This is a genomic window from Mesorhizobium sp. AA22, assembly GCF_001672375.2.
Classification (GTDB): Bacteria; Pseudomonadota; Alphaproteobacteria; order Rhizobiales; family Rhizobiaceae; genus Mesorhizobium; species Mesorhizobium wenxiniae.
The window spans coordinates 2,347,299-2,457,677 of sequence record NZ_CP048406.1; the positions used below are offsets into that span (position 1 = coordinate 2,347,299).

Here is a 110,379-nt window from a genome sequence, read left to right on the forward strand (position 1 = left end):
ACCGACGCGCTCGCTTTGCATGCGCTGCTGACCACCGTGTTCGACGATGGCGCCGACGGGCCGTTCGACGAATGGTGGCCGCGCATTTCAAGCGACGCGGAATTCGACCCTGCATTGTGTTTCCTGGTCATCGACAGCAAGGGTCGGCTGGCGGGCGCGGCGCTGTGCTGGACGAGGGCGTTCGTGAAGGACCTTGCCGTCCATCCCGAGGCGCGCGGCCGAGGCATCGCCGAAGCGCTGATGTGGCACGTCTTCGCCGCCTTTCGCGCACGGGAAGCTGCGCATGTCGATCTCAAAACCAACACGGTCGAAAATGCCGCCGCGGTCAGGCTCTATGAGCGACTGGGAATGTTCGAAGTCGACTGGGAAGGCTAGCCCGGTTCTGGTCGGTTCCGCCCTCACGCTGCGGAAAGTGTATTGTTGGGAAACTGCTTCACATAGGTCGCCATCCGCAAATGCTAACACCCTGCCACGCCGTTCGGTCGGGGTAACGACCGGAAGGTGTCGGAGGGGGCTGCACCGGCATGTGTCAGCCGCGTTCCACGGCCGGTCCCGAGGTGGGTTCGGGATCCGACTGCTCGTACGCTACCTGGCACCGCCCGCGCATCTTCCTGTTTCCAAGGCCAACTGCTTTGTTATCGCTCAGTCGGCGCGTTGCCGATCTTCTGCTTGAGCTCGAGCGCCCAGGAGCGGCCTTCGTCGCCGCCCCATAGAAGCCAGGCGATGTAACCGGCCGACGGGTTTTCTTCACTGCCGAAGTTACGGCCCTTCTTGTCGACCTCATGGCGGGCGAAATAGCTGACCATGCGCTGGATGGTGGAGGGCGAAAGTTTATCGCGGTTCTTGAGCTCGGTCGCCCGCGCAACCCCGACCTCGGTGCCGCCGCGACCAAATATGCCGCGCAGCCTGAGGCCCATGGCGGCATTATCGGCAACGATCTGCGGGCAGCGCAGGTCGATTTCGTCATTGTCGGCTTCGCGCATGGTTCTTCCCGATATGGACCTATGATCCTGAACGAAAAATGCGTGAGATGCATCCCGTTCCGCAACGCTATTGCTTCGCAGTCGTTGGGGCCGACCTGAAAGGAACTGTCCACCAAGGCGACGAGCTGCATCTTGCCTGTATTCGTCTCACGGTTAAGCTTTGTTACAGCGGGGGCCCTCGAAAATCGGAGAAACACGATGCGGCTTCCCAAAACCGGCCTCGCCACCTTTATCCTCGCCGTTCCGCTATTCGCCAACGAGGCGCGAGCGGCCGACGATTGCGCCAATGCGATGGATCAAACGACCATGAACGAATGCGCCGGCAAGTCGCTCGCGAAGGCCGACAAAAAGCTCAACGACGCCTACAAGCAGATCGAGGGTCGGCTGAAGGACAATGCGGCGTCAAAGAAGCTGCTGGTCGATGCGCAGCGCGCCTGGGTCGCTTTCCGCGATGCCGAGTGCAAATTTCAGGGCGGCCCGCCCGACATGGCCGGCAGCATGTATCCAATGGTCGTCGCCGGCTGCCAGGAGGCCGTCACCGACAACCGGCTGAGGGATTTCCAGGGCTACCTCAATTGCCAGGAAGGCGATGCCAATTGCCCGGTGACGGCGGCGCAGTAACTTCGTTTGTCCCGGTATCCCATGTGAGGTCCCCCTCATCCGACCGCGGAGCCTGTCCTCGGGCTTGCCGGAGGCAAGACCCGTGGGCGGCAACCTTCTCCCCGGCGGGGAGAAGAGGTTGGCACCGGCGTTGACAGTCTCCTCTCCCTTGGGGGAGGTCAGCAGCGAAGCGGAGGCTGGGTGAGGGGACTTCTGCCGCTTGCGTGTGCAAAAATGTCGGAACCGTCCTTCGCGATGCGTCCTTGAGAGGCAAGGCGCGTTGCCGCGAACAGGCAGGCGTCGTCAAACGCACGGCTGATGGAGATGACGATGATCACCTTTCCCAACGAATCCCAGGAATACCGCGCCGCCCGCGAAACCCTTTTGCAGAAGGAGATCGAGCTGCGCCGCGCAATGGAGGATGTAGCCGTCGCCCGCCGCGCACTGCCGCCGGGCGGGCTGGTGCCTGAGGACTATGTGTTCGACGGGCTTGGCCCCGACGGCAAGCCGGCTCGGATAAAACTGTCGGAGCTGTTTTCGCCTGGCAAGGACACACTGATCGTCTACTCGATGATGTTTCCGCGCCATCCGCAGGAGACGCGCGACGTGGCGACAAGCGGCGGCACGGCCAAGCTCGCGCGGGCCGACCAGCCATGCCCGTCCTGCACGGCGCTGCTCGATCAGTTCGACGGCGCCATCGACCATCTCGAGGCCGCCGGCTTCAACTTCGCCGTGGTGGGCAAGACCGCGCTCGAAAACCTGATCACACTTGGCCGCGACCGTGGCTGGACGAACATGCGGCTGCTCTCCTCGGCCGGCAACAGCTTCAAGCGCGACTACCACGCCGAGGCCGACGACGGTGCGCAGTTGCCGATGCTGTCGGTGTTCCATCGCGACGCCGACGGCATTCGCCATTTCTGGAGTTCGGAGCTTGGTTTCGCGCCCACCGAACCCGGCCAGGACCCGCGCGCCGTCGGCACCTGCGAGCCCTTGTGGAACCTGATGGATTTCACACCTGAAGGCCGACCGGACTGGGATGAGCAGCTGCAGTATGCCGGCGCGTGCTGCCACTGACCTTGGCAGCCAAGCACATTCCGGCGTATCGGCGCCGGGCTGTGTTGGCAGGATCGCCGAAACCTCATTCCTGTCCCGTCGCGCAACTTCGCCGCTTGTGTCGCGTTGGACTCTTCGAGGATCACAAACCCGGAGATTTCCTGTGAAACCGCATCTCACGCTTGCCATGGTCGCTTTGTTTGCCGGCACGCCGGCCTTCGCCCAATCCGCCACGCCGGCCGACATACCGGCTGTCGGCGAAACCAAGATCGAGACCGAAACCTTCACCAGAACTGTCCCCAGCGCCAACCGCTTCGAGATTGAAAGCAGCAAGCTGGCCGAACAAAAGAATGTCGCCGCCGATGTCAGGGAATTCGCCGCGATGATGGTCAGGGATCACACCAAGGCTGGCAAGGATTTCAAGGCAGCTCTGGAACAGAGCCAGACCACGGCCTCGGTTACGGCGAGCGGCCCCGCTTTGTTGCCGAGGGATCAGACGATGCTAGACCAGCTCAAGGGCTTGGATGGCGATGAATTCCAGGCGAAATACATCCTCCTGCAGACCGAGGCGCACAAGCAGGCGTTGGCGCTGTTTTCCACCTATGCGCAGTCGGGCGAAGACCCGGCGCTGAAGGAATTCGCCAAGAAGACGCTACCGACGCTGCGGATGCACGAAAAACACATAAAGGATCTGGTGGCCGCTCACAGCTAATGCATATCGCCCAAAAGCATGCCCTCGGCCTTGACCCGGGCCTTGACCCGAGGGTGCGCGGCAGTTTGGGGATAACGACACGCATAAAACAAGTGCCTAAAGCGCGTCGCGACGCGCTTTAGGCTGGCGCAGCTCTCAGGTGTTCTTGATCTGCTCGACCGCGGTCACCAGCAGTTCGTCCATGGCGCCGCGAATCTGAACATCCGACTGGGCGACGCCCGCCGCGTCGAAATCGGCGCGTATTTTGCGCAACACGTCGTCGTCCCCGGCCTCTTCGAAGTCAGCGCGCACCACCTCTTTCGCATAGGCGTCGGCGTCCTCACCGGTTTTGCCGAGCTTTTCGGCGGCCCATAGGCCGAGCAGCTTGTTACGGCGCGCCATGGCCCTGAATTTCGTGTCCTCGTCCATCGCAAACTTCTTTTCGAAGCCTTCCTGACGGTCTCTCATACTGCTCATGGTGTGCCTCGTTCAGATGTGAGTCTCCGACCTTCATTCGATGGAGAAGAAGAGCGGGCTAGGGGTCGAACATGGCGTGCATAGATGTCAGAAGCAAGACCGGACCGTTCCTGCCGAACGGCAATCGCTTCAGGTTGGCGCTGCCCATAATGCCCTGCCTTCCAACGTTGGTGGTTGGCGAAAGCCGACGCGGCATCCAATCTCCCCCCTTGCGGGGGAGATGTCCGGCAGGACAGAGGGGGTGGGAAGGATCGCCAACTTCTGACTTGAGCCATTCCCAACCTGGATTCAGCTTGAGTGCGCGTATTGGTTGACAGGTCGGAGGGACAGCACCCCCCTCTGCCCTGCCGGGCATCTCCCCCGCAAGGGGGGGAGAACGGCAGCTTCGCCGACTGCCCGTCGCACCGATGTGATTTGACGTTGCCGCGCCGTGACCTAGTCTCGAATGGCGGGACGAACCGAGGAGGCGAGCGATGCAGTCACCTTTCAACGGGATCAGAAGCGCCGCGCTGACAGCAGCGGTGATCCTTGCCGCCGCCGCTACAGCTTACGCCCATCATGGCTGGTCGTGGACGCAGGACGGGTTTTTCGAACTCAGGGGCAAGATCACGGCCATCTATATCGGCAATCCGCACGCCACGCTGGATGTCGACGTCGAGGGAGAGGCCTGGCGGGTGGAGATGGCGCCGCCGTCCCGCACCATCGCCGCCGGCTTCACGGAGGAGGTTGCCAAGGTTGGCGACGAGGTGACCGCGATCGGCCACCGCTCGCTCGACGAGACCGAAAAGCGTATGAAAGCGTCCCGCGTCATCCTCAACGGCAAGAATTATGATGTCTATCCCGACCGCGTGCCGCCGGCCTGAATGGACGAGTTCCTCGCCGGCATCGAGCAACTCGCCTTCGTGCGGGCACTGAAGGCATCCTTCGTCGCATACCCCATCGTCAATGCGCTGCACATCATGTCGATCGGCGCGCTGCTGACCAGCGTCTGGCTGATGGACCTCAGGGTCCTCGGCGCATTCCGCTCGCTGCCCTACGCGGCGTTCATCGCGGTGCTGCGCCGCACCGCATTGGCCACGTTCGCCGGCGCGCTTGCCACGGGGTCGCTGCTCTTTTCAGTCAGGGCGAGCGAGTATGCGGCGATGCCAATTTTTCTGGCCAAGATGACACTCATCCTTCTCGCCGGGGCCAACTTCCTCGTCTTCATGCGCCGCGCAAAAGGCGGCGACGAGCCGGCGGGTGGGACTGTGACCATCCTGGCTGTGCTCTCGCTTGTGCTGTGGACGTCGGTGCTGTTCGCGGGACGGTTTATCGGGTTTCTCAACTAGAGCGAGCGACGGCAAAGACAGCTGTTTTGCGGTCAAATCTCGGGCGGGTTGGGCCGCCCTCTTCACCCTATGGGGTAGGCGGATCGGCACGAAAGGATCAGGGTGCTGTAGGAATCGCAGCGTTGGCGGGACAGCGCCCCCCTCTGGCCTGCCGGCCATCTCCCCCACAAGGAGGGAGATTGGCTAATCACCTAAGCAAAATACTCCTGCAGCGGCTGCACTTCCAAACTCCCCGCCCTCAGCGCTGCAATCGCCTCCGCCACCGCAGCCGCACCCGACAGCGTCGTGTAATACGGCACTTTCTGCATCAGCGTCGCGCGGCGCAGCGATTTCGAGTCCGACACCGCCTTCTGGCCATCAGTCGTGTTGAAGACGATCTGCACCTGGCGATTGCGGATGGCGTCCTCGATGTGTGGCCGTCCTTCCAGCACCTTGTTGATCTTTTCCGCGACGACGCCGTTTTCGGCGAGGAAGCGGGCGGTGCCTGAGGTGGCCATAACCTTGAAGCCTTGGCCGGCCAGGCGCTTGACCGCCGGCAATATGCCCTTCTTGTCCTCGTCGCGCACCGAGACGAACAGCGTGCCCGCGCGGGGGAGATCGACGCCCGCCCCTAACTGGCTCTTGGCGAAGGCCAGCGCGAAGTCGCGGTCGAGACCCATGACTTCGCCGGTCGAGCGCATTTCCGGGCCGAGCAATATGTCGACGCCGGGGAAGCGGGCGAAGGGGAACACCGCTTCCTTGACCGCGATGTGGCCGGGGTTGCGGGGGTCGGGCATGGCGCCATAATGGGCGAAGGCGTCTTCAAGCTTTTCGCCGGCCATGATGCGGGCGGCGATTTTCGCTATGGGACGGCCGATGGTCTTGGCGACGAAGGGCACGGTGCGCGACGCGCGCGGATTGACCTCCAGCACATAGACTGTGCCGTCCTTGATCGCATATTGCACGTTCATCAGCCCGCCGACATTGAGCGCGCGGGCGAGCGCGGCCGTCTGGCGCTCCAGCTCGTCGACAAGCTCCGAGGGCAGCGAGTGCACCGGCAGCGAGCAGGCACTGTCGCCCGAATGGATACCGGCCTCCTCGATATGTTCCAGGATGCCGGAGACGAAGGTCGACGTGCCGTCGCATAGGCAATCGACATCGACCTCGATGGCGCCCGAGAGATAGGTGTCGAACAATAGCGGGTTCTTGCCCAATAGCGTGTTGATCTGGCCGGTCTTGTCGTTGGGGTATTTCTGCTTGATGTCCTCCGGCACCAGGCCGGGCACGGTGTCGAGCAGGTAGGTCTGCAGCATGCTCTCGTCGTGGATGATCTGCATGGCACGGCCGCCGAGCACATAGGACGGGCGCACCACCAGCGGGAAGCCGAGCTCGCCGGCGACGAGGCGGGCTTGCTCGACCGAATAGGCGATGCCGTTCTTTGGCTGGCTTTGGCCAAGCTTGTGCAGCAGCTTCTGGAAACGGTCGCGGTCTTCGGCCAAATCGATCATGTCGGGCGAGGTGCCGAGGATCGGGATGCCAGCCTTCTCCAGCGCGTCGGCGAGCTTCAGCGGCGTCTGGCCGCCGAACTGGACGATGACGCCGACCAACTCGCCCGACGCCTGTTCGGCGCGCACGATCTCCAGCACGTCCTCCGGCGTCAGCGGCTCGAAATAGAGCCGGTCCGAGGTGTCGTAGTCGGTCGAGACGGTCTCCGGATTGCAGTTGATCATGATCGCCTCGAAGCCGGCATCGCGCAGCGCGAAAGCCGCGTGGCAGCAGCAATAGTCGAACTCGATGCCCTGGCCGATGCGGTTCGGGCCGCCGCCGAGGATGACGACCTTCTTGCGCGACGACACCTGCGCCTCGTTGGCGAGCGCGCCGGCGAAGGGCGTCTCATAGGTGGAATACATGTAGGCGGTGGGCGAGGCGAACTCGGCGGCGCAGGTGTCGATGCGCTTGTAAACCGGATGAACGTCGAGCTTTTCGCGAATCTTCTGAATCTCTTCCACGTCTTTCCTGACCAGGGACGCGAGGCGGGCGTCGGAAAAACCCATCGCCTTCAGCATGCGCAGATTGGCGGCGTCCTGCGGGATGCCATGCTCGCGGATGCGATCTTCCATGGCCAAAATGCCGGCGATCTGCTCGAGGAACCAAGGATCGATCTTGCACATGGCGTGCACATCTTCGAGCGAGGTGCCCATGCGGATCGCCTGCGCCACCATGCGCAGCCGGTCGGGCGTCGGCGTGCCCAATGCGGCGCGGATGGCGTTGCGGTCGTCGGCGTGGTTGGCTGGCGTGCTCCCGTGGCCGATGCCGGGGATCTCGATCTCGTCCAGACCCGTCAGGCCGGTTTCCAGTCCACGCAGCGCCTTCTGCAGCGATTCCTGAAAAGTGCGGCCGATGGCCATGACCTCGCCGACCGACTTCATCGCCGTAGTCAGCACCGGCTCGGCGCCGGGGAATTTCTCGAAGGCGAAGCGCGGGATTTTGGTGACGACGTAATCGATCGACGGTTCGAACGAAGCCGGCGTGGCGCCACCGGTGATGTCGTTCTCCAACTCGTCCAGCGTGTAGCCGACGGCGAGTTTCGCGGCGATCTTGGCGATGGGAAAACCGGTCGCCTTGGAGGCCAAGGCAGAGCTGCGCGAGACGCGCGGGTTCATCTCGATCACCACAAGTCTTCCATCTGCAGGATTCACGGCGAACTGCACGTTGGAGCCGCCGGTCTCGACGCCGATCTCGCGCAGCACCGCGATCGAGGCATTGCGCATCATTTGATATTCTTTGTCGGTCAGCGTCAGCGCAGGGGCGACGGTGATCGAGTCGCCGGTGTGCACGCCCATCGGGTCGATGTTCTCGATCGAGCAGACGATGATGCAATTGTCGGCCTTATCGCGGACGACCTCCATCTCGTACTCCTTCCAGCCGAGCACGCTTTCCTCGATCAGCACTTCGGTGGTCGGCGAGGCGTCGAGGCCCGACTGGACGATCTCGTAGAATTCGGCGCGATTGTAGGCAATGCCGCCGCCGGTGCCGCCCATGGTGAAGGACGGGCGAATGATGGCCGGCAGGCCGACATGGTCGAGCGCCTGTGCGGCGATAGCCATGGCGTGGCTGATGTAGCGCTGCTTGCGGTCGCCCTCGCCGAGGTTCCAGCGGGTTTCCAGCGCGTCGAGCGCGGCGTCGAGGTTCTCGGGCTTCTCAGCCTTGAGCGCGGCACGCTCGGCCTCGTGCGTCTTGCGGTCGGCGTTCTTGACGTCGGTGGCGTTGGCCAGCATCGACTTCGGCGTCTCCAGGCCGATCTTGTTCATCGCCTCGCGAAACAGCGCCCGGTCCTCGGCCTTGTCGATGGCATGCGCATCGGCGCCGATCATCTCGACATTGTAGCGTTCGAGCACACCCATGCGGCGCAGCGACAGAGCGGTGTTGAGCGCGGTCTGGCCGCCCATGGTCGGCAGCAGTGCGTCGGGCCGCTCCTTGGCGATGATCTTGGCTACCACCTCCGGCGTGATCGGCTCGATGTAGGTGGCGTCGGCCAGCTCCGGGTCGGTCATGATGGTGGCCGGGTTGGAATTGACCAGGATGACGCGAAAACCCTCTTCCTTCAGCGCCTTGCAGGCCTGGGTGCCCGAATAGTCGAACTCACAGGCCTGACCGATGACGATGGGGCCGGCCCCGATGATCAGGATCGACTTGATGTCGGTGCGTCTTGGCATATCGAGGGTCCGTTCGGCAGGCGGCTTGCACGAAAAACCGGACGGGAAGACCCGGCCGGTTGTGCTCGCGATTCTGGTATCAGGCTAGGAGGGCCTTATAGGGAAGAGTTTTGCCTGATGTAACCCCCTAAAATGCGGGTTTGTGTGGGGTTTCAACAGCAGGGCAATCGCTTCCCGTTGAATTCGCACTTCGCCGGGCGGCGCTGATTTCGACAATTAGGACAGCCCACTCCCCCTAGCTTCCGGTCGCCAAAGCATCAGGAATCTCGAAGCGTTCGGAAACGCCGACACGGATCATGTTCAGGCTGCCCTCGCGCGTGAAGCGGAATTCAGCTGATGCATTCGAACCGGCGGGCCGACCGGCCTGGAAACTGATGATGCGGGTGCCGCCATCGGGCCAGGTCACGGTCACCTCGGCTTTGTCGCCCGTATGCACAACGCCCGCCTTGCAGCTGGTCATCGGCTGGCCGACATAGCGCGCGCAAGGAATCTCGTTGCGGGCACCCAGGGCCGGCGCGGGCCTCCCCGGCGGCTGCAGCCGCGCAACGGTCTGTGCGTTGGCCGGAGGCGCTGTATTGGCGGCGCGATGCCGGATGGGTTCCTCCGCTGCTGCGGGCGACTGCGTCTCGCCGGTCGAAGGATTTCCGCTGGCCGCGAGCGCCAGGCGGTAAGCGTCTTCGATGGCCGCCCTGCCGATTGCGTCGGCGGCTGTCATCGTGGTTTCTGGCGCGCCCAGGCGCGCTGTCAGGTCGGGAAGCGGCTGATCTGCGGATACCAGGTTCGAAACCTCGGGTGCAGGAGCCGTGCCTTCGCCGGTCGTTTCGGCATCCGCATCCGAAACGGCCGCCGGATTGTCGGGGTTCAGGTAGCGCGCGGGAGCCCATCCCGTCAGTTGCGGATTGTCAATTTCTGCGACCCTGCACCAGCGGTAGCCATTGACGTCGTTGCAGCCGAGATTGTTGACGCTCGTACCGTTAGGCAGCCGAGCCTTGATCTTGCCCATCGCCGATGCCGTGGCGCGGACGTTCAGGAGATCGCCTGGAGCGAGGTCGGTCACGATGGAAACGATCGGCGCCTCCTCGGCTTTGGCCGGCAGCAGCGCCGTCAGCAGGAGAAGGGCGGCAGTGAGCGCGTACAGCGTCGTTCGGAGCGTAACTGTGCGCCTCATCATTTTGGCCGTGGGCGATAGAAGCATTCCCGGAGGCGCGGCCTGGCACGGAAACGCCACCGCATTCCAGGTCGATTTTATAAACGACGACATGGCGCTATGTAAGTCCGAAAATGCGGCCCCGGCATGAACAAAGTTCAGGGTGCGGCATGAGCAAGCTCAGTCTGCGGCATGAGCAAGCTCAGCTTGGCGGCATGAGCTCGTACCTCGCTCAGCCTGAGGCATGAACGCGTTCCGCGTTCAGCCTGGGAACTCGTACCTCGTTCAACCCGACATAAACCCGGTTCGCAGCGCGTGGGCCCATTCCGGCCGTCCCGCCTGTTCGGCCTGCCGCGCTGCCGCCTCATGGTCATAGTCGACGGCGATGGCCGCAAAACGGTAGGGGCGGCCCGGCTCACCCAGTTCGACAATGCCGTAGCGTGCATGCGGAGAGCCTTGCTCCGAGACATGCGCCGGTGGCGTGTCGTCGCCATAAGCGGGGCAGCCGATGCTGCCCGGATTGAAGACGACAGGGCCGTCGGGGATACGGATCAGTTCGCTGCGGTGGCTATGGCCGCACAGCACGATGCGGCAAGCGGGATCGAGCGCGGCCAGCCGTCGCTTGATGGCGGCCAACGGTGCGCGCACCAGCCGGCCGCTGGCTATCGTATCGGTCAGATATTTTTCGTCGTGGTCGGGCCGAGCATGGAAGGCAACCACGCCCGGCGCGATCTCCAGCGTGAGGGGCAAGGCCAACAGCGCCTCGCGCTGCGCCGATGTCAGCCGTTCCTGCGCGTAGCGGTCGGACGGCCACATGGTTTCATCGGCGGAGTCGCGGGCGACGCGGCGATCGTGATTGCCGCGCACCGTCGGCAGGGCGAGCGCTTCAAGCCGCGCAAAAGTCTCGCGCGGCCAGAGCGGGCCGGAGACGCAATCGCCGAGATTGACGACGAGGTCGGCGCCGCCGCGCTGCCGCAGATCGTCGAGCACGGCGTCCAGGGCGAGGACGTTGCCGTGGATATCGGCGAGGACGGCAATGCGCATGGGAAGCTCCGTTGGTTGACGAGTTACTGGTCGGGAAGGGCGGACCTTGCAGGACTTTGGTTCCTCGCGGAAGTGAGGGAGAGGTGGCTCGGCGAAGCCGAGACGGAGAGGGGGACTGCCCGCCACCCTTGAGCCCTCAAAGCGATCGCTTGTTCGCTTCGGAGCCCCCTCTCCGGCCGCTTCGCGGCCACCTCTCCCCCCGTTGCACGGGGGCGAGGAACAGCCTCAGGCGCGGACTTCGATCTCGGACGCGCCTACCGCGGGCAGCGCCGTATCGTTGACGGCAGCGGCAATGACGCTGTCGAGCAGGCCCGGAAAGCGGGCATCGAGGTCGTCGCGGCGCAGCGTGATCAGCCGGCTGGTGCCGACCACCTCGGTGCGTGTGACGCCGGCCTCGCGTAATTTGGCAAGGTGATAACTGAGATTGGTTTTCGAGCAGAGGTCGAGGAACTGGCTGCAGTTCAGCGGCACGCCTTCCTTGCTGGCGAGATAGCGCACGATGGCCAGCCGGGTGGGGTCGCCGAGCACGGCAAGCACGTTTGACAGGCTGATCTGGTCGGCGGAGGGATGGGGCAGGGTCATGCCCAGGAACTAAGCGCAATCAGGGCCGATTTCAACGCATCTCCTCCTTGATGGATGCACGCAGTTTCCACCTCCCGCCACCTGGTCCTGACATAGAGCTGTCAGGAGGGTTCCGCTATTCTCAGGTGGCTTCATTGACACCATGCCCCATTATGTACAATTGTTCAATAACTTTTGAACTAAGGATCTGTTGCCATGGACAAGCGCCTCATCTGGCTTGCGCTCGGATCATTCACGATCGCGACCGAAGGCTTCGTCATTTCGAGCCTGTTGCCCGACATCGCAGCCGATGCCGCCATCTCGGTTCCACTCGCCGGGACGCTGATCACCGCCTTCGCGCTCGCCTATGCGCTCGGTACGCCGATCCTGGCGACGCTCACCGGCGAATGGGACCGTCGGCGCGTCATCTTGTGGACGCTGGTGTTTTTCGTGCTGGGCAATCTGGCGGCGGCGCTGAGTTCCTCGTTCGAATTGCTGCTGATAGCGCGCATCGTCATGGCGCTGTCGTCCGGCCTGTTCGCGGCGACGGCGCAGGGGACGGCCGTGGCGCTTGTCGATGATCATCACCGCGCCCGCGCCATTGCCGTCGTCGTCGGCGGCACCACGGTGGCGGTGGCGGTCGGCGCGCCGCTCGGCGCGCTTGTCGCGACCCTTGCCGGCTGGCGCGGCACATTCTTTGCCATCGCCGGGCTCGGCGCGCTGGCCGGCGCAATCCTGTGGTATCGGCTGCCGCGGGGCATCGTCGGCACCAAGCTGCCGCTCAGGCAGCGGCTGGCCGCAACGTTGCGCCCCGGCGTGCCATCGATCCTGCTGACCACGCTGCTGGCGCTCACCGGAGCCTTCACGGTCTTTGCCTTTGTCGCGCCGCTAGCCATCGAAGGCGGGGGTTTGAGTCCGATCGCGCTGCCCGGGATGCTGCTTGCCTTCGGCGTCGGCGCCGTCATCTGCAACATTGCCGGCGGGCAGGCCGCCGACCGCTTCGGCGCGACGCGCACCGTCAGCTGGTCGCTGGCGCTGAGTGCGGTCATGCTGGTCATGCTTTCGGTCATCCCGGCATTCCTGCCGCACAGCATCGCCGGGCCGGCGCTGATGGCCATGATGGTCCCGTGGGGTATCGTCGGCTGGGCCTTCCCGCCGGCGCAGGCAAGCCGCATCATCAGGCTGGCGCCCGACGCAGCGCCTATCGTGCTGTCACTCAACGGCTCGGCGCTCTATCTCGGCGTGGCGCTGGGCGCCGTCGTCGGCGGCACGGTGCTGCGCTATGGCGCGCCAGCCGATCTCGGCCTGGTCGCGGCAGTGTTCCCGATCCTGGGTCTTGGCGTCATGCTGGCCGGCCACCGGGCAGCACGGGCGATTGCCATGCCGGCCGAATAAAGTCTGGCTACCCGCTGGCCGAGACCTCAGGGCGCTGCCGGCGGTATACCAAAATCCAGCGCGGCGATGTCATCCAGCGCCGAGCGCAGCCTTGCCGCCTGCTCCTTGCCGACAATGTCCTCGAAACGCTGCTGGGCGACGCGCCACAGCTTCATGGCTTCATCGAGCTTGACCGAGCCCTGCGGCGTCAGCCGCACGCGCTTGATGCGGCGGTCGTCCGGATCAGTGAAGGTCTCGACGTAACCGTCGCGGATCAGCGGCTTCAGCGTATGGCCAAGTGCCGACAGGTCCATGACGAGGGCCGCGGCAATGGCGCCCATGGCCGGCTCGTCGCCGATATGGATCTGGTAGAGCAGACCTTGCTGGGTCGCCTTCAGGCCCGAGGGGGCCAGCACATCGTCATAGAACTGGCCGAGCTTGCGCGTCGCGCGGCGCAGCACGGCGTTGCTGCAAAGGCTCAGGCCGGGGAGGGTGGCTTTCGGCATCGTGTTTCCCTGGCGGGGCGAGATGACGTCCAGCCGCCTTGCGCACAAATAATCTTCGGTTCCATCATTGACAAGATAATGGCATATGCCTACTTCGCAAATGGTGGCATATGCCACTAAATGGGATCAGATGGCTAGCCGGCGACGCCAGTGGTGATTGCCCATGGCACCGACGCCCAGGTGAAGCGAAGCAAATCGGTCGAGAAGGAACAGGACAATGAGTGGACAAAGCAACAAAGGCACGGCGGTGGTCACCGGCGCTTCGTCGGGCATCGGCGCGGTCTATGCGGACCGGCTGGCCGGCCAAGGCTATGATCTGGTGCTGGTGGCGCGGCGCGCCGACCGGCTCGAGGAACTGGCGGAGAAGCTGCGCTATGCACATGGGCGCAAGGTCAGCGTGATCAGTGCCGACCTCGCCGACGACAACGATCTGCGCCGCATCGAGCAGGCGATATCAGTCGACGACAGCGTCACGCTGCTGGTCAACAATGCCGGCCTTGGCGGGGCGCAAGTGGTGGCGACAGCTGACGCTGACGTCGCCGAGCGCATGATCAAGGTCAATGTCGTGGCGCTGACACGCTTGACACGCGCCGTGCTGCCGGGCCTGATCGCGCGCAACCGCGGCGCCATCGTCAACATCGCCTCGGTGCTCGCCTTCGACACGTCGTTCGGCGGCATCTACAGCGGCACCAAGGCCTATGTCGTCAACTTCACCGAGGCCTTGCAGCGCGAAGTCGCCGGCACCGAAGTGAAGGCGCAGGTCGTGCTGCCGGGGGCTACCCGGACCGATTTCTGGGAGGTTGCCGGAAGCGATATCGATAGCCTTCCGAAGGAGATCATCATGACGGCCGACGATCTGGTCGACGCCGCACTTGTTGGCCTGGCCAGGGGCGAAGCCGTTACCGCGCCGGCGCTTGCCGATGCGGCCAAGCTCGACACTTTCCTTGGCGCCCGGCAAGCCTTCTACGGCAGCCTGCATGCTGACAAACCGGCTGCGCGCTACGCGGCTTGAACCAAGGCGTGGCGGTTGGCGTCTACGCCGACCGGCCACATCGGAATGATCGAGGCGGCCAATACGAGCCCAAGTACAATGTTGAGCGCGCGCCACTGCCGCTCGTTTCTCAGCAGCCTGGCGCGCAGCGTGCCGGCCACGCACCACGCCGACAGCGCCAGCGCGGCCGCCAGGCCGAAGACCGCGCCGAGCGATCAACCTGGCGAAGCATAGCGTCGGTCCCGCCGCGCGGGAGTTTGCGGTTCACATCCGGGAGGGCTGGCGCGGAGGCAACAGGCGGCATGAGGAACGTCTGATTGATTGCGGCTTAAGCTGCGCCTACCGGCAGAACCCAGGGCCTGCAACCCTTCCATTACGTCCAGTTCTTACGCCGTTCGAGCTCGGCTTCGGAAGGCTGTTCCGGCACGAAAGACCCGGTCTTGATCTCGCCGGCGCGCTCATAGGTCGCCATGATGACGCCGGTGCTCGACGTCTGCGAGCGGGTGAGCTTGAAGGCGGCGGGCATCGCGCCGTCACCGAACAGCCGCTTGCCCTTGCCCAGCACCAGCGGGAAGGTCAGCAGGCTGATCTCGTCGATCAGGTCGTTGGCGAGCAAGGTCTGGATGAGTTCGCTCGATCCCTGGATGAGCAGGTCCGGCCCGTCCTCCTGCTTGAGCTGGCGCAGTGTGGCCACGACGTCGTCGCCGAGGGACCGGCTGTTTTGCCAGGACAGCGTATCGGGCCGGTGCGTGGCCACATATTTGGTGGCGGCGTTGAAGCTGTCGCCGATCGGATCGTTCTTCTGATACGGCCAATGCGCGGCGAAGATGTCGTAGGTCTTGCGGCCGAGGAGAAGCGCGAATGGTTTTGCGAAAGTCTCACCAATAAAGGCGCCGCCGACGTCGTCCCAGTAATGGATCGTCCAGCCACCGAATTTGAAGCCGCCGACCGGGTCTTCTTCCGGCCCACCGGGCGCCTGCATAACGCCGTCGAGGCTGACGAATGTCGCAGTGATGATCTTCCTCATTGGATTCTCCCTTTCATTATCGGTGCCGTCGGGGCCGGATTTCGGCCAAAGGACGTGCGAGTGGACGCCGGTCCGACAGGGGTCACAAAATTTTGGATTCCGGCGCGTGGCGACAGGCAAGGACGGGCGCGTCGCCTCGGCGACTTCATTGCGGCCGCCTGCCGTCAACCTTTTGCTTTTGCGACGAGAACCAGACGTCGCCGATGACGGCGGTGGCGGTGCGGTCCGGTGCCTTGTCGGCCGTCAGCCAGATCGAACGGCTTCGTGCCGCCTTGTCGCGGTCGAGGACTTTCGCCGCGGGGGTTGCCGCCGAGGCCCCGATGCAAGGGATGAACCACGACCGCATGAACGGATCGCAGGCAAAGCCCTGTTCGGTGCGGGTCACCATCACCGCAAGGCCAACGCGCTCGGCCGGGCGCCACGGAAAGACCATGCGAGCGCCGGGCTTTAGCGCTTTCAGCCACTCGGCTGGTGGTGCTGCGACGCCGGCATTGACATAGATGATGTCGGACGGTGGCAGGCTGCCGATGACCGCATCGCCATGGATGACGGTCACATTGCCATAGTCTTCGAGGTTCTGTCTCGCGCGGTCGGCGAGACTGGATTCCAGTTCGAAGGCGGTGACTGCGCCGCCAGGTGAAACCAGCTGTGCCAGCAGAGCTGTGTAGTAGCCGGTGCCGGCGCCGACATGGGTGACGGTCTCGCCGGGTTTTGGCGCCACCTTGCCGATCCACATGGCATGCAGGAACGGCTCGCCATTGTTGATGCCCTTGTCGGCGTCGAGCGACACCAGCACGTTCTGATAGACGTGAACAGGATCGGTGCTCGGCGTTTCGACCTTGCCCTTGCCGGCGACGACCGACCACGGCCCGGGCCCGAGAAAGGCCTCGCGCGGCACCGCGGCGAACACGTCTTCGAGACGCGGATCGGCCGGACCCGCATGGGCAGCCAGCAGTCGCGCATAAAAGCGGCGCACATCGGCGAGATCGGTCATGGCCTCAAGATAGCGCACACTGCCGATTTGTCGCGTCAGTCCAGATCGCCTGTGGCTGACGCATCAGCGCCGAGATGCTTGGAGCGTTTCGCAAGGCAGTGATGGCGACACGCTAAATCTACCGCCATTGCCGACACTGCCGGAACCGCCGCGTTGCCGCTGCGTTTGAGATCGTGCCAAGCGATTGGCGCGAGACCGAAGAGAATACCATGGGCGTTGGACAGGCACCGACAACGAAGGGCAAGCAAGCGGCCAAGGTTTGAAGCAGGCTGCGGCGAAGGACGAACGCAAGACGGAAGCGGAAACCGGCCGCCCGCTCAAAAAGGGCGCGGTCCGCTTCGACGAGCGGTCGAAAAGCTCGGACGGCAAGAGCGCGGGTACCAAGCAGAAGATCTGAGCGTAACCGCTAAGTCCAAGACCAAAAAAGCCGTCGGCAGGGCTCTCAGCCGCGGCTGTCGTGCACCGACTGACCCCAGTGCCGGCGGCCCTTCATGCGAAAAAAACTGTGACTTGGCGCAACCATTGAGATAATTGTTTGTTGGGTCGGATCGGGCCATGAGATCGGCCAAGTACCGATACGTGCATCGCGAGGAGTGCCATGCTCTGGAAGGGTCGTCGTCAAAGTGACAATGTCGAAGACCAACGCGGCCAGGGTGGCGGGTTCAACCTGCCGCGCGGTGGGCCCGGCCGGTTCCGCATCCCGGTCGGCGGCCGCTCCGGCGGCGGAATGTCGCTGTCGACCATCATCATTCTCGTGGTCCTCTATTTCGGGCTGAAGGCCTTCGGCATCGATCCGCTGCAGATCCTGGCCGGCGGCGATGGTGGCGTGGGGCCGGGCGGCGGTCAGATCACCGACAATAGCGGGGAGGGCACCGGTGCGCCGGCCTCCGACGAGATGAAGCAGTTCGTCTCGACGGTGCTGGCCGAGACCGAGGACACCTGGACCGGCATTTTCCAGGCCGAGGGCCTGACCTACGAAGACCCCAAACTGGTACTGTTCAGCGGTCAGATCCGCTCGGCCTGCGGCTTCGCCTCTTCCGCGGCCGGCCCGTTCTACTGCCCCGGCGACCGCAAGGTCTATCTCGACACGACCTTTTTCCAGCAGCTCGATCAGCAATTCGGCGCCTCGGGCGATTTCGCCCAGGCCTATGTGATCGCGCATGAGGTCGGCCATCATGTCCAGAACATCACCGGCATCCTGCCCAAGTTCAATCAGATGCGGCAGCAAATGGGCGAGGCCGAGGCCAACCACATGTCGGTGCAGGTCGAGCTTCAGGCCGATTGCTTCGCCGGCGTCTGGGCGCATTTCACCGGGCAGAAGGGAATCCTGGAGCAGGGCGACATGGACGAGGCGCTGAACGCCGCCCAGCAGATCGGCGACGACACGATGCAGAAGAAGATGCAGGGCTATGTCGTGCCGGAAAGCTTCAACCACGGCACCTCGCAGCAGCGGCAGACCTGGCTGGCGCGCGGCTACAGGAGCGGCAAGCTGTCGGACTGCGATACGTTCAACACTCCGATCTGAGGTGTTCGAACACTCCCGCTTAAGTTGCCACGCGCGGCGGCAGGGCACGTCAGCTGATGTCAGGATAGGACTGCCGAGTCCGTTCTCTTATTGTTCCGTAAGACGGGCTCGCCTATAACGAGCCCGCGCCTTTGCCCCAAGGCGGTCTGAGGAGCCGACGCCATCATGATAGACCCCAAAACCGCCAGGCGGGGCCTTGCGCTCGTTTTCACCACGCTGCTGCTCGATATCATCGGGTTCGGCATCATCATGCCGGTGCTGCCGGCCTATCTCAGGGAATTGACCGGCGTTGGCATCGGCGAGGCGGCGATCGAGGGGGGCTGGCTGTTCTTCGCCTATGCGGCGATGCAGTTCGTTTTCGCACCTGTCATCGGCGGGTTGAGCGACCGGTTCGGACGGCGGCCGATCCTGCTCGCCTCCGTCTTCACCTTTGCCATCGATAATCTGATCTGCGCTGTCGCATGGTCCTACCCGATGCTGTTTATCGGACGCGTGCTGGCCGGCATTTCCGGCGCCAGCTATTCAACGACTTCCGCTTTCATCGCCGACATCTCGACCGATGAGAACCGGGCGAAGAACTTCGGCCTGCTCGGCATCGCCTTCGGCGTCGGCTTCATCATCGGACCGGTTCTGGGCGGGCTGCTCGGCACGCTCGGGCCACGGGTACCGTTCTATTTCGCCGCCGCGCTTGCTTTCCTGAATTTCCTGATCGCCCTGTTTCTGCTGCCCGAAACGCTTGATAACAAGCACCGCCGCCGCTTCGAGTGGAAACGCGCGAACCCGGTCGGGACGCTCATCCAGATGCGCAACTACCAAGGCATTGGCTGGATCGGGCTTGTCTTCTTCATGATGACGCTTGGGCATATGATGTATCCGGCGGTGTGGTCGTTCGTCTCCAATTACCGCTATGGCTGGAACGAACAGCAGATCGGTTTCTCGCTCGGCGCCTTCGGTCTGTGCGGTGCGATCGTCATGGCGACGGTCCTGCCGCGCGTGATCCCCAAACTTGGCGAGTGGAAGACGGCGGTACTCGGTCTTGCATTCACGGCACTCAGCGCCTTCGGCTACGCCTTCGCGTCGCAAGGCTGGATGATCTATGCGGTGATCGTCGTCGGCTGTCTGGAAGCCTTGGCCGATCCGCCGCTCAGAAGTCTCGCCGCCGCCAAGGTGCCGCCTTCGGCGCAGGGCGAACTCCAGGGGGCGATGACCTCGATCTTCTCGATCACGTCGATCATCACGCCGCTGCTTTATACGGCGATCTTTTCCTGGTTCACCGGTCCGGGCGCGCCCGTGGTGTTCGGCGGGGCCCCTTATCTGCTCGGCGCGGTTTTTCTCACGCTGGCGCTCATCGTCTTCGTCACGAAAGTGGCCAAGCCGACGCCGAAGGAAGTCAAACGCATGCATGCGCAAGAAGCGGTGACCGACGGGGTTGATCTTCGTTAAGAGCGAAAAAGCATGAAGGCGGCTCGATTTCCGCCGTCGCCGCCAGTCAATCCGTTTTAACGCAATTGCGGGCGCAAAGCCGATACTCACTTTTCGTGGAAAATGCTCCAATGCATGTCGCCCAAAAGTGCGCCCAGCGGTTTGGGCAACGACATGCACAAAAAACAGGAACTTAAAGAGCGTCGCAGGAATCCCTTCAGACGCGACGCGCCTTAGGCGCGCTCCGCGAGCGCCGGCTCGCCGCGCTTTTCGCGGATGAGATTGACGAAGCGGCGGAACAGATAATGCGAATCCTGCGGGCCGGGTGAGGCTTCGGGATGATGCTGGACCGAGAAGACCGGCCTGCCGGTCAGAGCGATGCCGCAATTCGACCCGTCGAACAGCGAGACGTGGGTTGCTTCGACGCCGCTCGGCAACGAGTCGGCATCGACGGCAAAGCCGTGGTTCATCGAGACGATCTCGACCTTGCCGGTGGTGTGATCCTTGACCGGATGGTTGGCGCCGTGATGGCCCTGATGCATTTTTGCGGTCTTGCCGCCCAGCGCCAGCGCCAGCATCTGGTGGCCGAGGCAGATGCCGAAGACCGGGATGTCGGTCTTCAGCAGGTCCTGGATGACCGGAACGGCATAGTCGCCGGTGGCTTCCGGGTCGCCGGGACCGTTGGAGAGAAAGATGCCGTCGGGCCGCATGGCGAGGATCTGCTCGGCGCCGGTGTTGGCCGGCACCACGGTGACCTTGGCGCCGAGACCGGCAAGCAGGCGCAATATGTTGCGCTTGACGCCGTAGTCGATGGCGACGACGTGCATGGACGGATCGATCTGTTCGCCAAAGCCCTCGTCCCAGACCCAGGGCGTCTCACGCCAGACCGAGGACTGGCCGGAAGTAACGTCCTTGGCCAGGTCAAGCCCGATCAGGCCGGACCAGGCGGCGGCGCGGCGCTTCAGATCGTCGATGTCGAAGATGCCGTCGGGCGCGTGCGCGATGACGGCGTTGGGCATGCCTTTTTCACGGATCAGCGCGGTCAGTGCACGGGTGTCGATGCCCGAAAGCGCCACGATGCCGCGTTTCTTCAGCCATTGGTCGAGACCAGCTGCGGCGCGATAACTGGACGGATTGGTGACGTCGGCCTTGAACACGGCGCCGACGGCGCCGGCGCGCGCGACCGGGGTGAGATCCTCGATGTCCTCGTCATTGGTGCCGATATTGCCGATATGCGGAAAGGTGAAGGTGACGATCTGGCCGGCGTAGGACGGGTCGGTGAGGATTTCCTGATAGCCTGTCAGCGCGGTGTTGAAGCAAACCTCGGCGACGGCGGAGCCGGTGGCGCCAAGGCCGCGGCCCTCGATGACGGTGCCGTCGGCCAGCACCAGCAAGGCCGTCGGCTTCTCAGTGGCCCAAGGGGGGGTCGACGCGGCGGTCATCGTTGCCATGGCGGCACTCCTAAAAGGCTGCACCCTTCAATCGGTCCGGCGAACCATTCTGCGCAGCAAACCGCGCGCAGCGGCGATTTCGCAGCCAGCGCGCGCAACAAAAATTCAGTTCATGCAAGGCCCAGTACATAGGGGAAGGCGCCAAGGCGGTCAATGATGCCACGCCGTACGAGCCCTGGATTTATTTCGTCGAACAATATCAGCGGTTTGCCGGGCGACCTCGAATTTGCCATGGGGTTTCGGCGCGGCTATTGTCCGTCGCATTCGAAGGAGAAAGCATCATGCGGGGCAAAATCGCCGAATCCCTGAAGAGTGCGATGAAGGCGCAGGACAAGCGTCGGCTGCCGACCTTGCGGCTGATCCAGGCGGCCATTCACGATCGCGACATCGCCAATCGCGGCGCCGGCAAGGAGCCGGCCGCCGATGACGAGATTTTGCAGATCCTGGCCAAGATGGTGAAGCAGCGCGAGGAGTCGGCCAAGGCTTTCGACGACGGCAAACGGCCGGAGCTTGCCGCACAGGAGCGCGACGAGATGGCTATCATCCGAGACTTCCTGCCGACGCAACTGGGCCAGGCCGAGACCGAAACGGCGATCCGCGCCGCCATCGCCGAGACCGGCGCCAGCGGCGTCAAGGACATGGGCAGGGTGATGGCTGCACTCAAGGAGAAATACGCGGGCCAGATGGATTTCTCCAAGGCGAGCGGCATCGTCAAGGGACTGCTGCAGTAGGGATTTTCCCCGCGCTTGCGATGTTCATAAGGCTTCGACGAACGCGACCCCGGGGAGCCAGCCTGCCCGGATGTGGATGGTCCTTAAGCGCTCTTTGGTTTCTGAGAGCGGGTGGTGGTAGCTCGCCCCGACATGTTCAGTGCCACCGCGGCGCGAATGAGCGCCTTCAATGCCTCTTCATCGATCTTGTCACCCTCATGGATATCGATGGCGCGCCTGGTGTTGCCTTCGAGACTGGAGTTGAAGAGGCCTGAAGGGTCCTCCAGTGAGGCGCCCTTGGCGAAGGTCATCTTCACGACATTCTTGTACGTCTCACCGGTGCATATAATTCCGGCGTGCTCCCATACCGGAACCCCTCTCCACTTCCACTCCTCGATCACTTCGGGATCGGCCTGCTTGATGAGGGTTCGGACCCGAGCGAGCATCTCACCCCGCCAATCCCTCAGCTCGTTGATTCTCGCATCTATCAACTGAGAGGGAGTGTCTGCTCCTTCTCCTTCCTTCGAGCCGCTCGTCTTCATGGCTGTTGTCGCTTTGGTCATGATACTGGGTCCAAATGGCTTTGTGCGCGTCCGGCGCCTCACGACGGGATCGATGCGGCGAGCCGTTTGCCGTTCCGGCGCGAACGCCTGGCCTATTAGGCTTCGTGCCAATGCCGGGCAACAAACTCTCAACATCGAGGAGGAACCTTCGTCCCTCCAGACCCGTTTTGCAACGAGGATCATACGAAATTGGAGCCTCGATTTGTCGGCGCGTTTGTTGAACATTATCGGCGCCGCCACCAGCGCCGGCGCCTATTCGCCGGGGCAGGAACAAGCGCCCGCGGCCTTTCGGCGACATGGGCTCGCAGAGGCGCTCGCGAGCCGAGGCAGAACCATCAGGGATGATGGCGATGTTGCATCGTTCCGATGGCGACCGGATCCCTCGCAGCCGCAGACTATGAACCTAGAGGCCGTGCGCCACGCCTGTGACTTGGTCGCAAGCCACGTGGCGACGGCGATCGCAGCACAGGAGGACGTGCTTGTTTTAGGCGGCGATTGTACTGTGGAGCTGGGAACGGTCGCCGGAGCGAACGCGGCCGGTGCACGGATCGGGCTCGTCTACATGGATTTCGACGCCGATCTCAACACACCTGATACGAGCGACGGCGCCTTGGACTGGACTGGTGTCGCTCATCTGCTCGATATTCCCGGATGCGAGCCTTCGCTCGCCAGGCTCGGCCCAACCCGCCCGATGCTTGTGCCTCAGCAACTCCTCTATTTCGGCGTCGAGAACATCACTCCGCCCGAAGCTGCGGTGATCAGAGATAACGCGATTAAAGTTATATCGCGTGAGGAAGCTTTGAGTGATATCGAGGCAGCGACGGCGCGCGCGGCCGCCTGGGCGGCCCGCTTTGACCGTGTGCTTATTCACTTCGATGTCGATGCACTCTCCTTTGTCGATTTTCCGATTGCTGAGAATGTGCGCCGTTGCGACGGTCTCAAACTGGAGGACGCCGCCTTCGCGCTAAAGCAGTTGACCGCCCTGCCGCAATGGCGCGGCCTGACCATCACAGAAGTTAATCCGGCCCATGCGCCAGACGAGTCCGTCGCGTTCGCCGGCTTGAATGAGGTGCTTGCAGACGCCCTTGGGTAATTCGCGGCATCTCACATTCGTTCGCCGGGCAATTGGCTGGCTTGCTTCACCCAAGCGGCAAATTGAGCTTCGTCGAGCTGGTCCTCATAAACGTCGAGATAGCGCACTTGCTTGTGCTTGGACTTGCCGGGAGGAAGAGGACGCAGTGACGTGCCTCGGAAGAAGGTCACTTTGACGTAGCGGGAGAAGACATGGAACGACAGGAACCAGCCCTGGCCTTCGATGCCGTAAAATGGCGAGTTCCATTTGACTGCCTTGTGCACACCGGGGACAGTGCCCGCGATGATCGCGTCGAGACGGCGCCCGAGGTCGCTTTTCCAGCCCGGCATGGCCGCGATGTAGGCCTGCACGGGAGCGTCGCCTTCAGCCTTCGCGATCTGGGGGTTGCCGCCGGCGAGGAGTGCCGGTTTCGCGGCCTTGCCGGGCTGCGGCTCCGGCGTCGCCTTGCGGGGTTTGGTCGGTTTCGCAGCGACCCGCTCGGCGGCGGCCTTCGCCGACTTCTCGGATGTGTGGTCGGCCATTGTGTTCACTCCAGGTGGTAATCGATCATACTTGATTCTAGAAAGCCGCCCCTGAAGATCAATTTCGGAATCCTATTGATCTCCGCCAAACCAACAAGCGCAGAGGCAGAGGCTTTCTCTCCAAAAGGCGGACGTCGCGGAAAGCCTGCGCTACCGGATCGATTGTGGAGTCTGCCCGTCTATTCGGCTGCGGCCGGCAGCGGCGGCGTCGCACTGCTGCGCCACTCCTGGAGATGCGAGGCAAGCGCGACCGCCACGGCGACCAGCATGGCCATGGCGCCAACCACCGGCAGGCTGAGATAGCCATAACCGGCATTGAGCATAGCGGCACCGAGCGAGGCTGCCAGCGCGATGCCGACATTGAAGCCGGCCGGGATGAGCGATGAGGCGAGGTTGGAGGCATCCGCCGTCCACGTCAGGATACGGGTCTGGATCGGCGTGCCGATGGCGAAGCTGAGTCCGCCCCAGACAATGATCGCCACGACCATCGGCACCGGGTACGGGCTGACGGCGTAAATGACGGCAAGTGTCACCGCCTGCATGAAAAGCATGGTGATGAGCGAGGGCATCAGTTTCCAGTCGGCGAGCCGCCCGCCAAGAAAGACGCCGATCGTGGCGCCGACACCGTTGAGCAGGAGCACCCAGGGCACGAGGTCCTCATCGAGGCCGGTGATTTCAAGCAGCGTCGGCGTGATGTAGGTGAACAGGCCGAACTGGCCGATCATCAGCATCAGCATGAGGATCAGCGACGTCCAGACTTGCTGGCGTGCAAGCACGCGAACCTCGCTGCCAAAACTGACGGACTGGCGCGACGATCCCGTCTTGCGTGGGAGGAGGGCGGCCATGGCGGCGATGGAAACCACACCAAGCGCGCACATCACCCAGAACGTCGCACGCCACCCCCAGATGTTGCCGATCGCAGTGCCGGCCGGCACGCCGATGACATTGGAGACCGTGAGGCCCGACAGGATGAGCGCAACGGCCATTCCGCGCTGGTCGTGGCGGACCAGGCCGACCGCGACCACCATCGCGACGCCGAAATAGGCGCCGTGCGCCACGGCCACCGCAATCCGCAACAGCAACATGGACGCGAAGTCGGGTGCAAGTGCGCAAGCGGCCTGGCCGATGGTGAAGGCTGCGGCAAGGCCAAGCAGCAAGGCCTTGCGCGAAATCGTCTTGGTGGCGAGCGTCAATAGCGGTCCGCCGATTGCGATGCCGCCGGCGTAGCCGGAGACGAGGTAGCCGGCAGTTGGGATGGAGACGCCAAGGCCATCCGCCACCTGCGGCAGCACACCGGCGATGACGAACTCGGTGGTGCCGAATGCGAACGCAGCGATGAACAGGGCGATGAGGGGAAGCATGGCGCTGGAAGGCGATCCTTGAATGAGATGGCCTCAAATCACGAACGAGAGCGGCGAGCAATCCAGAAATTGTCGATGCCGGTTTAGGTTTTCTTGATCGGGCTGGCGCGACGTTTTTCCTTCTCCCTTTGTTGTGGGAGAAGGACAAGGCTCCGGGATCACCCGGCCTTCAACCGCGAGCCGGTGAGCAGGCCGCGTTCCTCTAGCACGGGATAAGCCATCGAGGCGAGCAGCGAGTTGATCTGCTTCAGGTCGCGGATGGTGTCGAGATGGATGGAACTGGTCTCGACGCTCTTGGCGGTGCCATCGCGCAGCCGCACGAAATGGCTGGCGCTGGTCTCCTTCTCGCGGTCGCGCAGCCGGTCCTTTTCGAGCACCAGCTGGCGGGCGGTCTCCGGATCGCGCGAGACCAGCACGTTGAAGGCAAGCCGTGCGTTGGCGAGCACCGAGGCGTGGAAGGCGCAAAGCTCGCGCCAGCCTTCGGGCGTGAACTCCAGCCCGCGCTCGAGCTTCTTCCTGACGTGCACCAGCATGTTGCGCACGATGATGTCGCCGACCTGCTCGAGCTTGACGCAGGCGCCGATCAGCTCCTGGCAGCGCAGCGCCTCGTCCTCGTTCAGCGGGTTCTTGGTGACCTTGGCCAGATAGAGCTTTATCGCTGCGTGCTTCTTGTCGACGCGGTCGTCGAGCGCGGCCAGCGCCTTGATCTTGTCGGCGTCGGCGCTCTCATAGAGCTCGATGATGCGCTTCAGCATGATCTCGACCGTCTCGCAGACCCGTACCACCTCACGGGTGGCGTTGGCCAGCGCCTGGCTCGGCACATCCAGCGCGCTGTCGTTGAGCGCGGACAGCTCGACGACGTCGAGCGCTTCGGCCGGCGCCGGCTTGGTGCCGAGCGCCACGATCTTTTCCGAAGCGCGGTAGACGAGGCCGGCCAGCGGCAGGCCGGCAACTAGGATCAGGATGTTGAACAAGATATGTGCGTTGACGATCTGGTCGGGCACGGTGGCGCCGAGAAAGGCGACCGGCGGCTTCAACCACAGGAACAGGATCAGCATGGCTAGAGAGCCCCATGCGCGCATCAGGAGATTGCCGATCGGTACGACACGCACGCCCGGCTCCGCATTGCGGGTGAGCAGCGGCGCGATGATCGACGAACCCAGATTGACGCCGAGCACCAGCACGATGCCGAGTTCGGGCGGGATGAAGCCACGGCCGGCGAGCGTCACCATCAGCAGCACCGCGGCGATCGAGGAATGAAACAGCCAGGTGACCAGCGCCGCCAGCAGATAGGCGGTGACCGGGTCGCCGGAGAAGTAATCGACGACGACCGGCATCAGCGTGCTCTGGCGCAGCGGCTCCGATGCCTGGCCGATCATCTCCAGCGACAATACCAGCAGGCCGATGCCGACCAGGATGCGGCCGAACTGGCGCCAGTCGCGCCGCTCGGTGGCCATGAACATGACGGTGCCGGCGACAAGACAGACCGGCACCAGCAGCGACAGGTCGAAGGTGAGCAACTTGACCACCAGTGCCGAGCCGATCTCGGCGCCGCGCACGGCAAGCTGGCCCGATATGCCGCTGACGATGCCGGCGCCGGCAAAGGAGCCGACCAGCAAGGTGACGGCGGTGGAGCTTTGCAGCGCGATCGCCAGGCCGCAGCCGGCCAGAACCGCCATGAAAGGATTGCGCATGGTCGCGCGCAGCTTGTGGCGCAGCACATCGCCATAGGCGCGCTCGACACCTGTCTTCACCAAGCGGATGGCAAACAGCATCAGCGCCACCGCGCCGGCAAGATGCAGCAAAACGACCGAACCGCTCATGTCATGCTCGCATTCCGACAGGCGACAGCGATACGGGCGCCGTGACGGCACAGAGGTAAAAGAGGGGGCGAATCAAGGACATTGCAAAGATCGATACTACTCCGATTACTTTTAGCCGGATAATAAATTTTGCCCAATTCGGCCGGCTGTTGGTGCGCGACAGGGTGTGTCGGAAATGGATGGATCGCAAAATGGTTGCATTGCCGGCCGGCTTCTGGATGGTCGCGCGGTCGAGTGCCGACGACCCCTTCAAATCCGGTTTGAGCTGAGTGTTGAATTGGCTATCTTAAATACATGAAATCATTACAAAAATGTAATCCGCGTGTTCAGTTTCGGTTCATTCTTCGGGCTCTATTGCTTGGGCATCGGCAACCAAAGGAGTACCCCCCGTGATGAAACGCATCATTCTTTCCGCAGTCGCCCTCTCTATGCTGGCTGCCACGTCCCTGCAGGGCCAGGCAGCGCCGCTGAACGCGCCGAATGCACCCCAGTCGAACTACAGCCAGGTCGACTGGAAGCCGGACAGGCACGTGAAGAAGCGCGTCGTGGTGAAGAAGAAAGTCGTCGTGAAGAGGAACCATTGGCGCAATGGCCAGAAATATTCCAGCTGGAAGCGCCACCAGCCAATCCGCGACTATCGCCACTACGGCCTGCGTCGTCCGAGCCGTGGCCAGGAATGGATCCGCGTCGGCAACGACTATCTCCTGGTCAGCGTCGTCTCCGGCATCATCTTCGGCGCGATCGCCGCGCACTGATCGTCCAAATGTCCACCGGCACTATGCCGGAATAGGAAGAAGGCGGCTCGCATCGGCCGCCTTCTTTTGCCCTGTGAAAACCGGGTATGGTTGTGCATTAGGAGTCGTCGGGTTTCGCCGGCGTGACTATATGGAGGCAAACGAGCCGTTCCCGATGCGCTTTCCCCCTGCCTTTCTCGACGAGATACGCGACCGCGTGCCGATTTCATCGGTGATCGGCCAGCGCGTGGCGTGGGATAGGAAGAAGACCAACGCGCCGCGCGGCGACTATTGGGCGTGCTGCCCTTTCCATGGCGAGAAGAGCCCGTCCTTCCATTGCGAGGACAAGAAGGGCCGCTATCATTGCTTCGGCTGCTCGGTTTCGGGCGACCACTTCAAGTTCCTCACCGAACTCGACGGGATGAGCTTTCCCGAAGCGGTCGAGAAGATCGCCGACATGGCCGGCGTGCCGATGCCGGTGCGCGATGCCCAGGAGGAACGGCGCGAAAAGGAACGCGCCAGCCTGACCGAAATCATGGAAATGGCGACTGCCTTCTTCCAGGAGCGGCTGCAGGGACCGGAAGGCGCAAAAGCCCGGGCCTATCTGCGCGACCGCGGGCTGACACCGGCGACGCAGCAGTCGTTCCGGCTCGGCTATGCGCCCGACAGCCGCAACGCGCTGAAGGAGCATCTTGCCGCCAAGGGCGTGCCCAAGGCTGATATCGAGGCATGCGGGCTGGTGCGCCACGGCGACGACGTCCCGGTCTCCTACGACTGGTTCCGCGACCGCATCATGTTCCCGATCCCGGATTCCAGAGGCAAGATAATCGCCTTTGGCGGGCGGGCGCTGGCCGCCGATGCGCTCGCCAAATACATGAATTCGCCCGACACCGAGCTCTTCCACAAGGGCAATGTGCTCTACAATTTCGCCCGTGCGCGCCAAGCGCTGGGAAAGGGGGCGCTGGCCAAGGGTGGCACGGTCATCGCCGTCGAGGGCTATATGGACGTGATCGCGCTGGCGCAGGCCGGTTTCGAGAATGTTGTGGCGCCGCTCGGCACCGCGCTGACCGAAAACCAGCTCGAACTCCTGTGGCGCATGGCCGGCGAGCCGGTGCTGTGCTTCGACGGCGACCAGGCCGGACTGAAGGCGGCATGGCGCGCCGCCGACATGGCGCTGCCGGCGGTTCAGGCAGGCCGCTCGGTGCGCTTTGCGCTTCTGCCAGAAGGCAAGGACCCCGACGATCTGGTCAAGGCCGACGGGCCGGACGCGTTTCGCGCAGTGCTTTCCGAGGCGCGGCCGCTCGCCGACCTTTTGTGGGTGCGCGAAACGGCCGGCGGCATCTTCGACACGCCGGAGCGGCGGGCGGAACTGGAAAAGACGCTGCGCGAACTGACCAGCCGCATTCGTGACGAGAGCTTGCGCTACCACTACCAACAGGAAATGCGCGAGCGGGTGCTAAGCTTTTTCGGCACCCAGCGCAGCGCGCTCCAAGGCTATCAAGGCGGGCGCCAAGATGCGCGGCCCGGTGGGCGCTTTCAGGGCAAGGGCTCCGCTCCCGGCGGACAGTTCGCACGCGGCGGCAATGCCGGCGGACGCACCGCGATCACCGAAAGCCTCGGCCGCTCGGCGCTTGTCAAGCGCGGCAGTGAGGGGATGTCGGTGCGCGAGGCGACGATCATCGCAGCTCTTGTCAATCATCCGGCGCTGATCGACGAGAATTTCGAACATGTCGAGTTCCTCGACCTCGCCAATACCGATCTGAAGCGGCTGCATGCGGCGATCCTCGATGCGATGGCGCATGACATGGCCAACGACCGCGACGCGGTGATCGCGACGATCCAACGGGCCGGCTGCGGCGAGATCTGGGCGCGCGTGGTGGCGCTGATCAAACGGGCTCGGCAGTGGCCGGCGCTGGAAACAGCCGGACTTGACGATGCCCGCGACGCCTTCAGCCAGGCGCTCCACTTGCAGCGCAGCGCGCGCACCTTACATAAGGAGCTGAAACAGGCGGAAGCGGCGCTCGCCAGCGATCCCACGGACGAAAACTACCGGCATCTCGTCGAGATCCAGGCGCAATTTCGTGATGTGCAAGCAACGGAAGCGCTGATCGACGGGTTCGGCGTGTCATCGGGCAGGGCCGGGCGGGTGTAGGTCGAAGCTTACGAAAGAGTGAAAGTGCAGAACCGTGCTTGCGCCTCGAATCAGCCGCGGCGCTTTAAGTCGGGTAATTGATTCGCTTTTTTCATGCGAATCATGCGAGAGGCGCTTGACCTTCTGGCAGAATGACGGAATCAGGACGATTCGAAACGTTAACCCGTACCGGCGTCGACGGGAAATGCAGCGATGTGAGGTACCGGTCACTGGACAGGCGGTCAGCCTGCCACAGATACCAGGGTTAATCTGGACTTAACGAGAGATGCAGTTACTGGCCCGGGGAAGCGCGTTCTAGAGCGAGCGCATCTGATTTAACCGGCACGGCAGCTTACGCGGCTTGATACTTGGCCGCTTGGAGAAAATAAAGAATGGCGACAAAAGAAAAGGAAGAGGTCGAGACCGAACGTGAAGGCGCCACCGACGGCCCTCTGCTCGACCTTTCCGACGATGCTGTCAAGAAGATGATCAAAGCCGCCAAGAAGCGCGGCTATGTCACCATGGACGAACTGAATTCGGTGCTGCCCTCGGAGGAAGTGACCTCCGAGCAGATCGAGGACACGATGGCCATGCTCTCCGACATGGGCATCAACGTGGTCGAGGACGACGAGCAGGGGGAGGAGCCCGAAGCCGCCGACGCGGCTGCCGACGCCGAGGAAGACGCCAACGAACTGGCCGAGCAGACCGGTACCGCCGTTGCCGCGACGACCACCAAGAAAGAGCCGACCGATCGCACCGACGATCCGGTTCGCATGTATCTGCGCGAAATGGGCTCGGTCGAGCTTCTGTCGCGTGAGGGCGAAATCGCGATTGCCAAGCGAATCGAGGCTGGCCGCGAGACGATGATCGCGGGCCTGTGCGAAAGCCCGCTGACCTTCCAAGCCATCATCATCTGGCGTGACGAGCTCAACGAATCGAAGATCCTCTTGCGCGAGATCATCGACCTCGAAGCGACCTATGCCGGACCGGAGGCCAAGCAGGCGCCGGTGGTCGAACGGATCGAGGAAGCCAAGACCGAGGACAAGCCGCGCCGCTCGCGCGAGGACGAGGACGACATCACCAATGTCGGCGGCGACACGCGCGGTCTGACTGATGACGACGAGGAAGACGAGGACGAAGCCAGCCTGTCGCTGGCGGCGATGGAAGCGGAACTGCGCCCGCAGGTAATGGAGACGCTCGACGTCATCGCTGACACCTACAAGAAATTGCGCAAGCTGCAGGACCAGCAGGTCGAGAACCGGCTGGCCGCCGCGGGCACGCTGTCGCCCAGCCAGGACCGCCGGCTGAAGGAGCTGAAGGACCAGCTGATCAAGGCGGTGAAGTCGCTGTCTCTTAACACGGCGCGCATCGAGGCGTTGGTCGAGCAGCTCTACGACATCAACAAGCGCCTCGTGCAGAACGAAGGCAAGCTGTTGCGGCTGGCCGAAAGCTATGGCGTGCGCCGCGAGGAATTCCTGAAGGAGTATCAGGGCTCGGAACTCGATCCCAACTGGACGCGCTCGATCGGCAATCTGACCTCGCGCGGCTGGAAGGAATTCACCAAGAACGAAAAGGACGCGATCCGCGACCTGCGCGCCGAGATCCAGAACCTCGCCACCGAAACGGCGATCTCGATCCTCGAATTCCGCAAGATCGTCAACCAGGTGCAGAAGGGCGAGCGCGAAGCTGCCATCGCCAAGAAGGAAATGGTGGAGGCCAATCTGCGCCTCGTCATTTCCATCGCCAAGAAATACACCAATCGCGGCCTGCAGTTCCTCGATCTGATCCAGGAAGGCAATATCGGCCTGATGAAGGCGGTCGACAAATTCGAATACCGCCGCGGCTATAAGTTCTCGACCTACGCGACGTGGTGGATCCGGCAAGCGATCACCCGCTCGATCGCCGACCAGGCGCGCACCATCCGCATTCCGGTGCACATGATCGAGACGATCAACAAGATCGTGCGCACCTCGCGCCAGATGCTGCACGAGATCGGACGCGAGCCGACGCCGGAGGAACTGGCGGAAAAGCTCGCCATGCCGCTGGAAAAAGTGCGCAAGGTGCTGAAGATCGCCAAGGAGCCGATTTCGCTCGAAACGCCGGTCGGCGACGAGGAGGATTCGCATCTCGGCGATTTCATCGAGGACAAGATGGCGATCCTGCCGATCGACGCGGCGATCCAGGCCAATCTGCGCGAGACGACGACGCGGGTGCTTGCTTCGCTCACCCCGCGTGAAGAGCGCGTGCTTAGAATGCGCTTCGGCATCGGCATGAACACCGACCACACGCTGGAGGAAGTCGGTCAGCAGTTCTCGGTCACCCGCGAACGCATCCGCCAGATCGAAGCCAAGGCGTTGCGCAAGCTCAAGCATCCCAGCCGCTCGCGCAAGCTGCGGAGCTTCCTCGATAGCTAATGCCGGGTGACGGATAAGCAATTTAAAGGGCGCTGCGGCGCCCTTTTTCGTCCGTGCCAGGAATTGTCTCGCCAGACGGTGCGGTTGTTGTTGCAGCACACCTGCTGTGGGAGGATAATCTCGTGTCGGATGCATTTTCTGGGCGACAAACCCGGATGCCCGCCCCGGCAGTGACGCCGTGCTCCGAGGCCCCGGAGGGAGGTGTGCATGACAAACTATATCGTGCTGATCAACTGGACGGAGCAGGGCGCCAAAAATGTGCGCGAGTCGCCGAAGCGGCTCGATGCCGCCAAGAAGCTGCTGGGAGACATGGGTGGCTCGTTCAAGGCGTTTTATCTCACCATGGGCGAATGCGATATGGTGGCGATCGTCGAAGCGCCCGACGATGCGGTGCTCGCTCGTTTCTCGCTGATGCTGGCGACAGGCGGTAACGTGAGGACGCGGACGCTCAAGGCTTTCCCGGAATTGGCCTATCGCGAGATCATCGCCTCGCTCGGCTGAGGCGTTGCGCGGCTACAGATCCGCGCAAGCTGCCGAGCCCGGCACGGTCAGGCGCCGCTTGGCGGCGCCCGGCCAGTCTGGTCCGAAATGTTGCGGGGCAAAGGTACTTCTCGGATACTCCGCGCAGCACCTCAGCTCGCGTCTCTGAACACATGCCCAAGCCTCTGCTGACCATCTGGTACAACACCCGCTGTCCGGTTTGCGATGCCGGCATCAGCCGGCAGAAGCGGCGGCTGATCGAGGCGATCAAGACCGGGCGGATCGCGTTTCGCGACATCAATGCCGAACCGGCGGCACTGGCCGGATACGGCGTGTCGCTGGAGGACATCCGCCGCCGGCTGCACGCAATTGATGCGGATGGCAAACTGCTGGTCGGCGCCGACGTCGTAATTGCCGTCTGGCTGAAAACACCGGGCGAGGGCTGGCTGGCAGCGCTGTTCGGCAACCGCACCGTGCTGCCGTTGACGCGCTATGCCTATGATCGCTTCGCCGATCTTCTCTATGCCTGGAACCGGCGCAAGGGCCGCTGGTAAGCGGCAGAGACAACCGCCCCGGGCCTTTTGGGACTCCGGAGAGGTTCAGCCACTGCCTTTGCCGCAAACGCGCACTTTCATGCCGTGCGCAATTACGTTACATCGTAAGATATATCTTGACTCAATCACCTCGCCTGCCTAATTAAGATATATCGTGAGACATAACTCAAGGAGCAGACGATGCACGGACATCATCATTTCGGCGAGCATGCCGAGCGCGTTTTCATGCATATGGCCGGCAAATTCGGCGGTCGTGGCGGCGGCTTCGGCCCATTCGGCCACGGCATGAGGGGCGGCGGGCGCGGCGGGCCGGGCGACATGTTCCGCGCCGGGCGTATGCTGGCCGACGGCGATCTCAAGCTGATCACGCTGTCGCTGCTGGCCGAGGCGCCGCGCCACGGCTACGACATCATCAAGGCGCTGGAGGAGCGCACCAGCGGCGTCTACAGCCCGAGCCCAGGCGTGGTCTATCCGACGCTGACCTTCCTGGAAGAGGCCGGCTATGCCGTCTCGTCGGCGGAAGGCAACAAAAAGGTGTTTTCGATTACCGAGGCAGGCCAGACGCATCTCAATGACAATCGCGAGATGATCGACCATGTGCTCGACCATCTCGAGCGTTTCGGCCGCAAGATGGCAAGGGCGCGCGACTGGTTCGGCTGGAACGAGGACGAGGATGGCGGACGTCGCGGCCGCGGCCGTTCGGAAAAGCGCAACGAATTCCGCGCCGTGCGCCAGCGGCTGCGCGCAGCCCTCGGCGACATCGTCGACGCTCCCGCTGAAAAACAGGCCGAGGCAATCGCAATATTGAAAGGGGCGGCCGAAGCCCTCGAAGCGCTGTCGCGCGATTGACGTCCGGGCCGGATGCGGCCCTTGCCCGTTTGCCTAAGGACCGCTAGTGAAATCATCCTGCACCACGCTATGTGATGCAGGATGATTGCCGTTGGAGGGCGCTCCCATGTCTTTTCTGAAACGTCTTTTCGGCGGTGGCGGCGGTGACGCGGGCGAACCAAAGAGTGCTGCACCGGCAAAGCAGATCGAGCACAAGGGATTTTTAATCAGCGCCACGCCCTACAAGGCGGAAGGCCAATACCAGACCTGCGGCGTAGTTTCTAAGGAGATCGACGGCGTGATGAAGGAGCACAAATTCATCCGCGCCGACCGTTTTGCCGGGCTCGACGACGCCGTCGACATCTCGATCAAGAAGGGCATCCAACTCGTCGACGAGCAGGGCGAGAAGATGTTCGGGTAGATCCTCATTACAGCCTTGGATCGATTGGCTCGCTCTCCAGCGCCAGCACGGCAAAAACACACTCGTGAATCCGCCGAAGCGGCTGTTTGGCGACAAATCGCTTCAGCGCCTGGTGCCCGAGCGCGAATTCCCTGAGCGCCGAGCTGCGCTTGCCGCCCAAGCTTCGCTCTCGCAGGCGGACCAGATTGTCCGGCGCATCATATTCGGGGCCATAGATGATGCGCAGGTATTCTCGGCCGCGGACTTTCAGCGCCGGCTGGATGAGTCCCTTCTTGCTCCGACTGATGAAGTCGAGCGGTTTAACCACCATGCCTTCGCCACCCGAGCCCGTCAGCGCCTCCCACCAGGCGACGGCCTCCGCACACGCGCTGGCGTCGGCCAGATCAACCGTGCGCCATCGCGTGCGCGTTACCACGCCATCGCCCGCAGCCAGACGGTCTGCAAGCGTCATGTGCCAAATGTGGTCCTGGTCGAACCAAACACGTCCCTCACTGGCGAGCAGGTGGAACGGCGCAACCTTCAGGCCGTCGATGTCCGAGACCGGCCACACATAGGGCGCCCAGGCGATGGCATATTTGGCCGCACGCGAAGCCCGGTCTTCAAGGCGGGCGTTGAGGGCGGTTGCATCGACGCCGCGCGCCATCGCACGGGCCAACGCCTCGCGACTGACCTGGAAGCCGGCGGCCGAGGACGTTGCCACCGGCGCATACTGGCTTTCAATCAAGCTGCTGGCCTTGGCCGACCAGGGCATTATCTCGGTGTCCAGCAGCAGCCAGTCGCTGTTTAATTCCTCCCACAGGTCCGCTGCTTCGACGCCGGCGCGGAGACGGGCGAGCAGGCCTTCCGTCATGGCAGGGTCGTTGAAAAAGGAGCGTCCGGTCCGGGTCCAGATCGCGCCGGTTTCATCGCCCAATGTCCCGAAGCGGTTACGGGCCGTCTGCGCGTCCCGGCACAGCGCGATCACTGCCCGCGAGCCCATGTGCTTCTCCTCACACACCACCTGAGCGACGTCACGTTCGCGGTAGTAAGCGAGGGCGTCCTCGGGACGTTCCAGCCAGCCGCCTAGGCTGCTCGTCTCTGACGGCGACATCGTCGGCGGCAGATAGATCAGCCATTGCGGCGGCAGCGCGAAGCGGCTCATCACCTCCAGCGCTGCCGAAGCATTCTCCTCGGCCACGACGATCCGGCCCCTCAGTTCGGTCTCGATCCAACGGCGACCGGAGACATCCTGGTAGTCGAGCACCCCGTCGGCGTCGGCCTGCGCCGATTTGTCCGGCCTGGACCCGCCCAGCGGACGCATCGGTTCCGACCAGGTCTGGATTGCCGGGACATCGACCAGTTCGCGTTCGGGCCAGCGCAAAGCCGTCAGTTTGCCGCCGAATACGCAGCCGGTGTCGATGCACAGGGTGTTGTTGACCCACTCGGCCGACAGCACCGGCGTGTGGCCGTAGATCACGGCCGTCTTGCCACGATAGGCCGTGGCCCAGTCCGCTCGGACGGGAAGGCCAAATTCGTCGATCTCGCCTGTGGTCTCGCCGTAGAGGGCGAACTCACGCACGGCGCCGGAGCCACGCCCTATCATCTCTTCCCTAAGGCCGGCATGAGCGACGGCGAGGCGTCCGCTGTCCAGCCAGACATGGCTGCGCAGGCCGTCGAGGAAGGCCGGCAGGGCCTCTCGCAGACCGCGATCCTGAGCGTCCAATTGGTCGATCGTTTGCTGAAGGCCGTGGGCGACCGTGACCTTGCGGCCTTCCAGCCATCGGCCGAGCTTGCGTTCGTGATTGCCTTGGACACAGTAGGCAGTACCGGCTGCGACCATGCTCATAGCGATGCGCAGGACATCGGGCGCGTTGGGGCCGCGATCGACGAGGTCGCCGACAAAGACGATCTTGCGGCCCTCCGGCGGGGTCACGGCGACCGTCCGATCGTCGCGATCCTCGGACCAAGCGAAGCTGTAGCCGAGTCGACTGAGCAGGATCTGAAGCTCATCGGCGCAACCGTGGATATCGCCTATGATATCGAACGGACCGTGATCGTTGCGCTTGTCGGTCCACAGCGGTTGGCGCGAGACCTTGGCCGCGTCGATGCTGGTCTCGCTGGTGAGCTTCCAGACCTGGCGGAAGCCCTCACGTTGCAGGCCGCCGAGACCCTTGCGGATTTCGCTCGTCATGCGTTGGGCCACCCCGGGCCCGAACGGCCGGTCGGGGCGCGACGCGTTGCGCGCGACGCAGACATCGACACCAGGATCGATGACCACAGCGACTGGCAGAGCGTGCCACTTGCGCGCCAGCTCGACCCAGGCCTTGCGGTCGGCGGCCCGCACATTGGTGGCGTCGATGACGGCCAGCTTGCGGTGCTTGAGCCGTTTGCCGGCGATCTCGCGCACCAGATCGAAGGCATCGGCCGAGACGTCTTGATCAGTCTCGTTGTCGGTAATGAGCGCGCGGCAGCGATCCGAGGAAATGATCTCGGTCGGCAGGAAATGCTTGGCGGCGAAGGTCGACTTGCCCGATCCGGTCGAGCCGATCAGCACAACCAGAGCGAAGTCAGGGATGGTGAGATCAGTCTTGTCGGGCTCTCTCATCGCGTGAACACCACCATCTGCGTGGGCGCCCCCAGGACAGGGTCCTCGGCCCCGATGCCGCTGAAGGCGGCGGAATAGCCATAGGTCTCACCGATTTTGGCCGCCCAGGTTTCGAACTGGGCGCGGCTCCATTCGAAGCGGTGGTCCGGGTGGCGAAAGGCGCCAGGGGCCAGGTTGGCGAACAGGGCGTTGTAGTCCGCATTCGGAGTGGTCACGATCACCGATTTGGGCGCCGTCTCGCCGAAAACGATGCGTTCGACCAGAGGCAGCCTGTTCTCGTCCAGATGCTCGATGACTTCGACCAGCACCGCAACGTCGGCCTCGGCCCAGCGGCTATCCCGATACGTCAGCGATCCATGTAGCAGCGTGACCCGACCCTCGGGCGGCCCGCCGAACTCGTTCAGCTTGAGACGCTTGGCAGCCCATTCCAGTTCGCGGACTTCAGGATCAAGTCCAAACAGCTTGTGGACCCATCGTTCGCGCACGAGCCGATAGAGTAGCTTGCCTTCGCCGCATCCCAAATCCGCAATAGTGGTTCCGCCGGTGGCTCGAATGGCCTGGACCACAGCGTCCATGCGCAAATCGTTCAACCGGATCGGCACCTCCAGCGCCTCCTCGGGCGCAACGCGGGCTTCAGAAGGCAGCGCCTCGCCGGCCGTCTCGGGAGCCAATCGCTCGAGGGCGATACGGGCCAAGGCACCGCGATTGCGCAGATAGCGACGTACGATGAGGTCTTTGGCGGGATGGTTTTCCAGCCAGCCCTCGCCCTTGGATAGCAGCTTGTCGATCTCAGCCTCGCCGACCCAGTAGTGCTTGGCGTCGTCCATCACCGGGATCAGGACATAAAGGTGGTTCAGCAGGGCACTTAGCCGGCCGGTGCCGGTTAACTTCAGTTGACCGTATCGCGGGCCGCTTGCACCAGACCCGACGTCCCCTATCGGGGTTAGATCGACGGTCCACCCCAAAGGTTCGAACAGGCCTCGAACCAGAGCCTCACCGCCGCGCATCGGCAGCGGTGTCACCACCGCCTCCAGCGGCAGGTCGCTGTTGGCCAGTTCCTGGCGCTCCTTTGATATGCCGGTCATAGCGGTCCGCAGCGTTTTGTTTAGCGCCACCGACAGGAAGGACGATGCCGCATAGGGCCGGTCGTTTACATACTGGTCCAGCAGGCCTTCTGCCTGACCTTTGCCCCGCACGAGCCCTATCGGATCGACGTCGAGCAGTAGAGCAGCCTCGCAACGCTTGTCAGTCGCCTCGGGATAGAACAGCCACGCCTTGCCGAAGGACAGGTCGGTCTCGTGCAGACGATCGGGATGCTTGTGCAGCAAGAAGCCGAGATCTGTGGCCGGACGATGCGTTGTGGCGACGGAGAGGAACATCGGCGACCGATAGCGCAGACAAGCGGAATAACCAATGGTGTCGCGCGGCTATCCTGGTAAAAGCCATCCAACACTTTGACTCGGGCGCAGCCGCGCTAGCAGATCGCAAAAAGGCAGGCGCCGGGCGCCTGCCTTTTGTTCTGGTTACCAGTTGTTCGCGTTCTACGCGGCAGCGGCAACCGTTGCGGCCGCGGCCACCGCCGCATCCACCTTGGCTGACGCCTTGGCCAGAGCGGCCGAGACGGCCTCGGGGCCCATGCCGACGCCCTTGATGCGGATGACTTCGACGTCGGTCATGCCGATGAAGCCAAGCACGCTGCGCAGATAAGGGATGGCGTGGTCCATCTGCACGGCAGCGCCTTCCGAATAGATGCCGCCCGAGGCGAGGACGATGTAGACCTTCTTGCCGGTGACCAGGCCCTTCGGGCCATTCTCGCCATAGGCAAAAGTCTTGCCGGAGCGGGCGACGTGATCGACCCAGGATTTCAGGGTCGACGAGATGCCGAAGTTGATGAAGCCGGTGGCCAGGATGATGGTGTCGGCCGCAAACAGTTCATCCAACACAGCGTCGGAAACGCCGACGACCTCGGCCTGGCGCGGGCTACGGGATTCAGCCGGCGTGTAGATGCCGGTCGAATAATCGGGATCGATATGCGGCAGCGGGTTGGCGACGAGGTCGCGGACGACAAGCTTGGCCGAGGGATCGGCGGCAAGCAGTTTCTCGGCGAGGTCGGTGGCGATACGGGTCGAGTGCGAGGCATTGCCGCGCGGGCTGGAAGTGACAAGAAGGATGGACATGGCGGGTCTCCAGGGCTGGAACGATTTGTCCCGCTAAATATGGGTCCCTCGACCCATTTGAAAAACTGGTATATTTTTTATACTATCCATCTACAATCTGGATAAGGCTATGCAACCCAATCCGACGCTCGACCAACTGCAAATCCTGGTGACGGTGGCCGACACCGGCAGTTTCTCCGCCGCCGGGCGCAAGCTCAACCGCGCGCAATCGGTCATCAGCTATGCCATCGCCAATCTTGAGGCGCAGCTCGGGCTGCAACTGTTCGAGCGCGAGGGCACGCGCGAGCCGCGGCTGACCGAGATCGGCCGGGCGATGCTGGAGGACGCGCGACGCATGACCGGTGTGCTGCAGCGCATCCGCTCGCGCGTCGACGGCTACCATCAGGGGCTGGAGGCCGAAGTGGCGCTGTCGGTCGATGCGGCACTGCCCTCACCGGTGCTGGTGCGGGTGCTGAAGGCGTTCGAGGCTCAGTTTCCGACCGTGATGCTGCGCCTCCATATCGGCACGCTCGGCCTGATCCCCGATCATGTCGTCAGCGGGCAAGCCGATCTCGGTGTCGGCGGCCTGCTGGGCGAGGTCGACGTCCACCTTGTGCGCATCGGCTTCATGTCGATAGTTCTGGCCGCCGCGCCCAGCCACCCGCTGGCGCTGCTGCCGAAGCCGGTGGCGATCGAGGAGGTGCGCGAACACACCCAACTCGTTGTCACCGACCAGTCCGAGCGCACCAAGGGGCGCGACTTTGGCGTCTTTGCCTACCGCACCTGGCGGCTGACGGACCTGCGCACTAAGCATATGCTGATGCGTGAGGGGCTGGGTTGGGGCGGGCTGCCGCGATGGCTGATCGCCGATGATCTGGCGAGTGGCCGGCTGGTGGAACTCGACCTCGAGCCTTACAGCGAGGTGCGTTCGCCTCTGTTTGCCATGCATCGCACTGACCGCAGCCCGAAACCTGCGGCAGCTTGGCTGATCGATCAGTTCAAACGGCAGCTCGGCTGCTTCAACGAGTTCGAGCCGGGCCAGGTGCCTGAGGATGAGTTGGAGACAGTCCATCGATAAGGGCGACAAGCACCTCGCGATAGGGGCCGGTTTCGGCGCCGGCCTCGATAGCGAGCGCCGCCCGATCGAAGGCGGCGGCAAGCAGCGCGGTCAGTGCCTCCACCGGCAATCTCGTCATGGTCTGCGCGCGCATCGCCGCGACGAGGCCCTCGCGCAAGGAACGGTTGCCGTGGCGGTTATCGATTTCGTCCATTGCGGCGCGGCCGAGCACGGCCGGTCCGTCGAGCAGCAGCAGCCGGGTGCGGCCGGGTGCGCGCATGGCGGCAAGGTAGGCATCGGAACCGGCGATCAGCGCGTCACGGGCAAACAGTGAGGGCGGCGAGGCGCGCTCGATCTCTTCCGCCACAGCCGCCGCCTCTTGCTCGACCACCGCGGCGAACAGCGCCTGCTTGTCGGCAAAGTGGTGGTAGAGCGCGCCGCGCGTGACGCCGGCCGCTGCAACGATCTCTGGCGTGCCGGTCTCCGCATAGGCTTTCTCGGTGAACAGTTTTCGCGCCGCGGCGATCAGGTCGGCGCGCGTCGCTTCGGTGCGATCGCGGTTGGATCGGCGCGCGGGTTTCTGTTGCATACGTGCAGCCTGTATGTTAATACAATTTACATGCAGACTGTATGTTATCTGACGGGAGAAGGGAAGATGAAGACGACGAGCTATTACCCGGTGCTGATGACGGGCGACGTTGCCGGCACGAAGGCATTCTATATCAAGCACTTCAGTTTCAAGCCGCTGTTTGCGAGCGACTGGTATGTGCATCTGCAGTCGGCCGAGGATCGCCGGGTCAATCTTGGTATCGTCCAAGGCGACCACGAGACGATACCTGAGGAGGGGCGTGGCCGTACCACCGGCCTGCTGATCAATTTCGAGGTCAAGGATCCGGACGCGGTCTACGAACGGATCCTTGCCGCCGGCCTGCCGATCCTGCGGTCCTTGCGCGACGAACCCTTCGGCCAGCGTCATTTCATCACCAAAGACCCCAATGGCGTGCTGATCGACGTGATTAAACCGATCCCGCCGAGCGCGGAGTTCCTGGCGCAGTTTGTTGAAGGGTGAGCGGGAGCCTGAACGACGCCCCGCGACAGGAACTGTCGGCAGAGGTGAGGGGACGGCTCGGGCCGCGTGACCGGGCGGGCATTCGTGGTCTATGGTGAGCTTGGCAACCCTGGGCCCATTCCATGCGTGAAATCTGCCTTGTCCGCGCACCCTCAAACCTTGGCCTCCGCCCGCTGAGACCAGATCATATACCGGGGACGTGGCGTGCGCCGCAGGCATTGACCGAGGCCGGCTTGATCGAGACGCTTGCGCCCGCCAAAGTGGTTGATCTTGATCGGCCCGCCTATAGCACGGAGCCGCAGCCAGGCACCCGGCTGCGCAACGGCAACGCGATACGCAGCTTCAACCTCGGACTCGCCGAAGTTGTTGCCGGCGCGCTGGGACGAGGCGAATTCCCGCTGGTCGTCGGCGGCGACTGTGCGGTCCTGCTTGGCGCACTGGCTGGCGCACGGCGATCTGGTCCGGTGGCACTGGTCCATGTCGATGGCCACAGCGATTTCCGCCATCCGGGCAACTACGACATCAACGCTTCGCTCGGCTCGGCGGCTGGCATGGACCTTGCGCTCGCCACCGGACGTGGAGAGCCGTTGCTGACCGACTGGCCTGAAATCGCAAGCCCCCTTGTTGCGGACGAACATGTGATTCAGATCGGCGAACGCGAGAACCGCGACCCCGACTTTGCCTGGCCTGACGTCAATTCGACCGCGATGACGCTGATCGACGTCTTTGCCGTGCGAGAGCTTGGCGCGGCAAAGGTCCTGGAAAAGACCTGGACCACACTGGCGCGAACCGGCTGGCCCTATTGGGTGCATTTCGACGTCGATGCGCTCGATCAGACGGTGATGCCGGCGGTGGATTCACCAGGCAGTCCCGGCATCGATCCCGACGATCTCGTCGCCATTCTCGCGGCGCTGGTAGCGGATCCGCGCTGCACCGGAATGGATATGACCATTTTCGATCCTGACCTCGATCCGACCGGAGAACTGGCCGTGCTGCTGGTTTCGCTGCTTGGCCAGATCTATGCGTCGCGATAATCGTTAGCTTCGCGCCACCGGCATCACCGTGACCTGAGTAATGCCGGAACGGCGCACCACCGTGCACAGCGTCTCGCGGCCGATGCGCTCGGCGTCGAGCAAGCGCACCAGATCGTCGACGCCGGTGACCGGGCGTCCGTCGATGGCGGCGATGATGTCGCCTTCCCTGAGCCCGGCCTTGGCCGCCGGGCTGTTCGCCTCGATGCTGCGCAGGCGCACCGCCGTGCTGCTCGACACTTGCGACAGAAGGGCGGCGCGGCGCGGCAGGTTTGTCGTATCGGCCGAGACACCGATGAAGGCGCGGCGGACGCGGCCGAAGCGGATGATCTCCGAAATGACGAAATTGGCGGTGTTGGAGGCAACCGCGAAGGCAATGCCTTGCGCGCCGTGGATCATGGCGGTGTTGACGCCGATGACCTCGGCCGCCGACGACACCAGCGGTCCGCCGGAATTGCCGGGGTTGAGCGCTGCGTCGGTCTGGATGACATCGTCGATCAGCCGGCCCGTGGAGGCGCGCATCGAGCGGCCGAGCGCCGAGACGACGCCTGATGTGACGGTCCATTCGAAGCCGAGCGGGTTGCCGATGGCAATGGCGATCTGGCCGCGCCGCAGACGCTTGGAATCGCCGAGCGGCGCGATATCGGCAAAGCTGCCGTCGGCACGCACCAGCGCGATGTCGGTGTCGGGGTCGCGGCCGAGAACACGGCCTTCTCTGGAGACGCCGTCCGGCATGGTGACGCGGACGGTGCGGGCATCGCCGACGACGTGGAAGTTGGTGACGACCAGCCCATCCGGCGTGAGGACGAAGCCGGAGCCTTGGCCGCCGGCACCACCGATGCGCTCGATGCGGCAGACGGCGGGACCGATGCGGTCCACGGCATCGGCGACCGTTGCCGAATAATCATCGAGCAGCGCATCGTCGAATTGCAATTGCTGGGCGGGGAGGGACATGGCAGGGCTCCGTGTCTTTAGAGCAAGATGAAGGATGCCTATATGTGCGGAGCGGCCGGATCGGCCGCGACCTGACCAGATGGCCAGTCCAACGCCCAACTAGCCGTCAGGCGAGTACCCGCGAACGCGCTGCCGAGCGATATCTGGGTTAGAGCGACGAGCGTCCATTGGACTCTCAAGACGCTCTAAGACTTTGAGTTCTCGCATCGCGCTTTCCGAAAATCGATTCCGATTTTCGGGCCGATGCGATAAAAACCCAGGAGACCAACATGAGCGACTTCAATCTGAGCGCATTTTCCGACGCCATCGCCGATATCGCCGCCGCAGCGGCGCCGGCGACGGCGAGCTTCGCCACGCATCAGCGTCGCACCGCGACCGCCTTCTACTGGCGCGACGGCTATTTTATCGCTGCCGAGGAGGCGGTGGAGGCCGGCGAGGAGATCGAGCTGACGCTTTCTTCGGGCGACAAGGTGAAGGCTGAGTTGGTCGGCCGCGATCCATCCACTGGGACGGCCCTTCTGAAGCCGACCGGGGCGCCGGACGTGCCGTCGCTGGCCAAGGCAGGCACGGTGCGGCCGGGCCATCTCGCCATCGCCATCGGCAATAGCGACGGCGCGGGGCTCGCCGCATTCGGCACGGTCGGTGAGGTCGGTCCGGCCTGGCGCTCGATGCGCGGCGGCACGATCGACCGACGCATCAATCTGGCCGTCAATGCCGGCGGCCGTTTCGAGGGCGGCCCGGTGCTCGACGCCAAGGGCGCACTGATCGGCATGCTGCTGTTCGGGCCGCGCCGGCGGGCGCTGGTCATGCCTTACGAGACGATCGAGCGGGCGGCAGCGACGCTGCGCGAGAAGGGCCATGTCGCGCGCGGCTATCTCGGCGCCGGCCTGCATCCGATCCGCAACGGCGACACGCATGGCGCGATGGTGATGAGCCTCGACGACAATGGCCCGGCGAAGGCCGCCGACCTGCATCTTGGCGACATCATCGTGTCGTGGAACGGCGAAGCCGTGCATGGCCCGCGCGACCTGATCCGCAGGCTCGGGCCTGACAGCGCCGGCGCGTCGGTGACGCTCGGCGTGGCACGCGGCGGCGAACGGCGCGATGTCGTGCTGACCATCGGCGAAAAGCCGCTGAACTGAGAAGATCGATGGCAAGTCACGGGATCACGGGGCGGCGGCTGACGGTGCTGATCGCGCTCGATGACGCCGTACGTGCCGAACACCTGTCCACGGCCCTTGCCGCGACTGACGATCTGCTGCCGATTGTGGCTGGCAACAGCGAGAGCGGCGACAAAGCCGATGTCGCGGTCGTCGATGACAATAGCCTGGAAAGAGAAGCCCTGGAGGGCGGAGGGCTGGAAGGTGCGGCCACCGATCCCGCGATGCCCCAGGTGCTCTTGTCTCAACGAGGCAGGCGGCAGCGGCCCGCCGATACCGTGTTTGCCGTGCTGCCGGCGGCAGCGGACGATCTGCTGATCGCTGCTGCCGCGCGGCTGGCGGCGGCTGGCTACCGGATTTCGGGCGAGGGCCGCCCCTTGTCCGATCGGCATGACGATTTCGCTTTCCATGACGACGACCTCTCCGACGAGGAGCCGGTCGACGACAGGACCGAGCGGCCGGCGCTTTCACCGCGCGAGAGCGAAGTGCTGGCGCTGTTGGCCGAGGGCGCGCCCAACAAGGTGATCGCGCGGCGCTTGAACATTTCCGTGCACACGGCGAAGTTCCACGTCGCGGCGATCCTGATCAAGCTAGGTGCGGCCAACCGCACCGACGCAATCGCCATTGCCATGCGGCAAGGCCTGGTGCTGGTCTAACCTCCGAGCCTACGCAGCGTAATCAACATCCGGCGTGTTGGGCCTTGCGCGGCACGCGACGGCCGCGCAAGGATCACGCTTGTAATGTTGCAAGGGAGGCGCAAGACATGTCGCTCAAGGGAAAGACGCTGTTCATCTCCGGCGGGTCGCGCGGTATCGGGCTGGCGATCGCGCTGCGCGCTGCGAGCGACGGCGCCAATGTGACGATCGCGGCCAAGACCGCCGAGCCGCACCCGAAGCTGCCGGGTACGATCTACACGGCGGCTGAGGAGATCGAGCAGGCAGGCGGCAAGGCGCTGCCGATGTTGTGCGACATACGCGAGGAGGGGCAGGTGGCCGAGGCGGTCGCCCGGACCGTCGAAAAGTTCGGCGGCATCGACATCTGCATCAACAATGCCAGCGCCATCCAACTCACCGGCACGCTGGAAACCGATATGAAGCGCTACGATCTGATGCACCAGATCAACGCCCGCGGCACGTTCCTGGTTTCCAAAATGTGCATTCCGCACCTGAAGTTGGCTGACAATCCTCACATCTTGAATCTGGCGCCGCCGCTCGACATGAAGGCCAAATGGTTCAAGAACCATGTCGCCTATACGATGGCCAAATTCGGCATGTCGATGTGCACGCTGGGCATGAGCGCGGAGTTCGCCAGGGACGGCATCGCCGTCAATTCGCTGTGGCCGATCTCGACGATCGATACGGCAGCGGTGCGCAATCTTCTGGGCGGGGCGACAGTAGCGGCGATGAGCCGTTCGTCCGATATCATGGCGGATGCCGCGCATGTGATCCTGCTCAGGCCGTCGCGCGAAGCGACCGGCAATTTCTACATCGACGAGGAGGTGCTGCGCGCCGAGGGCGTCAGCGATTTTTCGATCTATGCGCCTGATGCAACAGGCCCGCTTGCCGGCGATTTCTTCGTGCCCGACGAGGTGTTTGCGAATTCGGAAACCAACATCAAAAGTATCTACTGACGGCACCAGACGCCGTTCTCACTCCTCAGCCTTGCTGGCTTTGAGGCGACCGTGCAGAATTGTCTAGGCATACGCTTCAGTTCAACACCGAAGCCGGAGACAAAAACCCCGCCGGCGAGGGGGTACCGGCGGGGCTCATGTGTCCCGCTGGAGTCGGGACAGGGCAGGGAAGCCCTGGTCAGAATCTGGGGTGGACGACCTCGCGATTCAATGCCTGGTTAAATCGCGACGTACATTCTCCTTCAACCTCGGCTTATTGCCGGAAATTGCCCATCCCGGTGAAACCGGGGTGGGCTACGTCTTCCCGCATAGATTCCAGAAACCGGGTCAGGTTTCTGGAATTGCGAGTTAATTCGCACTTGCTACCGGCGCCACCAGCGAGGTGATGCGGCGGATGGCGACGCGACGGTTCTCGCGCTCAGGCTCCGACGTGTCGACCTTGAGGTACTCCTCGCCATAGCCCTGTGTCGTCAGGTTCTCCGGCGGGATGTTGAAGGCATTGGTCAGGGCTTCGGCGACCGCTTCCGCGCGACGGTCGGACAGGGCGAGGTTCGCCTCCGGCCTGCCGACGGCATCGGTATGGCCTTCGATCAGGAAGGTTTCCGCCGGGTTCTTCTCCAGCAGCTTTTCCATGGCGCTGGCGACGCCTTCAAGTTTCTGCACCTCGGTCTCGGGGATCGAGGCTGAACCGAATTCGAAGTTCAGCGTGTCGAGGTCGATGCGGCGGGCGATGTCGCGCACACGGGCAGAGCGCTTGACCTCGTCGATCGAGTAGAGGCGCTGCACCCTCTCCACCGGCGGCTGTTCGAGGAAGGCATAGTAGTCGTCCGGATCCTCGACCTCTTCGGAATCCAGAATGTACTCCTCGCGCGGAATGTCGATCCGAATCGGCGGCAGGTCGTCACCCGGATCGCGCCAGTCGCCATCGTCCTCATAGTACCGCTCGTCGACATAGCTCAGCACGTATTCGCGCCCGTCGGGCGCGATGCGTGAACGCCGGATGACGTCGCCGTAGCGGTTGCGGATGGTGACGATCTGGATTCCGTTGTCACGCTCGACGATTTCCCGGGTGCGATCGCCCGACAGTTCCTCATAGTAGACGTTCCGCGCGCCACGGCGCATGCGCGGCGTATCATCGCTTTCCACGATCGTCTGGTTGTTGAACTGGAGGATAACGCGGTCGCCGAGTTCCCTGACGACGTCGACCCCTTGCGGACGCGGACGGCGGCGAATGTCCTCGACGTCGGGCACACGCTCAACGCGTTTGCCCTTTTCCTCCGTCACCGGAACCATTCTCTCAAGCTTGATCGCCTGCTGGGCCGTCCTGTCGTCGGTGGGCGGCGGTCCCTGGTCGACCGGAGCCGGCTTCGGGGCTTCCGCCTGCTCGCCGTTCTGCTGGGTGGGCTGACCACCCGCGTCCTGGCCGCCCGTCTCTTGCGCGTTGTCCCTGCCGCCCTTGCGCTTGCGCCTGGCATCCTTCTGGCTGTCGAACACGGGAACCGCGTTTGGATCGGACGCTTCGCCCTGGACCGGAGCTTCGCCTTGGGCCGGCGCAGCCTGCTCGCCATCGGCGGGCTGCTCATCGGTTGAGGGCTGCTCACCCGTTACAGGCTTCTTGCCACGTTCCCTAGCCTGATCCCGGGGCTTTTCGCCCTCAGCCGGAGCCGCTTCCCGGTCGGTTGGAAGCGGCTCGGCCTGCTCGCCGGCGGGCGTGTCCTGTTCGGCTGGCGCAGCCTCGATCTGCTGATCCTGGTCCCGCTTCTTGCGCGGCTTGACCTGCTCGTTGTCATTTGCAGGTGCGACCTTCTCGCCTTGCGCCGCCTGTCCGGCAGGCTCTTCGGCAGGTGCCGTTTCGATCTGCTGTTGGTCGCGCTTCTTCCTGCGCGGTTGTTGCTCTTCGGCCGGGGCGGCCTGTTCGGCCGGGGCTGCTTCGATCTGCTGTTGGTCGCGCTTTTTTCTGCGCGGTTGTTGCTCTTCGGCCGGGGCGGCCTGTTCGGCCGGGGCTGCTTCGATCTGTTGTTGGTCGCGCTTCTTCCTGCGCGGTTTTTGCTCTTCGGCCGGGGCTGCCTGTTCGGCCGGGGCTTCTTCGATCTGCTGTTGGTCGCGCTTCTTCCTGCGCGGTTTTTGCTCTTCGGCCGGGGCCGCCTGTTCGGCAGGGGCTGATTCGGTCTGCTGTTGCTGCTCGCGCTTCTTCCTGCGTTGATTGCCCTGCTCGTCGCCGGAAGGCGCGGCCTGCTCCGTGGGAGCCGATTCCGCCTGCCGCTCGCGCTTCTTGCGCGGCTTCTGCTCCGGTTCCGCCTGCTGTGCGCAGCCTTCCGCCGACTCGCCTTCGGGGCAGTTAGACTGCGCCAGGATCAGTGGGGCCGTCATGCCTTGCAAAGAATCGAACGCGGCGCTGCCCTGCAACGGGAATGCGCCCAACGGCGCGGACGCCATCAGCAGGCCAAGTGCCGTGCCTGCCAGAATCCGTGGTTGGCGTTTCATTAAAAATCCTCCTTTTGGCGTCCCATCCCGGCCCAAACTGTTCATCAACCGGATTGGTTCCGGTTAGCAGGCATTAACGGCCACGAACGGCGATTGGCCGGCGTTTTGAAGGCGACTTCGTGTCATTCCTATGGTGCCGGCCTATGGTGCCGGCCGGCTTTGCGTCTGTCGCGGTGCTTGACCTTGACGCCAGCGGGGGCCACATCCCGTCAATGGAAACGCCGTTCTGGAAAACCAAGACGCTCGAAGCGATGACCCCGGCCGAGTGGGAATCGCTTTGCGACGGCTGCGGCAAATGCTGCCTGTCGAAACTCGAGGACGAAGACACCGGCGAGATCTACTGGACGAGCGTCGGCTGCCGGCTGTTCAACGCCGAAACGTGCCGCTGTTCGGACTATGCCAACCGGCTGGCGCGCGTCCCGGACTGCGTCGGGCTGACGCCGCAGAATGTGCGCACTATCAGCTGGCTGCCCAAGACCTGCGCCTACCGGCTGGTCGCCGAGGGCCACGATCTCTACTGGTGGCACAGGCTGGTGTCGGGGAGTGCCGACACGGTGCATGAGGCCGGCATTTCGATCCGCGGCCGGGTCAGCGCCAGCGAGACCGATCTTGCCGAGCCGGACGACTATTTCGAGCACATGCTGGACGACGAGCCTTAGGGGAGCCTCGAGCCAGGGCCCGGAACCGGCTGCGCCACAAGGGCGTTTCTATCCAGATTGTTCAAAACCGGCTAGATTGTTCAGAACTGGCCAGTGGTTCAGAACCGGAAGTGGAGAAACTGCGAAATTACCTCTTGTTGCCACATGAACCCAATATGAACGGCTGGTTCGTAAAAAGTTCAGATACGCAGGCGCATTCTCTTCCCTATCGGTTCGACCAAGACACATTGGTTCGAGCAAGACACACCGGTTCGATAAAGAAGGGCGGAAGCCCTGAACAAGGAGAGAAGACAATGTTCAACACGATCAAGACGGTCGCCCTTTCGGCGCTTATCGGCCTCGGCACGTTTGCCGCTATCCCCGCCACTGCCCAGGCAGACAGCATCTATCTCGGCTTCGGCAATAACGACGACCCGCGCGTCGGCGTCTATACCGGCGACGACGATTATTTTTATCGCGAACGCCGCCGCGAACGCGACTGGCGCCGGTCCTGCTCGCCGAACCGTGCCCTCAATAAGGCAGAGCGCATGGGTCTGCGCCGCGCCCGTATTGTCGACGTCAGCCGCCGCACAGTGAAAGTAGCGGGCCGCCAGTATGGCGACCGCGTGCTGGTCGTGTTCGCCAATGAGCGCGGCTGTCCGGTCCTCTACCGGTAAGCGTTCATCTACCGGCAAGGGTGCGGCTCGAAAAACCCCCGGGGGATCATTCCTTCGGGGGGTTCTGCATGCAGCAAGATCGATGTTGCCTATCACCCGCGCTTCAGACGGCGGTCACTTCAACTCGAAAGTGACGTTGACCTGCACCGTGTAGGAATTCTCGCCTGCCTGCACCGGAACCGATTCGCGGGCGGCGTCGAAGGCCTTGGCGTTCATCGGTATCGGCGGCGGCGCGACATTCTGGTCGGTGATTTCCAGCACCCGCCCGATGCTGACGCCGGCGGCTTCAGCCAGCGTCTTTGCCTTGGCCATGGCGTCGGCGACCGCCTTCTTGCGGGCTTCGGTGAGAGTTGCAGCCGGATCCTCGTTGGAAAACGAGATGCCGCCGCCCTGGTTGACGCCTAGCGACACCGCCTTGTCGAGAATCTCGCCTGTTTTGTCGATGTCGCGGATGCGCACCGAAAGCGTGTTGGTCACCTGGTAGGCGATGAGTTCGGCTTCCTGGCTGCCGTCCGGCTTGTTGGTGTAGTTGTAGCGCGGGCTGATTTGGATGCCGGCTGTCTGCAGGTCGCGCTCCTTGATGCCAGCCGATTTCATAGCGGCGATCACGGAGGCCATGGCGTCGTTGTTGCCATCGAGCGCGGCACGCGCGGTCTTGGCCTCGCGCATGACGCTGAGCGTCAGCAGCGCCAGATCGGGGGCCGCGGTCGCTTCGCCTTCGCCGGTAACGACGATGCGGGGCGGGGGCGGCGAATCGGCCGCGCCAGCCATCGCCGGAAACGCGATTGCGGCGGCGACCGCCAAGGGCAAAAGATGTCTGGTCATAAAAATCTCCTCGGTCTGCGATCCAGTCGCGCTTGTCGAATACCGCATCGGCCCAAAAATCGGAATCGATTTCGGCAAGCACGATGCGTAGATTCAAAGCGTTAGAGCGTAGTTTGCGCGTCTAAGTGGACGCATGTCGCTCTAATGTCTGAATATGGGCTGATTTGGACGATCTCGGCCAGCCAGTTCGGAAAGCCTTGTGCGATTCGGGGAAAAACATTAATCCAGCCGCGTGTGGGGCCTGTAGCTCAATGGTTAGAGCCGGCGGCTCATAACCGCTTGGTTGGGGGTTCGAGTCCCTCCGGGCCCACCATAACCATTGATTTTATTAGCAAAAACTGCCCTCGGCCCAAAACGTTTTGGGCCCATTATGGGCCCAAAGCAAACACCGTGGTCCCGGTTTGTTCCGACTCGGTTCGATTATTTGACAATGCGGAGGTTTGCCCGCCGCTTCATGGCGTCACGCTTGGCCTCGCGCTCGTTGATGGCACGAACAATATCAACCGCGATCCGCTTCTTGTTGGCCTCACGCACATATTCATCTGTTACCGTCATGGAGGAATGGCCCATCGCCTCCATGATAGCCCGCGCCTGGATGTTGCATTCAGCGAGGTAGGTGCCGAATGTGCGGCGCAGGCCATGGAGCGTGTAGCCGCTAGGAAGTCCCGCCTGCCGCGTCCAGTGCTGCATCATACCCGTCAGGCTCTTTTCCGAGAATGACCTGCTATACGCGTTCTTTAAGACAGTGCCGCCTTTCGAGCGATCAAGCGGCTCCAAGGCCGCTGCTAGCTTGTCTACGACTGGAATGAACATCTCCCGCCCGCCATGGCGGTTGCGGTTCTTCTTCTGGCGGAAATCAAAGGCCTCGATTAGTACCAGCGAGCCGTCGAACAGTTCGATCTCTTCGGTTAAAAGATCGTCCCACTCAAGAGCAGCGATATCCCCGCGCCGATTTCCAAGCCAGAAGCCGAGTGCATAGCAGGTGCGTGCGGCTGTGCCGATGGGGTGTCGCTCCTCGAACCTTTCGCGCATCGCAATTGGCCAAGCTGGGTTCTTCGTCGATTTGTGCACCCGCACACGGATACATAGCGATGGATCATCCTGCGGCTTGATCCATTTTTCGACATCGGTCGCGACCCATAGAAGTTTCTTGATGGCGACCAACATGTGTTTGGCGACTGTGCGGTTTGTCCTGAAGATGCCTTCAATGACGGCGCGAAGCCGATCCGCGTCGAGATGTTCAACAGGAGTATCGCGCCAAGTAAGTGGGTAGTTGGGATCGACCCGCAGGTTGAGAAAACGCTCAATCAGTCGCGCATTCTTCTGCCGCGTGGCTTCATCAAAATCCAGCCACTCCATTGTCGTTTCAAGCCGGCGCGCGGCATGGCCAAAGGTTTTTGGCAGTGCCCGACCGGGCAAATCGATGATAACTGCCTTCTTGCCTTGACCCTGCGTGGCCTTCTCGTAAGCCGCCTCGAACTCGGGATCGCCGGGCTTACCGGGAAGGCGGATTTCGGGCATGCCTTTTGCGCGGTAGCGATAAACTAGCTTGCCGTTCTTGAGACGCGAAGAGACCCCAGGGTATCGCGCATCCTTGAAGGGCCTAGCCATCAAATGCTCCTTCCAGACTTCTGCCGCCGGTGCTCAACGCGCGGGGAGTTCTCCAGCGTCGCCTGTAGCGAAAGGGCTTCGCTTTCGATGGCAACGCGCAGGAGCACCGGGTAAGGGAAGCCTCTGCCTTGCTCTATGCCTTCGAATGTGCGTTTCGGTATTCCGAGCACCTTAGCTGCGGCTTCGGCAGTGAATCCTCCCTTGGCCCGCCAGGCTTTCACTTCTTGGGCAATCTTCTCATTCTCGTTCACGTCATACCTTCCGCACGGGCTATCATCGTACTACGCCTGCAAGCGTATACGCAATGAGCGTAGTTGCTTATCTTTTGTCTACGCCCCGTTTGCTTCGTTCCAACAGCTCTTGAAGACCGCTGTCTTTGTCCGGCAACGATGTGAAAGCGATGTCCAGAGCTACACGATCCCAGACGGCACGGCTGTTGATGCGCTTAGGCTTCGGCATACGCCCATCGGCAACCATTTCGTCGAAAAGCGTCGATCCGACACCGATATAACGAGCTGCTTCCTCACGAGAGAGACCTCGCGGCGGATACGAGAATGCGTCACTCTTCATGGACGCTGGCTCGTCCCTGATACTCCGGGGCGTGTTGGTGTCGAAGCACAAAGCCGCATCCTGGTTGCCATTTCGAAGCGACGAGATCGTGCTCACTTAAATAAGAGGAGCCCCGCTGAGCGGAAGCGGCCTGACTAGGTCCGTTCGGCGCAAACTGGCAGCAACGTGTGAACCGGATGGATCACGGCAGGAGAGCGTTTCTAAGCGGACTCATGGGGCAAGTCGGTGGACGGCTACGTTGCATTGTGCGACCGGGGCTAACCACCTGCGACTGCCCCCCCGCTGGCCCTCTTGCGCAGCCTCCCTCAGTGTCGAAATCGGAGCCGTTATCCCGAGGACCGTCGAGAAACCGCCGTCGCAGAGTTGGCTCTCTTTGGTGCTGAGACCGATATTTCTAATCATATCGGCTTAACTCATCCCTCAAACTTTAGATGGACCAAGGCAATTTCGGCTCATCGATCGAAGTCGACGATGGCGCCGCACAACGACTAGCAGCTTTGGGCCGGAGAACGAACCCGCTGCGCGGGATGGCGCGCGGTGGTAGAGATCACGATCCGGTTGCCGCGCCCGCATTGAGCGTCGTTCGGCGGGGGCAGAGCATCACAGGCTTCTTCAACAAGGAGCCTGACCATGCCCCATCCTGTTCTCGATGCACAGATCAGCCGGCTGCGCCAACGGCTGATTGACGACATGACCATGCGCCGGTTCAGCCAGGAGACGCAGCGCAACTACGTCCGCGATGTCGGGCGGTTCGCAAGCTTCCTTGGCCGATCGCCGGACACGGCGACAGCGGATGACTTGCGCCGGTTCCAGTCGGGCAGCAGGAAGACGGCGTTCCCGTGCCGACCATGAGCAGCATCGTGTCGGCGCTGCGCTTCTTCTTCACCCACACGCTCGACGCCCGGACCTGGCGCGCAGGCTGGTTCGCCTGTCGCATCCGCGCAAGCTGCCGGTGGTCCTGGGCCGAGACGAGGTTGCCCGTCTCCTCAACGCCACCACCTGCCTCAAGCACCAGGCCGCGCTCTCGGTCGCCTATGGCGCGGGCTTGAAGCCGGATCGCGATCGGACCAACCGGAAGCGCCATAGAGATTGTCGCGACGCTATAGATGCCGCGGTATTGCTCGGCCACAACCGATCGCAGGTGCTTGGCCATGCTTCCTGTCGCCTATGCCTGGTGGGGCGGTGGGCTGGGGGCTTGTGAGGCCTGAGCGTGGTGCTTACCTCGCGATGACGGTGGGAAAGACACATGCCGAAGAAATACACGCACACCGCGGCCTTGCGCATTTCGGTACAGCTCCGGTTGGCGTGCAGTGGAGTTGGTCGGCTCGAGACGGTCGCTGTTTGATGAGCGCGGGCCTATTTGGGCTGACAGCAAAACCAGTCGTGGCCACCACGAGTTGGATGGAAAAACTCAGGTGGGCGCTCGATCACTGCGACGGGTGGGTAAAGGTGATCATCGCTATCGCGAAGGACAAGAATGCCAAACCGAGATCAATTAAGGAATGCGCTCCGACAAAGATGCAGGTGAAGGTCATGCAACTAGACGAAGGCAGTGGCGAGTTCTCACTGGAAGCTTTCGGCTTCTAGGAGCACGCCATGAATGGTTACTCTCCGGGGCGAGCGGTGCCACCGTTAAGCGACGAGGCTGTTTGCAATAAAAGGATCAGTCGGGCTCTGGCTCATCTCCGAGATCGAGCAGCAGGTCGTGGACACTTTGGATTTCAGGCGTCAAGTCGTCCAGTGAGAGCAGGTCAGCGCCCTCGAGACGTATTATTCGAGGATTACGGACCCTCGGCAATCGCTCCCGACGACTGGTGGGAGTTTCAAAGTCGCAGCTTAAATCAGCAAATTCGACAACAGCGCCCTCACGGTCGCCGGTCGCATAGGCGTGATGGATAAGCGATAGTAGAATTGTTATCGTGCGATCTTCGAACCGAGTTCTTCTAGGCGAAGGGAACTGAAATATGAGCTCGCCATCTTGGACAAGTTCGCACTCCAAACCGATGGCCGCTGTTCTTTTCAGCCCCAAAGGCAGATTCTTTGGAGGATGGTCATAAGCCGCGTATCCTTTTGGGCGGACCATATCGAAGAGGTGCAAAGCAGCATCGATATTAATCTCCTCATCTACGCCCTTACAGGCCGTCTTTATATGACGCTCCAGATCGGATCGTCCGACAGGTGGGGAAGGGTCCAAGCCTCTTCTAACGCCATAGATCGTGGGTATAGCCGCACGAAAATACCTGTAGCTGGGAAACTTTCCGCCCTTCACTGCACGACGGAGGTATTCTCTCAGCCAATCTTTCCGAGCGCTCGGGGGCACTGTCACCGCTTGCGCAAGGTCGATAAACTGTATTCGATTAAGAAGGCCGATGGCCTTACGCTTTATCTGTCCCAATGAAGGCCCCTACGCGGTCTGCAAACCCTCAAAAAACGACCTAATGAGGTCATCCTTGATTCGCATACCGACGTTAACACGGGTTTTCGCTGATTCGACAGTTCGAGACCATGGTGTTCCAGGTCTGTGCGTAAGGTCTACCATAGCAAAGCTTGGGATTTCGAGATAATTGTAGAGGTGCCGTTCGATCGTCGAAACCGCGGCATTGTCAGTTAGCCTCGGGAAGGCCGTTGATGTCCGCGCTACCGGATCGAATTTTTGTGCCATTTCGTCAATGGGGTGATCTCCAAACCTCTTATACTCGTCATACACGATCCGCTGAACTGGTCCGAAATCCCATGCCTCAAACTCTGTTTTGATTAAGGGCTTCCCATGTTCGACGAGATGGTGCCCGTGCAAAAAATACAGTATTTTCTGCACGTCAATCTGTGTCAGTTGAAGGTTCTCTTCCCATGCTCGAATGAGAACCTCATTCGCGATAATTCGGGCATCAAACATATTTCTCGTCCATTTGCAGCTTGCCCATGATGGTGAATAGCGAGTTAAGGTGGCTTTAACATTCCTAGGCCGGCAATCCTAGTTTCGCCCCTTCGGCTAAAAACTTCGCTGCCTTAACGACCAATATGTGCGTGGCGGGAATGGCTGGAGTGGATTTCCAGCAGCAATCCTAAGCGAGGAGGTCCCCCACAACTTGGCTGAATTGATCAACCTGCTATGAGCTGGTGTTTCGCGGACGCTCTGCTGATGTCGGCTGGTTTCGCGATCCTCGAAGGTCAAATTTTGCGGAGCGGGCTTCTGACTTGCGTCCACCCGCAAGTGCAACTTCATCTGCGGAGCACATCGACTTCTTCCGGCGTCGGGCTATGTGGCTTTCTGGCCTTCACGCCCGCTTTGGCGCGAGCGCCTCACGCGTCAGATTGAGTCGGAAGTCGCACAGAATAGCTGGCCGGCTTAGAGGAGCGGCAGGAAGGTAAGCGTTAGCCAACCACCGTTGCATCGGGGACATCGTAATTGTTTTCGGAGAACAATGACGACAACCGATGGTCGAGAAGAGCACGGATGATGTCGGCGCACGTTTCCTCAGTGGGGACCAAGCGCCCCTGTTCATCGAATGTAAGGTTCAGGCCGCACTCCGCATACCGCTGCCTGAGCCTGATCATGAAGTTGGCGTCCAGATAATGCCCCTTTTGTCGAATAGCACATGCTCGTCGTAGATGCAGTTTGTTTTTTCCGATGAATTCGACCAGCGGGTTGAGGACCGTAAACAGGCTCACGAATTCAGCTTCGCCCTGGAGACTTACGAATTCCTGAACGTGGGCCTCCTTATAGCTGAGGACCGATTCGAATGCTGGCTTGTTAGTGATAATCACTTCCTCTTCAAGCATGAAGAAGTCGATGTCTTTGGAAATGTTGAATCCTGGACTATCGTTAAGACCAAGTTGATCATCCTGGAAGAACACCGACAGGATGTTGCGATTGGATCTAGACTGCCATGAACTGTCGGTTTTGCGAACCGCGTAGAGGCTATGACCTCCGTGGGTCAGTTTCACCGCGTAGAACTTGGTGTTCTGAACGTCCTTTAGCTTGGTTACCTTGCGGCCCGCGTCGGGATCTTGAGCCTCAGCAATAATAACCCCGGCGTGGGTCTCAAGGGCATCGATTCGGAGAGCAATGCCGTCATTAGTGGCCGCCAGCAAGGAGTAGTTGTTCACCTCCATGATGCCTTCGCGTTTTGTGGTGACGGCTTGCTTGAGTGCCTCGTCCAGTGCTGCGTCCGTGTCGATCCAGCGGCCGGTGAACCTCGGATTGCCGTCCGGGCCGACGGATGTTTTGTACAACCAGACACCGATGGTGCTGTTGGCCACGTCGAAGTCGGCGAACATTTGTGGCAGTGGCATTTAATCTCTCCCCCCTTCATTGGCTTTTACGATCAGGATGTCCTGGAGCGGCACCTGCCGATAGCGCTTCCCAGCCTCGATCGTGCCTTTAACGAGCAGTCTCGAGTTCTTAGAATTGGGACTACCAGCGTAGGTGTAGGTGGCATCGTACAATCGCCAACCTAAGACGATGAGCACCGGGTTCAGGATGACCTGTCCCGATCGATAGGTGATCCAGAACATCCAGCCAAGGAAGATCAAAAATCCTAAGAACTTCCCCGGTTCCTGATAATCGATGCTCATGAAAGACACGACGTAAGGAAGAGTGTAGTTCATCAAGTCGGCGGGTACATGCTTGGCTTCGTTGATGATGATCTCGTGCTTGGGCTTTAGAAGGTGCAGGCTCAAGATCGCTATGATAAGGCATACAATGCAGCCCAGAAAAATCCCGATTGCGAAGCCCGGATTCTTGAAGGGCAGAGAACAGCTATCGGTCCACACCTGCCAGCAGAGATCTTTGCCAACGAACGAATAATCATAGTCCTGCGCGAGCAATATTAGGCTCAAGGGCAAGTATGAGCCGAAGAACACGACCAATCCGACTAGAACCCTATATCGCAAAAGAGCAACTTTCCGAATCCGAGGCTGCGAGATCTAGTGGGGTATTTATCGGAAGGTCAACCTCTGACACAGTCCTATCAACCCGATTATTTGCGAACCTACATACCAGCTGATGCCGTGAAGCAGCATCTGGCTTCATCACTGTCCGCTTTCAGGATAAGCACAAAGGCAATCCTAGCGGCCGATATGGGCGCATTGCCGATATCTTTGATGGGCGGAGCCTCGGGCGTGGGGACATGAGTGGGATGAGAGCACGATCCCCTAAATTCTCCAGAATACCGAAGGAGTTAGGTGATTCGGAAGGCTGCCAGCACCTCCGCCATGCCTCGGCACTTGGATCTCGCGCAGCCTAGATTGGTGCCCCTGCTTCTTCTTGGCCCAGCTTGCGTCTCCGCCGCAATGATGCTTTGCTGCAGCTTATTAAGGGAGGGCTAAATGAAACTCGTGATTCTGGCCGCGTTCGCGGCGTTGACCCTAACGGCCTTTGCCCTCGGCGCCCATGCGCACAGCGGCGGGACGGATAGCAACGGTTGCCATAAGAACCACCAGACAGGCGATTATCACTGCCATTAGCTAACCCAGCATCATCGGTGCTCTAGAATTGCCGTGATCCGTGCTGCTGCGATCCTCCCAAGTTAATTTGCGTCGATGTTCAGATCGAAAATTTGATGTATAGTGCCAACTGGCGGGGGCTTTGTCGGGGTGGGAGCGCGCGATCTAGAGCAAGTTGAAATCGAGATTCCGCAGAACTTTTTAGGTTTTGTGGAAGGCGCGTTGCTTCGCGTTCAAATTCAATATCCATCGCTTCGCTTCTCGGTTTCGGCCGGCAGCGTCGAGGTAGCCCGCCTTCCAGATCTCGATTTGGATGACGTGCGTAAGAGCGTTCTGCATGCGGTCTATCGAGAAAAGATCTACGTAGAAACACTTCCACTTCGACAAGCGCTGATCACTGCGGTGACAGCAAAATGACCGTTTGGCCGCTCAAGTTCCGAGAGCTCAACCACGGCCAATTGCTGTTCACCGACGACGCAGGTGGGTTCTTCGTTGGCAGCCATCGGTTTTTAGAAAGGTTTGCAAACGACGATCTATCGCCGGCCGATCAACTATTTCTCCGCAACAACGGTCATGCGTTTGCACAGGAGGGCGATCCCGACTGGATGTCGTTTGCCTATCGGTGGTCACGAAGGCAGTCGATGCAGCAGGACCTCTCCTACCTCATCCTAGTTCCCACGCTCCGCTGCAATTTGGCGTGTGGCTATTGCCAGGTTTCACGTGCTCCGGAGTCCGCGCGTGGTTTCGACTGGAGCGGTGAAACATTAAATGCGGTGCTCGCCTTCCTCGGCGAGATGAAGGGTCCGGAAATCAAGATCGAGTTTCAGGGCGGTGAGCCATTGCTTCGAGTTGACCTGCTAGAGCAGGTGCGCTCGTTCACCCGATCAAGATTTCCAAGCAGCCAGTTTGTTGTTTGTACCAATCTGCAGCGGTTAGGGGAGCGGGAATGGGCTTTTCTTGATCAGGCGGATACCTTTGTCAGCACTTCGTTGGACGGGGACTACGTCACTCACACCCGTCAGCGCACGCATGATCATCTGGCCACCGACACGTTTTTCAAGAATCTTAGCGAGGCCGTGTGTCGCCTTGGCCCGGGCAAGGTTTCAGCATTGCCAACTCTGGACGTTGAACGGCCGCCAGATTTCAACGATCTTGTTGACAATTTCGAACGTCACGGAATCCAGTCGATCTATCTCCGGCCGATTAATCACCAAGGCTTCGCACGGCGTCGAAGAAGCGATCCAAATTCTATCGCCAGATGGAACCAGCTTCACTCTGACTTCATCGACTATCTAATTGACCGAAATTACCGAACCGATCGATACGTTGAGGAGTACTATTTCGGCCAGTGTTTACGACGGTTCCTCAGATCCGGAGCTGACGATCATGTTGACCTACGCAATCCTAACTTCTTTGCCTCTGACTATATCGTCGTCGATCACGACGGGCAGCTCTACCCGACCGATGAAGCTCGAATGCTCTCGCGGATAGGGCGCGTTGATCTGTCGATCGGCACGGTAGCTGACGGCGTCGATCGAACGAAAGTGCATTTGCTCAACAGTGCATCTATCAACAATTTCGACGCTGACTGCGTCCATTGCGTCTATCAACCTTTTTGCGGGACGGATGTAGTCGACGACCTTTCGAGGGACGGGCGAATTGACTTAGCCCGATCTGAGACATGGTTTTGCAAACGCCATATCTCCCTCTTCGACAAGGTCGTCGAGGTAATCGGCCGGCGCGATGAAGCGGCGCGGCGGTCGGTAGCCAAGTGGGCCCGTATCCCAACCTGGGGGGATCACATGATCCCAATGCATGCATGATACCGCTTCGGCTCAAAATCGAGACTGACGCAATCGAGCCATACGTGGTTCGACTTCGGTCGTTCGAAGGAATATCGGACGAGAGCCATCACACTGGTGCGCTCGACGCAGCGTTGGAGAGCGCTAGTGCGGAAACCGCCGAGTTTTCAGGAGCGACCGGCAATCTTCGTTTATTTGGGGTCGATCCGAGTGAGGTAAACGGGGATGTGCTGTTTGTCGTGCCCTCGCGAGGAACGGCGCACCGCCTCATCCGAGCTAATTCTCGACACAATACGCTTTTGGTCACCGAACGGTGTGATCAGCTCTGCCTGATGTGCTCACAGCCACCGAAGAAGCAGCACATAGACATGTTTCCGTTCTTTGAAACAGCTCTACTTCTCTCGCAAAAAAATTCGACCATAGGCATCTCCGGAGGAGAGCCAACGCTCTTTAAATCGGAATTGTTCGATTTCTTTAACAGGGCAATGTCAAGGCGGCCTGACATCGATTTTCACGTCCTAACCAATGCCCAGCATTTTGATCGCGCGGACCTCCCCATCCTTCGTCGACTGGATTTGACCCGGATTCTCTGGGGAGTTCCTGTTTACTCGAGCGACAGCGACGTCCACGATCGCATAGTAGCAAAGCCAGGGGCGTATGATCAGGTCAGGAGGAGCCTGTCCCTTCTATGCGAGGCTGGCGCAAAAATTGAACTGCGCACAGTTCTTATGAAACCAAATGCTCCTGGGCTTTTGGATCTGGCAAAATTTGTGACGACGGCGCTGCCGTTCGTCGATAGCTGGGCCATCATGCAGCTCGAAAACATCGGCTACGCTCGACAGAACTGGGACACACTGTTTTTCGACAGTTCCACAGGCTTTGATATTGTGGGCAAGGCGCTGGATTTCGCCATCAGCCGCGGGATCGATACAAAGCTTTACAACTTTCCGCTTTGCACAGTTCCGACCGACTACCGGGCGTTTGCGCCGTCTACGATCTCCGATTGGAAGCGAGCTTATGTCGCGGATTGTGCCGACTGCAGTCTCCGAAATGAGTGCGGCGGCTTCTTCGAATGGCACCCAAAGGTGCACGGATACGAGAGGTTTGGTGTCGCATGAAAAAGCGGCTGTTCACGATCCCATCTTTGCTCGCTGCTGGTTTTATGCCGATTGAGAGCGTCGCAATGCCACTTGCACCCACCAGCGATGCGGGTGGCGAGTTGAAATCACTATTCGATGTTTTCAAGCTTGATCACAAATTCACCTTGGCAGGCCATAGGTCACACAGCAGCCATCGCAGCCATAGTTCCCACAGTAGCCACCGATCATCGGCAGGAGGCACGTTTTATCGGACGCCAGCTCCATTGTACTCGGCGCCCGTTTATCGAGCGCCGGCACCGACCTATCAAGCGCCCGCAACAGCGCCGGCTCCGGCGCCTCTCACGGTGCTCCCCGGTAACACCAACAAGTTCAAAGAAATCGTCCTCCAAGTCCAGTTCGCTATGCTTTCGTTCGGGTACTACAATGGCGACCTGGACGGCAAAATGGGCCCAGAAATGAGGGCCGGTTTGGTGAAAATGCAGTCCGACTACAACCTAAAAGTTACCGGCACCATTACTCCCGAGACTTTGAATGCGTTGCGAATCATCGCTGAGTGACAAGATGCTGCAACGCTGGCACCTTCTCCTGTCATTGGGTTTTCTCCATAAGGACGAGATGATCCGAGCTCCTCAGATTTTCACCGCGCTAGCCTTCGTCGTCATTCTGGTCGCCGTTTACTAATACCTCGAATGGACGGGCCCCGGATTTGCCGGAGGCTTCGGAGCCGCTTTATGGCGGCCTCGGTCGTATTGTTGATATCTTATTGCCGATCTTCCACTCGCGTTGATGGCAGGAACGAGCAGCGTGGCGGCCCTGCATATGACTGCCGTCTGCCGCGAGGACCAGGTAACATGGGCACGATAATCCGTTGAAATCTCGCCGGCGGGTGGGACACACTTTGGCGCCGGTTCACATTCAGGCGCTCTGACCGGTGGCAATCTCTCACGCTGTTCGGCCACTTTTCGGCTTTCGTCACAACGCCTAACGCTCGGTAGCGTCCCCTGGCCCGTCACCCCGGATGCCGAGTTCGGCGACGAGTCCGAGCGCGGCGCGCTGGCTGATTTTCAACTCGGCAACCCTGCCGACACCACTGGCCGCGCCAGCACAAGTTCGATCGGCGGCGGCAGGCTCGAGTTTTTTGCCGATTCCTGGCCGGAGCTCCATCTGGCTTTTGCCATCACCAGCCGGGTCGAGTCCCTTGAGCCCGGCAGCGGCGGGCCCCCACAAAAGCGTCGAGCGCGGCCAGCAGCCGGGTGGTCTGTTCGCACGCGCGCCGCCGTTCCCGCGGAATCATTCTCAGTCCGGCATGAATGCAAAAGAGATGTGAGCCGACCTCGCCGCGCTCCCTGAGCAGCGCGGGTACCAGCAGCGTGCCGAGCCAGTGCTGGTGCTGCAAGGTGTTTTGCCAGACGTCCTGGGCGACCGCCGCGGCCAGCATGGCTGGCATGTTTTCGCCGCGGAGCAAGTCGACGACGGCGAGCCAGTCGGCCAGCCGCTGGTTCTCGACCCAGTCGAGATCGCGGATCAGCGGCCCGAGACTGTTCGGCAAAGCCTCCAGCGCTGTCGCCCCGTGCCCTGCTGTGTCGACGTCTGGCTGTCCACCGCGTACGGCGCGAAATTTTCGCTCGCCAGCAGTAGGCTGGAGCGGGCCAACACGGCGTCAATCTCTGGCGAAGCGGTGTGATCGGGGTAGCCATGGCAAGTTCCTCTCGTCGAAGGGAACTCCATGGTCGGATTGCGGTCTCTGCCCGCTCAAGGCCTATAAATACGCGTCATGTCAGGCGACCCTCCCGCGAAGCGGGTTCGTGCATGAGGCGCATTGCCGACGCGAGCGGGGCCTAAAGCGGACCCTTGCTGCACGTTTCCGGAATGCAGGGGGCTCACTACTCCGATCGAGTTGCCTTTATGGCGATCCCTTCAATTCGTCAGGTTCGCGACGCCGGATGGCGGGACGGGGAGCTAGGTAGGACAATCGGGTGCCAGCCCTCGGGTGCCGATGCATGGCTCACGTTAGGTTCTCCGATAGCAGCGGAGCTACACTGGCCGGGGGGTAGCCCGCCTGATCCTCCTGAAGGTCTGCGATCAGGTCGGCAAGCTTTGCGTGCCTCCCGGACTGAACCAAATCCTGGAAGTGGACCGAGAGCTTGCTGGACCGCTTGATCAGGACGCGATGCCGTCCGAGAAACGCGTAGGGCCTACCGGCGGGAGCCTCGAAATCCCTCAAATAGATCGCACCGGTCCAGCGCCCCCTGACCTCCGCAAGTACATTGCCGGGTTGGGAGGCGTCGACCCGCTCGAGCTGCACAAGCTGTATACATACATGACCAATCTGAGCGGCCGGGATGAACAATACCGTACCATCGGGATCCGCGTCGAAGAGCATAGATGCCGAGCGATCCGGCTCCATCACATAAATCGGCTCCTCTGTTCCCGAAAGGCTGGTCGAGAGTATGTCTCGCACGAACCCGACGCCAGCCTCGCCTTCGTTATCGTAGGAGATGAACCTCCCGTCAGGCAATTTGACGTGGACTCTTTCCTGCATGAAGAGCACCTTGCCCCTGAGCGAATCAAGACCGTCCGCCTGCGCATAGATCGGGTCACCGCCGGACAACGGATAAAGTTTGAATGGCGTGAGGTCGGGGAACCGTTTGGCGGCGACGGAGAGTTCATCGCCGGTGAACTGATCATAGACGTTCCCACCGTGCATTGCCGCTTGCTGGCGAAGCGCCGCAATGGTTGCTAGGTCCCTCCCATTTGTCGCGTCCAGAAACGCGCGATACCCATCGTGAACGAGACTCGTGACTTCTTCGGAGAATTCTTTGGACGATGCGTTCTCGATCAACTGGTGACGGTCGAGTGAATAGGCGATGCCATCGGGAGTGCCGCGATTGGCGAAGTAAGTGCCGACGCGATCCAGATCGAAGCAGATGTGACGGCCCCTTATCGGTGCTGCGAAGCCGCATATGGTCGATCGCGAATGCTGGATTCGTCCCAGGGCATTCATCATTGAGTTGGTGCGATCGCGCAGGAACGTCGGTTTGCCGATCTCCATTCGGTAAGCGAGAAGCAGCGACAGTTCGGTCTTGGCTAAAGCGCGGCGCCATCCGAAGAGCTGGATGCCGTGTTCTTTGAGCACGCTGTGTCGGCTACCCAGCAGGGCCTCATGAGGAACGTTCGGCACCCTCAGAGGTACGAATACTTCCTCATCGTCAATGCGCAAGGTAACGGGCACATCTGAGCAAAGGATCTGGGCGCGTGCGTTGGTAAAGGCATCATCGAGGATGATGTCGGGGCGGAGCTTGAGCCGTACGGTCGTTCCGCATGGGCAAGCAACGGGCCGGAAGACTGTGTAATCCTTCAGTTCACTGAGGGAGACGTCGAAAGCTATTCCAGTCGCCCCGGCCGCCCCCTCGGGGTCGCCGCGATAGGACTCGAAGGAGGCGGTCTCGACGCGAGCTGTTTCCGCGAGCGTGAAGACGGACCAGAAGCCAACTCCGAACCTAGCAATAGGCGCATAGTCGTTGCTGCTATAGCCGGGCTCGGCAGACCGGCTGTTTCCTACCGTGAGGAGGTTGTTGAGAACAACGCGCTCGCTCATGCCGCAGCCATTGTCCGCAACCACAATCTCGCGCTGCTTACGGTCGAAGGTACCAGTGACATGGGGCTGATAGGCGTCTGCCGCACTAGAATGGTGTCGCCGATATCGACAGGCCTCCACCGCGTTTTGCAGTAGCTCCCGGATCACCGGGCCGCTTTCCCTCCATACGGCGTTTGAAGCAATCAGTTCGATGACGTTGCGCTTGTTGAGCCTCACACCCAGCCGCTCGAAGCGCCCGCCCAGGAACGCAAGATTGCGGACGAAGGGCTCGGGGCGGATGCGAAGCCGCGGCGACCTCATTCGGCGGTCGAGATCACAATAACCGCGTATCCAGCCTTCCATCTGGTCCAAGGTCAGGTGAGCAAGCGCCAGAACCTCTTCCTCGTCGAATGTGCCCGAGACATTGATCCGCCCGTCGGCGTCGAGCGCCAGGCTGTCGCCGACGCAAATGTGCTTCATGTTTTCTAGGTAGGATTTTCGCGCCTCTGGACTTGGGTCGCCAGCGATAGCTGCGAGGACGCCATCGACAACGCGGGTGTCACTGAATTCCAGCGCGTCCGCCACGCAGATGATGATGGCGAGCTGGCGCACGTCGATGAGCCTCTCCTCGGCCGCGTATGCCTGAGGAATCTCAGCCTCGAGCTCGCCGATCGAAAGGTTATGGGCGCGCATGATCTTGTCGAGCGCATCGACCAGATTGACCGGCACGCGGAGGCTGCCGCTGTTCTCATAGACAAAAAGCCCACCGCGCTTGGAATGCTCGCGACGCAGATGCAACTGAAGCCGTAGGTCCGTTTCCCATCCGGAGCTTTGTGGAATACCAAGCTTTGCGAGAAGCCGGTCGGTCTCGCCCGGAAACACTGTCATTCCCAGATCGTGGGCATAGGCGGCAAGGATTATGAGGTAGATCTCGGCGGCACTGAATGACGCCGGCCATTTCCCATCCAGACATTCCGGGACAACCACCTGCTCGACCCGTCGCAGCACTCGAAAGCCATGGTGGGCATCGTGACGCGTATAGTAAGGAAAATGGTCCGCAGTGCTAGCAAGTATTGGGGCAACGGCCTCAAGAAAGCTGGTTGCTCGATCGGCATAGGTGGCATCGAGCTGGGCCAGGTTCTGAAAAAGGCGCGTCGAGTGCAATTCAGTTAATGGCTCGCGAATATCCAAGCTGCTCACTCCGGCGTGATCGATAGCTGCCCGTTTTCGAAGGTGAATCAAACGAGCCGATTGAAGACAAATACTTGGGATCTTGCCTGGCTGGAACAAATTTCATGTCCCAACGCCAGATCTCGTTGCGGAGACCACCGTGAGTGGAGCCAGCAACCAGCAGCCCCGCGCTCCTATGGCCGAGATCCGTAAGCAGCTTGCCAAAAAGGTCGCCGACTTTCGCCCACTTCCCGCCCATTTGATAGCTGGAACTTGAGGGGCTCGGCGAGTTCCAAGCCCGCTAAGCACGTCGGCTTTTGGGAAACCATGACAGTGCCCCAACGGCCGATATTAGGCGCAAACCCGACGTTCGCGATGCGTGCCGGACAGCTGGCTGCCCGCATACCTGATTGAGTTTACCCGCGCGTTCCGGCGTTCTCAATTTTTTCCAGATAGTCTGCCCACCACTGCATCATCTTGACGCGCTCTTCCCAGTGCTCCGCCCGGGCATAGGCGCGCCGAACGTCGTTATTTTCAATATGAGCCAGCTGTCGCTCTACGGCGTCTGGATGCCACTTGCCGCATTCGTTCAACAGAGTTGATGCCGTTGCTCGGAAGCCATGGGCCGTTGCTTCATTCTTGCTGTAACCCATGCGACGCAGGGCGGCGTTGAGTGTATTGTCGGAAATCGGACGGGAAGGCGATCGCACGCTTGGCAACAGCAGCGTCCCGGCGCCGGACGTTTTTTTAAGCTCGGCCAGGACATCCAAAGCCTGCGTTGAAAGAGGAACGCGGTGCGGTCGTCGCATTTTCATTCGCGCTCCCGGGATAGTCCATACCGAACTTTCGAAGTCGAACTCGCCCCATTCGGCAGCGCGAAGCTCACCGGGGCGGGGAAACAGCAGCGCCATCAACCTCAGAGCCGCTCGGGTTGCGGGCTGTCCGTCGAACGTCTCGATCGCACGCAGCAGGCCGCCCAATGCCTTCGGATCGGTAATGGCGGCACGCGGCGTGACCGTTGGCCTGATGAGCGCGCCCCTCAGCGCGGACGTTGGGTCAGTGTCGGCGCGTGCAGTGGCGATGGCGTATCGAAAGACGCTGCCAATGGTCGAGCGCAGCCGCCTGGCCGACTCGTATCGACCGCGCACCTCCACGCTACGAAGGGCAGCAAGGATAGTGGCCGCATCAATGTCCCGAACGCACTTGTGCCCACAGGTGGGATAGGCGAAGTCGAGTAGCCATTTGACCTTAGTGATAGTCCGGTCGGCGCGTCCCTCTTTCTTCAGCTTGTCCACATATTCCTCGGCGATTGATCGAAAGCTGTCCTTTGCCGAACCGACCTTTCGCAACTTGCGTTCCTGTGCGGGATCGATGCCAGTCAGGAGGAGACGTTTGGCGTCGTCGCGCGCCTTGCGTGCTTCGGCGAGCGAAATAAGGGGATAGCTGCCCAACGCCAGAAGCTTCTGCTTGCCGTCAAATCGATAGGCGAGGCGCCATAGGCGGGATCCGGTGGGCTTCACCCAGAGCTGGAGCCCACCACCGTCAGACAATTTCAGTAGCTTGGAAGCAGGACGGGCATTTCGGCATTTCACGTCGGAAAGGGCCATTTGTGGGACACCTCCCTTTGGCTGTTTCGATACCATCAGGATGTCCAGTACCAACGGAAATACCAGCCCTCAGCCCCGTTAGATCAAATACGCCGAACTCCCATGAAACGCGCTCAATCGCGCCATCCTCCCAAAAAGATGAACGATTTCAGTTGCTTGTGGAAACAGAAGCGTAGAAACTTCGGCGAAAGGGAGTGTCGGGAGAAGAGGGGATGGTGCCCAGAGGCGGATTCGAACCACCGACACGCGGATTTTCAGTCCGCTGCTCTACCAACTGAGCTATCTGGGCCTGTCCGGCACGCGGGCAGTTCTGCACGCCGGATTTCTCGAAAGCGCCGCAGGCGCTCCTTGAAAGCGCGTGGGTTATAGCACGGGAATCCGCCCTGTCTAGCGCTCAAGCGTTGATTTCAAGCGGGAAACGAGCAGTTGCCCGATAGGCGGATTCATGGGACGCGGTCGAGGCCCGCAGGCTGCTCTGAACAGCCTCATTTGGCAGGGTCCCTCATTTGGCAGGGTCGTCGTCCGGTTCGTCCTCGTCGTCGCGGGCCGGAATGACGTAGGCGCCCTTGAGCCAGCGGTTGAGGTCGATCTCTTTGCAGCGCACCGAGCAGAACGGGTAGGTCTCACGCGCCGACGGCTTCCCGCATTCGGGGCAGGGCCGCTTGGGACGCAGCGGCGTGACCTTGTCGTCCGAGCTCATGACCGCCCCGAACTCATGGCCGAGCTGACTGCCATTTGGCATGCACCTTGAAACCCTCGCCGGTCAGCAGCGCCACCGTCTCATAGAGCGGCAGGCCGACGACGTTGGTGTAGGAGCCGACAAGCTTGACCACGAAAGCGCCGGCCAGCCCCTGGACGGCATAGCCGCCGGCCTTGCCGCGCCATTCTCCCGAGGCGACATAGGCGTCGATCTCGGCGCGCGGCAGCCGCTTGAAACGCACCCTGGTCTCGACCAGCCGCTGGCGCAGCTTGCCGCCCGGCGTGATCAGGCAGATGCCGGAATAGACCCGGTGCGAACGGCCGGACAGCAGGCCGAGGCAATTGGCGACGTCGTCGAACGTTTCGGCCTTGGGCAGGATGCGCCGGCCTACTGCGACCACTGTGTCGGCGGCCAGCACGAAGCTGGGCACATAGTCCTCTTCCGCCTGCAGTGAGGCCAGTGCCTTCTCGGCCTTTTCCTTCGACAGGCGCTTGGCCAGCGAACGCGGATGCTCGGCGCGCAGCGGCGTCTCGTCGACACCGGCCGGCAGCACGCGGTCCGGCTCAATGCCGGCCTGCTGCAAGAGTTCGATCCGGCGCGGCGAACCCGAGGCAAGCACGAGCTTCTGCAAAATGCTCATCGCAATCCCGGCCGAACTCTGACGATTTTACTTGAAACGGTAGGTGATGCGGCCCTTGGTCAGGTCGTAGGGTGTCATCTCGACCAGGACCTTGTCGCCGGTGAGCACGCGGATGCGGTTCTTGCGCATGCGGCCGGCCGTGTGGGCGATGATTTCGTGTTCGTTTTCGAGCTTCACCCTGAACATCGCGTTGGGCAACAATTCCGTGACGACACCCGGAAACTCGAGGACTTCTTCCTTCGGCATTCGATACCTTTGCTTGGATGGGATTCCCAGCGCCCCGGCCGGAATTTGCGCGGAACCTATATGATAATCGTGCGCTTGTGAACACGCTTAATCAGCGCCGTTTTTTGCTTCCGGCTCTAGGAAACGGTGGCCGATTCGCGCCCTTAGCCGTTCGCGCACCTCGCGATAGGCGGCCATGATCTGCTCACGCGTGCCGCTGACGCCAGTCGGGTCCGTCATCGGCCAATATTCGACATCGACGGCAAGCGAGCGGGTAAGCTCGAGCGCGGTGTGATGCGCTTCCGGCGACAGTGTGACGATCAGATCGAAATAATCGTCCTCGAGATCGTCCAGTGTCCTCGGGTGCCGCTCACCCAGCGAAAGCCCGTCCTCGGCCAGCACGGCGTCGACGAACGGGTCGCGTTCGCCGCCGCGCACCCCGGCCGACGCCACGAAGGTGGTGGCCGGAAGCACCTGGCGCGCCAGCAGTTCGGCCATCGGCGAGCGCACCGCGTTCATGCCGCAGACAAACAGGATCGAGCGGGGCAGGATCGAGCGGGGCAGAGGGGCTGGCAGTTCAGCCTCGCCAGTGCAGCACGCAGACCAGCGTGAACAGCCGGCGCGCCGTGTCGAAATCGATTTCGATCTTGCCGGCCAGCCGGTCCATCAAGGTCTGTGAGCCCTCATTGTGCAGCCCGCGCCGGCCCATGTCGATCGCCTCGATCTGGCTGGGGGTCGAGGTGCGGATGGCGTCGTAATAGCTTTCGCAGATCATGTAATAGTCCTTGACGATGCGCCTGAGCGGCGTCAGCGACAGGATGTGGGTGACCACGGCAGCGCCGTCCTCGCGCGTCACTGCGAAGATCAGGCGGGATTCCGCCAGCGACAGTTTTAGCCGATAAGGCCCGGCGCCGTCGTCATTGACCGGCTGGAAGCTGTTTTCCTCGATCAGGTCGAAGATCGCCACCGCCCGCTCATGCTCGACATCGGGCGTCGAACGGCCGATCGATTCATCGAGTTCGACATCGATCAGCTTGGCATAGGTTCGATCGTAGTCCGACATGTCAGTCTACATGTTCAGCCGGATGGCGACGGAGCGTCCATGCGCGTCGAGGCCTTCCGCCTTGGCCAGCGCGATGGCCGCCGGCGCCAGCGCCCGCAACTGCTCCGGCCCGAGCTTCAGGATCGAGGTGCGCTTGATGAAATCGAGCACCGAAAGACCGGACGAGAAGCGCGCCGAGCGCGCCGTCGGCAGTACGTGGTTGGAGCCGCCGACATAGTCGCCGATGGCTTCCGGCGTGTGACGGCCGAGAAAGACGGCACCGGCATTGCGCATCCGCGCCAGGAAGGCTTCCGGCTCGTCGATGGCAAGCTCGACATGTTCGGCCGCGATGCGGTCGACCAGCGGCAGTGCTGCCTCGATTTGGGGAACAAGGATGACGGCACCGAAGTCGCGCCAGCTCGCCGCCGCCGTCTCCCCGCGCGGCAGGCTCTGCAACTGGCGTTCGACCGCCTCTCCGACCGCGGCGCCGAAGACGGGATCGTCGGTGATCAGGATCGACTGCGCCGACACGTCATGCTCGGCCTGGGCAAGCAGGTCGGCGGCGATCCAGTCCGGATCGTTGCTGCCGTCTGCCACGACAAGCACTTCCGAAGGCCCGGCGATCATGTCGATGCCGACCGTGCCGAACACCTGGCGCTTGGCCGCGGCGACATAGGCATTGCCGGGGCCGACGATCTTGGCGACCGGCTTTATCGTCTCGGTGCCATAGGCCAGCGCCGCGATCGCCTGCGCGCCGCCGACGCGGTAGATTTCGGATATGCCGGTCAGGTCCGCCGCCACCAGCACCAGCGGATTGATGATGCCGTAGGGCGCCGGCACCGCCATGACGATACGCTCGACGCCGGCGACCTTGGCCGGCACGGCGCTCATCAGCACCGAACTTGGATAGCTCGCCGTGCCGCCCGGCACATAGAGCCCGACCGCCTCGATCGCCGTCCAGTGCGAGCCGAGCTCGACGCCGGCAGCGTCTGTGTAGCGGTCGTCCTTCGGCCGCTGCCGCTCGTGATGGGAACGGATCCGGTCACGGGCGAATTTAAGCGCCTCGATCGTCTGCGGGTCGGCCGCATCATAGGCCTTGGCGATGTCGTCTTGCGACACGGCCATGCCGAGGCCTTTCAGATCGGCCTGTTCGAATTTCTGCGTATACTCGATGAGCGCCGCGTCGCCCTCGGCGCGCACCCGCGCGATGATCGCGCGCACCACGGCGTCGACGTCCGCCGAGACCTCCCGCTTGGTCAAAAGGAACGCGGCAAAACGCTGCTCGAAATCGGCATCGGACAGACGAAGGGTGATGGCCATCTTGTGTACTCAGGCTCTGTGGAAGGGGCGCGACGTCGCTTCCCAGGCGCCGCCGATGTCAGCGAGCCGCGCCTCGATGCACTCGACATCGAGCATGATCGCGCCGCCGCCTGAAAAGATCAGCTCGACAATGCCGGCCGGCTTGTCGAGGGCGACGAAGCTGATCGCCAGCAGCGACAGCACCTCGTCCGGCTTGTCGCGGGCAATGCCGCTGGTTTTGGCGCCCAGCACACGGTCGAAATGCAGCACGCTTTGCCGCCGCTCATTGTGCTGGCGGAACAGGCCCGTTTTCGCCTCCCAGACGAAGCGGTTCATCGTCATCACGAAGCGCTTGGCCGCCGGCATGTATTCGAGGTCGCCGACCTTCAGCACGGCGTCCTGGACATGGGCCGAAACGATGCTCAGATCCTGATCGTCGAGCGCGACAAGCTTGAGAGCCATGCGGATTTCACACCTGAAGGTTGGTTTCAGCCCTCTGTTAGAGCATGAACCCAAAAAGTGGAAACCGGTTTTTGGAAAACGTCGTGCTCCAGACAGGAATCCAGCCGGTTTTGGCGATCCGTGCAACCGCGCCAAGATCAAATACTGAAGCCCTGGAATCCCGATTGCCTAAGCCGAAATCCGCTCGATCACCGCGCCGCAGCCGGACAGCTTTTCTTCCAGCCGCTCGAAGCCGCGGTCGAGATGGTAGACCCGATTGACCGTGGTCTCGCCTTCGGCCGCCAGGCCGGCGATGACCAGCGACACTGAAGCGCGAAGATCGGTCGCCATGACCGGCGCGCCCTTCAGCTTCGAAACGCCGTCGACGATCGCCGTCTGGCCGGACAGTGTTATGTGGGCGCCGAGCCGGGCAAGCTCCTGCACGTGCATGAAGCGGTTTTCGAAGATCGTCTCAGTGATGCGCGACTTGCCCTTGGCCATCGTCATCAGGCCCATGAACTGCGCCTGCAGGTCGGTCGGGAACGCCGGGAAGGGCGCTGTCGTCACGTCGACCGGCGCAATGCCGGCGCCGTTGCGCCTGACGCGGATGCCGGAATTGGTCTGCGTGATCTCGGCGCCGGTCTGGGAAATCACGTCGAGCGCGGTCTGCAACAGGTCAGCCCGCGCGCCTTCGAGCATGACGTCGCCGCCGGTCATGGCGACGGCCATCGCATAGGTGCCGGTCTCGATGCGGTCGGGTATCACCCGGACGCGCGCGCCCGACAGCGCTTCGACGCCGTCGATGGTGATGGTCTCGGTGCCGGCGCCATAAATCTTGGCGCCCATGGCGTTGAGGCATTCGGCGAGGTTGACGATCTCGGGCTCGCGGGCGGCGTTTTCGAGCACCGTCTCGCCATTGGCCAGCGACGCCGCCATGACAAGCACATGGGTGGCGCCGACCGACACTTTCGGGAAGACGTAGCGGTTGCCGACAAGACGGCCGTTCCTGGTCTTGGCGATGACATAACCGGTATCGACGTCGATATCGGCGCCGAGCACCTGAAGGCCTTCCAGGAAAAGATCCACCGGGCGCGTGCCGATGGCGCAGCCGCCAGGCAGCGAAACCTTGGCCTCGCCCATGCGGGCAAGCAGCGGGCCGATCACCCAGAAGGAGGCGCGCATCTTCGACACCAGCTCGTAAGGTGCGGTGGTGTCGACGATGTTGCGGGCAGAGAGATTGATGGTGCGCGAATAGCCCTCCTGCTGTTTTTCGCGGCGGCCATTGACCGAATAGTCGACGCCATGATTGCCGAGGATGCGGATAAGCTGCTCGACATCGGCCAGATGCGGCACGTTTTCCAGGGTCAGCGTGTCGTCGGTCAAAAGCGAGGCGATCATCAGCGGCAGCGCAGCGTTCTTCGCGCCCGAGATCGGGATGCTTCCGGCAAGCTTGTTGCCGCCGACAATTCTGATGCGATCCATGGAAGAGCGTCCCCTCGGCCGAAAGGCCGGTTTTCAATCGGTTGAGTCTGTTGTGGCCGGTCTAGACCATTGGCCGGCTTGGTTCAAGAAACAGGATTCCCGCCACCCTGGACCCGGCCTGTTGATATAGGTCAATCCGTTTGCGTTTTCCTTAAGGTGCCGAGCCCTTCCGGCCGCTGGTCCGCCTCGCCGGTGCGCCGCTTGTCGGGGTCGCCGGTGCGCCGCGAGCGCGACTGCGCCTTGCGCTTCTGCAGATTGGCGCGCAGTTGCTCGGCGAGCCGGCTCTTGCGGTCGGCCTTTTTCGGTTGGCTGTCCTTTTTCGACGGACCGCCCTTGTCAGGTGGGATTGTCTTGTCGTTCATGGTTCCATGCCGGCGAGCCTGTTATGAAGGGATACCCAACATTGTGGCGCTGCCATGTCCGGAAAAGCCGTCGGAGCGGGCTTTCACAGATGGCTTGCGCTTGGCCTTGCGCTTGCCGGTTCGATATGGCAGAAGCCCCGCCATCAGCGGCTGCGGTAGCTCAGTGGTAGAGCACTCCCTTGGTAAGGGAGAGGTCGAGAGTTCAATCCTCTCTCGCAGCACCAGTTTATCCCGAAGATTTTCAATAGTGCGCTTCGCCTGGGCACTTTCGATTTACGAGTCGGGAGCAATCAGCCTTCCGAAACGAGGACATGCGCGTAGCGAGCTACTGACTTTTCGTCCTTCCACCGGCCGGTGCCGGCGAGCCCGCGCAATGCCAGCGTACCGACGCATTCACGTCGCCCAGCTGTGGCAAGGAAGCTCACGAGATGCGTTCAGATCTTGCGAACCTCGCCGCAAACTTGTCGAGCGCAAGCTGATACTGGGGTCAATCCTAAGCGGGATCCTGCTATAATCCCGTATGGCCGCTCGCATAGTGGTTATCCTGGCGCTGCTTGCCGCCTTCGCCTACGGATTCGCAAAACTCGTGGAACGTGATGGCGACGCTGGCGACAAGCCCTCTCCGTGTGAAAAATGGCCACATCCTGATTGTCCAGTCCCAAACGCGCCTCCTCCGGAAGAACCTAAGCCCTGAGCGGGAGCGCGTTCGCGGGCGGCCGCGAACGTCAGCGTTGATATGCCGTGGCAGCGGGGTTCGCCCCTACAAAATGGAACAAGAATTGCGCCGCATCGTTCAGATAAGTATGCAACCCGTCGCGGCAGCAATCAAGCACCGCAGCTGAAGGTTGCTTGGAGGCTATTATGGGTAAGCAACTTACATCGGCTGCGGCAGGCATCCTTCTGTTCGTTGGCGTCAGCGCCGCCGCCGCTCAGGACGTCATTATTCAACCCGAGCAGGACACTGTGATCCGCGAATACGTGAAAAAGAAACCAGTGGCATCACTCAGCCTTCCCGGCGTGGAGCTCAACATCGGCACACCTCTGCCCGAAACAGTCGAGCTGTATGAGGTGCCGGACGTTCAGTACCGCTACGTAGTCGTCGATGGCCGAACCGTCCTGGTCGATCCAGGTACCCGCAAGATTGTGAAGGTCTACGACTGACTTGACCCGTCACGCTGAAGCCCGTCATGCCGAAAGGTGCGGCGGGCTGACGCCTTCTCAGGCTCGGCGGGGATTTCTTCTGTTATCACTTCGAAGCGGGTGAGCCGGGAAAGACCGAAGCTCGTTGAGATAGCGACGTCATTGGCATCGCATCCCGTCGCCATCAGGATCCTGCCTATGCGAGGCTGGTTGTGCCGTGCATCGAAGGTGAACCAATGGCCGCTGAGATAGGCTTGGAACCATGCGTTGAAATCCATGGGGTACGGCATCGGCGGTATGCCGATGTCGCCGAGATAGCCGGTGCAGTATCGCGCCGGAATGTTCATGCAACGGCACAGCGTGATTGCCAGATGCGCAAAATCGCGACACACGCCGGCCCGGTCGGTTAGCGCGCCATAGGCGGTCCGCAGCGTGTCCGCAGCCTGGTAGTTGAAGGTGATGTGTTCGTGAACGAAATCGCAGATCGCCTGGACGCGCGCCCACCCGGGTGCGGTATTGCCAAAATTGGTCCAAGCGAAGTCGCCAAGCCGATCGGTATCGCAGTAGCGGCTGCCGAGAAGAAACCTGAGCACGTTGTCGGGCAGCTCTTTGATATCGTGCTGGACGGCGCCCGCGGCCACAATTTCTGGCTTGCCGGTGTCATGAATTTCGAAGTTCGTTGATATCGTCGTAAGCCCCGCGGGCACCTCTATTCTCGTGCATAAATTGCCGAAAACGTCGATATAGCCGCGGGCGTCGACCGGGCGATCGAAGCCGATGATCTGTTCCGTCAAAAGATCGACGCGACGTGAAGGATGGATATCAAGGACGAGCAGCATCGGTGTCGGCTGCGGACATTCGTAGGCGAGGTTGAAACCTGCGCGGATACGCATCGAAGCTCCAATGCGTTGATTAAAGCAAACTCCGGATTGCCGCGAACAGTTCCGAACACATTTAGAGGATGCTAATTTTTATTGATGCTGGTTATTTGATGCCAGCTTCCTTCACCACCTTGACCTCCACTGTCATGCCGAGAAAGTTCGACGCGCTGCCGCAGTAGCTTCCGGAAAGAGGGATGGCTTGCCCAGGATGCCTGGCCACAGCCACCCTGATAAGGTCCCGGTTGCCGACAATGCCATTGGTGGGGTCGAACTCGACCCAACCCGCGCCAGGCAGATAGACCTGGCACCAGGCATGCGTCGAACCGCCGCCGAGGACAGAAGCGCTGTCGCGGTTCGGCACATAGACATAACCAGTCACAAAACGGGCAGCAAAACCGAGCGAACGAACCGCTTCCATCATGAACAGCGCAAAGTCTCGGCATGTGCCTCGACGCAGGTGCAAGGTCATGAGCGGCGGTTGCGTCCCTGATTCAGTTCGACGGGAATACACAAAGCTCTCGTGGATGGCGTAGCAAAGTGTCATCAGCAATTTGCCCGTCTCGGTGTGGCCTCTGGCGCTCACGAACTGTCGTGCCCATTTGCCGATCTCGTCGCCGTCATCGAGATGATGGCGCTCGATGGTTTGGGTGAGGTCGGTTGCCTCGTCGGGATCATAGGAAAATGGATAGCTGAGTGCTGCTTCATCGATACGGAAATCAGGCGCATGCTGCGGCGTGTGATCGAGCCGAATGTCTGTCACGAAACGCAGTTCGTCGCCGGAACCCTGGAAGTCGATTACCGCAACGCAGTTTCCAAAAACGTCATGGATCCAGCCAACCTCTTTCGGCTCGGGGTCCACCAACAGGGCATGATCCAGAAGTCGCTGATCGAAACTATCGCGCGGCCTGAACATGAGCCGATGCTCGCCAAACATCACCGGTTGCGTGTAGCGATAGACGGTCGTGTGCTTGACTGAAAAGATCGGCATTGGCTTGCGTCGACCACCTGCGATATCAGCGCAATCATATATCTTTTTCGATGTGCAGCGGACAAAATGGAGTCTTTCGCCTCGACGCGCCGTATCAGGCGATCGTCCACCGCAGGCCTTTTGCAATCTCCAATTGGTAGACTCCCTCAACGCCCCGTAAGTTAATCTTTGCGCCAGGAGGGGCCAAGGCGATGAACGTCGCAAACGGGAGGAAGCGATGAACGAAGACTACGGTCCGGCCATAGACCACGACCAGCCTTACGAAATAGCTGCTTTCGCTAAAAAGCATGGCCTTACGATAAGGGCTGCCGAACTGATCCTTTTCGCCTATAGCCCGTCCCGAGCGGCATGCGACACTGCCGCAACGGCTTTCCTCACGGCCGTCGCCGCACAGGCCAAGAGGCAATCGGCGCGCTAGCTCTCGTTCCGAAGATCCTGGAGCGACCGCTGGCGCAGAGCAACCCGCCACCGTCGCATTTAGCCGCCGCTCATTTCGGAGCGGCGGCTTAGAGCATTTGCAGCCAAGTGGAATCAATGGCGTCGCAGAGATGCGGCTAAGCAAATAGGTAGAGCGAAATGCCCAGTCCAATTCGAACCCAACCCGCTCTAGGACTGTCGAAGCTGCGCCGATCGACGGTGCAGCCTCGATGCTGGACGCTCAGGTGAGATTTCTGGACCAGTCGTCTATCTGGCGCTCCGCCTCTTCCTTGGCGATTCCATACCGCTCCTGAATGCGTCCTGCGAGTTGGTCACGATTGCCCTCGATACGATCAAGGTCATCGTCGGTAAGGTCACCCCATTGCTCCTTGGCCTGGCCTTTGAACTGCATCCATTTTCCCTTGATTTGATCCCAGTTCATGAATTCCTCCTTTGTTGTCTAGAGGAAATGCAACTGGACACCACATGTTCCCAAACAGCGGATCGTCCGTGACGATTATTGCCGATGACGATTATCCTTGGCGACGCAGCAAAAAGCCGCCGGCCGGAGCCCGTGGCGCGAATTGGAGCAGGATAAGAACGATCCGCGTCTTGAAATTACACTCGACGGAAAGTCCCTCAGCCGGATCAGCTGGCGCGCGCCAAGGCAATCGATATGACGTTGTCTGCATCCGCCCCCGGTAGATCGAACAGCATCGGAAGTTGGCGGGTCATGGCCATTTCAACGATCAACTCTTCGATGGAAGCTGTCGGCAGATCGGTCTCGACACTATTCGAGATCATCGAGGCAAGCTTGTGGACCGGCACTGGTGCCGACTTCGCATGGTCGTCGAGCAACCTGCTGATTTCGATTACAACGTCTGCGTCAATGCTCTTTGGCAATTCGCGCATGGCTTTTCCTCCCTGCCAATATCATGCGCGTGCCAGAGGGCTGAGTCTCGAAAAATCTGCATATGGCTTTAAAGCGCGCCGGTCGGGTTGCTCTGGCCGGGCGTTCGGGCCTGCGGGAAAAAGCGAAGCGCGCTGGTGTCGCATGCCGCAACGAATTCGCCGGTTTTGCGTTGGCCAATCATACATTGTGCGCAAACGTGACCAAAGGAGAGTAAGCATGACAGCCGACGCGGCGAAGCTCTATCCCCGCCACCGGGATCGGATCTCCGGCAGCGAGGATTATGTAGTAAGGTATTTTGCCCGGCAAAACGGCATCACCCCAGCGCAAGTCCATCAGTTGATCAAGAGATATGGAAGCAACCGCGCCAAGCTGGTGGCTGCGGCGAAGGAACTTCGCACGTCGCTTCGGCCGGACGTCCCCAAGACCATGCTCGCCTCGGGCCGCCGCGCCGGACGTCTCGGCGCCGGTGTTGATGCCAGAAATGGCTTAAAACCGTGGTAAGGAGACTGCCGAAAACAATCCCGCCGAGGACTCGTTTTCAGACTTTTCGATCCTGGCCGGCGTCGCCGGCATCTGTTCGCGATTTACTTGCTTCAATGGTCGCCTCCAGATCGGATCGGCTGCCGTATCGAACCGAGTAGGCTCGTGTAAATTCGGCGCCCAACAGAAAGATCTCGGACGAGTAAAAGACCCACAGCAGCACGACGAGCAGCGCACCGGCTGCCCCGTATGACGATGCGACGGCGCTGGTTCCGATATACCAGCCGATCAGCGATTTGCCGATCGTGAAGAGGAACGCCGTTACTATGGCGCCGACGCCAACGTCGCGCCATTGCAGCGCGCGGTCGGGCAGGACCTTGTAGATTGCCGCGAACAAGAGCGCGATCAGGGCAAACGAGACGATCTCGTTGATTGCGCTCAGGATAATGGTGCCAAAGGGCAGATATGCGTTGATGATATCTCCAAGCGCCGAAATTGCAGCGCTTACGACCAGGGCCACCAGCAGCAGAAACCCAAGCGCCGCGACGAGACCGAGGCTGGCAGCGCGTGCCCGCACGAGCCGTGAAATCGACGTGCCAGCCGGTTTGACTTTCCAGATCTCGTTCAGGGCAACCTGCATTTCGCCGAATACGCCGGATGCGGTAACCAACAGCGTGACGAGCCCCAAAATGCTGGCAAGAGTTCCCGCCTCTTTGTGTGACGCGTTCTCGATTGTCGCTTGCAGAAGCTCGGCGCTCTGCGGACCCATCAGCCCCGACAACTGGGCCGAAAGCGCCAGTTGTGCCGCATCGTTTCCGAAGGCCATGCCAGCGATGGCGACAACGATGAGGAGGATCGGAGCAAGCGAGGTCGTGGCATAAAACGCCATCGCTGCCCCGTGGCTGAGGGCATTGTCATTGATGAAGCCGAGGATGCTCTCCTTAAGAAGTGTCCAGCCGTCTTTCGCCAAATTCCACATGTTTTGCCTCACCTGCTTCCCAAGCAAATAGAGGCAACACGGCGGCGGACCAGAGTGTGGCAGGTCGCAACCTGCGAGATCAGCCGAAGCCACCCTCCGCTTCGTCATCCCAGGGCGGAGCAAGGAGCGAAGCGACGCGGCGCAGACCCTGGGATGACGAAGGCGCGGGGGCTTACGGCTAATCGCAGACGATGGAGATTGTGCAGCTGGAGGCCGGCCGACAGCGACCGTCCACAGTCGCTTTCAGGCTCAGTCGCTTCAGGCTCAGTCTAAGAACCAATCCTCTGTGCAGAGGAACTAGGTGACGGATCTTGGGTTGTTTGGCGTGATCTGTCCCGAGGCCCTCTTTGTGAGACCATCCTGCGTCGGGAAGGCCGAGAACGCCGCGATGGCTAGGAAGATCGGAATCCCCAATTCGAGGATTTCCTCGAACACTGTGGTGGTATCGATCCGGGTGAGGTGGATGCCGACAAATGTGAGATTTGATGGCGCCCCGTCGATGACCTTGGAAAGGACGGCGCAGCGACAGGCTGCGGCAATGGCCACGGCAGTCGCCTCGCCGTGGCGAAGCCCGTGCACAAAGCTACGGAAGCCGTTCTTCAGGAGCAGATAGAAGGCAATGCCGAGGGCAATAACGACCGTCGCGCCGATTAGCTTTTCCAACAGCGGAACGTCAGGCGAGATATAGAGGGTGGTCTTGGTGATGTTGTGGGTGGTGAAATGCGCATGGAAGTCCAGCTCGCGCAGGCACATCGCGATCAGGATGGCGACGAGATACCACCGCTTGAGCAGGTCCCGATAGGACATTTCCCGGACAAGCGTTGCCACGACGATCAGGTAGCCTGCGGCCGAGAAGACTTCAATTGGACCGCCTTCGCTGAGGTAAAACTTCCGTATGTCTTCGGGAAAGAAAGCGAGCGGCAGGGCGATGAGAAAGACGAGCACCAGCAGGGCAAGGCCCATTTGGTTGAAATAGTGGCCTTTGCCGTAACCGGTCTTTCTTTCGCTCCACGCCATATCTGTCTCGCCCATCTGTCTTGTGCCGACTCTCTATTGATCGTGATTTCACTCAATTTGAAAGATTGCGCCATTGTCAAGTTGCCCTTCCGTAATGCCCGGCCGCTTCCCGGCGCTCTGACGGCATGATCGCGTAAGCGTGACGAGGCTATCCGGCCTAGTGGGGTGTTGACTGTCTTGTCCAGAAACGGATCTTCGGGCGGCTTGGCGTATCGAAGATGAATGCAGTCAGAATGCTCGACGAGGCGAGTAAGCATGCGTCGAGTCAGGACGGCAGTGGCTCATAAACTGAAACGCCGACGTATCGATCGTATGAGCCACGATCTTTCTCAGGAAGCTTGTCTCGGGCTACGCGCAATGTGAATCCCCCATGCAAGTGCCCCTCGTCAAGAATCATCCAATCGAAAATATCGTTGCCTTCAAATGCAAGTCGCTGGCCGACCTGATGCCATTTCTGAAGCTCGGGTGGCAGCTCGAAAAACGCACCCGAAAATAGCCGCTCCTCAGCATGATAATGCACGGCGGTAAGCCAGAGAAAAAGAAAGCTGTCCTCCCCAAGACGTTCGGACTCGTCGGGATCGCAAAACCGAAGCTTCGCAGAACACAGGGCGTCTGCATTCCTCTCTATATGTTCGATAAACAACGGCACAGTCGCAAGCGCTCGGTCGTAAGCAGCTAGGGTGGCGGCGTCTGTTTTCGAGACAGCCACGAAGAGGGGCTCATCCCGCAGTTCGTCGAATTTACCGTTCGATTGAGATTTTTCGCTCGATTGAGGTTTCGGTGATGGAAGCCAGTTACGGCCGAGCCGTTCCAGCAGTTGGTGCCAGCGCTTCAAGATCTCAGCCATCTGCCTTCGTGTGCTTCATCAATCTCCTAGCCCGGGTGTGAACCAGTAGCAAAGCCCTTAATTGCTCTTCCCACATCTGCGTTTGCTGCTCATCAGAAAGCGACGGATTGGAAGCCCTAACACTCGCGAGGCGGTGTCGCAGCGCCAGTCAAAGAGGGTTCACGCCACCGACCAGCCGCCATCCACCAGTATATTCGCGCCGGTGATCATCGACGCTGCCGGCGAGGCGAGGAACACCACGGTTCCCGCGACATCGATCGGGTCGCCGATGCGGCCGAGCGGGATGTGCCCGAGCACATGGGCATGAAAGTCCGGATCGGCGAGCGAGGGCCGTGTTCCGTCGGTCCAGATGAAGGTCGGCGCGACGCTGTTGACGGTGATCTTGTGCTGCGCCCATTCGGCCGCGAGGCAACGGGTGAGGTGGTTTATCGCCGCCTTGGACATGCAATAGATCGCTTCGCCCTTCAGCGTCACCGTGCCGGCTTGCGAGCTGATGTTGATGATGCGCCCGGATTTTGCCGCGATCATCAGCCGTCCGACCGCCTGGGTGGTGAAGAAGGTCCCCTTGAGGTTGACGTTCACGGTGAGGTCAAAATCCGCTTCGGTCACGTTCTCCGCGAGGTTTTCCGGCCCAAGCCCGACATTGTTGACCAGCACGTCGATGCGACCGAAGGCAGCGTGGGCGTCGGCGACAGCTTTTCGCACCGTCGTCAGATCGGTGAGGTCCATCTGTACCGCCAGCGCGCGCCGGCCGATGCGCTCGATCTCGGCAGTGATATCCGCGCCGTCGGCACCGCTGCGCACGCCAACGATCATGTCGGCGCCCGAGCCGGCGCAGGCGAGCGCGCAAGCGCGCCCGATGCCGCGCGACGCGCCGGTGACCAGCACCACCTTGTCAGCCAGATCGAATTTCGGCGTAAACTCGTTTGTCACCTCAACCTCCCCTGAAAATCCCGTCGGCACGCGCCGCCCCGACAGGACGGTCTCTTCATCGCTAGACACTGTCTGGGCGGAAGATTATCCGCTCGCCGTGCGAAAGCCAGCCACAAGAAATTGCCGACGGCGGCCGGTTTCGTTGGCAAAAGGTTACCATTCCCTGCTATTCCCCGTTCAAATCAAAAGCAGTGGACTTGCGCATGACCAATGTCGCCCTGACCGGGCTTGCCAGCGATCTCGCCAAGCGCGCCGCGGAAGGCCGTCCGGTGCGCATCGGCGTCATCGGCTCCGGCGAGATGGGCACCGACCTGGTGACGCAAGGCATGCTGATGCCGGGCATTTCGGTGTGCGCCGTCTCGACGCGCCGCCCCCACACGGCGCGTGATGCCGTCCGCATCGCCTATGGCGACGAGGCGATGGCACGGGAGGCCGATACGCCGTCGAAGGTCAGCGAGGCGATCGAGAGCGGAAAAATAGCCATCACCTCGAACGAGATGCTGGTCACCAATCCGCTCATTGACGTCGTTATCGACGCCACCGGCAAGCCCGGCGTCGCCGCCGATTTCGACCTGATGGCGATGGAGCACGGCAAACATCTGGTGATGATGAATGTCGAAGCCGACGTCACCATCGGCTGCTATCTGAAGCAGCAGGCCGACCGGCTCGGCGTCGTCTATTCGGTCGGCGCCGGCGACGAGCCGTCGAGCTGCATGGAGCTGATCGAGTTCGCCTCCGCGCTCGGCTACACCATCGTCTCGGCCGGCAAGGGCAAGAACAACCCGCTCAACCATGACGCCGTGCCCGACGACTATCGCGCGGAAGCGTTGCGCCGCAACATGAACCCGCGGATGCTGGTCGAGTTCGTCGACGGCTCGAAAACCATGGTCGAGATGTGCGCCATCGCCAACGCCACCGGGCTGGTGCCCGACATTGCCGGCATGCACGGCCCCAAGGCCAATCGCGATGAATTGGCCAAGGTACTCATCCCGCGCGCCGATGGCGGCATCCTGTCGCGGAAGGGCGTCGTCGACTACACCATCGGCAAGGGCGTGGCGCCCGGCGTCTTCGTCATCGTCGAGGCGACGCATCCGCGCATCATCGAGCGCATGGACGACCTGCATATCGGCCACGGCCCCTATTACAGCTTCTTCCGGCCGTATCATCTGACCTCGCTGGAAGTGCCGTTGACCGCCGCGCGCATCGCGCTCTATGGCAAGCCGGACATGGTGCCGCTGCCGAGGCCCGTCGCCGAGGTCTGCGCCGTGGCCAAGCGCGATCTCGCCGCCGGCGAGGTTTTCGATGCGATCGGCGAGACCTGCTACCGCTCCTGGACCATGACTGTCGAAGAGGCTCGCGCCAACCGCGCCGTGCCAGTCGGCCTGCTCGAAAGCGGCAAGGTGCTGAGACCGGTCAGGAAGGGCGAGCTGCTCACATCAGACAATGCGGCACCCGACCCGACGACCCGGCTTTTCGCCTTGCGCCGGCTGCAGGACGAGACGCTGTACGGAGATTTGGGAAGTGATCGAGGTGCCTGAATCCGAATTGAAGCGGGAAAGTGGACACATTCCTCTGGCCGAACGACTCGCAGCCATTGCCCACGATCTCATAGCCGGAGAGGGCAACGGCGGCCGGCCTGTGAACAAGGATGATATCGACGAGTTGTGGGGACATCCCTGATTTAGCCGACTCTCTGCGTCGTCGCGGTTCTGACCGAGCGACCATGGAACGACTTTTCGCATACCGATCTCGCGTAATCCGCAGTTCGCCATTACTTCCCCAACTCGATCGACCGCAGCCGCGCTGCTTCCACCGCTTCGGTGAGCAGATGGATCAGCCTGTCCCCGCCCATCAGCACGGCAAGTGCGGCGGCCGTGGTTCCGTTGGGGCTGGTCACCTGCTGACGCAGCACGCCCGGCGGCTCGCCGCTTTCGGCGGCGAGCGAGGCGGCGCCATAGACCGTCTGCATGGCGAGCAGCCTGGCGGTCTTTGTTGGCAGGCCAGCCTTCTCGGCAGCCACAGTCAGCGCTTCGATGAAATGGAAGATATAGGCGGGGCCAGACCCTGACACCGCCGTCACCGCGTCCATCAGGCCTTCGTCGTCGATCTCAGTCACTTCGCCGCTCGCCGAAAGCAGATCGGCAACGAAACGCTTAGTGTCGTTGGAAACCAGTCGGTTGGAAAACACCACCATCATGCCCTTGCCGATCGCCGCCGGGGTGTTGGGCATGCAGCGCACGATCGGCGCGCGATTGCCCAAAATGGCCTCGAACGTGGCGAGCGGCGTTCCGGCGGCGATGCTGACGAAGGTTGTGCGGCCATCATTGAAGCGCTTGTACGCGGCGGTCACGTCGCGGATCACTTGCGGCTTCACCGCAATGACCACGAGGGCCGGCACTGCGTCCGCCGGAATACCGCCGGCCTCCGCGGCAGCACTGCAGCCGAGCGCTTCGGCACGCTTGCGCAGATCGGCATTCGGCTCGACCACGAAGACCGCCGCCGGGGGGAGCTTGCCCGATTTCAGCCAGCCCGAGAGCATGGCGTAACCCATATTGCCGCAACCGGCGAGAACAAGCCTGATCGTCATAGGAAACCTCCGCTAGAGCATCGGACGCAAAGTGGGTACCGGTTTTCGGAAAATCCGATGCTCAAACAAAAAGATGGCTTCCCATAGACGTTCGTGGCGGGGCGGGGAAGCCCTGTTGGGACGGAGGATCAGCACGGACCACGAACCGCCATCGGCCGCAGCGACACCTGCCTGAGGCCGAACATGCCGAACACGAAGAACAGCCAGACCGGGTCGGCGCGATGGAAGAAGAAGCTTTCGAGGAAGGCGTTCAGCGCGGCGAACAGCACCACCATCATGAAGAAGTCGCCGAGATAGATGTTTTCCTTGCGCAAGGGGATGCGCAAGTAATCGCGCAGCGGCGCGATCAGGAATGTGTAGACTGCCACGCAGAGCGCCGGGATGCCCATCAGCACGGCGATGTCGAGATAGCCGTTATGGCCGTGCACGATGGTTCTGATGTCCCAGGCCCGGTCGAAGGGCTGGTCCTGGTTTAAGAGCAGCGGCGTGCCCCAGAAGCTCTCGAAGCCGTAGCCGGTCCACGGCCGCTTCGCCAGCATCTCGCCGGCGAACTCCCACAGCGTCGTGCGTCCGGTGTAGGTCAGGTCGGGGAAATAGAGTGCCGCCAGATGCTTCACCGGCGGCAGGAAGACGATGCCCAGCGTGCCGATCGCTGCGGCGATGATGGCCAGCGCGAACAGGATCGGCGTCCCGAGCCGCATGCCGATGAGGCTCGGCAGCACGACGATCAGGATCGAAAACGGCACCAATCCGGCCGTCGTCTTGGAACCGGTGTGCAGCATGAAGATCATCGCCGCGCAAAAGATTGACGCGCCCCAGAGCCGCTGTCCGCGCCGGTAGAGGTACAGCCCGGCGAAGCTGAAGCAGGCCATGACAGGACCGGCGATGTTCTTGTGGGTGAACACGCCGCGCCACAGGCCGGCATGTTCCGGCTCGAGAGAATCGGTGGTGTGCAGCGCCTCGTGCGGAAAGACGATGAGCCCGATATAGGACAGGCCGATGACGACGACGATGGTGAAGATGATGACTTTCGAGAAAGCCTCGGCGTCGCGCGGAAGCGCCAGGATTGTCGCCATCGTCAAGATGCCGATCAGCGTGAAGGAAGCGGCGCGCATGGCCGACGGCGGGTCGGTTGCCATCACCACCGACAGCACGAAGAAGCCCAGCATCAGCAGCCAGGACGGGCTGAGCAGCGAGCGCACAACGCGCGGATCGGCGAAAGCCAGCAGCGAGAAGATCGAGATCGCGCCGAGCGAGCCGAAGCCGAGCTGGTTGACGATGTCGCCGCCGTCGCCGGTCATTTCGGCGCCGGCCGGCTGGAAGGGACGGAACGACACCAGGATGACGGTGAACAGCAGCGCCGCGATCGCGGTCGCGACGCCGTCGCGTGTGAACGCCGCGCTGAGCGGCGCGCGTTCAGTTCTTCTCAGGCTGCCGGTATTGCTCATTGGCGTATCCGAATTCGGCAAGCAGGCGGCCGACAGCGACATGGATGGGGTATAAGGCCGTCGCCAATGACCCGGTCCGCGCCAGCCTGGCCGCGCCGCGAAATGGCGAGGCGGCAAGCAGTGCCAGGCTCTTCAAGAAAACCTTGGTGCCGGCGAACGGCGCGCCGGCCCGTTTCTTCTTCTCGACCAATGTTGAGATGACGCCGTTGCGAAGGCTGCGGGCGCGGATCCAGTCAGCTTCGACGCGTCGGGCCGGGACGCTTTCCCGCACTTGCGCCTCCGCGCACCAGCCAAGCACAAAGCCTCTCTGTGCGGCGCGGCTCAGAAAATCGGAATCGCCGCCGCCCATGAAGTTGAATTTCAGGTCAAGAAAGGGCGGCCCCATGGCGGTGAGCACGTTGCGCCCAACCAGCAGATTGCCGGAGGAATACAGCGCGGGCACACGCCCGGTCTCCCGGTAGGGTGGCGCAAAGACCGGATGCTCGGCCCATCTGGCATGGGCCGCGTCGGCAAACACAGGCCTTTGCGGGCCGCCGACGATGTCGGCACCGAGCGTCTCGGCCGCCTTGCACATGCGCTCGAGCCATTGCGGATCGGCGATCTCGTCATCGTCGATGACCAGCAGGTGCCTGAAATTTGGAAAGTGCAGGATCGCCGTCTGCCAACCGGCATTGTAGGCGCTGCAATTGCCGCGCTCATGCGCAATTATCACCATGCCTGATATCTCGCCGCGTTCGAACAGCGGCAGCGCCGCCTTGGCGCCGGCGCGCGCCTCGGCTTCGTTCTCCATCACGACGATTGCGAAGCGTCTGCCGGTTTCCTGGGCCTTGAGCGATGCCAGCGTCGCCAGCAGCTGCTCGGGCCGTTTGAAGGTCGGCAGCGTGACGACGACCTCGACGGCCGCCGCGACAAGTCCCGGCGACCGCCCCGCGGTCGATACTGAACCGTCCGATGGCAAAGGGATCATCCGTGTCCAGCCCGGGATGGTGAATTTGGCTCTCGATAGCATCGCGACGATAACGTTTCGTTAATCACCTTTCGCGGACAAGCCCGCAAATCCGCAACGCCGGGCGACCAAATAGCTTCACTTAATCAAGGCTTCACCGCGCCTTGCTAGCTGGGTCAGCACTGGATAGGTGAGATGCATCTGCTGTTCGCCACATCGATCGTGCCCGACGGTGCTCTTGCCTCGGGCTATGAGATCGCCAATGCCGCGATCATCGCCGCGTTGCGGCGGGCCGGCGTGCGCGTCACCGTGATTGGCTTCACCTGGCCGGGCAAGCCTGCGAGCGATCCGCAAAACACCATCGTGCTCGGTGCCGTCGATGTGCGCACCGAAAGCGTGTCATCGCTGCAAAAGCTCGCTTGGGTTGCAAAGGCGATGCTCTCCGGCCTCACTTTTGCGTCGGTCAAGCTGCGCGTGGTCACCGACAGCGAGGTCCGCGCCGCCGTCGAACGCGCCGGCCCTTTCGACGGCTATGTCTTGAATTCCGTGCAGTTCGCCGGCGCCTTCGAAAGGCTGTTCGCCGACCGGCCGTCGATCTTCGTCGCCCACAATGTCGAGCATCGTTCGGCGCAGGAGAACGCCGCTGCCGCGGGCGGCCTTTTGCAGCGCTTGTTGTTTCGCCGTGAGGCCAGGCTGCTCAAGGCCATGGAAGAACGGCTTTGCCGCCGGGCACGCTTCGTCCTCACGCTGGCCGAGGAAGATCGCTCAGCACTCGGCGTCGCCTCCGATAACCGTTCGGCGGCGCTGCCGCTGGTGACTTGCGCCGAAGCGCCCGTGCAAAACGAACCGCGCCGTATCGATTGCGACGCGGCGCTGATCGGTACCTGGACCTGGCGGCCGAACCGCATCGGCCTCGACTGGTTCCTGAAAAAAGTGGTGCCGCATCTCAGGCCCGATTTCCGGGTCAGGATTGCCGGCGGCGTGCCATCGGGCCTCACGTCCGCGCATCCCGGCGTCGAGTTTGTCGGGCGCGTGCCGGACGCGCAGGCTTTCGTGCGGGGTGCCGCCGTCATCCCGCTGATCAGCACCTCCGGCAGCGGCGTGCAGCTCAAGACCGTCGAAACCTTCGAACTCGGCCTGCCTTCCGTCGCCACCAGCCATTCGTTGCGCGGCATCGACCATCGCCCGGTCAATTGCGTGGTGACCGATGATCCGGTCGCCTTCGCCGGCGCCCTGGAAGCAGCAGTGGCCGATGTCAGGGACGTCGACGGCAGCGCTTTCCACCGCCGGCAGGTGAAGGCGCTCGATGCCGCAATCAGGCGCGGCCTGGAAAAGCTCGGGCCCGTCAGCCAGGAGGTGTTTGCATGAATATGCACACCGCCCGCGCCGCTTTCGGGGTCGACACTTTGAAATCGATCCTGGGGATCTCGGTCCTGGCCATCCGCTGGGACGACGCGGTCGCGCTGCTGACCCAGTTGATTGCTGAGCGGCGCTTCACCAAGGTCACCTTTCTCAACGCTCACAACGCCAATGTCGCCTATACGGACCCGGTCGTAGCCGAGGCGCTCGACGATTTTCTCATCCTGCCGGACGGTGTCGGCGTCGATCTGGCGGCGAAGCTGCTTTATGGAGCGTCGTTTCCGGACAATCTCAACGGCACCGATTTCATCCCTGCTTTCCTGCAGGCATCCGCCAGGCCGCTGACCGTGGGGCTGCTCGGCGCGACGCAGGTCAACGCCGAAGCGGCGTCGAAGAAGCTGGCGGCGCTCGCGTTGCAGCACCGATTCGTGGTCATCCATGACGGTTATTTCTCTCCCGCCGAGGAGCCGGCAATCGTCGATCGCATCGCCAGATTGCGGCCGGACGTGCTGCTTGTCGCCATGGGCGTGCCACGCCAGGAATTGTGGATCGCGCGCCACATCGATGCGGGCCACTGCACGCTGCCGATCGCCGTCGGCGCGCTGCTCGATTTCCTGAGCGGCACGGTGCCGCGGGCGCCGCTGTGGATGCGCCGGCTCAGGCTCGAATGGCTGTTTCGGCTGTGGATCGAACCGGGTCGCCTCTGGCGCCGCTATGTGGTCGGCAATCCCCTGTTCCTGTGGCGCGTCACCGGCCAGAAATTTTTGGGCCACCCCGCGCTTGCCAGAACTCGCCCTGGAGCAGGCCCCGGAGCAAGCCGTTGAACAGCCGGTTCGTGCCGAGCCCTGAGACCGACGTCCTTCGCCAGGCGCCGACGGCCGCGATCGTGACGGCAAGCTATGCGCCGGATTTGGAGCGTTGCCGGCTGCTGTGCGACACCCTCGACCGCTGCGTTTCCGGCGTGGCGCACCACTATCTTCTTGTCGAGCATCGCGACGTGGCACTGTTTCGTCAGCTGGAGAACAGCCGCCGCACGGTCGTCGACGAGCGGGACCTGTTGCCGCGCTGGCTGCATGCCTTCGACGATCCGCTCAGCCTGTTTCGCCGGCGCATCTGGCTCAGCCTGAAGACCATGCCGCTGCGCGGCTGGCATGTGCAGCAGCTTCGCCGCATCGCGATATCAGCGCACGCCGGCGAAGACGTGCTGGTCTTCTGCGATTCCGACGTGGCCTTCCTCAAGCCTTTCGACTGCAGCGCCTTCTGGCGGGATGGCAAGGTGCGGCTGTTCCGCCGCGACGGCGTGCTGTCGGGTGAAGGCCATGAGGAACATCGCATCTGGTCGCGCAATGCCGGCTCGGCGCTCGGCATCGAACCATCAGAGGTTTCCACCCACGATTACATTTCGACGCTGATTGCCTGGCGCCGCGAAACCGTGACGGCGATGTGCTCGCGAATCGAGAAGGTCCACGCGCGCTGCTGGGTCGAAGTCGTCGGCGCGGCGCGCAAATTCTCCGAATGCATGATCTACGGCCGCTATGTCGACGACGTGCTCGACGGTGCCGACCATTTCCACGGCTCGGAGGAGTTCTGCCGCGTCCAATGGACGGGCGAAGCGCTGTCGGATGACGAGTTCCGCCGCTTCGTCGCCGCCATGGCGCCGGAACAGGTGGCCATCGGCATGCAGTCCTTCATCGGCACCGATATCGGCCGCATCCGTCGCCTGATCGGGCTTGATTAGCCCTAGGGTCAAACCCGATCGCTCTGACGACCGGGTTAAACCGATAGTGTTCTCTAATGGGTCAAGGGCGGCGGCTCAGAAAAGCCCGAAGCGAAGCTCGCTTATAAAGCCCTCTAACCGAGGAAGCTCCGCAGACTGCCCGCCGATAGAATTGCGATGATGACGGTGGGAAGGATGGACATCCTTGTGGCTGCGACCATGGTGACCGCAAGCGCGATTATATCCGCGGGATGACCTGTCACGAAATCGGGGGCAATGACCGTTATCAGAACGCAGCCTGGCGCGCTTTCCATAACCATTCTCGTCCGCGCACCAAGGCTCCGGTTGCGCAGGAAGACGTAACCGCCGATTCGCGTCAGATAGGTGACAGATGCCATCAGCAGGATGGCAAGGAGATACATCGGGTCGATCATGACGACCTCGCCCAGAAGAATGCGGCCACGACACCCGACAGCGCGCCGGCCGGCACATACCAGGCGCCCGGCGCGACAAGATACGTCGCTGCTGCGACGAGCAAACTGACAAGCCACGGCAAGGCCGCCGAAACGCCCTTCCACATGCCCGCAAGCATGACGAGGAACACGGCGGGAAATGCCATGTCGAACCCGTAGCGGGTGACGTCGCCCAGCACGGGGCCGACAAGCGCGCCCACTGTCGTGAAAGCAACCCACGTCAGGTAAAGGCCAAGTGAAACGCCGAAATAATACCCAAGGCTCAAGCTCGTGCCCGACTTTCGCGCATCGGCGAGCCCCATGGCCCAGCTCTCGTCGCACATGAAGAACAAGACCAGGAATGCCTTGCGCTTGGGCAGATGCCGGATCAAAGGAGCTAGCGCCGCCCCCATGAGAAGATGCCGGCTGTTCACCAGGAAGGTGATCGCGACGATCAACAGCACATGGGGTGGTGACGTCCACAATTCGACCGCGGCGAACTCCGAACCGCCGCCGAAGTTGAGGCCCGTCATAAGAGGCACTTCGAGCGCAGTGAATCCTTTTTGAGCTGCTTGCGAACCGAGGACCAGCGCGAATGGGATGAAGCCGAGCATGACAGGAAACGACGCCTGCAGGCCGCGCCAGCTTTGGTGCTGGGTGCGCTCCGGAACGGAGGCCTCCGCCACATCCAAGTTGCTCATCTTTTTCAATCCTTTTTCCCCGCGCCTGCCCATTCCGGGCAGCTCCGCCTACCGACGGCGGAGGCATCGGATTGTCATGGCAGGCTTTCCCACGCGTCCGGCGTTCTGACCGCGGCTACGGCACGCGATCATCCATCTCGGGGTACAGCACAACACTTTCCTGTGCGGTCGGCTCGTTGCGCGCGCCGATGAAGACAGCCGGCCTCCTGCCTCGATTGACAGCGACGTGCAGCACGTTGGCTGGGATGTAGAGGTAATCGCCGGCATGCACGACATCCCGATACTGGAGTTCGTCCCCGCTCCGCATCTCCAACTCGTCTCCGCTCAACATGTAGAAGGCCGACTCATGGCGCTCATGGACATGGGCTTTGGTGCGCTGCCCGGGCGGGAGCGTGACAATACCCAACCACAAAGCCATTGCTCCAACCGTCTCCGAGCTTATTCCCGGCAGATAGTCCGATCCCTGGGCGGCCCGATAGGCCGCACCACCCTTGACAACCATAGCTTTGGTGCCGGCGGCCGCGGTCGTACCTGCTGCCGTCCGCTGTATCGACATCGTCATGTGGGCCTTCATTGTGCTAGTCTCGATCAACATGGCCAAGAGGATGACGAGACGACCGGCCAAAGTCCTTAAAGGGGAGGCGAAAAGTTCCGAATTCTTCCGAATCCGGTGAAGGCGGCGTAACATCGCGCCGCTTCGCGTTCGGGCCGTTCTTGCTTGACATGCAGTACGGCACGCTCATGCGCGAGGGAAAGCCTGTCGCGATCGGTCACAAGGGCTTGTTGCTGCTTCACGCCTTGGTGCAGGCAGCAGGGCAAGTCTTGAGCAAGGCGGCGCTCATCGAGGCGGCCTGGCCCGATACCATTGTCGAGGAGAGCAACCTGTCGGTGCAGATTGCAGCACTGCGCAAGCTCCTCGGGCCACAACCGGACGGCAGCGAGTGGATCGTCACAGTCTCCCGCACTGGGTATCGTTTTGCCGGCCACGTGCGCGTGCTGGACGCCGCGGCCGGCAGCAACCCTTCCGCCCTCCAGCAGCCGGCCGCCTTTCCCGAAAGACCGTCCATTGCGGTCCTGCCATTTGCCAATGTAAGCGAGGACAAGGAACAGGCGTACCTTGCCGACGGCATCACCGAGGACATCATCACCGCGCTGACGCGGTTCCGGTGGTTTCGGGTGATCGGGCGCAATTCCAGTTTCGTCTACAAGGACAAGTGCCTCGGCTCCAAACAGGTCGCCGGCGAGCTCGGCGTCCGTTACGTGCTCGAAGGAAGCGTGCGCCGATCCGGCTCGCATGTCCGGGTGTCGGTGCAACTGGTCGATGCGGCTTCCGCCAGCCAGATCTGGGCCGAACGATACGAGATGGAACTGGCGGAGGCATTTGCCGTTCAGGATGCCATTGCCGAACGGATCACCGGCGCGATCGAGCCCGAACTGCTCAAGACGGAGTCGCTTCCGGCCGGTGCCCGCCACTCCGGTAATGTGACTGCCTGGGACGTGGTGCGGCAAGGTACCTGGCATTTCCACCACGTCGGCCAGAAAACGCATCTGAGAGCGCGGGAGCTGTTCCGCGACGCGTGCAGGCTCGACCCCGACCTTGCGGAGGCCCATCTCTGGCTCGGCCGTGTGAGCGCCGGCATCGTCGCCTATGGTTGGAGCGACAGACCGTCGGAGGACATCAGGGAAGGTCTGGACGCCGCCTTGGTGGCGGTCCGGCTCGATGAGAAGAATCCCTATTCGCATTATGCGTTGGCCATCTGCAGCGCGTACGCCAACGCGCCCGAACAGGCCGTTCTCGCCGCAGAGAGGGCGGTCGAGATCAGCCCGAGCTTCGCCCTTGGCCACCTTGTCCTCGGGATGGGGCAGCTCTTCCGTGGGAGCGCATTCGAGGCGATAGCACCGCTCGAACGCGGCTTGATGTTAAACCCCTACGATCCGCAGAACTTCGTCTGGCTTAATCTGCTGGCACTCGCTTACCTGTTCAATGGCCGAGCAAATGAGGCGCTTGCGGCGGGAATCAAGGCCCGGAAGGTTCGCCCTTCCTGGCGGCCCATCCACGAAACGCTTGCCTGCTGCTATGTTTCGCTCGGGCGCTTGCCGGAAGCCCGATCATGCGTCGAGCAGATGCGCGACATGGATACTCCGTCAGGTGACGCCTTGGCACCGCTGAGACTCCGCAGCCCTCACTGGGCTGAGGAGATAGCGCTTCTGCTAAAGGAAGCAGGGCAGTCAGTATAAAGCCTTTTTAAAGGGCCCTCTGGCGTCGTAAGCTCATGGGTTCAAAAGAAAGCTGGACTGTGTCGCCGTCGACGGTCAGCTCTACGTCAGGAGCGTTAGGCTCGGCGTTCCAGTCAGGGTTCAGGTGCCGGAAAGATAACTCGGTCATGCAGCCATTATCGCATGGCGAAAGGACAACTTTCCATCCCATCTCGGCATTTGCGGCAGCCAGCTGATTGAGTTTGATCCTAGACCGGCTTGGCCGGCTTGCGCATCGCCGAATAGGTGAGCAGCGTCGAGGCGAGATAGAGCAGCAGGAAGACGACATTGAGCGACAGCACCAGATCCGGCGTGTCCAGGATCGTGGTCAGCACATAGGTCAGCAGGACGGCCTTCAGCCCGGCAAGCAGGGCCAGGTTGATCGCCCGCACCAGTGTCTGGCCGCGCGCGAACAGGAGCTCGGCCTGGTATTCGACCAGATTGCGCAACCCAGGCACACAGATCGCCAGCGCCAGCAGAGGGGCGGCGTCCGCGACATTCTTGCCCAGCGCGTTGGGGAAGAAATGCAGCACGATGGCAAGCGCCGCCAGCGCCAGCGTCGAGACCAGGAACACGCCGCCTTCTATGCCGCTCTTGACCGTCAGGCGCGACAGGAGTTCCGGCGCCCGCATCATGCGCTGTACCAGCATCATCGAGAAGGTGCGGATCGGGATCGCGGTCAGGTCGACCAGCCGCATGATGATGGCGTAGATGCCGGCGAGGTGCGGCCCGCCGATCGCCAGCACCAGGAGCTTATCGAATTCCATCTGCAGGTAGAACATCACCTCTGCGCCGGCGACGTAGATGGAATCGGCGAGCCGCCTGATATAGAGCGCCAGCCGCAGCCGCAACCTCTGGCGCGGATAGAAAAATGCGAAGGCGAGCAGCAGCGAGGCGGCGTTGGCGCCGATATAATACCAGGACCAGACATCTATGGTCGGCTGCGGTGCGAACATGAACAGCACGGCGCCGAGCGCCCGCAAGGCCGTCGCCAGGATCGTTAGCAGGGCGGCGCGGCCGAACTTGCCGAGCCCGTTGTTGACGATCAGCGCGACCTCGACCGGCCGCCACAACAGCGCCTCGGCAAACACGACCGCCGCAAAGACCGATAGCGGCACGGTGCTGGCAAAGAAGACCAGGTAGACGCCGTAAGAGGCGGCAGCCAGCAACGGCAGCGATATCACGCCAAGCAGCACGAAGCCGGCCGTGAAGGTGCCGATCAGATTGGGGCGGATGGTAGCAGTCCGGTAAAGCGCCGAGATGAAACCGAAGGCCAGGATGCGTGACAGCATCACGCCGGCCGCCGAAGCGGTGGCGAACATGCCGAACTCGGCGATGGACAGCGTGTTGGCCAGCGCGATGAAATAGGCGAGCGAAAACACCAGCCGCCCGCCCGCGCCGCTGATCGCCGAGAGATAGTCGCGAACCAGCCCCCGTCGCTCGGCCACGAAAGCGCCGATCCGGGCGAGGGGCCGCCTTTGCGGGATGTTGCCAGCCTGTGTCATGTGTCGGAGACAGCATAGGCTGGAAAGTTTAACGCGCGGTTCGGAACGCTTTCGTTGCGTTCAGGAAAGACACAACCGATGAGGGAAATCTCATCTTCAAGGCAGGGAAATTAACCTTTTGTTTCCCATGCTTGTTTAGCGTGGCTTAACGAATGGCTGACCGCGCGCGTCCAAGCCGCCAAGGGCAAGCTCCACGATAATGTTCGACAGGCAAAACCGTGAAGATTGGAGGCGCGAGCGGTCCTTGCTGGCGCTCGGCCGGGCGATGCGCGGCGAAGAAGAAGCTGAACCATCGCTGGTTTCGATCGGGGATCGGGCAGACCCGTCATGGCGCGAAGATGCCGCGACGCGCCATCGTCTCGCGCGCTTACGCCGCGAGGGGCGAGCGTATCCGGAATTCTCGGCAACCCCGGAGCTCTCGGCGATTCCGGAACGCCCGGTAACTCCGGAATTCTGGGCAAACGATGAAACAAGCCGGTTTCAAGCCGAGGATGCATCCGCTTCGGCCGCCCGGATATCGCCAGAGGCGGACGAGGCCGTTGAAGCGGACCGTGCGGAAGCCAGGCCGCGGGAGGAGCCGGTTTCTCCCGGTATTTCCGAGGACCGCCGTTCCGATGCCGATCCTCGATATGCCGCGTTCGATCCTCGATACCCCGCGTTCGATCCTCGATACGCCGCGTTCGAGCCTCGGTATGCCGCGTCCGATCCACGATATGCGACGTTCGAAGCTCGATACGCCGCTGACGAGCAGCGATCTTCCCGCGAGGATGACGACGGATGGAAGCCGTTGATCGATCCGATGCAGGTCGTCCGCGGCATTGCCAGGTCGAAGCTGCTGATCGTCGCCATGACGGTACTGGGCGCCACGCTTGGCGTCGCGATCGCGCTATCGACGCCGAAGAAATACGAAGCCACCGCAGAGCTGATCGTCGACCCGCGCGACCTGAAGCTCACCGACCGCGACCTCACCCAACCGGTGGTTGCGTCCGACGCCACGCTGGCCATCGTCGAAAACCAGGTTCGCGTGCTCACCTCCAGTACCGTTCTCAACAAGGTCGTGGATAAGCTCAACCTCGCCAGGGATCCGGAGTTCAACGGGCAAGGTTCCGAGGGCCTGGGCGTGATGACGCTCATCCGATCGATCCTGTCGCGCAATGACGGGCCGGGTGTCGGTGAGGGCCGCCGCCGCGCGCTGGCCGTCGCCAATCTGGCGGAGAGCCTTTCGGTCGAGCGCGGCGGCAAGACCTTCGTCATCTCCGTCAGCGCCACCACGCAAAATGGCGAGAAGTCGGCTCTCATCGCCAATACGATGACGGACGTCTTCCTCCAGACCTTCGGTCAGATCCAGTCGGACACCGCTGGCCGCGCGACCAACGAACTGACGGGCAGGCTCGACGAACTGCGCAAGGGCGTGGAAGTGGCCGAGCGCAAGGTCGAGGATTTCAGGGCCGCGCACGACCTCGTCGACGCGCAAGGCCATCTGATCAGCGACGACGAGATGCTCAAGCTCAACCAGCAGCTTGCCATCGCCCGCGCGCGCACGCTGGAACTCAACGCCCGCGCGGCGTCGGCGCGCTCAATCGACGTGAATTCGGTTCTGAGCGGCACCTTGCCGGAGGAGATCAACTCCAACACCATGAGCGAATTGCGCTCGCAATATGCGACGCTCAAGCAGGAGGCCGACCGCGCCGCGATCCGGTTCGGGCCGCGGCATCCCGAGCTCCAGGCGCTCAATGCCCAGCTTGCCGGCTCGCGCGAGCGCATCGCCGGGGAACTGCGCCGCATCGCCTCGTCGCTGCAGGTCGACCTCAGGCGCGCCGTGCAGCTCGAACAGGATCTGGCCTCCCGGCTGGCGCAGTTGAAGGTCCGCAGCGGCGACATCAACAACGATCTGGTCACGTTGCGCGAACTGGAGCGCGAGGCCGCCGCCAAACGCTCCGTCTATGAACAGTACCTTCTGCGCGCCAAGGAAACCGGCGAGCAGAAGGACATCAACACCGCCAACATCAACGTGATCTCCAGGGCCTTCGCCCCGCTCGAGCCGAACGGACCGTCGCGCGCCGTGACGGTGCTTGCCGGCCTGCTGGCGGGCCTCGCCTCTGGTGTCGGCCTTGGCGCCATGCGCGGCGCCTATGCGAGCCTGCGCGATACCGCCAATTCGCGGCCGCGCCGCCGGACGGACGAGCGCCGTTTTGAAGACAAGGCATACCAGGCGTCGCCGCCGCCCGTTCCGCCAGTCGAGGCCACCAGGCATTCAGGTCCGATTAATGCGCTGCTGTCGGCGGTGAGCAGGATCGTGCCGCGCAAGGCGCGCAGCGAAGCCTCGCGTTCCAGTGACTCACCGGCCAATGGCGCATCCGCAGTCGCCGGAGGCGCAAAGCGGGATCCGGTCAAGCAGCAAGCGATGTACCCGGCCCCGCCTATGCAGGCGTATGCGCAACCGCCGATGGGCTATCCCTGGCAGATGCAGCCGCCGCCGGCCGGCTATCCCTATCCGCCGGCCATCACGCCCCATGCCGGGCCTTATCCGCAGCAACAGTCCGCCTATCCCCGAGCCTCGTCGGACGACGCAAGTCAGGCTTCGAAAGCCGCCGAACAGCAAGCCTCCATCGAAGAAATCCGAGCCAGCCTGCGCGAATTCCGCGAAGCGGTTCGCGAACTCACCGAAAGCCGATCGCGGCGCTATTTCTGAGCGCCGGATAGAATAAAAGCCATCGGTTTCGAGTTAGCGGCATAAGACGGCGCTTTGACGGGATTGCCGGGTCGGATTTTCGTGAAAATGCCGCCCGAAGTAGAATGATGTTGAGGGTGTTCATGGCCGAGTTGATTGACGGAAAGAACGTCGCCGAAGACGTGGTGCGGCGCGTCAAGGCCTTGGCGATCGAACTGATGGAAAAGCGCGCGCAGAAGCCCGGTCTCGCAGTGGTCATCGTCGGCGAGGATCCGGCGAGCCAGGTCTACGTCGCCTCCAAATCCCGCACCGCCAAGGAATGCGGCTTTCATTCGGTCCAGCACACGCTGCTGGCCGAGACCTCCGAACAGGAACTGCTTGATATCATCGGCGAACTCAACGCCGATCCGGCCATCAACGGCATCCTGGTGCAGCTTCCGCTGCCTGGCCACATCGACGCGGGCAAGATCATCCAGACCATCGCGCCGCAAAAGGATGTCGACGGCTTCCACTTCATCAATGTCGGCAAGCTTGGCACCGGCGAATTGGAGACGGCCTTCGTGCCTTGTACGCCAGCCGGCTCGATGCTGCTGATCGAGCGCGTGCGCGGCAAGGATCTTTCCGGCCTTAATGCGGTGGTCGTCGGCCGCTCCAACATTGTCGGCAAACCGATGGCCAATCTTCTGCTTGCCGCCAACTGCACCGTCACCATCGCGCACAGCCGCACCAAGGACTTGGCCGCACTGGCGCGCACCGCCGACATTCTCGTTGCCGCTGTCGGCAGACCTGAAATGATCAGGGGCGACTGGGTCAAATCAGGCGCCACCATCATCGACGTCGGCATCAACCGCATCGCGGCGCCCGAAAAGGGCGAAGGCAAGACCCGCCTCGTCGGGGACGTTGCCTATGCGGAAGCGGCGACGATGGCCGGCGCCATCACGCCGGTGCCTGGCGGCGTCGGACCGATGACCATTGCCATGCTGATGGCCAACACGCTAGCTTCCGCCTATCTCGCGGCCGGATTGAAACGGCCGTCTTTCTGAACCTGGAAAGCCGCAGCTTTGCCGAACCACACTGTTCCCCGAGCATTTGCAGCCAAGTGGGATCACTTGGCGTTGCATAAATGCGACTGAAACAAAGAGATAGAGCGGGATGCCCCACTCGACCCAAATGCATCCCGCTCTAGAGCGGCCGGTCGCGAACGATCTTGTTCAAGGCGGCCGGCAGTTCGGGTTCCTGCTGGTCGACAAGTTTTCCATGTTCTCGCTGGCCGCCGCAATCGACACGTTCCGGTCGGCGAACCGGCTGCTCGGCCACGACTTCTATGGCTGGACGACGGTGTCGGCCGACGGCGATGCCGTCATGGCTTCCAACGGCCTGCCGCTCAAGATCGACTATGCCGTCGCCGATCTGCCGCCGGTCGATATCCTTTTCGTCTCGGTCGGGCTGACGACCGAATTTCCCGGCAAGAGCAAGGTGCTGGCGGCGCTGCGCAGCTGGGGCCGCCGCGGCAACGCGCTCGGCGCACTGTCGGTCGGCTCCTATCTGCTCGCCGAGGCAGGCCAGCTCGAAGGCTATCGCTGCACCATCCACTGGGAAAACCGCGCCGGCTTCGTCGAGCGGTTTCCCGACATCAACTGCACCGGCAATGTCTTTGAGATCGACCGCAAGCGCTACACCTGTGCCGGCGGCACCACCTCGATCGACCTGATGCTGGAGATCGTGCGCGGCGATTTCGGCTCGGGCCTCGCCAACGGCGTCGCCAACCAGTTCCAGCACGAGCGCATCCGCTCTGCCGGAGACCGCCAGCGCGTAGGTCCTGAGCGCGACCTGACCGGCAAATCGGAAAAGCTGCGCCGCATCGTCGAACTGATGGCCGACCATCTCGACGAGCCGCTGTCGGCGGTGCAGCTCGCCAAATCGGCCGGCCTGTCGGTGCGTCAGGTAGAGCGGCTGTTCCTGCGACACCTCACGGTGACGCCCGGCCGCTATTACATGCGGCTCAGACTCGAGCGGGCGCGCGAATTGCTGCGCCAGACCAACATGCCGATCCTCGACGTGGCGATCGCCACCGGCTTCACCTCGCACTCCTATTTTGCCCAGAGCTATCGGCTGCAATTCGGCCGGCCGCCTTCCGAAGAGCGTCGCACGACGTATTGAGTGGTTTGGCTCAGGTTCGTGGCCGACCCTCCCACGCTCGGCGTCCGGGCTTGTGTCCCGACGCGGCGTCAAATAGCTTCCCCGGACTGGCAGTGACTGACTGGGGGAGATTTTCATGGCGGGACTTGCGCGGAGCGTCGCCGCGGCGATCCTCCTGTTGTGGATGACGACGCTCGGCCTTGCCGCCGACCGTGTCGTCATCGTTCTCGACGCTTCCGGCTCGATGTGGGCGCAGATCGACGGCAAGCCCAAGCTCGAAATCGCCCGCGAATCGCTGCGAACCGTGCTGCAATCGGTCCCCGCGGATAGGGAAATCGGCTTCATGGCCTATGGCCATCGCGAGAAGGGCAGTTGCGAGGACATCGAGCTCATCGTGCCGCCGCAGGCCGGCTCGGCAGCTGCTGTTTCCGCTGCCGCCGACAGCCTGAAATTCATCGGCAAGACGCCGCTGACATCAGCCGTCAAGCAGGCGGCCGAGGCGCTGAAGTACACCGAGGATAAGGCCACCGTCATCCTGATCACCGATGGGCTCGAGACCTGCAAAGGTGACCCTTGCGCGCTCGGCAAGGAACTGAGGGCTGCCGGTGTCAATTTCACCGTAAGCGTCGTCGGCTTCGGCCTGACCGCGGACGAGGGCAAGCAGGTCGCTTGCCTCGCCGACAACACCGGAGGCAAATACATCCAGGCGTCCGACGAGCAAGCCCTACAGGACGCGCTGGTCGAAACCATCGCCGCGGCACCTGCACCGGCGCTCGAACCAGCGCCTGCGCCGCAGCCTGCCCCCGAGCCGGAAAAGCCGGAGTTCAACTTCATGCCGGCCGTGGTGCTCGCCGAGGGCGGCGATCCCGTCACCGACGGCAATTCCTGGGAGATCTACAAGGCCAGCTCCGACGGCACCCGCGGCGATTACGTCACCACCGAATACGGAGCCTACAAAGGCAATCTGGAGCCGGGCGGCTACATAGTCGTCGCACGCTATGGCGAGGCCAGGACCGAACAGAAGATCACGGTCGAGGCGGGCCAGCTCTACAAGCCCCTTGTCACGCTGAATGCCGGCACGCTCATCATTCATCCGCGGCCAAGTGAGGGGGCGGACGTCGCCGATGGCGCGGCTGTCGCGATCGCCTATCCGGGCGTCGATACGCCTGCGACCTATTATGGCGACACGAAGGTCGTGTTGCCGGCTGGCGACCAGAAAGTGACGGTCAGGATCGGACAGGGCGAAATCACCGAAACCATCCCGCTCACTGCCGGCAGGATCGTCGACAAGGATATCATCGTCGGCGTCGGTCATGTCGTTGCCAACGCCTACTACATTGCTGGCGGCGACAAGGCCGACGGTTCGGGCATCGGCTTCAAGGTGTTCAAGGCAAGAAAGAAGATCGACGGAATGAGGCAAGAGGTGGCTCATGCCTATGGTCCCGACAGCAAGTTCGATCTGCCGCCCGACGACTATGTGCTGACGGCGACGGTCGACCTTGCCGTCGTCGAGCAGCCGTTCAGCGTCAAGGCCGGTGAGCATCAGGATCTGAAGGTCGCCATTAATGCCGGCGTGCTCGCGATCACCGCGCCAGGGGCCTCGAAGATCGAGATTTTCGATCCGAAGAAGGACATCAACGGCAACCGCAAATCGCTCGGTTACGCCTACGACGAGAAATATCAGGCGGCGCTGCCGGCCGGCGACTACGCGGTCGTCGCGGAGAACTTGGACAACAGCTCGAAGGAAATCACGGTGACCATCAAGGCCGGCGAGCGAGCCGAGTTGACGGTGCAGTAGGACGCAGTTCGACTCCGATGTCGATTGCTCGCGACGGCCTTGAAGGCGCAAGGTTTCGAGGCGATCGACCGATCGTTAGATAAGCATGCGCCCCACAATTGCCGAGCTTGGTCTTGGATTGCGGCCGGCGCTGTGGTCGACGGACTGGCATTCGCATTTCTACCTCGCAGGCAACGTCGACGCGAACTGGTCGGCTGAACGTCCGAAATGGGTGGCCATTCGTCTCGTCGATCGGAACGAGCAGGGAACGCCAGGGACCCCGTTATGTCTGTCGAATGACCGGCGTGGGGCCGTGTATGGACGGCTCTCCGTTGGCAAGGGTTTATTTGAGCATTTTGCAGTTGCTGGTTGGTGCGGCCATGTATCCGACCTGTAAGTGCGGCTTTTCACGCGCCGCTGGCCATAATGCCATTCGCGCGGCTCAGGTCCCGATCGAAAGCTCGCACTCGAGGTGCACGGCCCCAGTGGGTTTTCCTGATCCGGCGGTTTCAACCGGCTCTGTGCATTAGCTCCTGTTCGCCCTTTCCAACTCGTCGGCGATCACTCGCCCTATCTCGATTTATGCGATGATCGGCTCCTTGTAGCGCTCGCCGTTCGTCATCAGTGCCCAGACCATCCGGGCGGTCTTGTTGGCGAGCGCGACCGCCGCCACCTTCGTCGTTCGTCGGGCCATCAGCTGCACGAGCCAGGGTCGCCTCGTCCCGTGCCGCTCGGCATAGCGGATGACCGCCATCGCTCCGACCACGAGCAGCTGGCGCAGGTATCGATTGCCGGCTTTGGAGATGCTGCCGAGCTTCTCCTTGCCCCCGCTTGAGTTCTGCTTGGGAACGAGCCCGATCCAGGCCGAGAGGCATCGCCCCGACTTGAATGCGAGCGGATCGGCGACGGTCGCGACGAACGCACTCGCCAACAGCGGGCCCACCCCTGGTATCTCCATCAACCTGCGACCCAGCTCGGTCTCTCGTGCACTCGCCCGCACCCTGCGATCGTTCTCGAGGATCTGTGCCTTCACGACTGTGAGCTGCGCCTCGAGCATCCGCAGACAGAGCCGCGCGTCAGCCGGTATCCTCGTGTCGTTATCGTCGTTAATGACGACAAGCAGTTGCTCGATCCCGATCCGCCCGATCGGCGCCACGACTCCGAACTCGGACAGATGGGCCCGCAACGCGTTCGATATCTGCGTGCGCTGGCGGTTGAGCATCAACCGAACCCGGTGCAGCATCATCACGCTCTGCTGCTCGGGTGACTTCACCGGGACGAAGCGCATGGTCGGCCTGGTCACCGCCTCGCAGATGGCCTCGGCATCGGCCGCATCGTTCTTCTGTCGCTTCAAATAGGGCTTCACATACTGTGCCGGCAGCAGTCGCACATCATGACCTCGTGCGGTCAGCTCTCTCGCCCAATAGTGCGAGGAACTGCAGGCTTCGATCCCGACCAGACATCGCGGCAGCTTCTCGAAGAACCCCAGCACTCGCCCACGGGTCAGCTTCCTTCGAATGACAACCTGGCCCACGGCATCTACGCCGTGGACTTGAAACACGGACTTCGCGATATCCAGACCAATCGTCGTACCCTTGTCCATCTCAGCTCTCCTCCAGCTCTGGCCCAGCGACTATAGCCGCAAGGCGGAGGAGAGCCGTCCACCGCATCAAGAGCGGATTGGCAGCTTTGATGCTCGGATCGTCAGAAGCGGACCTTCAGACCGGCGCGGGCATCGACGTGATTTGACCCTGACCGGACCTTCCGCGCGCCAATTGGCGTCTCGGAAGCGGACGTTCAGCCGAACCAGCGCCATGACCCTGAGGCCTTCAGTCCAGTCTCGCCGTTGCCCGCAACTAACCCATCTCGGCCATTCGCGGCATAGCCAGAATCACCGAGTTTTACCCTAGTCTTCCTCCCGAAAATCCTGCAGCGAGGCATGGTGCGGTGCCCCCCCTGCCGCAGCGACAGCCTTCGCTATTCCTTCTTGTCGACCAGCGCCCGTAGTGCCGAGACGTCATGCAGCAATAACCTGCTGCCGCGCTTTTCGATCAGGCCTCTCTTGGCGAGATCGCTCATTTCGCGCGAGACCGCCTCCCTGTGCGTGCTCATCGTTGCCGCCAGCTCGGAATGCGTCGGTGCCGGGCTTATGGACACCTCGCCGTCCACGAGTGCGGCTTTCTCCGCCCGATGCAGGAGCTCGACGATCAGCCGTTTTCGCACGACCAGAGTGCTGTATTCGAATACCCGCTCGGTCATGCGCCGGAGCTGGGCAGACAGATGCTCAAGCAGCATCCAGGCAAAAGTCGGGTGGGTCATCACGATATCCCGGAATGCTGTGCCGGACAGCCGTGCAGCGCGGGTTGCCTCCAGCGCGACTACGCTGGCAGAGCGTGCAATCCCGTCAATGCCTCCGAGCTCCCCGAAAATGTCACCCGGTTCGACATCGCGATACGCTATCTCCCTGCCGTCCGCTGAAACCAGTGTCACGCGAGCCCGTCCTTCCAGCAGGAAGAAGACATCGCGACCCGTGTCGCCGTGGGAAATGATTAGCTCGTTGTGTCGATAGCTGCGCTCGTGCCACCGTTTGGTCAGCGCGGCGAGGTCGGCATCGCAAAGTCTTGAGATGAAGGCCAGAGAGCCTGTCACAACGGTCTCTTGTGTTCAATCAAGTGTACTTCACCTTACTCCCTATCCAAGGAAATTTGATGGCCGCAGGCCCCGCTTTCGGGGATGCAAACTGGGAGCGGATTTCGCCAATGTTTTCCCCGGTGTGGGAATTCCCACAGCCGAGCCTGGTTCGACTGTCATATCCTTGTTGCAACGTCAGGCCCGCCGGCTCGTGTGCAAGCCGGCGAAGGGAAAGGGAACAGTCATGAAATTCTTGGCTCCCGTCATAAAACTTGCTGCGGGGTTTCGCAAATTCGTCGCGCCGCGCTACCGCCCGGAGCTTTATTACATGCGTGGCCCGGGGCCAGCCACCGCCCGCCGTATGGGCACGCCGCGGCAAAACCAATCCATCGACCACTACGCCTAACTTGCCTCGCGGACGGCTGACGCTCTCGCCCGGAGTGCCGTTCGCGCCGTTCCGCACCGGTCAATTCAGATCAATGAAGGGACGATCTGATCATGGTTATAATTCATGCTGCCGCCATTGGTCCATTTCGCAGGTGGTTACGCCTCCGCGCCGAGCGAAAAGCTCTCTTGTCGGCAACGGACCAGTTGAGCCGTTTACCCGATGACGTTCTTGGCGACATCGGCATCTCACGTGACGAAATCATGTGCGCTTTGACCATCCGTCATGCGGAGGCAGGCGCGGCCGGCACGACGATCGAGCCCACCGGGATCGCTTGGGCCTCGATCCCGAAACGGTTGGCCGCCGGCAGTGGCTACGCATCGGCCGAGATCCCCTTTGGCTGGTCCACGAGCGCGCGATCGAGCCTTACATCGCGGCTTCGACAAGCAGCGGCGCGCCGACGGGAACGTTCCGCCCCGCTTTAGCACAGCCGGGTTGGCATCTTAATTGCCTATTGAGACTCGCCAGAGTGTGGCCACAGCGCTTGCGAAGGGGATGGAAAATGGGTTTAGCGATAGACTTGTCTGATGTTGCCCTCACATTTCATTGTCCGGATTGCTCGCATCCGGCGGTAAGGAAGGGCTCTGCGTTAAGAACGATCGCGCACTTCAGATGCAACGGGTGCAACGCCAAGGTGCGGATCACTTACCCGCAGAAGCTAGCAATCTTCGAAAAGCACCGGCTATCGGCCGCGCAAAGGGCTTTGCGATTGGCTGTCTAATCGTGAAAGTTTGGCATGGGCTTGCAGGTGCGACGCGGCCCTGCGATCGACCACTTCGAACCATGTTTGCGACAAAAAGGCCATTGCCCGGTCGTTTCCCTCGAGCACTTCGAGTGCGATGCTCGGGATGCCGGAATGGGCGGCAAAGACAGCGTGCAATATATTAGCGGCTAGCCCGGTGCCGTACTCGCTTTGATCGATGTGGAGCCGGTCAAGCATGACGTCGCCGGCTTCATTCATCTTAGCCATCGCGTAGCCGGCAATCGAGCCCTCTGGCCGTTCTGCCACGAACGACATTTTCTTGGTGTCTGTCAGTTTCGCCGCAATCCGCTGCAGCGTGTGATCTTCATCCGAAATCCGGGTGGCGTCTCGGCACCCATGATTGGCGAGTACGTCCTGCGCCAAGACTCTCCAATGAGCAGCGATACCGACGGCACGTCCTGCTCAGTCATGGCTCTGATTTGCGTCATCGATAACGTCCCCTGCCGGTCAATTATAGCGTTGCCGGACGGGCCGCTCAAATTCGGAGCGGCGGCCTACCGCCGCTTCATCGCATGGGGGTCACGCCGTTCCCTTACACCTACCATCAGGCATGGTCCGCGGGTCGACTCCTACCGATGAGCTGACGTCCGCTCTGGAGAAGCACCGCGAATGTCTGAACATGGCGCAACCTCGCCCGTGGCGTTGACAGCAGCCATGTCCGCTTCCGGGGAACAACAGGGGCCGGCACAATGACCAACATGCGGCGCTAAGCGGCCATTCGCGGTGGGTCATGGGCGTGAATTCGGCCGGGGCGAACGAGCTTACGCTTGGGGTCGGACTTTGCCGTTGCTGGAAGACGCAGAAGCGCTCGATCCCGCTGCATCGGGCTACGAATGACCGGTCACGAGATAGCCAATAATGACTTAGAGGTAACATAGTGGCCAAAAAGGCAAAATTGCGTGGCAATCGACAGCCGGTGTCAGACGGCCGCGAGCCGCCCTTTTCACTGCAGGGCGAACTCCGCCACGTTGTTTCCGAAGGCGCTGGCGCCATGATCGGCGCGGCCGACCATTTGCCGGAACCCGGCGAAAAGCTCGCGGCCGAAGCCGAATTCATTGGCGATCAGATCGCTGTCCGCGGCCCGCCGCAGCGCGAAATCGCCTGCCGGCACCAGCACTTCCAGCGTTCCGGCCTCCGCGTCGAGCCTGATGATGTCGCCGTCATGGATCCTGGCGATCGGCCCGTCCTCGGCCGCCTCCGGCGTCACATGAATCGCCGCCGGCACCTTGCCGCTGGCGCCCGACATGCGCCCGTCGGTGACCAGCGCCACATGCTGGCCGCGATCCTGCAGGACGCCGAGCACGGTGGTCAGCTTGTGCAGTTCCGGCATGCCGTTGGCTTTCGGCCCCTGGAAGCGGATGACGGCGATGAAATCGCCGGTCAATGTGCCTGCCTTGAACGCCTCGTTGAGCCCTTGCTGGCTGTCGAACACCTTGGCCGGCGCCTCGATGATGCGCCGCTTCGGTTTCACCGCCGAGGTCTTGATTACTGCGTGGCCGAGATTGCCTGAGAGCATTTTCAATCCGCCGGTCGGCTGGAACGCCTTCTTGAACGGCGCCAGCACCTTCTCGTCACCGCTTTCGCGGGGCGAGGCCTGGCGCACCACGCCGCCGTCGGCGCCGAGCTTGGCCTCGACCGCATAGGGCCGCAGCCCTTCGCCCCAAACCGTCTGGACGTCCTCGTGCAGTATCCCCTCGTCGAGCAGTTCGCGGATCAGGAAGCCGAGCCCGCCGGCCGCATGGAAATGGTTCACGTCGGCAAGGCCGTTCGGATAGACCCGCGCCAGCAGCGGTACGGCTTCCGAAAGGTCCGAAATATCCTGCCAGCTAATGGCGATGCCGGCCGCGGCCGCCATGGCGATCAGATGGATGGTGTGATTGGTCGATCCGCCGGTGGCGTGCAGGCCGACTATGCCGTTGACGATCGAGCGCTCGTCGATCATCCGGCCGACCGGCGTGTAGGCGTTGCCTAGCGCGGTGATCGCCAGCGCCCGCTTCGTCGCCTCGCGGGTCAGCGCGTCGCGCAACGGCGTGCCGGGGTTGACGAAGGAGGCGCCCGGCGTATGCAGGCCCATGATCTCCATCAGCATCTGGTTGGAGTTCGCCGTGCCGTAGAAGGTGCAGGTTCCCGGCCCGTGATAGGATTTGGACTCGGCCTCGAGCAGTTCGGCCCTTCCTGCCTTGCCTTCGGCATAGAGCTGGCGGACCTTGGCCTTCTCGTCGTTGGGCAGGCCCGTCGTCATCGGCCCGGCCGGGATGAACACCGCCGGCAGATGGCCAAAGGTCAGCGCCGCGATCACCAGCCCCGGCACGATCTTGTCGCAAACGCCGAGATAGACGGCCGCGTCGAACATGTTGTGCGACAGGCCGATCGCCGCGGCCATGGCGATCACGTCGCGCGAGAACAGCGACAGCTCCATGCCGGGCTGGCCCTGCGTGACGCCGTCGCACATCGCCGGCACGCCGCCGGCGACCTGGGCAATGCCGCCGGCCTCACGCGCCGCGTCCTTGATCAGCGCCGGATATGTCTCGAAAGGCTGATGCGCTGACAGCATGTCGTTATAGGAGGTGATGATGCCGAGGTTCGGCACCCGGTCGCCGCCAAGGGCCACCTTTTCCGAAGGGCTGCAGACGGCAAAGCCATGGGCGAGGTTGCCGCAGGACAGCACGGCCCGGTTGGCGGTGCGGTGCGATGCTTCGGCGATACGGCCGAGATAGGCCTCGCGCCCTGGTCTGGAGCGGTGGCGGATGCGCTCGGTGATGGCTTCGATGTCGCGTCTCGCGGTCATGGTGTCGGTCCTTTCAGGCGAGGTCCCGCAGACACCGTCCGGCTATCTGCCGGGACCCCTCGGCAAGTTGAAATCAGGGTGCCCAGAAAACCTCTACGGGCCTCTCGGCTGCGTCGAGCACGGCACGAATGGGTTTTCGCGTTTCCGATCCAATCGCGCTCTCGAAAGCCTTGCGCTTGTCTTCGCCTTCGATGTGCAGTGCGACGAAGCCGGCCCTGACGATCCGCGACAGCGACAGCGTCAGGCGCGGTTCGCCGGCGCTTGCCGCGTGGACCGGGAACACGACCCTTTCCGAGGACGGGTCGAGCAATTTTTCCAGATTGTCGGCGTCCGGAAAGAACGATGCGGTATGGCCATCGGTTCCCATGCCAAGCACGACCACATCGAGCGGCCAGGGCAGCGACCGCAACATCCTGCTGTCGGCCTCCCACGTATCCTCGATGCTTGCTGCCTCGTGGTAGAGCGGCACGAAACGTGCGGCTGCGGCCGCGTTTTGCAAAAGATTGGCGGCGACCAGCCCGGCGTTGGAGCGCGGAGACGAGGCCGGCACGCAACGCTCGTCGACCAGCGTCACAGTGATCTTGTTCCAGGCGATCGGGATATTCGAAAGCGATGCGAAAAATTTCGCCGGCGTCGTGCCGCCGGAAACGGCGAGCAGTGCCGTGCCGCGCTCTGCGATTGCATTGGTCAGGCGGCCTGCGACGTGGCCGGCAAGTGCTGCCGCCAGGTCCTGGCGTTCGGCAAACGCGTGCCAGCTGTAGGCGGCGCCGTTCAATTGCTCTCGTGCCATGTCCGCCCGTCGCGTTCGATCAGCGCAATCGAGGCCGAGGGACCCCATGTGCCGGCCGTATAGCCCTGCGCCTCTTGCCTTGCGCTTTCCCATGCGTCCTGGATCGGGTCGATCCACTTCCACGCCGCCTCGACCTCGTCGCGGCGCATGAACAGCGTCTGGTTGCCACGGATGACGTCCATGATCAGCCGTTCATAGGCATCGGGGGCGCGGCCGTCGAAGGATTGCGCAAAACTCATGTCGAGCGGAATCTGGCGCAGCCGCATGCCGCCAGGCCCCGGATCTTTGATCATGATGAACTGCTTGACGCCTTCGTCGGGCTGCAGCCGGATGACCAGCTGGTTGGCGGAGATCGGCCCGGCGCTTTCGCCGAAGATCGAATGCGGAATTGGCCTGAATTCGATGACGATCTCCGAGACGCGGGTCGCCAGCCGCTTGCCCGTCCTGAGGTAGAACGGCACGCCCGCCCAGCGCCAGTTGCCGATTTCGGCCTTGAGCGCAACGAATGTCTCGGTGTTGCTGTTCTTGCCGAGCTCCTCGACATAGCCTTTCACCGGCCCGCCGGCCGAGGCCCCGGCACGGTATTGGCCGCGCACCGTGTGCTTGGGGGCTTCGTTGCCGTTGACGCGTTTCAGCGCCCGCAGCACCTTTAGCTTCTCGTCGCGCACGGCATCGGCATCCATCGACGACGGCGCCTCCATCGCGACGAGGCAGAGGAGCTGCAGCATGTGGTTCTGCACCATGTCGCGCAGCGCGCCGGCCTTGTCGTAGTAGGTGACGCGATCTTCGAGGCCGACGGTCTCGGCCACGGTGATCTGCACATGATCGACATTGGCGGAATTCCACAGCGGCTCGTAGAGCGCGTTGGCAAAGCGCAACGCCATCAGGTTCTGCACCGTCTCCTTGCCGAGATAGTGGTCGATGCGGAAAATCTGGCTTTCATGGAAATCATCGCCGACCAGATCGTTG

Annotated in this window: 110 protein-coding genes, 3 tRNA genes and 1 pseudogene (2 of these 114 running past the window's edge); 52 read left to right on the forward strand and 62 right to left on the reverse strand. The window is 62.1% G+C overall.

The window, feature by feature from the left end:
- Nucleotides 1-375, forward strand: partial view of a GNAT family N-acetyltransferase gene (locus tag A9K68_RS11540; RefSeq protein WP_065012068.1) — the 3' portion only. Its footprint begins 114 nt before the window's first position; 375 of the gene's 489 nt are visible here — the last part of the coding sequence; its start codon lies beyond the left edge, outside the window; its stop codon occupies nt 373-375.
- Between the two features lie 260 nt (nt 376-635).
- On the opposite strand, the gene A9K68_RS11545 is transcribed toward A9K68_RS11540, so the two are convergent.
- Nucleotides 636-983 (reverse strand): hypothetical protein, encoded by a 348-nt coding sequence (locus A9K68_RS11545; protein ID WP_029350104.1) that lies wholly within the window; start codon nt 981-983, stop codon nt 636-638.
- A 198-nt stretch (nt 984-1,181) separates the two neighbouring features.
- Here A9K68_RS11545 and A9K68_RS11550 point away from each other — a divergent pair, with 198 nt between their 5' ends.
- From A9K68_RS11550 to A9K68_RS11560, 3 genes are all read left to right on the forward strand, one after another.
- Nucleotides 1,182-1,604, forward strand: a complete 423-nt coding sequence (locus tag A9K68_RS11550; RefSeq protein ID WP_065012023.1) for a lysozyme inhibitor LprI family protein — start codon at nt 1,182-1,184, stop codon at nt 1,602-1,604.
- Between the two features lie 309 nt (nt 1,605-1,913).
- On the forward strand, nt 1,914-2,657 hold the full coding sequence (locus A9K68_RS11555) for a DUF899 family protein (protein ID WP_065012069.1): 744 nt from the start codon (nt 1,914-1,916) through the stop codon (nt 2,655-2,657).
- Nucleotides 2,658-2,799: 142 nt separating this feature from the next.
- Entirely contained in the window at nt 2,800-3,348 is a 549-nt protein-coding gene (locus A9K68_RS11560; protein WP_065012024.1) for a DUF4142 domain-containing protein, read from the forward strand.
- 135 nt (nt 3,349-3,483) lie between these two features.
- On the opposite strand, the gene A9K68_RS11565 is transcribed toward A9K68_RS11560, so the two are convergent.
- Complete coding sequence (locus tag A9K68_RS11565; RefSeq protein ID WP_065012025.1) at nt 3,484-3,804, reverse strand: DUF1476 domain-containing protein; 321 nt, start codon at nt 3,802-3,804, stop codon at nt 3,484-3,486.
- A 473-nt stretch (nt 3,805-4,277) separates the two neighbouring features.
- Here A9K68_RS11565 and A9K68_RS11570 point away from each other — a divergent pair, with 473 nt between their 5' ends.
- Nucleotides 4,278-4,667 (forward strand): DUF6152 family protein, encoded by a 390-nt coding sequence (locus A9K68_RS11570; RefSeq protein ID WP_065012026.1) that lies wholly within the window; start codon nt 4,278-4,280, stop codon nt 4,665-4,667.
- On the forward strand, nt 4,668-5,132 hold the full coding sequence (locus A9K68_RS11575) for a DUF6644 family protein (protein ID WP_065012027.1): 465 nt from the start codon (nt 4,668-4,670) through the stop codon (nt 5,130-5,132). It begins immediately after the preceding gene.
- A gap of 191 nt (nt 5,133-5,323) precedes the next feature.
- Here the strand turns inward: A9K68_RS11575 and carB are convergent, their stop codons facing one another.
- From carB to A9K68_RS11595, 4 genes are all read right to left on the reverse strand, one after another.
- Nucleotides 5,324-8,827, reverse strand: coding sequence for a carbamoyl-phosphate synthase large subunit (carB, locus tag A9K68_RS11580; protein ID WP_065012028.1), 3,504 nt, complete (start codon nt 8,825-8,827; stop codon nt 5,324-5,326).
- A 235-nt stretch (nt 8,828-9,062) separates the two neighbouring features.
- Complete coding sequence (locus tag A9K68_RS11585; protein WP_348640714.1) at nt 9,063-9,830, reverse strand: SH3 domain-containing protein; 768 nt, start codon at nt 9,828-9,830, stop codon at nt 9,063-9,065.
- Between the two features lie 429 nt (nt 9,831-10,259).
- A complete protein-coding gene (locus A9K68_RS11590) occupies nt 10,260-11,018 on the reverse strand; it encodes a metallophosphoesterase family protein (protein WP_065012029.1) in 759 nt (252 codons plus the stop codon).
- A 225-nt stretch (nt 11,019-11,243) separates the two neighbouring features.
- The gene (locus A9K68_RS11595; RefSeq protein WP_065012030.1) at nt 11,244-11,600 is read right to left on the reverse strand and encodes a helix-turn-helix transcriptional regulator; all 357 of its coding nucleotides are present in this window, start codon (nt 11,598-11,600) and stop codon (nt 11,244-11,246) included.
- A 195-nt stretch (nt 11,601-11,795) separates the two neighbouring features.
- Here A9K68_RS11595 and A9K68_RS11600 point away from each other — a divergent pair, with 195 nt between their 5' ends.
- Complete coding sequence (locus A9K68_RS11600; protein WP_065012031.1) at nt 11,796-12,974, forward strand: MFS transporter; 1,179 nt, start codon at nt 11,796-11,798, stop codon at nt 12,972-12,974.
- 26 nt (nt 12,975-13,000) lie between these two features.
- On the opposite strand, the gene A9K68_RS11605 is transcribed toward A9K68_RS11600, so the two are convergent.
- Entirely contained in the window at nt 13,001-13,459 is a 459-nt protein-coding gene (locus A9K68_RS11605; protein ID WP_065012071.1) for a MarR family winged helix-turn-helix transcriptional regulator, read from the reverse strand.
- Nucleotides 13,460-13,676: 217 nt separating this feature from the next.
- Between A9K68_RS11605 and A9K68_RS11610 the strand changes: the two genes are divergently transcribed.
- Entirely contained in the window at nt 13,677-14,471 is a 795-nt protein-coding gene (locus A9K68_RS11610; protein WP_065012032.1) for an SDR family oxidoreductase, read from the forward strand.
- A gap of 352 nt (nt 14,472-14,823) precedes the next feature.
- On the opposite strand, the gene A9K68_RS11620 is transcribed toward A9K68_RS11610, so the two are convergent.
- Both A9K68_RS11620 and A9K68_RS11625 read right to left on the reverse strand, forming a co-directional pair.
- The gene (locus A9K68_RS11620; RefSeq protein WP_065012072.1) at nt 14,824-15,477 is read right to left on the reverse strand and encodes a dihydrofolate reductase family protein; all 654 of its coding nucleotides are present in this window, start codon (nt 15,475-15,477) and stop codon (nt 14,824-14,826) included.
- 145 nt (nt 15,478-15,622) lie between these two features.
- Nucleotides 15,623-16,471, reverse strand: coding sequence for a protein-L-isoaspartate O-methyltransferase (locus A9K68_RS11625; protein ID WP_065012073.1), 849 nt, complete (start codon nt 16,469-16,471; stop codon nt 15,623-15,625).
- Nucleotides 16,472-16,680: 209 nt separating this feature from the next.
- Here A9K68_RS11625 and A9K68_RS11630 point away from each other — a divergent pair.
- The 3 genes and pseudogenes from A9K68_RS11630 to A9K68_RS11640 all read left to right on the forward strand — a co-directional run bounded on the left by A9K68_RS11630 (nt 16,681) and on the right by A9K68_RS11640 (nt 19,439).
- Nucleotides 16,681-16,868: pseudogene (locus tag A9K68_RS11630) on the forward strand (hypothetical protein).
- 201 nt (nt 16,869-17,069) lie between these two features.
- On the forward strand, nt 17,070-17,996 hold the full coding sequence (locus A9K68_RS11635; RefSeq protein WP_065012033.1) for a neutral zinc metallopeptidase: 927 nt from the start codon (nt 17,070-17,072) through the stop codon (nt 17,994-17,996).
- Between the two features lie 165 nt (nt 17,997-18,161).
- A complete protein-coding gene (locus tag A9K68_RS11640; RefSeq protein ID WP_065012034.1) occupies nt 18,162-19,439 on the forward strand; it encodes a TCR/Tet family MFS transporter in 1,278 nt (425 codons plus the stop codon).
- 212 nt (nt 19,440-19,651) lie between these two features.
- On the opposite strand, the gene carA is transcribed toward A9K68_RS11640, so the two are convergent.
- Nucleotides 19,652-20,869: a glutamine-hydrolyzing carbamoyl-phosphate synthase small subunit gene (carA, locus tag A9K68_RS11645; RefSeq protein WP_082982762.1), complete on the reverse strand. Its 1,218-nt coding sequence runs from the start codon at nt 20,867-20,869 to the stop codon at nt 19,652-19,654.
- Nucleotides 20,870-21,150: 281 nt separating this feature from the next.
- On the opposite strand from carA, the gene A9K68_RS11650 reads away from it, so the two are divergent.
- Nucleotides 21,151-21,600 carry a GatB/YqeY domain-containing protein gene (locus A9K68_RS11650; RefSeq protein ID WP_065012075.1) on the forward strand — a complete coding sequence of 150 codons (450 nt, stop codon included), beginning with the start codon at nt 21,151-21,153 and terminating at the stop codon, nt 21,598-21,600.
- 83 nt (nt 21,601-21,683) lie between these two features.
- On the opposite strand, the gene A9K68_RS11655 is transcribed toward A9K68_RS11650, so the two are convergent.
- Nucleotides 21,684-22,142 carry a DUF1801 domain-containing protein gene (locus A9K68_RS11655; protein WP_065012035.1) on the reverse strand — a complete coding sequence of 153 codons (459 nt, stop codon included), beginning with the start codon at nt 22,140-22,142 and terminating at the stop codon, nt 21,684-21,686.
- A gap of 217 nt (nt 22,143-22,359) precedes the next feature.
- Here A9K68_RS11655 and A9K68_RS11660 point away from each other — a divergent pair, with 217 nt between their 5' ends.
- Nucleotides 22,360-23,235 (forward strand): arginase family protein, encoded by an 876-nt coding sequence (locus A9K68_RS11660; protein WP_163603010.1) that lies wholly within the window; start codon nt 22,360-22,362, stop codon nt 23,233-23,235.
- Between the two features lie 11 nt (nt 23,236-23,246).
- Here A9K68_RS11660 and A9K68_RS11665 read toward each other — a convergent pair whose 3' ends face one another.
- The 3 genes from A9K68_RS11665 to A9K68_RS11675 form a co-directional block, all read right to left on the reverse strand.
- Nucleotides 23,247-23,756 (reverse strand): DUF1801 domain-containing protein, encoded by a 510-nt coding sequence (locus A9K68_RS11665; RefSeq protein ID WP_065012037.1) that lies wholly within the window; start codon nt 23,754-23,756, stop codon nt 23,247-23,249.
- 179 nt (nt 23,757-23,935) lie between these two features.
- On the reverse strand, nt 23,936-25,117 hold the full coding sequence (locus tag A9K68_RS11670) for an MFS transporter (RefSeq protein ID WP_065009204.1): 1,182 nt from the start codon (nt 25,115-25,117) through the stop codon (nt 23,936-23,938).
- A 158-nt stretch (nt 25,118-25,275) separates the two neighbouring features.
- Nucleotides 25,276-26,940, reverse strand: a complete 1,665-nt coding sequence (locus A9K68_RS11675; protein WP_163603011.1) for a Na/Pi cotransporter family protein — start codon at nt 26,938-26,940, stop codon at nt 25,276-25,278.
- A gap of 392 nt (nt 26,941-27,332) precedes the next feature.
- On the opposite strand from A9K68_RS11675, the gene A9K68_RS11680 reads away from it, so the two are divergent.
- From A9K68_RS11680 to A9K68_RS11710, 7 genes are all read left to right on the forward strand, one after another.
- The gene (locus A9K68_RS11680; RefSeq protein ID WP_065009206.1) at nt 27,333-27,695 is read left to right on the forward strand and encodes an RcnB family protein; all 363 of its coding nucleotides are present in this window, start codon (nt 27,333-27,335) and stop codon (nt 27,693-27,695) included.
- Nucleotides 27,696-27,849: 154 nt separating this feature from the next.
- Nucleotides 27,850-29,826 carry a DNA primase gene (dnaG, locus tag A9K68_RS11685; protein WP_065009267.1) on the forward strand — a complete coding sequence of 659 codons (1,977 nt, stop codon included), beginning with the start codon at nt 27,850-27,852 and terminating at the stop codon, nt 29,824-29,826.
- 371 nt (nt 29,827-30,197) lie between these two features.
- The gene (gene rpoD, locus A9K68_RS11690; RefSeq protein ID WP_029350162.1) at nt 30,198-32,219 is read left to right on the forward strand and encodes an RNA polymerase sigma factor RpoD; all 2,022 of its coding nucleotides are present in this window, start codon (nt 30,198-30,200) and stop codon (nt 32,217-32,219) included.
- Between the two features lie 207 nt (nt 32,220-32,426).
- Nucleotides 32,427-32,720: a GYD domain-containing protein gene (locus A9K68_RS11695; RefSeq protein WP_065009207.1), complete on the forward strand. Its 294-nt coding sequence runs from the start codon at nt 32,427-32,429 to the stop codon at nt 32,718-32,720.
- 152 nt (nt 32,721-32,872) lie between these two features.
- Nucleotides 32,873-33,253 carry a DCC1-like thiol-disulfide oxidoreductase family protein gene (locus A9K68_RS11700; protein ID WP_203546898.1) on the forward strand — a complete coding sequence of 127 codons (381 nt, stop codon included), beginning with the start codon at nt 32,873-32,875 and terminating at the stop codon, nt 33,251-33,253.
- Between the two features lie 180 nt (nt 33,254-33,433).
- Nucleotides 33,434-34,102 carry a PadR family transcriptional regulator gene (locus A9K68_RS11705; RefSeq protein WP_065009208.1) on the forward strand — a complete coding sequence of 223 codons (669 nt, stop codon included), beginning with the start codon at nt 33,434-33,436 and terminating at the stop codon, nt 34,100-34,102.
- 106 nt (nt 34,103-34,208) lie between these two features.
- A complete protein-coding gene (locus A9K68_RS11710; RefSeq protein ID WP_065009209.1) occupies nt 34,209-34,502 on the forward strand; it encodes an HlyU family transcriptional regulator in 294 nt (97 codons plus the stop codon).
- Nucleotides 34,503-34,509: 7 nt separating this feature from the next.
- Here the strand turns inward: A9K68_RS11710 and A9K68_RS11715 are convergent, their stop codons facing one another.
- The 3 genes from A9K68_RS11715 to A9K68_RS11725 form a co-directional block, all read right to left on the reverse strand.
- Nucleotides 34,510-37,086: a polynucleotide kinase-phosphatase gene (locus A9K68_RS11715; RefSeq protein ID WP_065009210.1), complete on the reverse strand. Its 2,577-nt coding sequence runs from the start codon at nt 37,084-37,086 to the stop codon at nt 34,510-34,512.
- The gene (locus A9K68_RS11720) at nt 37,083-38,465 is read right to left on the reverse strand and encodes a 3' terminal RNA ribose 2'-O-methyltransferase Hen1 (RefSeq protein WP_065009211.1); all 1,383 of its coding nucleotides are present in this window, start codon (nt 38,463-38,465) and stop codon (nt 37,083-37,085) included. Before A9K68_RS11720 ends, A9K68_RS11715 begins: the two co-directional genes overlap by 4 nt.
- 162 nt (nt 38,466-38,627) lie before the next feature.
- Nucleotides 38,628-39,263 (reverse strand): FMN-dependent NADH-azoreductase, encoded by a 636-nt coding sequence (locus A9K68_RS11725; protein ID WP_065009212.1) that lies wholly within the window; start codon nt 39,261-39,263, stop codon nt 38,628-38,630.
- Nucleotides 39,264-39,372: 109 nt separating this feature from the next.
- Here A9K68_RS11725 and A9K68_RS11730 point away from each other — a divergent pair, with 109 nt between their 5' ends.
- Nucleotides 39,373-40,320, forward strand: a complete 948-nt coding sequence (locus A9K68_RS11730; protein WP_065009213.1) for a LysR family transcriptional regulator — start codon at nt 39,373-39,375, stop codon at nt 40,318-40,320.
- On the opposite strand, the gene A9K68_RS11735 is transcribed toward A9K68_RS11730, so the two are convergent.
- Complete coding sequence (locus A9K68_RS11735) at nt 40,262-40,888, reverse strand: TetR/AcrR family transcriptional regulator (protein WP_065009214.1); 627 nt, start codon at nt 40,886-40,888, stop codon at nt 40,262-40,264. The genes A9K68_RS11730 and A9K68_RS11735 overlap by 59 nt on opposite strands.
- 66 nt (nt 40,889-40,954) lie before the next feature.
- On the opposite strand from A9K68_RS11735, the gene A9K68_RS11740 reads away from it, so the two are divergent.
- Together A9K68_RS11740 and A9K68_RS11745 are read left to right on the forward strand one after the other, a co-directional pair.
- Nucleotides 40,955-41,368: a VOC family protein gene (locus A9K68_RS11740; RefSeq protein WP_065009215.1), complete on the forward strand. Its 414-nt coding sequence runs from the start codon at nt 40,955-40,957 to the stop codon at nt 41,366-41,368.
- A 233-nt stretch (nt 41,369-41,601) separates the two neighbouring features.
- Nucleotides 41,602-42,402, forward strand: coding sequence for an arginase family protein (locus A9K68_RS11745; RefSeq protein WP_246811349.1), 801 nt, complete (start codon nt 41,602-41,604; stop codon nt 42,400-42,402).
- Nucleotides 42,403-42,405: 3 nt separating this feature from the next.
- On the opposite strand, the gene A9K68_RS11750 is transcribed toward A9K68_RS11745, so the two are convergent.
- Nucleotides 42,406-43,353, reverse strand: a complete 948-nt coding sequence (locus A9K68_RS11750) for a trypsin-like peptidase domain-containing protein (protein ID WP_065009216.1) — start codon at nt 43,351-43,353, stop codon at nt 42,406-42,408.
- Between the two features lie 269 nt (nt 43,354-43,622).
- On the opposite strand from A9K68_RS11750, the gene A9K68_RS11755 reads away from it, so the two are divergent.
- The 3 genes from A9K68_RS11755 (at nt 43,623) to A9K68_RS11765 (ending at nt 46,143) form a co-directional block, all read left to right on the forward strand.
- Nucleotides 43,623-44,495 carry a S1C family serine protease gene (locus A9K68_RS11755; protein WP_065009217.1) on the forward strand — a complete coding sequence of 291 codons (873 nt, stop codon included), beginning with the start codon at nt 43,623-43,625 and terminating at the stop codon, nt 44,493-44,495.
- Between the two features lie 8 nt (nt 44,496-44,503).
- On the forward strand, nt 44,504-45,169 hold the full coding sequence (locus A9K68_RS11760; protein WP_065009218.1) for a helix-turn-helix transcriptional regulator: 666 nt from the start codon (nt 44,504-44,506) through the stop codon (nt 45,167-45,169).
- Nucleotides 45,170-45,276: 107 nt separating this feature from the next.
- On the forward strand, nt 45,277-46,143 hold the full coding sequence (locus tag A9K68_RS11765) for an NAD(P)-dependent oxidoreductase (protein ID WP_065009219.1): 867 nt from the start codon (nt 45,277-45,279) through the stop codon (nt 46,141-46,143).
- A gap of 348 nt (nt 46,144-46,491) precedes the next feature.
- Here A9K68_RS11765 and A9K68_RS11770 read toward each other — a convergent pair whose 3' ends face one another.
- Nucleotides 46,492-48,627, reverse strand: a complete 2,136-nt coding sequence (locus A9K68_RS11770) for an OmpA family protein (RefSeq protein WP_065009220.1) — start codon at nt 48,625-48,627, stop codon at nt 46,492-46,494.
- A gap of 212 nt (nt 48,628-48,839) precedes the next feature.
- Between A9K68_RS11770 and A9K68_RS11775 the strand changes: the two genes are divergently transcribed.
- Nucleotides 48,840-49,286 (forward strand): YcgN family cysteine cluster protein, encoded by a 447-nt coding sequence (locus tag A9K68_RS11775; RefSeq protein WP_065009270.1) that lies wholly within the window; start codon nt 48,840-48,842, stop codon nt 49,284-49,286.
- Between the two features lie 293 nt (nt 49,287-49,579).
- Complete coding sequence (locus A9K68_RS11780; RefSeq protein WP_082982477.1) at nt 49,580-49,942, forward strand: hypothetical protein; 363 nt, start codon at nt 49,580-49,582, stop codon at nt 49,940-49,942.
- Between the two features lie 114 nt (nt 49,943-50,056).
- Here A9K68_RS11780 and A9K68_RS11785 read toward each other — a convergent pair whose 3' ends face one another.
- The gene (locus tag A9K68_RS11785) at nt 50,057-50,767 is read right to left on the reverse strand and encodes an SIMPL domain-containing protein (RefSeq protein WP_065009271.1); all 711 of its coding nucleotides are present in this window, start codon (nt 50,765-50,767) and stop codon (nt 50,057-50,059) included.
- 237 nt (nt 50,768-51,004) lie between these two features.
- On the opposite strand from A9K68_RS11785, the gene A9K68_RS11790 reads away from it, so the two are divergent.
- Nucleotides 51,005-51,080 (forward strand) — tRNA-Ile (locus tag A9K68_RS11790).
- A gap of 107 nt (nt 51,081-51,187) precedes the next feature.
- On the opposite strand, the gene A9K68_RS11795 is transcribed toward A9K68_RS11790, so the two are convergent.
- The 3 genes from A9K68_RS11795 to A9K68_RS11805 form a co-directional block, all read right to left on the reverse strand.
- Nucleotides 51,188-52,378 carry a site-specific integrase gene (locus tag A9K68_RS11795; protein ID WP_065009222.1) on the reverse strand — a complete coding sequence of 397 codons (1,191 nt, stop codon included), beginning with the start codon at nt 52,376-52,378 and terminating at the stop codon, nt 51,188-51,190.
- Nucleotides 52,378-52,629: a helix-turn-helix domain-containing protein gene (locus A9K68_RS11800; RefSeq protein ID WP_245430140.1), complete on the reverse strand. Its 252-nt coding sequence runs from the start codon at nt 52,627-52,629 to the stop codon at nt 52,378-52,380. The genes A9K68_RS11795 and A9K68_RS11800 overlap by 1 nt, the downstream gene beginning before the upstream one ends.
- Before the next feature lie 67 nt (nt 52,630-52,696).
- Nucleotides 52,697-52,948 carry a hypothetical protein gene (locus tag A9K68_RS11805; protein ID WP_065009272.1) on the reverse strand — a complete coding sequence of 84 codons (252 nt, stop codon included), beginning with the start codon at nt 52,946-52,948 and terminating at the stop codon, nt 52,697-52,699.
- A 630-nt stretch (nt 52,949-53,578) separates the two neighbouring features.
- On the opposite strand from A9K68_RS11805, the gene A9K68_RS31695 reads away from it, so the two are divergent.
- Together A9K68_RS31695 and A9K68_RS11815 are read left to right on the forward strand one after the other, a co-directional pair.
- Complete coding sequence (locus A9K68_RS31695) at nt 53,579-53,800, forward strand: phage integrase N-terminal SAM-like domain-containing protein (protein WP_246811350.1); 222 nt, start codon at nt 53,579-53,581, stop codon at nt 53,798-53,800.
- A 531-nt stretch (nt 53,801-54,331) separates the two neighbouring features.
- Complete coding sequence (locus tag A9K68_RS11815) at nt 54,332-54,535, forward strand: hypothetical protein (protein WP_082982470.1); 204 nt, start codon at nt 54,332-54,334, stop codon at nt 54,533-54,535.
- 76 nt (nt 54,536-54,611) lie between these two features.
- On the opposite strand, the gene A9K68_RS11820 is transcribed toward A9K68_RS11815, so the two are convergent.
- From A9K68_RS11820 to A9K68_RS11835, 4 genes are all read right to left on the reverse strand, one after another.
- Nucleotides 54,612-55,343 (reverse strand): hypothetical protein, encoded by a 732-nt coding sequence (locus A9K68_RS11820; protein WP_141246613.1) that lies wholly within the window; start codon nt 55,341-55,343, stop codon nt 54,612-54,614.
- A 9-nt stretch (nt 55,344-55,352) separates the two neighbouring features.
- The gene (locus A9K68_RS11825; RefSeq protein ID WP_065009227.1) at nt 55,353-55,841 is read right to left on the reverse strand and encodes a type II toxin-antitoxin system antitoxin SocA domain-containing protein; all 489 of its coding nucleotides are present in this window, start codon (nt 55,839-55,841) and stop codon (nt 55,353-55,355) included.
- A 479-nt stretch (nt 55,842-56,320) separates the two neighbouring features.
- Nucleotides 56,321-57,241 carry a Kiwa anti-phage protein KwaB-like domain-containing protein gene (locus A9K68_RS11830; RefSeq protein WP_082982471.1) on the reverse strand — a complete coding sequence of 307 codons (921 nt, stop codon included), beginning with the start codon at nt 57,239-57,241 and terminating at the stop codon, nt 56,321-56,323.
- Nucleotides 57,242-57,775 (reverse strand): hypothetical protein, encoded by a 534-nt coding sequence (locus A9K68_RS11835; protein ID WP_141246614.1) that lies wholly within the window; start codon nt 57,773-57,775, stop codon nt 57,242-57,244. It lies immediately after the preceding gene.
- A 501-nt stretch (nt 57,776-58,276) separates the two neighbouring features.
- Between A9K68_RS11835 and A9K68_RS11840 the strand changes: the two genes are divergently transcribed.
- From A9K68_RS11840 to hxsA, 5 genes are all read left to right on the forward strand, one after another.
- Entirely contained in the window at nt 58,277-58,414 is a 138-nt protein-coding gene (locus tag A9K68_RS11840; protein ID WP_095780287.1) for a YHYH domain-containing protein, read from the forward strand.
- Nucleotides 58,415-58,543: 129 nt separating this feature from the next.
- On the forward strand, nt 58,544-58,810 hold the full coding sequence (locus A9K68_RS11845; protein WP_141246615.1) for a hypothetical protein: 267 nt from the start codon (nt 58,544-58,546) through the stop codon (nt 58,808-58,810).
- On the forward strand, nt 58,807-60,216 hold the full coding sequence (gene hxsB, locus A9K68_RS11850) for a His-Xaa-Ser system radical SAM maturase HxsB (protein ID WP_065009231.1): 1,410 nt from the start codon (nt 58,807-58,809) through the stop codon (nt 60,214-60,216). The genes A9K68_RS11845 and hxsB overlap by 4 nt, the downstream gene beginning before the upstream one ends.
- Nucleotides 60,213-61,313: a His-Xaa-Ser system radical SAM maturase HxsC gene (gene hxsC / locus A9K68_RS11855; RefSeq protein WP_065009232.1), complete on the forward strand. Its 1,101-nt coding sequence runs from the start codon at nt 60,213-60,215 to the stop codon at nt 61,311-61,313. The genes hxsB and hxsC overlap by 4 nt, the downstream gene beginning before the upstream one ends.
- Nucleotides 61,310-61,852, forward strand: coding sequence for a His-Xaa-Ser repeat protein HxsA (gene hxsA / locus A9K68_RS11860; RefSeq protein WP_065009233.1), 543 nt, complete (start codon nt 61,310-61,312; stop codon nt 61,850-61,852). Before hxsC ends, hxsA begins: the two co-directional genes overlap by 4 nt.
- A gap of 620 nt (nt 61,853-62,472) precedes the next feature.
- Here the strand turns inward: hxsA and A9K68_RS11865 are convergent.
- The 13 genes from A9K68_RS11865 to A9K68_RS11925 form a co-directional block, all read right to left on the reverse strand.
- The gene (locus A9K68_RS11865; protein WP_065009234.1) at nt 62,473-62,844 is read right to left on the reverse strand and encodes a DUF1612 domain-containing protein; all 372 of its coding nucleotides are present in this window, start codon (nt 62,842-62,844) and stop codon (nt 62,473-62,475) included.
- Nucleotides 62,845-63,300: 456 nt separating this feature from the next.
- A complete protein-coding gene (locus tag A9K68_RS11870; protein ID WP_141246616.1) occupies nt 63,301-66,063 on the reverse strand; it encodes an ATP-binding protein in 2,763 nt (920 codons plus the stop codon).
- 395 nt (nt 66,064-66,458) lie between these two features.
- Nucleotides 66,459-67,649: an integrase arm-type DNA-binding domain-containing protein gene (locus A9K68_RS11875; RefSeq protein ID WP_065009236.1), complete on the reverse strand. Its 1,191-nt coding sequence runs from the start codon at nt 67,647-67,649 to the stop codon at nt 66,459-66,461.
- Between the two features lie 213 nt (nt 67,650-67,862).
- Nucleotides 67,863-67,938, reverse strand: a tRNA-Phe gene (locus A9K68_RS11880).
- A gap of 213 nt (nt 67,939-68,151) precedes the next feature.
- Nucleotides 68,152-68,349 (reverse strand): DNA gyrase inhibitor YacG, encoded by a 198-nt coding sequence (gene yacG, locus A9K68_RS11885; RefSeq protein WP_065009237.1) that lies wholly within the window; start codon nt 68,347-68,349, stop codon nt 68,152-68,154.
- A gap of 13 nt (nt 68,350-68,362) precedes the next feature.
- On the reverse strand, nt 68,363-68,989 hold the full coding sequence (locus A9K68_RS11890) for a Maf-like protein (RefSeq protein ID WP_029348516.1): 627 nt from the start codon (nt 68,987-68,989) through the stop codon (nt 68,363-68,365).
- 27 nt (nt 68,990-69,016) lie between these two features.
- A complete protein-coding gene (gene infA / locus A9K68_RS11895; protein ID WP_006200926.1) occupies nt 69,017-69,235 on the reverse strand; it encodes a translation initiation factor IF-1 in 219 nt (72 codons plus the stop codon).
- A gap of 87 nt (nt 69,236-69,322) precedes the next feature.
- Complete coding sequence (locus A9K68_RS11900) at nt 69,323-69,733, reverse strand: low molecular weight phosphatase family protein (RefSeq protein ID WP_065009238.1); 411 nt, start codon at nt 69,731-69,733, stop codon at nt 69,323-69,325.
- Nucleotides 69,734-69,791: 58 nt separating this feature from the next.
- The gene (locus tag A9K68_RS11905) at nt 69,792-70,277 is read right to left on the reverse strand and encodes a UPF0262 family protein (RefSeq protein WP_065009239.1); all 486 of its coding nucleotides are present in this window, start codon (nt 70,275-70,277) and stop codon (nt 69,792-69,794) included.
- Nucleotides 70,278-70,283: 6 nt separating this feature from the next.
- A complete protein-coding gene (gene hisD / locus A9K68_RS11910; protein WP_065009240.1) occupies nt 70,284-71,576 on the reverse strand; it encodes a histidinol dehydrogenase in 1,293 nt (430 codons plus the stop codon).
- A gap of 9 nt (nt 71,577-71,585) precedes the next feature.
- Nucleotides 71,586-72,017 carry a DUF2948 family protein gene (locus tag A9K68_RS11915; protein WP_065009241.1) on the reverse strand — a complete coding sequence of 144 codons (432 nt, stop codon included), beginning with the start codon at nt 72,015-72,017 and terminating at the stop codon, nt 71,586-71,588.
- A 168-nt stretch (nt 72,018-72,185) separates the two neighbouring features.
- Entirely contained in the window at nt 72,186-73,478 is a 1,293-nt protein-coding gene (gene murA / locus A9K68_RS11920; RefSeq protein ID WP_065009242.1) for a UDP-N-acetylglucosamine 1-carboxyvinyltransferase, read from the reverse strand.
- Between the two features lie 131 nt (nt 73,479-73,609).
- Nucleotides 73,610-73,840, reverse strand: coding sequence for a hypothetical protein (locus A9K68_RS11925; protein WP_065009243.1), 231 nt, complete (start codon nt 73,838-73,840; stop codon nt 73,610-73,612).
- A gap of 149 nt (nt 73,841-73,989) precedes the next feature.
- Here A9K68_RS11925 and A9K68_RS11930 point away from each other — a divergent pair.
- Together A9K68_RS11930 and A9K68_RS11935 are read left to right on the forward strand one after the other, a co-directional pair.
- Nucleotides 73,990-74,064: transfer RNA gene (locus tag A9K68_RS11930), tRNA-Thr, on the forward strand.
- Nucleotides 74,065-74,701: 637 nt separating this feature from the next.
- Nucleotides 74,702-75,001 carry a DUF1236 domain-containing protein gene (locus A9K68_RS11935; RefSeq protein WP_065009244.1) on the forward strand — a complete coding sequence of 100 codons (300 nt, stop codon included), beginning with the start codon at nt 74,702-74,704 and terminating at the stop codon, nt 74,999-75,001.
- On the opposite strand, the gene A9K68_RS11940 is transcribed toward A9K68_RS11935, so the two are convergent.
- The gene (locus A9K68_RS11940) at nt 74,992-75,873 is read right to left on the reverse strand and encodes a transglutaminase family protein (RefSeq protein ID WP_065009245.1); all 882 of its coding nucleotides are present in this window, start codon (nt 75,871-75,873) and stop codon (nt 74,992-74,994) included. The two genes, A9K68_RS11935 and A9K68_RS11940, sit on opposite strands and share 10 nt — an antisense overlap.
- 91 nt (nt 75,874-75,964) lie before the next feature.
- Nucleotides 75,965-76,849 carry a transglutaminase family protein gene (locus tag A9K68_RS11945; protein WP_065009246.1) on the reverse strand — a complete coding sequence of 295 codons (885 nt, stop codon included), beginning with the start codon at nt 76,847-76,849 and terminating at the stop codon, nt 75,965-75,967.
- A gap of 217 nt (nt 76,850-77,066) precedes the next feature.
- On the opposite strand from A9K68_RS11945, the gene A9K68_RS11950 reads away from it, so the two are divergent.
- Nucleotides 77,067-77,267: a hypothetical protein gene (locus A9K68_RS11950; protein WP_082982475.1), complete on the forward strand. Its 201-nt coding sequence runs from the start codon at nt 77,067-77,069 to the stop codon at nt 77,265-77,267.
- Nucleotides 77,268-77,507: 240 nt separating this feature from the next.
- On the opposite strand, the gene A9K68_RS11955 is transcribed toward A9K68_RS11950, so the two are convergent.
- On the reverse strand, nt 77,508-77,708 hold the full coding sequence (locus tag A9K68_RS11955) for a CsbD family protein (RefSeq protein ID WP_029348486.1): 201 nt from the start codon (nt 77,706-77,708) through the stop codon (nt 77,508-77,510).
- A 206-nt stretch (nt 77,709-77,914) separates the two neighbouring features.
- Nucleotides 77,915-78,178, reverse strand: a complete 264-nt coding sequence (locus tag A9K68_RS11960; protein ID WP_065009248.1) for a hypothetical protein — start codon at nt 78,176-78,178, stop codon at nt 77,915-77,917.
- A 217-nt stretch (nt 78,179-78,395) separates the two neighbouring features.
- Here A9K68_RS11960 and A9K68_RS11965 point away from each other — a divergent pair, with 217 nt between their 5' ends.
- Nucleotides 78,396-78,680: a DUF3606 domain-containing protein gene (locus A9K68_RS11965; protein WP_065009249.1), complete on the forward strand. Its 285-nt coding sequence runs from the start codon at nt 78,396-78,398 to the stop codon at nt 78,678-78,680.
- A gap of 37 nt (nt 78,681-78,717) precedes the next feature.
- Here A9K68_RS11965 and A9K68_RS11970 read toward each other — a convergent pair whose 3' ends face one another.
- From A9K68_RS11970 to A9K68_RS11985, 4 genes are all read right to left on the reverse strand, one after another.
- The gene (locus A9K68_RS11970) at nt 78,718-79,638 is read right to left on the reverse strand and encodes a YihY/virulence factor BrkB family protein (RefSeq protein ID WP_065009250.1); all 921 of its coding nucleotides are present in this window, start codon (nt 79,636-79,638) and stop codon (nt 78,718-78,720) included.
- 297 nt (nt 79,639-79,935) lie between these two features.
- A complete protein-coding gene (locus tag A9K68_RS11975) occupies nt 79,936-80,601 on the reverse strand; it encodes a hypothetical protein (RefSeq protein WP_163603014.1) in 666 nt (221 codons plus the stop codon).
- Between the two features lie 319 nt (nt 80,602-80,920).
- Nucleotides 80,921-81,502: a DUF2314 domain-containing protein gene (locus A9K68_RS11980; RefSeq protein WP_065009252.1), complete on the reverse strand. Its 582-nt coding sequence runs from the start codon at nt 81,500-81,502 to the stop codon at nt 80,921-80,923.
- Between the two features lie 159 nt (nt 81,503-81,661).
- Complete coding sequence (locus A9K68_RS11985) at nt 81,662-82,435, reverse strand: glucose 1-dehydrogenase (protein ID WP_065009253.1); 774 nt, start codon at nt 82,433-82,435, stop codon at nt 81,662-81,664.
- A gap of 203 nt (nt 82,436-82,638) precedes the next feature.
- Here A9K68_RS11985 and A9K68_RS11990 point away from each other — a divergent pair, with 203 nt between their 5' ends.
- Nucleotides 82,639-83,973: an NAD(P)H-dependent oxidoreductase gene (locus tag A9K68_RS11990; RefSeq protein ID WP_065009254.1), complete on the forward strand. Its 1,335-nt coding sequence runs from the start codon at nt 82,639-82,641 to the stop codon at nt 83,971-83,973.
- Nucleotides 83,957-84,115 (forward strand): hypothetical protein, encoded by a 159-nt coding sequence (locus A9K68_RS11995; protein ID WP_246811351.1) that lies wholly within the window; start codon nt 83,957-83,959, stop codon nt 84,113-84,115. Before A9K68_RS11990 ends, A9K68_RS11995 begins: the two co-directional genes overlap by 17 nt.
- A gap of 91 nt (nt 84,116-84,206) precedes the next feature.
- Here the strand turns inward: A9K68_RS11995 and proC are convergent, their stop codons facing one another.
- The 3 genes from proC to A9K68_RS12010 form a co-directional block, all read right to left on the reverse strand.
- The gene (gene proC, locus A9K68_RS12000; RefSeq protein ID WP_065009255.1) at nt 84,207-85,022 is read right to left on the reverse strand and encodes a pyrroline-5-carboxylate reductase; all 816 of its coding nucleotides are present in this window, start codon (nt 85,020-85,022) and stop codon (nt 84,207-84,209) included.
- Nucleotides 85,023-85,150: 128 nt separating this feature from the next.
- A complete protein-coding gene (locus A9K68_RS12005) occupies nt 85,151-86,470 on the reverse strand; it encodes an O-antigen ligase (RefSeq protein ID WP_065009256.1) in 1,320 nt (439 codons plus the stop codon).
- Nucleotides 86,439-87,437, reverse strand: a complete 999-nt coding sequence (locus tag A9K68_RS12010) for a glycosyltransferase (RefSeq protein WP_065009257.1) — start codon at nt 87,435-87,437, stop codon at nt 86,439-86,441. Before A9K68_RS12010 ends, A9K68_RS12005 begins: the two co-directional genes overlap by 32 nt.
- Nucleotides 87,438-87,611: 174 nt before the next feature.
- Here A9K68_RS12010 and A9K68_RS12015 point away from each other — a divergent pair, with 174 nt between their 5' ends.
- Genes A9K68_RS12015 through A9K68_RS12025 form a run of 3 tightly spaced genes read left to right on the forward strand, consistent with a single transcriptional unit; the run spans nt 87,612 to nt 90,513 of the window.
- On the forward strand, nt 87,612-88,784 hold the full coding sequence (locus A9K68_RS12015) for a glycosyltransferase family 4 protein (protein WP_065009258.1): 1,173 nt from the start codon (nt 87,612-87,614) through the stop codon (nt 88,782-88,784).
- On the forward strand, nt 88,781-89,599 hold the full coding sequence (locus tag A9K68_RS12020) for a WecB/TagA/CpsF family glycosyltransferase (RefSeq protein WP_065009259.1): 819 nt from the start codon (nt 88,781-88,783) through the stop codon (nt 89,597-89,599). Before A9K68_RS12015 ends, A9K68_RS12020 begins: the two co-directional genes overlap by 4 nt.
- Entirely contained in the window at nt 89,596-90,513 is a 918-nt protein-coding gene (locus A9K68_RS12025) for a DUF6492 family protein (RefSeq protein ID WP_065009260.1), read from the forward strand. Before A9K68_RS12020 ends, A9K68_RS12025 begins: the two co-directional genes overlap by 4 nt.
- Before the next feature lie 113 nt (nt 90,514-90,626).
- Here the strand turns inward: A9K68_RS12025 and A9K68_RS12030 are convergent, their stop codons facing one another.
- The 3 genes from A9K68_RS12030 to A9K68_RS12040 form a co-directional block, all read right to left on the reverse strand.
- Complete coding sequence (locus A9K68_RS12030; protein ID WP_065009261.1) at nt 90,627-90,926, reverse strand: AzlD family protein; 300 nt, start codon at nt 90,924-90,926, stop codon at nt 90,627-90,629.
- A complete protein-coding gene (locus tag A9K68_RS12035; protein ID WP_065009273.1) occupies nt 90,923-91,645 on the reverse strand; it encodes an AzlC family ABC transporter permease in 723 nt (240 codons plus the stop codon). The genes A9K68_RS12030 and A9K68_RS12035 overlap by 4 nt, the downstream gene beginning before the upstream one ends.
- 115 nt (nt 91,646-91,760) lie before the next feature.
- Nucleotides 91,761-92,207 carry a cupin domain-containing protein gene (locus tag A9K68_RS12040; RefSeq protein ID WP_127210422.1) on the reverse strand — a complete coding sequence of 149 codons (447 nt, stop codon included), beginning with the start codon at nt 92,205-92,207 and terminating at the stop codon, nt 91,761-91,763.
- Between the two features lie 161 nt (nt 92,208-92,368).
- Between A9K68_RS12040 and A9K68_RS12045 the strand changes: the two genes are divergently transcribed.
- Nucleotides 92,369-93,883, forward strand: coding sequence for a winged helix-turn-helix domain-containing protein (locus A9K68_RS12045; protein ID WP_065009262.1), 1,515 nt, complete (start codon nt 92,369-92,371; stop codon nt 93,881-93,883).
- 227 nt (nt 93,884-94,110) lie between these two features.
- Here the strand turns inward: A9K68_RS12045 and A9K68_RS12050 are convergent, their stop codons facing one another.
- The gene (locus A9K68_RS12050; protein ID WP_065009263.1) at nt 94,111-95,406 is read right to left on the reverse strand and encodes a transporter; all 1,296 of its coding nucleotides are present in this window, start codon (nt 95,404-95,406) and stop codon (nt 94,111-94,113) included.
- Between the two features lie 614 nt (nt 95,407-96,020).
- Between A9K68_RS12050 and A9K68_RS31700 the strand changes: the two genes are divergently transcribed.
- The 5 genes from A9K68_RS31700 (at nt 96,021) to A9K68_RS12070 (ending at nt 102,014) form a co-directional block, all read left to right on the forward strand.
- The gene (locus A9K68_RS31700; RefSeq protein WP_246811352.1) at nt 96,021-96,197 is read left to right on the forward strand and encodes a hypothetical protein; all 177 of its coding nucleotides are present in this window, start codon (nt 96,021-96,023) and stop codon (nt 96,195-96,197) included.
- An 8-nt stretch (nt 96,198-96,205) separates the two neighbouring features.
- On the forward strand, nt 96,206-98,098 hold the full coding sequence (locus tag A9K68_RS12055; RefSeq protein WP_246811410.1) for a GumC family protein: 1,893 nt from the start codon (nt 96,206-96,208) through the stop codon (nt 98,096-98,098).
- 122 nt (nt 98,099-98,220) lie between these two features.
- Complete coding sequence (gene folD / locus A9K68_RS12060) at nt 98,221-99,120, forward strand: bifunctional methylenetetrahydrofolate dehydrogenase/methenyltetrahydrofolate cyclohydrolase FolD (protein ID WP_065009275.1); 900 nt, start codon at nt 98,221-98,223, stop codon at nt 99,118-99,120.
- 127 nt (nt 99,121-99,247) lie between these two features.
- Nucleotides 99,248-100,237 (forward strand): GlxA family transcriptional regulator, encoded by a 990-nt coding sequence (locus A9K68_RS12065; RefSeq protein ID WP_095519062.1) that lies wholly within the window; start codon nt 99,248-99,250, stop codon nt 100,235-100,237.
- 115 nt (nt 100,238-100,352) lie between these two features.
- The gene (locus A9K68_RS12070; RefSeq protein ID WP_065009266.1) at nt 100,353-102,014 is read left to right on the forward strand and encodes a VWA domain-containing protein; all 1,662 of its coding nucleotides are present in this window, start codon (nt 100,353-100,355) and stop codon (nt 102,012-102,014) included.
- Nucleotides 102,015-102,573: 559 nt separating this feature from the next.
- Here A9K68_RS12070 and A9K68_RS12075 read toward each other — a convergent pair.
- Complete coding sequence (locus A9K68_RS12075; RefSeq protein WP_065010339.1) at nt 102,574-103,596, reverse strand: IS110 family transposase; 1,023 nt, start codon at nt 103,594-103,596, stop codon at nt 102,574-102,576.
- Between the two features lie 374 nt (nt 103,597-103,970).
- Nucleotides 103,971-104,642, reverse strand: a complete 672-nt coding sequence (locus tag A9K68_RS12080) for a Crp/Fnr family transcriptional regulator (RefSeq protein ID WP_029356805.1) — start codon at nt 104,640-104,642, stop codon at nt 103,971-103,973.
- 226 nt (nt 104,643-104,868) lie between these two features.
- Between A9K68_RS12080 and A9K68_RS31300 the strand changes: the two genes are divergently transcribed.
- Nucleotides 104,869-105,030: a hypothetical protein gene (locus A9K68_RS31300; protein ID WP_203546900.1), complete on the forward strand. Its 162-nt coding sequence runs from the start codon at nt 104,869-104,871 to the stop codon at nt 105,028-105,030.
- Nucleotides 105,031-105,751: 721 nt separating this feature from the next.
- Here the strand turns inward: A9K68_RS31300 and A9K68_RS12085 are convergent.
- The 4 genes from A9K68_RS12085 to zwf form a co-directional block, all read right to left on the reverse strand.
- On the reverse strand, nt 105,752-106,195 hold the full coding sequence (locus A9K68_RS12085; protein WP_246811353.1) for a GNAT family N-acetyltransferase: 444 nt from the start codon (nt 106,193-106,195) through the stop codon (nt 105,752-105,754).
- A gap of 580 nt (nt 106,196-106,775) precedes the next feature.
- Nucleotides 106,776-108,620 carry a phosphogluconate dehydratase gene (edd, locus tag A9K68_RS12090; protein ID WP_065010763.1) on the reverse strand — a complete coding sequence of 615 codons (1,845 nt, stop codon included), beginning with the start codon at nt 108,618-108,620 and terminating at the stop codon, nt 106,776-106,778.
- Nucleotides 108,621-108,693: 73 nt separating this feature from the next.
- Nucleotides 108,694-109,410 (reverse strand): 6-phosphogluconolactonase, encoded by a 717-nt coding sequence (gene pgl / locus A9K68_RS12095; RefSeq protein ID WP_065010764.1) that lies wholly within the window; start codon nt 109,408-109,410, stop codon nt 108,694-108,696.
- A protein-coding gene (zwf, locus tag A9K68_RS12100) for a glucose-6-phosphate dehydrogenase (RefSeq protein ID WP_065010765.1) crosses the window boundary here: on the reverse strand, nt 109,392-110,379 show its 3' portion. Its footprint extends 482 nt past the window's final position; only the last 988 of its 1,470 coding nucleotides appear in the window; its start codon lies beyond the right edge, outside the window; its stop codon occupies nt 109,392-109,394. Before zwf ends, pgl begins: the two co-directional genes overlap by 19 nt.

What these genes read in the sequence shown, in the direction of transcription:
- A9K68_RS11545 (WP_029350104.1), bottom strand. Translation starts at nt 983, where the DNA reads ATGCGCGAAGCCGACAATGACGAAATCGACCTGCGCTGCCCGCAGATC.
- A9K68_RS11550 (WP_065012023.1), top strand. Translation starts at nt 1,182, where the DNA reads ATGCGGCTTCCCAAAACCGGCCTCGCCACCTTTATCCTCGCCGTTCCG.
- A9K68_RS11555 (WP_065012069.1), top strand. Translation starts at nt 1,914, where the DNA reads ATGATCACCTTTCCCAACGAATCCCAGGAATACCGCGCCGCCCGCGAA.
- A9K68_RS11565 (WP_065012025.1), bottom strand. Translation starts at nt 3,804, where the DNA reads ATGAGCAGTATGAGAGACCGTCAGGAAGGCTTCGAAAAGAAGTTTGCG.
- A9K68_RS11570 (WP_065012026.1), top strand. Translation starts at nt 4,278, where the DNA reads ATGCAGTCACCTTTCAACGGGATCAGAAGCGCCGCGCTGACAGCAGCG.
- A9K68_RS11575 (WP_065012027.1), top strand. Translation starts at nt 4,668, where the DNA reads ATGGACGAGTTCCTCGCCGGCATCGAGCAACTCGCCTTCGTGCGGGCA.
- carB (WP_065012028.1), bottom strand. Translation starts at nt 8,827, where the DNA reads ATGCCAAGACGCACCGACATCAAGTCGATCCTGATCATCGGGGCCGGC.
- A9K68_RS11585 (WP_348640714.1), bottom strand. Translation starts at nt 9,830, where the DNA reads ATGGGCAAGATCAAGGCTCGGCTGCCTAACGGTACGAGCGTCAACAAT.
- A9K68_RS11590 (WP_065012029.1), bottom strand. Translation starts at nt 11,018, where the DNA reads ATGCGCATTGCCGTCCTCGCCGATATCCACGGCAACGTCCTCGCCCTG.
- A9K68_RS11595 (WP_065012030.1), bottom strand. Translation starts at nt 11,600, where the DNA reads ATGACCCTGCCCCATCCCTCCGCCGACCAGATCAGCCTGTCAAACGTG.
- A9K68_RS11600 (WP_065012031.1), top strand. Translation starts at nt 11,796, where the DNA reads ATGGACAAGCGCCTCATCTGGCTTGCGCTCGGATCATTCACGATCGCG.
- A9K68_RS11605 (WP_065012071.1), bottom strand. Translation starts at nt 13,459, where the DNA reads ATGCCGAAAGCCACCCTCCCCGGCCTGAGCCTTTGCAGCAACGCCGTG.
- A9K68_RS11610 (WP_065012032.1), top strand. Translation starts at nt 13,677, where the DNA reads ATGAGTGGACAAAGCAACAAAGGCACGGCGGTGGTCACCGGCGCTTCG.
- A9K68_RS11620 (WP_065012072.1), bottom strand. Translation starts at nt 15,477, where the DNA reads ATGAGGAAGATCATCACTGCGACATTCGTCAGCCTCGACGGCGTTATG.
- A9K68_RS11625 (WP_065012073.1), bottom strand. Translation starts at nt 16,471, where the DNA reads ATGACCGATCTCGCCGATGTGCGCCGCTTTTATGCGCGACTGCTGGCT.
- A9K68_RS11635 (WP_065012033.1), top strand. Translation starts at nt 17,070, where the DNA reads ATGCTCTGGAAGGGTCGTCGTCAAAGTGACAATGTCGAAGACCAACGC.
- A9K68_RS11640 (WP_065012034.1), top strand. Translation starts at nt 18,162, where the DNA reads ATGATAGACCCCAAAACCGCCAGGCGGGGCCTTGCGCTCGTTTTCACC.
- carA (WP_082982762.1), bottom strand. Translation starts at nt 20,869, where the DNA reads ATGGCAACGATGACCGCCGCGTCGACCCCCCCTTGGGCCACTGAGAAG.
- A9K68_RS11650 (WP_065012075.1), top strand. Translation starts at nt 21,151, where the DNA reads ATGCGGGGCAAAATCGCCGAATCCCTGAAGAGTGCGATGAAGGCGCAG.
- A9K68_RS11655 (WP_065012035.1), bottom strand. Translation starts at nt 22,142, where the DNA reads ATGACCAAAGCGACAACAGCCATGAAGACGAGCGGCTCGAAGGAAGGA.
- A9K68_RS11665 (WP_065012037.1), bottom strand. Translation starts at nt 23,756, where the DNA reads ATGGCCGACCACACATCCGAGAAGTCGGCGAAGGCCGCCGCCGAGCGG.
- A9K68_RS11670 (WP_065009204.1), bottom strand. Translation starts at nt 25,117, where the DNA reads ATGCTTCCCCTCATCGCCCTGTTCATCGCTGCGTTCGCATTCGGCACC.
- A9K68_RS11675 (WP_163603011.1), bottom strand. Translation starts at nt 26,940, where the DNA reads ATGAGCGGTTCGGTCGTTTTGCTGCATCTTGCCGGCGCGGTGGCGCTG.
- A9K68_RS11680 (WP_065009206.1), top strand. Translation starts at nt 27,333, where the DNA reads ATGAAACGCATCATTCTTTCCGCAGTCGCCCTCTCTATGCTGGCTGCC.
- dnaG (WP_065009267.1), top strand. Translation starts at nt 27,850, where the DNA reads ATGCGCTTTCCCCCTGCCTTTCTCGACGAGATACGCGACCGCGTGCCG.
- rpoD (WP_029350162.1), top strand. Translation starts at nt 30,198, where the DNA reads ATGGCGACAAAAGAAAAGGAAGAGGTCGAGACCGAACGTGAAGGCGCC.
- A9K68_RS11695 (WP_065009207.1), top strand. Translation starts at nt 32,427, where the DNA reads ATGACAAACTATATCGTGCTGATCAACTGGACGGAGCAGGGCGCCAAA.
- A9K68_RS11700 (WP_203546898.1), top strand. Translation starts at nt 32,873, where the DNA reads ATGCCCAAGCCTCTGCTGACCATCTGGTACAACACCCGCTGTCCGGTT.
- A9K68_RS11705 (WP_065009208.1), top strand. Translation starts at nt 33,434, where the DNA reads ATGCACGGACATCATCATTTCGGCGAGCATGCCGAGCGCGTTTTCATG.
- A9K68_RS11710 (WP_065009209.1), top strand. Translation starts at nt 34,209, where the DNA reads ATGTCTTTTCTGAAACGTCTTTTCGGCGGTGGCGGCGGTGACGCGGGC.
- A9K68_RS11715 (WP_065009210.1), bottom strand. Translation starts at nt 37,086, where the DNA reads ATGAGAGAGCCCGACAAGACTGATCTCACCATCCCTGACTTCGCTCTG.
- A9K68_RS11720 (WP_065009211.1), bottom strand. Translation starts at nt 38,465, where the DNA reads ATGTTCCTCTCCGTCGCCACAACGCATCGTCCGGCCACAGATCTCGGC.
- A9K68_RS11725 (WP_065009212.1), bottom strand. Translation starts at nt 39,263, where the DNA reads ATGTCCATCCTTCTTGTCACTTCCAGCCCGCGCGGCAATGCCTCGCAC.
- A9K68_RS11730 (WP_065009213.1), top strand. Translation starts at nt 39,373, where the DNA reads ATGCAACCCAATCCGACGCTCGACCAACTGCAAATCCTGGTGACGGTG.
- A9K68_RS11735 (WP_065009214.1), bottom strand. Translation starts at nt 40,888, where the DNA reads ATGCAACAGAAACCCGCGCGCCGATCCAACCGCGATCGCACCGAAGCG.
- A9K68_RS11740 (WP_065009215.1), top strand. Translation starts at nt 40,955, where the DNA reads ATGAAGACGACGAGCTATTACCCGGTGCTGATGACGGGCGACGTTGCC.
- A9K68_RS11750 (WP_065009216.1), bottom strand. Translation starts at nt 43,353, where the DNA reads ATGTCCCTCCCCGCCCAGCAATTGCAATTCGACGATGCGCTGCTCGAT.
- A9K68_RS11755 (WP_065009217.1), top strand. Translation starts at nt 43,623, where the DNA reads ATGAGCGACTTCAATCTGAGCGCATTTTCCGACGCCATCGCCGATATC.
- A9K68_RS11760 (WP_065009218.1), top strand. Translation starts at nt 44,504, where the DNA reads ATGGCAAGTCACGGGATCACGGGGCGGCGGCTGACGGTGCTGATCGCG.
- A9K68_RS11765 (WP_065009219.1), top strand. Translation starts at nt 45,277, where the DNA reads ATGTCGCTCAAGGGAAAGACGCTGTTCATCTCCGGCGGGTCGCGCGGT.
- A9K68_RS11770 (WP_065009220.1), bottom strand. Translation starts at nt 48,627, where the DNA reads ATGAAACGCCAACCACGGATTCTGGCAGGCACGGCACTTGGCCTGCTG.
- A9K68_RS11775 (WP_065009270.1), top strand. Translation starts at nt 48,840, where the DNA reads ATGGAAACGCCGTTCTGGAAAACCAAGACGCTCGAAGCGATGACCCCG.
- A9K68_RS11780 (WP_082982477.1), top strand. Translation starts at nt 49,580, where the DNA reads ATGTTCAACACGATCAAGACGGTCGCCCTTTCGGCGCTTATCGGCCTC.
- A9K68_RS11785 (WP_065009271.1), bottom strand. Translation starts at nt 50,767, where the DNA reads ATGACCAGACATCTTTTGCCCTTGGCGGTCGCCGCCGCAATCGCGTTT.
- A9K68_RS11795 (WP_065009222.1), bottom strand. Translation starts at nt 52,378, where the DNA reads ATGGCTAGGCCCTTCAAGGATGCGCGATACCCTGGGGTCTCTTCGCGT.
- A9K68_RS11805 (WP_065009272.1), bottom strand. Translation starts at nt 52,948, where the DNA reads ATGAAGAGTGACGCATTCTCGTATCCGCCGCGAGGTCTCTCTCGTGAG.
- A9K68_RS31695 (WP_246811350.1), top strand. Translation starts at nt 53,579, where the DNA reads ATGCCCCATCCTGTTCTCGATGCACAGATCAGCCGGCTGCGCCAACGG.
- A9K68_RS11825 (WP_065009227.1), bottom strand. Translation starts at nt 55,841, where the DNA reads ATGTTTGATGCCCGAATTATCGCGAATGAGGTTCTCATTCGAGCATGG.
- A9K68_RS11830 (WP_082982471.1), bottom strand. Translation starts at nt 57,241, where the DNA reads ATGCCACTGCCACAAATGTTCGCCGACTTCGACGTGGCCAACAGCACC.
- A9K68_RS11840 (WP_095780287.1), top strand. Translation starts at nt 58,277, where the DNA reads ATGAAACTCGTGATTCTGGCCGCGTTCGCGGCGTTGACCCTAACGGCC.
- hxsB (WP_065009231.1), top strand. Translation starts at nt 58,807, where the DNA reads ATGACCGTTTGGCCGCTCAAGTTCCGAGAGCTCAACCACGGCCAATTG.
- hxsC (WP_065009232.1), top strand. Translation starts at nt 60,213, where the DNA reads ATGATACCGCTTCGGCTCAAAATCGAGACTGACGCAATCGAGCCATAC.
- hxsA (WP_065009233.1), top strand. Translation starts at nt 61,310, where the DNA reads ATGAAAAAGCGGCTGTTCACGATCCCATCTTTGCTCGCTGCTGGTTTT.
- A9K68_RS11875 (WP_065009236.1), bottom strand. Translation starts at nt 67,649, where the DNA reads ATGGCCCTTTCCGACGTGAAATGCCGAAATGCCCGTCCTGCTTCCAAG.
- yacG (WP_065009237.1), bottom strand. Translation starts at nt 68,349, where the DNA reads ATGAGCTCGGACGACAAGGTCACGCCGCTGCGTCCCAAGCGGCCCTGC.
- A9K68_RS11890 (WP_029348516.1), bottom strand. Translation starts at nt 68,989, where the DNA reads ATGAGCATTTTGCAGAAGCTCGTGCTTGCCTCGGGTTCGCCGCGCCGG.
- infA (WP_006200926.1), bottom strand. Translation starts at nt 69,235, where the DNA reads ATGCCGAAGGAAGAAGTCCTCGAGTTTCCGGGTGTCGTCACGGAATTG.
- A9K68_RS11900 (WP_065009238.1), bottom strand. Translation starts at nt 69,733, where the DNA reads ATGAACGCGGTGCGCTCGCCGATGGCCGAACTGCTGGCGCGCCAGGTG.
- A9K68_RS11905 (WP_065009239.1), bottom strand. Translation starts at nt 70,277, where the DNA reads ATGTCGGACTACGATCGAACCTATGCCAAGCTGATCGATGTCGAACTC.
- hisD (WP_065009240.1), bottom strand. Translation starts at nt 71,576, where the DNA reads ATGGCCATCACCCTTCGTCTGTCCGATGCCGATTTCGAGCAGCGTTTT.
- A9K68_RS11915 (WP_065009241.1), bottom strand. Translation starts at nt 72,017, where the DNA reads ATGGCTCTCAAGCTTGTCGCGCTCGACGATCAGGATCTGAGCATCGTT.
- murA (WP_065009242.1), bottom strand. Translation starts at nt 73,478, where the DNA reads ATGGATCGCATCAGAATTGTCGGCGGCAACAAGCTTGCCGGAAGCATC.
- A9K68_RS11925 (WP_065009243.1), bottom strand. Translation starts at nt 73,840, where the DNA reads ATGAACGACAAGACAATCCCACCTGACAAGGGCGGTCCGTCGAAAAAG.
- A9K68_RS11935 (WP_065009244.1), top strand. Translation starts at nt 74,702, where the DNA reads ATGGGTAAGCAACTTACATCGGCTGCGGCAGGCATCCTTCTGTTCGTT.
- A9K68_RS11940 (WP_065009245.1), bottom strand. Translation starts at nt 75,873, where the DNA reads ATGCGTATCCGCGCAGGTTTCAACCTCGCCTACGAATGTCCGCAGCCG.
- A9K68_RS11945 (WP_065009246.1), bottom strand. Translation starts at nt 76,849, where the DNA reads ATGCCGATCTTTTCAGTCAAGCACACGACCGTCTATCGCTACACGCAA.
- A9K68_RS11950 (WP_082982475.1), top strand. Translation starts at nt 77,067, where the DNA reads ATGAACGAAGACTACGGTCCGGCCATAGACCACGACCAGCCTTACGAA.
- A9K68_RS11955 (WP_029348486.1), bottom strand. Translation starts at nt 77,708, where the DNA reads ATGAACTGGGATCAAATCAAGGGAAAATGGATGCAGTTCAAAGGCCAG.
- A9K68_RS11960 (WP_065009248.1), bottom strand. Translation starts at nt 78,178, where the DNA reads ATGCGCGAATTGCCAAAGAGCATTGACGCAGACGTTGTAATCGAAATC.
- A9K68_RS11965 (WP_065009249.1), top strand. Translation starts at nt 78,396, where the DNA reads ATGACAGCCGACGCGGCGAAGCTCTATCCCCGCCACCGGGATCGGATC.
- A9K68_RS11970 (WP_065009250.1), bottom strand. Translation starts at nt 79,638, where the DNA reads ATGTGGAATTTGGCGAAAGACGGCTGGACACTTCTTAAGGAGAGCATC.
- A9K68_RS11975 (WP_163603014.1), bottom strand. Translation starts at nt 80,601, where the DNA reads ATGGGCCTTGCCCTGCTGGTGCTCGTCTTTCTCATCGCCCTGCCGCTC.
- A9K68_RS11980 (WP_065009252.1), bottom strand. Translation starts at nt 81,502, where the DNA reads ATGGCTGAGATCTTGAAGCGCTGGCACCAACTGCTGGAACGGCTCGGC.
- A9K68_RS11990 (WP_065009254.1), top strand. Translation starts at nt 82,639, where the DNA reads ATGACCAATGTCGCCCTGACCGGGCTTGCCAGCGATCTCGCCAAGCGC.
- proC (WP_065009255.1), bottom strand. Translation starts at nt 85,022, where the DNA reads ATGACGATCAGGCTTGTTCTCGCCGGTTGCGGCAATATGGGTTACGCC.
- A9K68_RS12005 (WP_065009256.1), bottom strand. Translation starts at nt 86,470, where the DNA reads ATGAGCAATACCGGCAGCCTGAGAAGAACTGAACGCGCGCCGCTCAGC.
- A9K68_RS12010 (WP_065009257.1), bottom strand. Translation starts at nt 87,437, where the DNA reads ATGATCCCTTTGCCATCGGACGGTTCAGTATCGACCGCGGGGCGGTCG.
- A9K68_RS12015 (WP_065009258.1), top strand. Translation starts at nt 87,612, where the DNA reads ATGCATCTGCTGTTCGCCACATCGATCGTGCCCGACGGTGCTCTTGCC.
- A9K68_RS12020 (WP_065009259.1), top strand. Translation starts at nt 88,781, where the DNA reads ATGAATATGCACACCGCCCGCGCCGCTTTCGGGGTCGACACTTTGAAA.
- A9K68_RS12030 (WP_065009261.1), bottom strand. Translation starts at nt 90,926, where the DNA reads ATGATCGACCCGATGTATCTCCTTGCCATCCTGCTGATGGCATCTGTC.
- A9K68_RS12035 (WP_065009273.1), bottom strand. Translation starts at nt 91,645, where the DNA reads ATGAGCAACTTGGATGTGGCGGAGGCCTCCGTTCCGGAGCGCACCCAG.
- A9K68_RS12040 (WP_127210422.1), bottom strand. Translation starts at nt 92,207, where the DNA reads ATGACGATGTCGATACAGCGGACGGCAGCAGGTACGACCGCGGCCGCC.
- A9K68_RS12045 (WP_065009262.1), top strand. Translation starts at nt 92,369, where the DNA reads ATGCAGTACGGCACGCTCATGCGCGAGGGAAAGCCTGTCGCGATCGGT.
- A9K68_RS12050 (WP_065009263.1), bottom strand. Translation starts at nt 95,406, where the DNA reads ATGACACAGGCTGGCAACATCCCGCAAAGGCGGCCCCTCGCCCGGATC.
- A9K68_RS31700 (WP_246811352.1), top strand. Translation starts at nt 96,021, where the DNA reads ATGCCGATCCTCGATATGCCGCGTTCGATCCTCGATACCCCGCGTTCG.
- A9K68_RS12055 (WP_246811410.1), top strand. Translation starts at nt 96,206, where the DNA reads ATGCAGGTCGTCCGCGGCATTGCCAGGTCGAAGCTGCTGATCGTCGCC.
- folD (WP_065009275.1), top strand. Translation starts at nt 98,221, where the DNA reads ATGGCCGAGTTGATTGACGGAAAGAACGTCGCCGAAGACGTGGTGCGG.
- A9K68_RS12065 (WP_095519062.1), top strand. Translation starts at nt 99,248, where the DNA reads ATGCATCCCGCTCTAGAGCGGCCGGTCGCGAACGATCTTGTTCAAGGC.
- A9K68_RS12070 (WP_065009266.1), top strand. Translation starts at nt 100,353, where the DNA reads ATGGCGGGACTTGCGCGGAGCGTCGCCGCGGCGATCCTCCTGTTGTGG.
- A9K68_RS12075 (WP_065010339.1), bottom strand. Translation starts at nt 103,596, where the DNA reads ATGGACAAGGGTACGACGATTGGTCTGGATATCGCGAAGTCCGTGTTT.
- A9K68_RS31300 (WP_203546900.1), top strand. Translation starts at nt 104,869, where the DNA reads ATGAAATTCTTGGCTCCCGTCATAAAACTTGCTGCGGGGTTTCGCAAA.
- edd (WP_065010763.1), bottom strand. Translation starts at nt 108,620, where the DNA reads ATGACCGCGAGACGCGACATCGAAGCCATCACCGAGCGCATCCGCCAC.
- pgl (WP_065010764.1), bottom strand. Translation starts at nt 109,410, where the DNA reads ATGGCACGAGAGCAATTGAACGGCGCCGCCTACAGCTGGCACGCGTTT.